The organism is Saprospiraceae bacterium (assembly GCA_016719615.1).
In the GTDB taxonomy this organism is placed as follows: domain Bacteria; phylum Bacteroidota; class Bacteroidia; order Chitinophagales; family Saprospiraceae; genus Vicinibacter.
Window position 1 is genome coordinate 173,015 of record JADJYQ010000006.1, and the last position, 115,343, is coordinate 288,357.

The 115,343-nt window shown below is 37.7% G+C and carries 89 protein-coding genes (2 of these 89 running past the window's edge); 43 read left to right on the plus strand and 46 right to left on the minus strand.

From position 1 onward, the window contains the following. The 3 genes from IPM92_13400 to IPM92_13410 all read right to left on the minus strand — a co-directional run. Positions 1–618: the 5' portion of a hypothetical protein gene (locus tag IPM92_13400; GenBank protein MBK9109325.1), read on the minus strand. Its footprint begins 465 nt before the window's first position; only the first 618 of its 1,083 coding nucleotides appear in the window; its start codon is at positions 616–618; the stop codon falls past the left edge of the window. Between the two features lie 586 nt (positions 619–1,204). Continuing rightward, positions 1,205–1,387 carry a hypothetical protein gene (locus IPM92_13405; protein MBK9109326.1) on the minus strand — a complete coding sequence of 61 codons (183 nt, stop codon included), beginning with the start codon at positions 1,385–1,387 and terminating at the stop codon, positions 1,205–1,207. A 129-nt stretch (positions 1,388–1,516) separates the two neighbouring features. Continuing rightward, positions 1,517–2,557: a T9SS type A sorting domain-containing protein gene (locus tag IPM92_13410; protein MBK9109327.1), complete on the minus strand. Its 1,041-nt coding sequence runs from the start codon at positions 2,555–2,557 to the stop codon at positions 1,517–1,519. Positions 2,558–2,905: 348 nt separating this feature from the next. Between IPM92_13410 and IPM92_13415 the strand changes: the two genes are divergently transcribed. Both IPM92_13415 and IPM92_13420 read left to right on the plus strand, forming a co-directional pair. Continuing rightward, on the plus strand, positions 2,906–3,838 hold the full coding sequence (locus IPM92_13415; protein MBK9109328.1) for a hypothetical protein: 933 nt from the start codon (positions 2,906–2,908) through the stop codon (positions 3,836–3,838). 77 nt (positions 3,839–3,915) lie between these two features. Next, complete coding sequence (locus IPM92_13420; GenBank protein ID MBK9109329.1) at positions 3,916–5,520, plus strand: T9SS type A sorting domain-containing protein; 1,605 nt, start codon at positions 3,916–3,918, stop codon at positions 5,518–5,520. 248 nt (positions 5,521–5,768) lie between these two features. Here the strand turns inward: IPM92_13420 and IPM92_13425 are convergent, their stop codons facing one another. Together IPM92_13425 and IPM92_13430 are read right to left on the minus strand one after the other, a co-directional pair. Continuing rightward, positions 5,769–6,647 (minus strand): hypothetical protein, encoded by an 879-nt coding sequence (locus IPM92_13425; GenBank protein ID MBK9109330.1) that lies wholly within the window; start codon positions 6,645–6,647, stop codon positions 5,769–5,771. Between the two features lie 199 nt (positions 6,648–6,846). Further along, positions 6,847–8,463 carry a T9SS type A sorting domain-containing protein gene (locus tag IPM92_13430; protein MBK9109331.1) on the minus strand — a complete coding sequence of 539 codons (1,617 nt, stop codon included), beginning with the start codon at positions 8,461–8,463 and terminating at the stop codon, positions 6,847–6,849. A gap of 745 nt (positions 8,464–9,208) precedes the next feature. Here IPM92_13430 and mfd point away from each other — a divergent pair. Both mfd and IPM92_13440 read left to right on the plus strand, forming a co-directional pair. After that, positions 9,209–12,535 carry a transcription-repair coupling factor gene (gene mfd, locus IPM92_13435; GenBank protein MBK9109332.1) on the plus strand — a complete coding sequence of 1,109 codons (3,327 nt, stop codon included), beginning with the start codon at positions 9,209–9,211 and terminating at the stop codon, positions 12,533–12,535. Positions 12,536–12,768: 233 nt separating this feature from the next. Further along, entirely contained in the window at positions 12,769–13,122 is a 354-nt protein-coding gene (locus IPM92_13440; protein MBK9109333.1) for a TfoX/Sxy family protein, read from the plus strand. 150 nt (positions 13,123–13,272) lie between these two features. On the opposite strand, the gene IPM92_13445 is transcribed toward IPM92_13440, so the two are convergent. From IPM92_13445 to IPM92_13495, 11 genes are all read right to left on the minus strand, one after another. Beyond that, positions 13,273–15,471, minus strand: a complete 2,199-nt coding sequence (locus IPM92_13445; GenBank protein ID MBK9109334.1) for a PD40 domain-containing protein — start codon at positions 15,469–15,471, stop codon at positions 13,273–13,275. Further along, positions 15,468–16,772 carry a 2-oxo acid dehydrogenase subunit E2 gene (locus IPM92_13450; GenBank protein ID MBK9109335.1) on the minus strand — a complete coding sequence of 435 codons (1,305 nt, stop codon included), beginning with the start codon at positions 16,770–16,772 and terminating at the stop codon, positions 15,468–15,470. Before IPM92_13450 ends, IPM92_13445 begins: the two co-directional genes overlap by 4 nt. Positions 16,773–16,843: 71 nt before the next feature. Beyond that, on the minus strand, positions 16,844–18,100 hold the full coding sequence (locus tag IPM92_13455) for a CinA family nicotinamide mononucleotide deamidase-related protein (GenBank protein MBK9109336.1): 1,257 nt from the start codon (positions 18,098–18,100) through the stop codon (positions 16,844–16,846). Positions 18,101–18,108: 8 nt separating this feature from the next. Continuing rightward, positions 18,109–19,773 carry a hypothetical protein gene (locus tag IPM92_13460; GenBank protein ID MBK9109337.1) on the minus strand — a complete coding sequence of 555 codons (1,665 nt, stop codon included), beginning with the start codon at positions 19,771–19,773 and terminating at the stop codon, positions 18,109–18,111. Between the two features lie 344 nt (positions 19,774–20,117). Then, the gene (locus IPM92_13465; GenBank protein MBK9109338.1) at positions 20,118–22,643 is read right to left on the minus strand and encodes an HYR domain-containing protein; all 2,526 of its coding nucleotides are present in this window, start codon (positions 22,641–22,643) and stop codon (positions 20,118–20,120) included. A gap of 19 nt (positions 22,644–22,662) precedes the next feature. After that, complete coding sequence (locus tag IPM92_13470; protein ID MBK9109339.1) at positions 22,663–23,142, minus strand: hypothetical protein; 480 nt, start codon at positions 23,140–23,142, stop codon at positions 22,663–22,665. Positions 23,143–23,519: 377 nt separating this feature from the next. Beyond that, positions 23,520–26,588, minus strand: coding sequence for an HYR domain-containing protein (locus IPM92_13475; protein ID MBK9109340.1), 3,069 nt, complete (start codon positions 26,586–26,588; stop codon positions 23,520–23,522). Between the two features lie 289 nt (positions 26,589–26,877). Beyond that, positions 26,878–29,496, minus strand: a complete 2,619-nt coding sequence (locus tag IPM92_13480; GenBank protein ID MBK9109341.1) for a T9SS type A sorting domain-containing protein — start codon at positions 29,494–29,496, stop codon at positions 26,878–26,880. A gap of 229 nt (positions 29,497–29,725) precedes the next feature. After that, positions 29,726–33,706, minus strand: coding sequence for a M36 family metallopeptidase (locus IPM92_13485; protein ID MBK9109342.1), 3,981 nt, complete (start codon positions 33,704–33,706; stop codon positions 29,726–29,728). 433 nt (positions 33,707–34,139) lie between these two features. Then, entirely contained in the window at positions 34,140–34,820 is a 681-nt protein-coding gene (locus IPM92_13490; GenBank protein ID MBK9109343.1) for an SOS response-associated peptidase, read from the minus strand. A gap of 13 nt (positions 34,821–34,833) precedes the next feature. Continuing rightward, positions 34,834–35,559 carry an SPOR domain-containing protein gene (locus tag IPM92_13495; GenBank protein MBK9109344.1) on the minus strand — a complete coding sequence of 242 codons (726 nt, stop codon included), beginning with the start codon at positions 35,557–35,559 and terminating at the stop codon, positions 34,834–34,836. Positions 35,560–35,761: 202 nt separating this feature from the next. Here IPM92_13495 and IPM92_13500 point away from each other — a divergent pair, with 202 nt between their 5' ends. Continuing rightward, positions 35,762–36,973, plus strand: a complete 1,212-nt coding sequence (locus tag IPM92_13500) for a trypsin-like peptidase domain-containing protein (GenBank protein MBK9109345.1) — start codon at positions 35,762–35,764, stop codon at positions 36,971–36,973. 90 nt (positions 36,974–37,063) lie between these two features. Continuing rightward, on the plus strand, positions 37,064–37,780 hold the full coding sequence (locus tag IPM92_13505) for a ComF family protein (protein MBK9109346.1): 717 nt from the start codon (positions 37,064–37,066) through the stop codon (positions 37,778–37,780). Positions 37,781–37,891: 111 nt separating this feature from the next. Here IPM92_13505 and IPM92_13510 read toward each other — a convergent pair whose 3' ends face one another. Continuing rightward, on the minus strand, positions 37,892–40,789 hold the full coding sequence (locus IPM92_13510) for a hypothetical protein (protein MBK9109347.1): 2,898 nt from the start codon (positions 40,787–40,789) through the stop codon (positions 37,892–37,894). 70 nt (positions 40,790–40,859) lie between these two features. On the opposite strand from IPM92_13510, the gene IPM92_13515 reads away from it, so the two are divergent. The 3 genes from IPM92_13515 to IPM92_13525 are packed head-to-tail and all read left to right on the plus strand — an operon-like array spanning position 40,860 to position 44,302. Continuing rightward, the gene (locus IPM92_13515) at positions 40,860–41,654 is read left to right on the plus strand and encodes a M23 family metallopeptidase (GenBank protein MBK9109348.1); all 795 of its coding nucleotides are present in this window, start codon (positions 40,860–40,862) and stop codon (positions 41,652–41,654) included. Next, positions 41,627–41,776, plus strand: a complete 150-nt coding sequence (locus IPM92_13520) for a M23 family metallopeptidase (protein ID MBK9109349.1) — start codon at positions 41,627–41,629, stop codon at positions 41,774–41,776. The genes IPM92_13515 and IPM92_13520 overlap by 28 nt, the downstream gene beginning before the upstream one ends. Before the next feature lie 27 nt (positions 41,777–41,803). After that, the gene (locus tag IPM92_13525; GenBank protein ID MBK9109350.1) at positions 41,804–44,302 is read left to right on the plus strand and encodes a cation-translocating P-type ATPase; all 2,499 of its coding nucleotides are present in this window, start codon (positions 41,804–41,806) and stop codon (positions 44,300–44,302) included. A gap of 128 nt (positions 44,303–44,430) precedes the next feature. Here IPM92_13525 and IPM92_13530 read toward each other — a convergent pair whose 3' ends face one another. Next, complete coding sequence (locus IPM92_13530) at positions 44,431–45,168, minus strand: biotin--[acetyl-CoA-carboxylase] ligase (protein ID MBK9109351.1); 738 nt, start codon at positions 45,166–45,168, stop codon at positions 44,431–44,433. 69 nt (positions 45,169–45,237) lie between these two features. Between IPM92_13530 and rsfS the strand changes: the two genes are divergently transcribed. From rsfS to IPM92_13545, 3 genes are all read left to right on the plus strand, one after another. Next, positions 45,238–45,624 carry a ribosome silencing factor gene (gene rsfS, locus IPM92_13535; protein MBK9109352.1) on the plus strand — a complete coding sequence of 129 codons (387 nt, stop codon included), beginning with the start codon at positions 45,238–45,240 and terminating at the stop codon, positions 45,622–45,624. 58 nt (positions 45,625–45,682) lie between these two features. Beyond that, positions 45,683–47,674 (plus strand): ATP-dependent zinc metalloprotease FtsH, encoded by a 1,992-nt coding sequence (gene ftsH, locus IPM92_13540; protein ID MBK9109353.1) that lies wholly within the window; start codon positions 45,683–45,685, stop codon positions 47,672–47,674. 389 nt (positions 47,675–48,063) lie between these two features. Continuing rightward, entirely contained in the window at positions 48,064–48,720 is a 657-nt protein-coding gene (locus tag IPM92_13545; GenBank protein ID MBK9109354.1) for a DUF937 domain-containing protein, read from the plus strand. A gap of 3 nt (positions 48,721–48,723) precedes the next feature. Here the strand turns inward: IPM92_13545 and IPM92_13550 are convergent, their stop codons facing one another. The 4 genes from IPM92_13550 to IPM92_13565 all read right to left on the minus strand — a co-directional run bounded on the left by IPM92_13550 (position 48,724) and on the right by IPM92_13565 (position 54,545). After that, entirely contained in the window at positions 48,724–50,520 is a 1,797-nt protein-coding gene (locus tag IPM92_13550; GenBank protein ID MBK9109355.1) for a tetratricopeptide repeat protein, read from the minus strand. A gap of 166 nt (positions 50,521–50,686) precedes the next feature. Further along, on the minus strand, positions 50,687–52,213 hold the full coding sequence (locus tag IPM92_13555) for an aldehyde dehydrogenase family protein (protein MBK9109356.1): 1,527 nt from the start codon (positions 52,211–52,213) through the stop codon (positions 50,687–50,689). Between the two features lie 2 nt (positions 52,214–52,215). Next, positions 52,216–53,913, minus strand: a complete 1,698-nt coding sequence (locus tag IPM92_13560; protein MBK9109357.1) for an immune inhibitor A — start codon at positions 53,911–53,913, stop codon at positions 52,216–52,218. Then, positions 53,910–54,545, minus strand: coding sequence for a hypothetical protein (locus IPM92_13565; GenBank protein MBK9109358.1), 636 nt, complete (start codon positions 54,543–54,545; stop codon positions 53,910–53,912). Before IPM92_13565 ends, IPM92_13560 begins: the two co-directional genes overlap by 4 nt. Before the next feature lie 121 nt (positions 54,546–54,666). Here IPM92_13565 and IPM92_13570 point away from each other — a divergent pair, with 121 nt between their 5' ends. The 11 genes from IPM92_13570 (at position 54,667) to IPM92_13620 (ending at position 63,511) form a co-directional block, all read left to right on the plus strand. Beyond that, positions 54,667–55,197: a ribonuclease HII gene (locus IPM92_13570; GenBank protein ID MBK9109359.1), complete on the plus strand. Its 531-nt coding sequence runs from the start codon at positions 54,667–54,669 to the stop codon at positions 55,195–55,197. After that, positions 55,197–55,721, plus strand: coding sequence for a hypothetical protein (locus tag IPM92_13575; protein MBK9109360.1), 525 nt, complete (start codon positions 55,197–55,199; stop codon positions 55,719–55,721). The genes IPM92_13570 and IPM92_13575 overlap by 1 nt, the downstream gene beginning before the upstream one ends. Positions 55,722–55,788: 67 nt before the next feature. Continuing rightward, positions 55,789–56,547 carry a hypothetical protein gene (locus IPM92_13580; protein MBK9109361.1) on the plus strand — a complete coding sequence of 253 codons (759 nt, stop codon included), beginning with the start codon at positions 55,789–55,791 and terminating at the stop codon, positions 56,545–56,547. Between the two features lie 263 nt (positions 56,548–56,810). Further along, positions 56,811–57,218 (plus strand): hypothetical protein, encoded by a 408-nt coding sequence (locus IPM92_13585; protein MBK9109362.1) that lies wholly within the window; start codon positions 56,811–56,813, stop codon positions 57,216–57,218. After that, positions 57,191–57,718 (plus strand): hypothetical protein, encoded by a 528-nt coding sequence (locus IPM92_13590; GenBank protein ID MBK9109363.1) that lies wholly within the window; start codon positions 57,191–57,193, stop codon positions 57,716–57,718. Before IPM92_13585 ends, IPM92_13590 begins: the two co-directional genes overlap by 28 nt. Before the next feature lie 93 nt (positions 57,719–57,811). Further along, positions 57,812–58,270, plus strand: coding sequence for a hypothetical protein (locus IPM92_13595; protein MBK9109364.1), 459 nt, complete (start codon positions 57,812–57,814; stop codon positions 58,268–58,270). After that, entirely contained in the window at positions 58,180–58,494 is a 315-nt protein-coding gene (locus IPM92_13600; protein MBK9109365.1) for a hypothetical protein, read from the plus strand. Before IPM92_13595 ends, IPM92_13600 begins: the two co-directional genes overlap by 91 nt. A 126-nt stretch (positions 58,495–58,620) precedes the next feature. Next, positions 58,621–59,004 carry a BlaI/MecI/CopY family transcriptional regulator gene (locus IPM92_13605; GenBank protein ID MBK9109366.1) on the plus strand — a complete coding sequence of 128 codons (384 nt, stop codon included), beginning with the start codon at positions 58,621–58,623 and terminating at the stop codon, positions 59,002–59,004. Positions 59,005–59,006: 2 nt separating this feature from the next. Further along, positions 59,007–60,467, plus strand: a complete 1,461-nt coding sequence (locus IPM92_13610; GenBank protein MBK9109367.1) for a M56 family metallopeptidase — start codon at positions 59,007–59,009, stop codon at positions 60,465–60,467. A 22-nt stretch (positions 60,468–60,489) separates the two neighbouring features. Beyond that, entirely contained in the window at positions 60,490–61,686 is a 1,197-nt protein-coding gene (locus tag IPM92_13615) for a PDZ domain-containing protein (GenBank protein MBK9109368.1), read from the plus strand. A 385-nt stretch (positions 61,687–62,071) separates the two neighbouring features. After that, positions 62,072–63,511: a glycosyltransferase family 39 protein gene (locus IPM92_13620; protein MBK9109369.1), complete on the plus strand. Its 1,440-nt coding sequence runs from the start codon at positions 62,072–62,074 to the stop codon at positions 63,509–63,511. A gap of 10 nt (positions 63,512–63,521) precedes the next feature. Here IPM92_13620 and IPM92_13625 read toward each other — a convergent pair whose 3' ends face one another. Beyond that, entirely contained in the window at positions 63,522–66,824 is a 3,303-nt protein-coding gene (locus tag IPM92_13625) for a glycosyl hydrolase (protein MBK9109370.1), read from the minus strand. A gap of 313 nt (positions 66,825–67,137) precedes the next feature. On the opposite strand from IPM92_13625, the gene IPM92_13630 reads away from it, so the two are divergent. The 4 genes from IPM92_13630 to IPM92_13645 all read left to right on the plus strand — a co-directional run bounded on the left by IPM92_13630 (position 67,138) and on the right by IPM92_13645 (position 72,201). After that, the gene (locus IPM92_13630; protein ID MBK9109371.1) at positions 67,138–68,283 is read left to right on the plus strand and encodes a T9SS type A sorting domain-containing protein; all 1,146 of its coding nucleotides are present in this window, start codon (positions 67,138–67,140) and stop codon (positions 68,281–68,283) included. Positions 68,284–68,918: 635 nt separating this feature from the next. Further along, positions 68,919–70,784, plus strand: a complete 1,866-nt coding sequence (htpG, locus tag IPM92_13635; GenBank protein ID MBK9109372.1) for a molecular chaperone HtpG — start codon at positions 68,919–68,921, stop codon at positions 70,782–70,784. 426 nt (positions 70,785–71,210) lie between these two features. Next, positions 71,211–71,498, plus strand: coding sequence for a hypothetical protein (locus IPM92_13640; GenBank protein ID MBK9109373.1), 288 nt, complete (start codon positions 71,211–71,213; stop codon positions 71,496–71,498). Between the two features lie 109 nt (positions 71,499–71,607). Next, positions 71,608–72,201, plus strand: a complete 594-nt coding sequence (locus tag IPM92_13645) for a hypothetical protein (protein MBK9109374.1) — start codon at positions 71,608–71,610, stop codon at positions 72,199–72,201. Positions 72,202–72,486: 285 nt separating this feature from the next. Here IPM92_13645 and IPM92_13650 read toward each other — a convergent pair whose 3' ends face one another. From IPM92_13650 to dnaN, 9 genes are all read right to left on the minus strand, one after another. Continuing rightward, on the minus strand, positions 72,487–73,020 hold the full coding sequence (locus IPM92_13650; GenBank protein ID MBK9109375.1) for a hypothetical protein: 534 nt from the start codon (positions 73,018–73,020) through the stop codon (positions 72,487–72,489). Between the two features lie 90 nt (positions 73,021–73,110). Beyond that, a complete protein-coding gene (locus tag IPM92_13655; protein ID MBK9109376.1) occupies positions 73,111–73,791 on the minus strand; it encodes a DUF4918 family protein in 681 nt (226 codons plus the stop codon). Positions 73,792–73,805: 14 nt separating this feature from the next. Then, positions 73,806–75,725 carry a threonine--tRNA ligase gene (gene thrS, locus IPM92_13660; GenBank protein MBK9109377.1) on the minus strand — a complete coding sequence of 640 codons (1,920 nt, stop codon included), beginning with the start codon at positions 75,723–75,725 and terminating at the stop codon, positions 73,806–73,808. A 99-nt stretch (positions 75,726–75,824) separates the two neighbouring features. Next, positions 75,825–76,028, minus strand: coding sequence for a dodecin domain-containing protein (locus tag IPM92_13665; protein MBK9109378.1), 204 nt, complete (start codon positions 76,026–76,028; stop codon positions 75,825–75,827). A 150-nt stretch (positions 76,029–76,178) separates the two neighbouring features. Then, a complete protein-coding gene (locus IPM92_13670) occupies positions 76,179–77,177 on the minus strand; it encodes a tetratricopeptide repeat protein (GenBank protein MBK9109379.1) in 999 nt (332 codons plus the stop codon). A 35-nt stretch (positions 77,178–77,212) separates the two neighbouring features. Next, positions 77,213–78,595 (minus strand): Gfo/Idh/MocA family oxidoreductase, encoded by a 1,383-nt coding sequence (locus tag IPM92_13675; GenBank protein ID MBK9109380.1) that lies wholly within the window; start codon positions 78,593–78,595, stop codon positions 77,213–77,215. Positions 78,596–79,030: 435 nt separating this feature from the next. Further along, positions 79,031–79,912 carry a cation transporter gene (locus IPM92_13680; GenBank protein ID MBK9109381.1) on the minus strand — a complete coding sequence of 294 codons (882 nt, stop codon included), beginning with the start codon at positions 79,910–79,912 and terminating at the stop codon, positions 79,031–79,033. 99 nt (positions 79,913–80,011) lie between these two features. After that, the gene (locus IPM92_13685; GenBank protein MBK9109382.1) at positions 80,012–80,593 is read right to left on the minus strand and encodes a nicotinate-nucleotide adenylyltransferase; all 582 of its coding nucleotides are present in this window, start codon (positions 80,591–80,593) and stop codon (positions 80,012–80,014) included. A 5-nt stretch (positions 80,594–80,598) separates the two neighbouring features. Further along, complete coding sequence (gene dnaN / locus IPM92_13690; GenBank protein ID MBK9109383.1) at positions 80,599–81,714, minus strand: DNA polymerase III subunit beta; 1,116 nt, start codon at positions 81,712–81,714, stop codon at positions 80,599–80,601. A 197-nt stretch (positions 81,715–81,911) separates the two neighbouring features. On the opposite strand from dnaN, the gene IPM92_13695 reads away from it, so the two are divergent. The 9 genes from IPM92_13695 (at position 81,912) to lpxK (ending at position 91,104) form a co-directional block, all read left to right on the plus strand. After that, a complete protein-coding gene (locus tag IPM92_13695; GenBank protein MBK9109384.1) occupies positions 81,912–83,108 on the plus strand; it encodes an insulinase family protein in 1,197 nt (398 codons plus the stop codon). A gap of 109 nt (positions 83,109–83,217) precedes the next feature. Continuing rightward, the gene (locus IPM92_13700) at positions 83,218–84,249 is read left to right on the plus strand and encodes a rod shape-determining protein (GenBank protein ID MBK9109385.1); all 1,032 of its coding nucleotides are present in this window, start codon (positions 83,218–83,220) and stop codon (positions 84,247–84,249) included. 56 nt (positions 84,250–84,305) lie between these two features. After that, positions 84,306–85,142: a rod shape-determining protein MreC gene (gene mreC, locus IPM92_13705; protein MBK9109386.1), complete on the plus strand. Its 837-nt coding sequence runs from the start codon at positions 84,306–84,308 to the stop codon at positions 85,140–85,142. Continuing rightward, entirely contained in the window at positions 85,135–85,656 is a 522-nt protein-coding gene (locus IPM92_13710; GenBank protein ID MBK9109387.1) for a hypothetical protein, read from the plus strand. Before mreC ends, IPM92_13710 begins: the two co-directional genes overlap by 8 nt. Before the next feature lie 7 nt (positions 85,657–85,663). After that, positions 85,664–87,514: a penicillin-binding protein 2 gene (locus IPM92_13715; protein ID MBK9109388.1), complete on the plus strand. Its 1,851-nt coding sequence runs from the start codon at positions 85,664–85,666 to the stop codon at positions 87,512–87,514. Next, the gene (locus IPM92_13720) at positions 87,514–88,002 is read left to right on the plus strand and encodes a dihydrofolate reductase (GenBank protein MBK9109389.1); all 489 of its coding nucleotides are present in this window, start codon (positions 87,514–87,516) and stop codon (positions 88,000–88,002) included. Before IPM92_13715 ends, IPM92_13720 begins: the two co-directional genes overlap by 1 nt. 45 nt (positions 88,003–88,047) lie before the next feature. Continuing rightward, positions 88,048–89,352 carry a DUF2851 family protein gene (locus IPM92_13725; protein ID MBK9109390.1) on the plus strand — a complete coding sequence of 435 codons (1,305 nt, stop codon included), beginning with the start codon at positions 88,048–88,050 and terminating at the stop codon, positions 89,350–89,352. A 19-nt stretch (positions 89,353–89,371) separates the two neighbouring features. Continuing rightward, positions 89,372–90,037 (plus strand): PorT family protein, encoded by a 666-nt coding sequence (locus tag IPM92_13730; GenBank protein ID MBK9109391.1) that lies wholly within the window; start codon positions 89,372–89,374, stop codon positions 90,035–90,037. An 11-nt stretch (positions 90,038–90,048) separates the two neighbouring features. Continuing rightward, a complete protein-coding gene (gene lpxK, locus IPM92_13735; protein ID MBK9109392.1) occupies positions 90,049–91,104 on the plus strand; it encodes a tetraacyldisaccharide 4'-kinase in 1,056 nt (351 codons plus the stop codon). 87 nt (positions 91,105–91,191) lie between these two features. On the opposite strand, the gene IPM92_13740 is transcribed toward lpxK, so the two are convergent. The 3 genes from IPM92_13740 to IPM92_13750 form a co-directional block, all read right to left on the minus strand. Further along, positions 91,192–92,508 carry a RagB/SusD family nutrient uptake outer membrane protein gene (locus IPM92_13740; protein MBK9109393.1) on the minus strand — a complete coding sequence of 439 codons (1,317 nt, stop codon included), beginning with the start codon at positions 92,506–92,508 and terminating at the stop codon, positions 91,192–91,194. A 175-nt stretch (positions 92,509–92,683) separates the two neighbouring features. Continuing rightward, positions 92,684–95,161, minus strand: a complete 2,478-nt coding sequence (locus IPM92_13745; protein MBK9109394.1) for a SusC/RagA family TonB-linked outer membrane protein — start codon at positions 95,159–95,161, stop codon at positions 92,684–92,686. Beyond that, on the minus strand, positions 95,131–95,868 hold the full coding sequence (locus IPM92_13750; GenBank protein ID MBK9109395.1) for a TonB-dependent receptor plug domain-containing protein: 738 nt from the start codon (positions 95,866–95,868) through the stop codon (positions 95,131–95,133). Before IPM92_13750 ends, IPM92_13745 begins: the two co-directional genes overlap by 31 nt. Positions 95,869–96,235: 367 nt before the next feature. Between IPM92_13750 and IPM92_13755 the strand changes: the two genes are divergently transcribed. From IPM92_13755 to IPM92_13765, 3 genes are read left to right on the plus strand one after another with little or no spacing between them, the layout of a single operon-like run. Continuing rightward, a complete protein-coding gene (locus tag IPM92_13755; protein ID MBK9109396.1) occupies positions 96,236–96,871 on the plus strand; it encodes a DUF4294 domain-containing protein in 636 nt (211 codons plus the stop codon). Then, the gene (locus tag IPM92_13760; GenBank protein ID MBK9109397.1) at positions 96,861–97,904 is read left to right on the plus strand and encodes a diphosphomevalonate decarboxylase; all 1,044 of its coding nucleotides are present in this window, start codon (positions 96,861–96,863) and stop codon (positions 97,902–97,904) included. Before IPM92_13755 ends, IPM92_13760 begins: the two co-directional genes overlap by 11 nt. Positions 97,905–97,936: 32 nt before the next feature. After that, positions 97,937–98,413 carry a rhodanese-like domain-containing protein gene (locus IPM92_13765; GenBank protein MBK9109398.1) on the plus strand — a complete coding sequence of 159 codons (477 nt, stop codon included), beginning with the start codon at positions 97,937–97,939 and terminating at the stop codon, positions 98,411–98,413. A 68-nt stretch (positions 98,414–98,481) separates the two neighbouring features. On the opposite strand, the gene IPM92_13770 is transcribed toward IPM92_13765, so the two are convergent. The 4 genes from IPM92_13770 to IPM92_13785 form a co-directional block, all read right to left on the minus strand. Further along, complete coding sequence (locus IPM92_13770) at positions 98,482–98,985, minus strand: hypothetical protein (GenBank protein MBK9109399.1); 504 nt, start codon at positions 98,983–98,985, stop codon at positions 98,482–98,484. A gap of 79 nt (positions 98,986–99,064) precedes the next feature. Next, positions 99,065–99,868, minus strand: coding sequence for a glutamate racemase (gene murI / locus IPM92_13775; GenBank protein MBK9109400.1), 804 nt, complete (start codon positions 99,866–99,868; stop codon positions 99,065–99,067). 3 nt (positions 99,869–99,871) lie between these two features. Further along, a complete protein-coding gene (locus tag IPM92_13780; protein MBK9109401.1) occupies positions 99,872–100,378 on the minus strand; it encodes an OmpH family outer membrane protein in 507 nt (168 codons plus the stop codon). 32 nt (positions 100,379–100,410) lie between these two features. Next, on the minus strand, positions 100,411–100,920 hold the full coding sequence (locus IPM92_13785) for an OmpH family outer membrane protein (protein MBK9109402.1): 510 nt from the start codon (positions 100,918–100,920) through the stop codon (positions 100,411–100,413). A 215-nt stretch (positions 100,921–101,135) separates the two neighbouring features. On the opposite strand from IPM92_13785, the gene IPM92_13790 reads away from it, so the two are divergent. Both IPM92_13790 and IPM92_13795 read left to right on the plus strand, forming a co-directional pair. Further along, positions 101,136–102,620: a histidine ammonia-lyase gene (locus IPM92_13790; protein MBK9109403.1), complete on the plus strand. Its 1,485-nt coding sequence runs from the start codon at positions 101,136–101,138 to the stop codon at positions 102,618–102,620. Positions 102,621–102,927: 307 nt separating this feature from the next. Then, on the plus strand, positions 102,928–103,863 hold the full coding sequence (locus IPM92_13795) for a M48 family metalloprotease (GenBank protein ID MBK9109404.1): 936 nt from the start codon (positions 102,928–102,930) through the stop codon (positions 103,861–103,863). A 229-nt stretch (positions 103,864–104,092) separates the two neighbouring features. On the opposite strand, the gene IPM92_13800 is transcribed toward IPM92_13795, so the two are convergent. Next, positions 104,093–104,992 (minus strand): prohibitin family protein, encoded by a 900-nt coding sequence (locus tag IPM92_13800; protein ID MBK9109405.1) that lies wholly within the window; start codon positions 104,990–104,992, stop codon positions 104,093–104,095. A 146-nt stretch (positions 104,993–105,138) separates the two neighbouring features. On the opposite strand from IPM92_13800, the gene IPM92_13805 reads away from it, so the two are divergent. Next, positions 105,139–106,263 (plus strand): glycosyltransferase family 4 protein, encoded by a 1,125-nt coding sequence (locus IPM92_13805; GenBank protein ID MBK9109406.1) that lies wholly within the window; start codon positions 105,139–105,141, stop codon positions 106,261–106,263. Positions 106,264–106,403: 140 nt separating this feature from the next. Continuing rightward, the gene (locus IPM92_13810; protein ID MBK9109407.1) at positions 106,404–108,467 is read left to right on the plus strand and encodes a hypothetical protein; all 2,064 of its coding nucleotides are present in this window, start codon (positions 106,404–106,406) and stop codon (positions 108,465–108,467) included. An 80-nt stretch (positions 108,468–108,547) separates the two neighbouring features. Here IPM92_13810 and IPM92_13815 read toward each other — a convergent pair whose 3' ends face one another. The 6 genes from IPM92_13815 to secA form a co-directional block, all read right to left on the minus strand. Then, the gene (locus IPM92_13815) at positions 108,548–109,084 is read right to left on the minus strand and encodes an RNA polymerase sigma factor (GenBank protein MBK9109408.1); all 537 of its coding nucleotides are present in this window, start codon (positions 109,082–109,084) and stop codon (positions 108,548–108,550) included. Positions 109,085–109,264: 180 nt separating this feature from the next. Then, positions 109,265–110,368 (minus strand): LptF/LptG family permease, encoded by a 1,104-nt coding sequence (locus tag IPM92_13820; protein ID MBK9109409.1) that lies wholly within the window; start codon positions 110,366–110,368, stop codon positions 109,265–109,267. A gap of 1 nt (position 110,369) precedes the next feature. Then, positions 110,370–111,506: a tRNA guanosine(34) transglycosylase Tgt gene (gene tgt, locus IPM92_13825; GenBank protein MBK9109410.1), complete on the minus strand. Its 1,137-nt coding sequence runs from the start codon at positions 111,504–111,506 to the stop codon at positions 110,370–110,372. Further along, positions 111,506–112,894, minus strand: coding sequence for a rod shape-determining protein RodA (gene rodA / locus IPM92_13830; protein ID MBK9109411.1), 1,389 nt, complete (start codon positions 112,892–112,894; stop codon positions 111,506–111,508). The genes tgt and rodA overlap by 1 nt, the downstream gene beginning before the upstream one ends. A gap of 4 nt (positions 112,895–112,898) precedes the next feature. Then, positions 112,899–113,297, minus strand: coding sequence for an SPOR domain-containing protein (locus tag IPM92_13835; protein ID MBK9109412.1), 399 nt, complete (start codon positions 113,295–113,297; stop codon positions 112,899–112,901). After that, positions 113,284–115,343: the 3' portion of a preprotein translocase subunit SecA gene (gene secA / locus IPM92_13840; protein MBK9109413.1), read on the minus strand. Its footprint extends 1,249 nt past the window's final position; 2,060 of the gene's 3,309 nt are visible here — the last part of the coding sequence; its start codon lies off the right edge, out of view; it ends in the stop codon at positions 113,284–113,286. The genes IPM92_13835 and secA overlap by 14 nt, the downstream gene beginning before the upstream one ends.

Here is a 115,343-nt window from a genome sequence, read left to right on the forward strand (position 1 = left end):
TTCGCGGATGGATGTAATACTTATATACATCAAATTTGTTTTTTCGCTGACTCGCGTTGAAATTTTCTCCAACAACATCTGGTGTGTCTGCAACAAGGCCATATTTTCGAGGCGCTGAAAGGCCATCAGACTGTCGCTCTTAAATCGAAATCCTTTGAGTGGATGCCCGGGATTGTAAAATGGTGCTGCCGCCCATTTGCCTTGTTCTTCCAGTTCTTCGATCAGTACATTGGCCAGATAATCAGTACCCCCCTTTTCAACCGGAACCTTTTTGAATAAAATCTTTTCGGCAATCCTCCTGGATTTTGCGAGATCCAGAATTTTATGCAGGTTCACCTGGTCGCCACTTCCCAATAAACCGCCAAACTGACCGATCATGGATGAAACACCTCCAAAAGCCGGCTGCTCTTCATTCAGCATGAAGCTCACTTCTGCTTCATATATCTTGGGTTTGGACTGTTTTAAAAATATGCTCAGTCCAATACCAAGCAGAGTAGTCAGTAAGAGTATTTTCTTTTGCGACCTGATTTCATCCAGATAGCTTCGGGTCAAAGTGACGAGTTCTTTGATAGTGTAAATATCCTTGGTTTTTGATTGCGTCTCTTCGGAATGATCCATGGATTAAGTTTCAAATGTAAAAATAGGACAGTATTTTACGGATTTTAGGATTAACAGGATTTAAAATTGGAGAATTGAAAGAAATTGTTCATTTAGACAGTTTGAGCATAGAGGCTGCACCGCCAAACCAATAGCCGCTAAAACAATAAAATAATTTGTCACTACTTGTAAATGTTAAAAGAGAAAATTTTAAAGACTCTCAAGCATTTTAGGATCTACCCTGTGTTGGCGGCGGACGGAACTTACCTCATGGTGATATTCATTAATTCATTTGGATTTTGTCTTGAGTCCCAAATTGTCAAAATAAATATTAGTTCATTTATTTCCTCATAGATGATCAGATAATGATCAACAATTTTAATTCTTGCATTTTGATCATTAGTTAACTTTCATATACTCGGAAACTTTAAAATCAAATCAACAGCTTCAATAAAAAGACAATTGAGTTTTTTACTGTAAGTTTAGGAATGATTTCGTTTCTTCCAATATTTAAAAATATTCTTTCGATCATTTTGAGCTCTGAAAGACCAAATTACTTTCCTAGCCATTCTTCGATGTCCTTATTTGCCTGATCGTTTTCAATAAATTAGCCGTTTTTATATTGAAGACGTGCTTCTTTAATTGCATCAATTTGGTGTTCATTTAATTCATAGATGCTTTTAGCCTCAAGTTCAATATGAAGCAATCGATTGATTTCATATAGGATGTTTTCATTATCAGTTTCCTGAATCATTTCAATTAAATGCTTCCCTAATTCTATAGTTGACATAATACTTTTCAACAAAATTAAATAACTTATATTTGATTTACAAATAATTGTTGGCTCGCCGCCAACAAATCCTTAAACCGTGCGATCCTAAAATCTGTTTAATCCGTGATCAAGAAACGTCCAACGATGTTATAATTTAATGATCTTCTTTGAACTTAAAATTTTACCACTTTCCGTAACATGTGCAACGTAAACCCCGGCAGGCAAGTTCTTCAAATTCACATAATTGCTCCCCTGAAAGAGAGATTTAAGTTCAATAGGCATACCCCATAAATCGTAAAGCTTTAAGATAATTTTTTGCGGATTATAATCCATTACATTTATGATCACATAATCTTCACATGGATTGGGCCAGATTTGAATTTCCGGAATTTCATTGTTATCTTCCGTATTGACCATGACCCCTATATTTACGGTACGACATAAAGTATCCATACCATTTCGGTTCTTTACCATTAAGCAAACTTCATAAACGCCTTTTTCAGAAAACTTATGCGTTGGATTTTTGTCATTGCTGGTATTAGAAATACTTTTGGGGTCGCCAAAATTCCAGCTCCATTCTTCGACTTCATACGCGCTTAAATCTGTGAATTCAAACTTCAGGTAATCTGAGGTATCCTGGTCATATCTCCAATGAGCCCATGGAATATTGTCTATTCGCAAACTGTCGCAAATACTTCCATCGATTGGACCAAGACGGTAGTGTGGAAAATATGGCATTGTTTTCTTAATTGAAATAAATGGAATTACATGTTGTCTGAAATCACAATCCATTCCAAGCTTATCAGGTCTATTTATTACATGTAGATGCCGTGTTTGAATGAAATTCGGGTTACAATATATTCTTCCATCCGGCCCAATTTGCAGTTGTCCAAAGTAAGTTGGTTCATAAATATTAGCAAATAATTGAGACAGATACCCATCGTATCTTGCAATTTCAATTCTCGCATTTAATTGACCATTTTCTATAGCATATTGGTACAATACTTGTCCGCTACAGATATAAAGAATTTCATTTGAGGGAGAAAATGCGCAACCTACTGAAATACTCCGAGTCGAATCAATCTTGAAGTTCTGATGGTTGGAAAGCTTACCTGTATTTCTGTTAAAGTGGTAAAAATCAAATTCCGAACCGCTCCACTCATCGAAGTCATCTTTAGTCCCTAACATAGTGCATTTTATTATTCATTTCGTACCACCTCCAAAAAACAGTATAAAGTGCAGTCAGATTTGGTATATGTTGCAATAACATTTATATTACGTTTGCATCGGTTTTCTATCTTTCACAATAATCTTGGTTATTCAAAATTTAAATTAGGCTTGATATCCAGTCAGTTTGGAAATTGATTTTCTTATTTTTTTACAACATCAACAAAGGTGAATTTTTATAATCGATTATAGTATCAAATTATTTAATTCACATCAAAAAATTAGCGTCTATGAACAAAGCAAAAATGATCATGAAATAACATGATGAATTACTCTTTATTTATTCACTTACAATTAAAATTTACTTTTATGAAATTATTTAATAACATTGAGTATTTTTACTTTTGCAGATCTATAATAAAAAGGTTAAGCAATAAGTATTTGAGCAAGATTTATATCACTCTATTTATTTGTTCTCTTTTCAGTCAGTCTTGTAATAAAGATGGTAGTATTACAACTGCTACAACAAATCAGAATCAACACCAATTAAGTCAACAGAAATTTGAACAGTCAATCAGATTAACTCTAAGGCAACTCAATGTAACGCAAGGAATAAAAAATTCTTCTTTAATTGAGTATAATTGTTTTACAGACGAACCTTCAGGAGCGCATTGTACCTTACAAAATTCGGCCTTAACACAGACAATTTCATTACCCGTTCCTTATAGTCCTTGCAGAGCTGTAGTTACTTATGATTTGTGGTGGTGCTATCACGATTCAAACAATGAAATATTTAGCATTGTCTTTGATAATTTCTCTGCTTATCCCGAGCCTGGTTCAGATTGTCAAAGCTTATTGGATGATTGGTTGGATTTATGGAATAATTCCGATTATGAGGAATTAGATGCTGAAATAGAAGCTTTTACTAAAGCAGCAATAAATGCATTGGAAGAAATTGTAATGCAACAATTAACATATAATAATCGTGCAATTTTTCCATGTGGTGCGACACCTGCAAAATACTTATCAAGTGATTTCCATACCCAGCTCTGTTATTCCATTTGTGCCAAAGTTGTAAATCATGCAGGACCACCGTCTTATGATGAACTTGTATGGTTGGAAACGGAATGTGGTGAAGCGTGTTGTAAAAGGACTTATCAATGGTGCTGGAACTCAACTCTTAATAGAGCTGCCAAAACGGGACCTGCTTACAGTCAGGTAGGAGATTGTGATAGTTTTCCAGGTTGTCCTTCAGGATATACTCAACTTAAAGACTGCGAAGAACGAGTGTGCGAACCATAGCTTTTGAAGATTAAACCTGTGCAGTCTTAATAAATTGCACAGGTTTATTAATTTTGAGTAACCAATATAAAAGTATTATGAAAAATCTTATCTTCTTATTTGTTGTGGTAAGCGAAGTTGCTATAGCACAGGTATCAAAACTAACAGACATTTTTGAAGACATAGTTCCGATCTGGTCACATCTTGCTTTCGATTCTACATCGATACGCAACAGTTATAATGGGATGAATCATTTATCTGGATTTTCTGGATATGGTCCTAAAATTATTAATGGTTTCGCCTATACAATATATAATGATGCAAGTGATTTTGATCAAGGAGCATTATTAGAAAAATTAAATTTACAAAACGGCTCTAAGGTCTGGATGAACAATATAAACTTAAAGAAAAATTCTAAAAGAGAAAAAGTTCGTAATTATTTCATTAATGAAAAAGATGAACTAGTGTTATTAAATTTTAGAAGTATAGAGGATCAGGTTTTTGTAGTTTGGACAGATTCTAAAGTATGCGTACGAAAATATGACATAGCTAGCGGTAACTTATTGGATTTTCAATTTTCTGAGGCGCAGGATTCAAGTTCACCCGTAATAGTTGGTTCATCTGATGCTAGATTATTTCCCTTCAATGTTGTGGAATACGAATATATTGGGCATTTAAGAGATCAAAGCGATTATATAATTTATCGGAACCTATTCAATGAGAATAGAATGCCAATTCTTGATGAGGAAATAAGAATTCCACATAAATACCCTAATAGTTATCCCGAATTAAGTTATCCATATAACGGCAATAGAGACACCATGCTGTTTTTAAGATTTTCAAACAAAACAGATCCAATATTTCCAGGTGATAGTATGGAACTTAAAATTGATTTCTTTGACAATCATTTTCAATATATTTCAAGCAATGATATAGCAAATAAGATTACAGTCGCATCACAATATTATTTACAAAAAGCAGAGAATGGATATATATATATAACTGGCTTCGGATTCGAAAATGGTAATATTGAGCCTATTACTGAGCGGATTTCAATTTTTGACTTGCATGGAAATTTGAAAGAAGAATTGACATTACCAAAGGAATATAAATCAAGCCCACGTGCTTCCAATTGTCTTAAATTAAGAAATCAAGAAGGCTCATTAGTTGTTAGGAGTGTTTTTACAGATCATAATAAAGCAAACAGTAAAATACAGTTCTTTATTTCTGATGGTCATGGCAACTTAAATCTTGCCAAAGAGATTCCATTAAAACTGCAACAAACATTATATTCAAATGATTTATATCAAACACAAGAAGGGGATATAATATTATTTGGTGATTATAAAGGAATAGCAGGACTAGGATATACTTATTTGACAGGAAGAACAATAATCTCTAAATTTTCAAAAGAAAGCATTGGGATCATAACAAATAATGGTGAATTTTACAAAGAACCTGAAATGTCTATATTCCCAAATCCAATTTATGATAATGTAATAATTAATTATAAAGGTGTGGATGTCAATAATATATATATTCAAGATATGTATGGAAATATATTGTTAAACCAAAAAGTTGATAACACAGATAAATTAACCATTAAAAATTTGAATAGCATTGCCAATGGCGTTTATTTAATTGTAGGACTTGGAAGAAAGTATGATATTTTATTTAGGAAAGAAGTTCTTGTATTTCATTGAATTCAAAAGTTCGTTTAAACTCTCCTTAATGGCAATAGTAATGCTATTGTCAGATGGGTTGGGCATTAAACTTACTGTATTAGGACTCTCCGGATGATTATCGTTAAATAACATTATTGCCTCAACGTCACAAAGTATTTCATCGTCAAAATAAAGTGAGTCGAAGTTAATAATAATTGATCTTGCTAAATAAACGACCGCGCCTCCTTCCTACAAATTTTAATTGAAATTCAGTAACGTGACTTGATTCAATCCAAATCAATCAATGTCAACTGATACTTCGCACACACGTCTTGCATTTTCGCCCGATCCAAACAATGAACCAAAAAATATCCACCACCGCCAGCGCCGCAAAGTTTACAGTAAAACGATTCTTCCAACAAACCCTGTTTCCAAAAGGCCAACACGTTTTGGGGTATCATGTCTGAAAAAGCTTCTATACTCATCCGGCTAATCTCCATCCAGGACTCAGAAATCAATTCTCTATTTCCTTCTAGTAAAGACTTTATAAGTAACTGATTGGTTTCAGCAATTATTTTTAGGGTTTGTTCATACTCCTTTGAATCGAGCTGCGCTTTGAATCCACCAACCAATTCACGAGTATTGCGTCTTATTCCCGAATCCAACAAAACCATATTTAGTTTGGAAGGTAGACTCATTTGAAAATCGTTTAAAATAAGCAAACGATCTGATGTTATTTGCACAGCACTGTTATAATAGGAAACCATCGGATCAATGCCGGAACTTCTTCCGTGAAAAAAAGCTTCCATACTTTTAAAAATCTGGTGGACTTCTTCCGGGGTTTTATCTTCTTCAGATCTATAGCGATCATAAACAGCTGCACATACTGCACCGGAACTTCCCAAACCATAACCTTGCGGAATATTGCTTTGAAGATACCAACCTGCATGAAGCTCCTCTTCAAACATTTGCAGTCGAAAATGATCTTTTAGTGAGTTTTCATTTTTTAAATAATTCAATAAATCTAAAAGTGATTTATCCTTGAGATCTTTTGCCCATTTCCAGGACATCCCTCTCGACCTAAAAGGTATTGCCAATGCACCGGAGCCCATTAAAATAGTGTATTCTCCGGCCAGCAAAATTTTAGATGGATAAGTTTTATACATGTTTCCGGGTGGCAAGTTATTTGTTTTTTAGTAAAGGATGAAAAAAAGCTTAATAGGAATAAGGCTGAAGGGAAAAGGGAAGTTAGATTATGGATTAAGGACTGAAGTATTGATTTTGTAGATCTTTGGAACTTTTATTTCGTAAAAACTGTTAGAAATCTTTTAATACGCTTTCCTTAAATAGAGCCAATAGAATCGGTTATTGCTTAATAAACACTTCAGAACTACCGCCACGTTTACTTTCAGCTTTAACAAAGTAAGATCCAGGCTGAAAATCATCAATCGGAACGATAATCTGTTCACCTTCAATAAATGAATAAAACTCATCCATAATTTTTCCCTCAGCAGAAATAATTTGATAGTGCGTTTTTTCTTTACCTGAATGAAGGATTACGATGTAATTGGTTGCTGGGTTAGGGTAGATAAGTATTTTGTCTTTACTATCAGGTAATTCTTTGTTGCTAACAGTTCCGCAACCTGGAATTAAACAGCCATCGTCGTCGACTCTGAGAAGCCAGGGCATATAATATGGATCACCGTATTTTTCCTTGGCATCATCAAGATAGGAAGCTGCTGCGATGATGTAACCTCCAGACGGACAAGATTTAAGATCGTACAAATATCCATCGTCTTTGCCATTTCGGATTCTATATACTTTTTTCCATAATAAATTTAACGAATAATCAAATTTGATCGGATGTAGTATGTCGTGTCGCCATTCTATTGAATCATAACGTTGATTTGAATTATTAAAGATAATTACTTTTTCTTTATAACTAACATCACCTCCTATAATAACTCCTTTACTGTCATTGCTTTTCACGATTTTATCAAAGATATTATCAATAGCATGACCATAAAGAGTAGCAGCAAAGTTTAAAGGAACAGAATTCTTAAATTTCATTGCAGAATCAAGAACTTGAATCATACCATATCCTCTGTTGGCATATGGGTATTGAGGTTCATTATAATTGTAATCTGCCAGCAAATAAATCTTTTTGTTGTCACCTTCTACAATATCATATATATAGCACAAACCTGTTCTTGACAACATAGAATTTGCACTGCTTACACTTTCACCTTCATTATTTAATTTATACAATAAGCTTTGGTAATCTGCTGGCCAGCCAAGACCTGAATTATCTGAATAACCAACGCCAATTAACACATCTCCATATTTATCTACATAAGAAGAAAAGCAATGGTTTTGATAGCCATTGCCAGGGTCTCTTCCCAAAATTTTCTGCCATATGAGATTGCCAGAAGTATTGATTTTTGTGACTTGAATTTTATAGTTGAAACCAGTTGAATCAATTGCAATCTCACTTGCGGTGAGCAAACAACTATCTTGTGTAACTGACATGTTGCCTCTCAATATATCTCCTCCCTTAATTATACTATTATCTATAATCAGGTCTTCTTGATTTCTAGTTATTCTATTAAACTTTAAAATAGATTGTTCCTTATAGTTATTATTAAAAGTTGTGTAAAAAACTATGCCGTCCCAAGTATGTATTCCTTCTGGGTAAAAGAAATTATGCAGGCTATCATCCTTAATATGATAATAATCAAGAAGAGAACCTTTCCAATCAAACATATAAAAAGCTGTTCCAAATATATCTTTGTATGTTGTATCAGCGGAATAACCAAAAGCAAAAATCAAAGAATCTGTTGGGAAAACTGAGCTTAACCAGTTTGGAAAGTAATTTGTTAGTCCCGTTTTATCTTCGGGAACTTTATAAACATTGCTAAAAAAAACCTGCGAATGCCCCAGGAGGTAATAAAAAAGCAATGTGATTGTAATTAACCGTTTCATTTGTTAAAGAACCGGGATAAATATACAATAATTTGAATTATTTACCCCGGTTTAATGACTATTGAACTTACTTAATAATCTGTATTCTCTTCACAATCCTTTGATTGAGGGAATTGAAGCATTCAATCAAGTATACTCTGAAGTAATCATGGTTTAATTTAGTTTGATGATTAATAAAATTGGTTTACAAATTTATCAACCTGTCAGATGAAATCGTGACTATTTCACTTAAATAAACCCTACAAAAATTATGCTTTTTTATCATTCTAAATGGAGAGATTTAATTGATGACGGTTCGTTTAATAAAATCGGAATGCTAGGTTACGAAAAAGCCTGAGCTTTTTCCATGAAAAACGCTGTTATCTAGTCGAAATTTTTCAATAACTTTTTTTGAGCTTCTGTTCCTTACTGATGACGTTCGAAATACGCTCATGATCTCGTTCGCAAAACGGAGTTTTGCTATCACCAGAGCGGATCCCGCTTTGAAAAACTCAATAAGAGCTAAGATCATTATAGAAAGCGGGATGAAGACTTACCTACCTCTTTGTAAATGGGAAAATGAAGAGGAATTAACATAATAAAAGCATCACTAAAAGCCTACACACACGTTAAACAATCAAATAGTCAATTTTCCTTGCCCACTCTTCCTTTTTCCTTTTCCCTTAAGCCTTAAGCCTAATTGAACTATCTTCGCACCGTGCAGGAAGAATTGTTGCGGATTTCAGATTTTCTGAACCGCGATCCAATGGCCGGACAACTCAACCGGTTACTGGATCAGAAAGAAAAGTTTCCCATATTTATCGGGGGTCTATGCGGATCCAGGGATAGCTTTTTGCTTTTATCAAGCTTTTTACAACATCCAAGGCCCTATCTGGTCATTTGTGCAGATAAAGAAGAGGCTTCTTATATGCTGGATGATCTGAATGCGCTTGCAGAAAAACCTAATGCTCATTTTTTTCCGGATTCCTTTCGCAGACCCGTGCTCTTTGAAGATATCGATTTTTTCCAGGTTCAACAAAGAGTGGATGCTTTGCAAAAACTGGCCTCATCTAAACCGGTTATTCTCGTTACTTATCCCGAAGCACTTTTTGAGAAAACACCTTCTTCAAAAAGTATCGATCAGTCCAGACTGGAGTTTCAATCCGGAAATCCGCTCGATCTGGATCGCATCCTCAGTAAACTCAATGAATTCGGATTTGAACGCACCGATTTTGTGTATGAACCCGGACAGTTTTCCGTGCGTGGCGGAATCCTCGATGTGTTTTCGTTTGCCAATGAAAATCCTTATCGCATCGAATTAAACGATGATCTCATCGAGAGTATCCGAACCTTTGATACACAAACGCAACTCTCGGTTCAAAACATCAGCAGATTTGCAATTATACCCAATGTTCAATCTGATTATACCGGCGATACCAAACGGGCTTTGCTCGAAGTTATTCCTGAAAACACCACCATTTGGGTCAAAGATCTGCATGCCTGCATGGAAGCCTTAAATGCCTGTTATGAATCGGCATTGCGTCAAAGTGAAAAGTTGCTACATTATGAAGAAGCCAAACAGATCCAGCTTTTAAGCCAGAAGGAATACATACAACCGGAAGAATTTCTAAGTGCTTTGTCAAATTTTTCTCTGGTTTTTTATCAAACGCTGCCCGATTCCATCAGCAACATTCAAAAACTTCAGGTACGCAGCGAAGCGCAACCGAGTTTTAATAAAAATTTTCAACTGGTCATTCAAAATCTCGAAACTCTCCAGGCCAAAGAATACAGCTGTTTTTTATTGACCAACAGCAGTGCCCAAATCGAACGGTTTTACAATATCTTCGAAGACCTCAAGGCTAACGTTCGTTATTTTCCCGAAGTGCGATCGCTTCGCGAAGGTTTCATCGATCACGATTTAAAACTGGCTTGTTACACAGACCATCAGATCTTTTCGAGATTTCATGGATTTAAAATCAAACAGGGTTTTACCAAAGACCAATCACTGAGTTTAAAAGTATTGCGCGAACTGCAACCGGGCGATTACGTCACGCATATGGATTATGGTATCGGTCGTTTTGCGGGTCTGGAAAAAATCACGATAAATGGTCAGCAACAGGAATCGGTCAGATTGATTTATAGAAATGACGATATCTTATATGTCAGTATTCATTCGCTCCATAAAATTTCAAAATACGTTGGCCAGGAAGGCACCATTCCTTCTTTACATAAATTGGGTTCAGATCAGTGGAAAGTCCTCAAACAAAAAACCAAACAAAAGGTCAAGGACATTGCGAAGGAGCTGATCAAATTATACGCAAAGCGTAGAGCCTCCAAAGGATTTGCTTTCCATCCCGATAATTATCTGCAGACAGAACTCGAAGCTTCATTCATGTATGAGGATACACCCGACCAATACAAAGCGACGATGGATGTTAAAGCCGATATGGAAAAAGATTGTCCGATGGACCGGCTCATTTGTGGCGATGTGGGTTTTGGAAAAACGGAAGTCGCCGTAAGAGCTGCGTTCAAAGCCGTGCAGGACGGCAAACAAGTTGCGATCCTCGTGCCCACAACTATTCTGGCCTTGCAGCATTTTCGCACGCTCAAAGACCGTTACAAAGAATTTCCTTTAGATGTGGACTACATTTCGAGATTTCGAAGTGCAAAAGAGAAAACGCAAATTGCAAAAAATCTGGCCTCCGGTAAAACAGACATCATCATCGGTACCATCAGCTTGTTGAATTCTAAAGTAAAATTTAAAGATCTCGGATTACTCATCATCGATGAAGAACAAAAATTTGGAGTAGCTTCCAAAGAAAAACTCCGCCAACTTAAACACAATGTCGATACACTCACTTTAACGGCTACTCCCATTCCGCGTACGCTTCAGTTTTCTTTAATGGCTGCAAGAGACCTGAGTGTGATACAAACACCACCACCCAACCGTCAACCCATACATACAGAACGTAGAGTCTTCAATGACGATTTGATCCGCGATGCTATATTACACGAAGTGTACCGCGGCGGACAAGTATTTTTTGTTCACAATAAAGTAAAAAGTTTACCCGATATCGTAAGCATGCTTCATAAACTCTGTCCAACAGTCGACGTAGCTATGGCACATGGACAATTGGAAGCAGACAAATTGGAAAAAGTTTTGGTAGATTTTATCGACCACAAATACGATGTACTGGCTTGTACCAATATCATCGAAACCGGGCTCGATATACCCAATGCCAACACAATCATCATCAACAATGCACATCAGTTTGGCTTAAGCGATCTGCATCAGCTGCGGGGAAGAGTTGGAAGATCCAATAGAAAAGCTTACTGCTATTTGTTCGCTCCTCCATCATCGGTGCTGACCATGGAAGCGCGCAAACGACTCAAGACTATCGAAGAGTTTTCGGATCTGGGCAGCGGTTTTAATGTTGCCATGCGAGATCTGGACATTCGCGGTGCAGGAAATTTGTTAGGCGGCGAACAAAGCGGCTTTATCGCGGATATTGGTTATGAGGCATACCAGCGCATCCTCGAAGAAGCCATTTTTGAATTGAAAGAAAATGAATTCAAAGAATTATTTGAAGACAAAACTGAAGAACAGCATCAGTTTGTAAGAGACACCAGTATCGACAGCGACATCGAGATGTTAATTCCCGACGACTATGTTTCCAACATTCAGGAACGCTTAAGGCTCTATCAGGCATTGGATAAAATTGAAAGCGAGGAATCGGTTCAAATATTTGCAACCCAGCTTAAAGATCGATTCGGCGATGTTCCTATTCAAGTTGAAGAACTTTTCAATGGTCTGCGTTTGCGTTGGTTGGGAAAAGAACTGGGATTCGAAAGGCTTATCCTTAAAAAGAAAAAGCTACAATGTTATTTCATTTCCAATCCGGCATCAGCATATTTCGAAACACCTCTCTTTAAAAAACTGATGAAAAGAATTTCCGGCGGCCAAAGTGGTTTTATACTCAAACAAAGTGCTACGCAATTGATCCTTATCCGGGAGCAGGTTTCCGGGTTTCTGGAGGCGATTAGGATGTTGGAAGAGTTGGGCGAAGGCTTAAGGCTTAAGGGAAAAGGTTAAAAGTAAAAATATACTAATTTCGTTTAAACAAAATTAATTTTTATTTACTAACAAATGTTCGTATTTGATACTTGCGTGAAGGAGTATGTCTGGATAGGTGAGAAGACTAAGGAGAAAAAGCTTAAAGAGAAGTGCTTTAAGTTCCTCTCTTTAGCCTTTTAAACTTTTCCCTTTAGACTTAAATAATAAAAATTTACGTAAATTGCAATTCAAAAGAGTTTAAATTTCAAACGATGTCTTACGATGAATTGCTCGCATCCCGCATCCGCAGGGTATTGAAAAACAAACAAGCAAGTTTTGTCGAAAAGAAAATGATGGGCGGACTTTGTTTTATGGTAAACGACAAAATGTGCTGCGGAATCCATTTCGACAAAAAGAAAAACACAGACCTGCTCATGGCAAGAGTGGGTGAAAAAGCTTACCCCGAAGCCTTAAAAAACAGGCATTGCCAGCCGATGGATTTTACGGGCCGGCCGATGAAGGGATTTGTTTTTATAATACCGGATGGATATGATCTGGATAAAGATCTGGAGTACTGGGTTCAACTTTGCCTGGATTTTAATCCGGAAGCAAAGTCACACAAATAAATATTTCAGTACTGATCTATAACTCCGGTAAATACATTTCCTTTTTCCGTGACATTTGATTGCTCTTCTGGTTTAACAATTGTCAGAAATCATTTTTAAAGGTAAACTAGCATATTTTCAATTCGAAAAATGAATCAAACAGACGGTGTTCTATTTTTTTTCTTCGTTTTCTGTATTTAAAAAATCTAAATACAAAAGCAAATCCGGAAATTCCAATACATGATCAATGAGTTCTTTTCTGTCCAACCAAGTGTCGTTTAATCTTGCTCTGATACTTTTAATGGGGAAGCCAAGCGCCTCAAAGTCCTTCTGGGCTGTTTCTGCATCTTCAAAACGCTGGTAAGTTCCAAAATAGTAACTGTACAGTTCTGCTTGAGCAATTTTTTCTACAAAAACAAATCCTTTCGAGTCATCAATTAACGGGTGATTGGATATACTCGATGCATCTCCTAAATACAATGCATAATGAAGGGTTTTCGAATGGCTAAAACTGTTTGATTTTGCTTCTGGTTGCAGAAGCGGATGTACCGAAATGGATTTATATTGGATAGAAATTTTAGAAGTATCCTCATTTGTAATTTTCAAATCCAATCTTTTATTTAATTTACTCGATGCCGGTGATATTGTTTCATTTAGAGTTGGTTTGGCCATAGGTAGTGAAGCACCCAGACCATAACAATGGATTCTATCAGCTTCAATGCCCTTGTCTTGTAAATAGTCGCGGAGGTTTTCTGCTTTTTTAATAGAGAAATACAAATTCACCGGGTCCAGACTTTCTTCATAGGCGTGTCCGGAAATATGTACTTGCAAATTCGGATGGCTTTTCAGTAAATGGATCAAAGATTCAGTTATTTTTTGATTCCTGGCTTCTTTTAAAAAATAATCATCCTGGTAGAATATAGGTTCCAGAAAATAAGTGCTTCGGATTTCTTGCTTCGATTCGAGCGGAATTCGTACTTCCGGAATTTCACTAATATCTTTTTCCGGATTTATTAAAATCGATAAAGGGCTGCCTTGTGATGCATACATCTGTTCTTCAAGTGCTTCTTTAAAATAGACCAGGTAGATATCGCGCTTTCCAAAATTATTCACTTTTCGGTCAGAACTCAATACTGCAGCCAACGCATCTTCAGTCAATTTAAAATGTGTATCATTCCCGGAAGAATTCACCGGATAGCCGAGGTTATATGCTATGGACCATTTATTGGACTCCGGCAAATATTTAATTTTAAAGATATCGTATCCACCCATGGATTCCAGACGATCCGATGAAAAAAACAGCGTTTGTCCGTCTTTTGCAAGGAAGGGATAATCTTCATTGAACGGTCCATTGATTTCGGGTCCTAAATTTATGGCTTCCAGCCACTTACCATCTCTTTTTACGGAAAGATACAAGTCGTATGCACCGTAACCGCCGCTGCGTGAACTCGAAAAGATCATCATCGAATCCTGAAAAATGCTCAAGGCCCGATCTCCTATTTCAGCAATCATGGGATATTTAAGACTTTCATAATGAATGGATGCGGCTTCCTGATGAAATGTATCTGTATAAATCTGGTAACGATCCTCTGAAAACCCCCTTGAAAATATCATAACGTTTCCGTGGTCGCAAGCACTCAATACTTCTTCATCCAGTTTGCTGTTTAATTCGGAATGCATTTTTTGTGGAAGCATCCAAATGCCATTTTCTTGCCGGGTCCAATAGAGATCTGCTTGTTTTGTCTTCTTGCCATTACTAACATTCGTTAGTTTATTTATTGAAAGGGCTCTGCGTGCACTAAAATAATATTTTCCATCAAAATTAATACTGGGACAAGCAGCGTATTCATCCTCTTCGCTGTTGATATCTTTTCCCAGTGATTCAACAAGTGCAAGGGGTTCTCTACGCATATATTGACTTCCCGAACTGCAGCGCAACAATTCATTGCGAATCCAGGCAGCTCTATCTCCATTTCTATCAGTTTCTTTAAGCGCTTGTTTATATGCTTTGATCGCTTTATAAAATTCATGGTTAGCGTGATACGTTTTCGCCAGCAACCATTGCAAATTTTGATACGAAGAATTTAATTCGCGCAACTGTTCAAAGCACCGGATAGCTTCCGATAATTTGTTGGCTTCAAAATGGCAGTTCCCGGCCTCGAATAACAAATCCTGATCCTTAGCAATGGCATCCCAGGCTGCCTGATAATTTATGGAAGCTTGTTTGTAATTTTCTTTTTTATAATAATTTCTTGCAGCCTTTAATTCCAGCTTAGCTGCTTGTGAAAAGAGTCCGGTATTCAGGACCACACAAACCCACATCCATAGAAACAGATACCCACTCCTGCTTCTTTTGAGTACAAACATCAAATGCTTTGATTTACATCAAACTGCTCTAAATAATCGCCAATGCGTTTTAAAAAAGAACCACCTAATGCGCCGTCTACTACCCGATGATCGTAAGACAAAGATAAATACATCATTTGTCGGATTCCGATCATATCGCCAAACTCAGTTTCGATCACTGCTGGTTTCTTTTTGATAATTCCAGTTGCCAATATTGCAACTTGAGGTTGATTAATGATAGGCGTTCCCATGATATTCCCAAAGGTTCCTACATTCGTGATGGTGAATGTACCTTCCTGGATTTCTTCCGGTTTTAATTTATTGTTTCTTGCACGATTCGCGAGATCATTCACTGCATAACTCAATCCTGCCAAATTGAGACGGTCGGCATTTTTGATAACCGGTACAATCAAATTTCCACTTGGTAGCGCGGCTGCCATTCCGATATTGATATCCAACTTGCGAATGATTTGAGTTCCCTGAACCGAGATATTGATCATCGGAAAATCTTTGATCGCGCGTGCAACTGCCTCTATGAAAATTGGAGTGAAGGTCAGTTTTTGTCCATAGGTTTTAGCAAATACATTTTTTACTTTTTCCCGCCAGCTCACCAATGGTGTAACATCAATTTCAATGTAAGAAGTTACATGCGGCGAAGTTTGCTTGCTCATCACCATATGATCGGCAATAAGTTTGCGCATGCGATCCATTTCGATGATCTCTACATTTGATCCTGTATAATCGACTGCAATTGGTTTCGGCGTTTCAACTTTAGGACTTTCTGTTTTTGCAACAATAGTTGCAGAACTTTGAGATTTGTCGCTTAGAAAGGCTATCACATCTCTTTTTGTGACTCTTCCATCCTGGCCCGTACCTGAAATTGAATCCAATTGGGCCTGACTAATTTGTTCTTCTTTTGCAATAGATCGAACCAAGGGTGAATAAAAACGGCCGCTACCTGTTTTTATACTAATTGGCTCTATAGGGTCAACTGTTTTTGATGCCATAACAGGTTTTGCTACTGAAACTTCGGCTTTCTTTTCCACTATTTGGGCTATCGGACCAGGATCGGTCACCACACTGCCTTCAGTTTCAATGATCGCAATGGTTTTTCCAATAGCGACGACATCATTCTCTTTAAACAGGAGTTGCACAATTTTTCCCTTTACAGGCGTCGGTACTTCGCTGTCTACTTTATCAGTAGCCACTTCCAGTACCGTTTCATCCTGGTTTACGACATCCCCTTCCTTTTTCCACCACTTTAAAATGGTGGCTTCCATGATACTTTCGCCCATTTTAGGCAAGATCAATTCATGTTTAGCCATACTTCAAAATTTAAGCAAAAGTAATCAATTTGGCGTCTATCCAGGACAACTAAAGGACGCTTTGCAATAGCTTAAAGTCCTTGTTTATCCCTGGATTTCAAATAATCCCAGAAAAGCAAAAGTGCATAAACCGAGGTAGCTTCAATGTTGCGCGTCCGATCCCAGGGAAATACATACTTTTTGGCGACAATGTGTTCTTTATTGCCACAGGCCATCCAAACAGTGCCTACCGGTTTCTCCGGTGTTCCTCCATCAGGGCCTGCAATTCCTGAACAGGCAATGGCAAAATCACTTTCAACAATTTGCAAAGCACCTAAGACCATTTCCCTTACACAATTTTCACTTACCGCGCCATCTGTCTCAAGGGTTTGGTGTTTAACGGCCAATATTTTTTCTTTGATGTCATATTGATAGGCAACAATTCCACCTTTGAAATAATTTGAAGCTCCCGGGATAGCACAAATTTTTTTTGCAATCAATCCTCCGGTACAACTTTCTGCAGTTGCTAAACTTGAAGCTTTATTCATTAAAAGTTGTCCTATTTTTTCTTCAAGGCTGATATCACCTTCGCCAATTAAGACATCCTGCATTTCATTTTGGATTATTTCAAAAGCATTTTCCAATTCCTTTTCTTCAGCAAAGGATCGCGCATGATAATGACTTAAGCGAAGCCGCACCTGGCCTATAGAAGGCAAGTATGCTAATTGAATATCTTTAGATACATCATTCAGGAGAGGTTCAATTCGTTTAGCGATTTGTGTTTCACCAAGTCCACCTGTCAACAAACTACGATGTATAATATGATGTTGGTTAGGAAACTTTTTTAATCTCGGCATGACCTCCATTTGCATAATATTTTCCATTTCATATGGCACACCTGGCATTGCAATGTATAATTTAGTATCGGCTTCAATCCATAAACCATTGGCCGTACCCAGTTCATTGTTCAACAACTTTGCTTGTTCTGGTATATAACATTGCAACAATTGCATTTCATCAATGACGCGATTCCTTTTTGACAATATTTTTTCAAGTTGTAAACGTGCCTCATCACTAAATACCAGTTTGGTATTTAAGAACGATGCCAATGCTTTTTTGGTGATGTCGTCTTTCGTGGGTCCCAGGCCTCCGGTCATCAAAATAAGGTCTGCTTTATCTTTAAGCCATTGCAATCCTCCTACGATATCAGCTTCTGTATCTGAAACCGTCAATTTCGCATGTATATGCAATCCTGCTTCATACAAAAATCTGGCTATGCGTGCAGAATTGGTGTCAACCACCTGCCCTAATAAAATTTCGTCTCCTATGATTAATAAAGCAATTCTCATAAATAAAATTAAAAGTCAAAAGTCTGCCTTGAAATTGTCATCCTAAAACCCAAATGAAACCAAACGAACGTTCGTTTGTATGCATTTAGGTTTTCATTGCGCATATAAATGCCTATATCGAACCAGGATTGAGGAAGTATTTGATAAGTGCCTTCTAATTTTAAGTGAAGCACCTTTTGCTTTTCTCCTTGAAAAAGAAAATTATCCGTATCTGAAATTCGGCTATCGTAATCTTTAAGGATATTCCCTCCAAAATTGAGCGTATCAGCGTCTAATCCTTTTTGAAAATAGAGTGACGAAAACTTGAGTTGCATTTTGTCAGATACTTTATAAGTAATATTTAAAATAGCTTCGGAAAAATTTGCACCCAAAGGATGCGCGAGTGCCTGATGGAAGTGACTGTAATTGGCTATGCTATCGCGAAAAGTATAGGTATAAGGTCTTACCAGATTCCATTCCAAAAACATATCCAGATCTTTAACTTTCAACACATCAAAATATTTGATCCCTAATTGCATACCATATTTATTACCCCACCAACCACTTAATTTGACAAATTCTTTAACCAAGAGTTCATCAAATACAATTTGCCCATAGAGCTGCATGGATTTATTTATCAAATATTTAGATTGCAATCCCAAAAACGCATTGTCCGGACTGCCGAGCGATTGCTCCACAAAACGGTATAATATGACCGGATTCAAATACTGAAATTCAAATTGATTTTCTCTGCCAAATACTACTGACTCAAACAATCCAAAGCTCCAACGTTTGGTAATATTTGCACTCAGCACATGTGCAGCCATATATTTTTTACGCAGCAATCTATTCCCACGATCTTGGAGCGTTTCTGAACTCAGTTCAGCGTAAATATTCTGATAATGAAATCGCCACAAATTTGTTTGCAACTTCAGATAAAAATACGGCGTTGAAAAATCAGACAAAAACAAACTTCTGCTCCCATGCCCAATAAAATGTTTTCCATGTCCCAAACTGATATTTACATGTTTGCTGGCATCATAGGAAAGTTCGCCTTCAGAAAGTAAATAATCGAAGCCCTTTTTTAATTTAATAATTTTTCCCTTGTAAGGTTTATAAAGCCCAGCCCCTGGAAAGGCGGCATACAATTGTTCGTATTCATTTACATAATTCAATGCGGATAACTGGGTCTCCAGTATAAAAAAACGAGCACTGAATTTTTGATCGATATTCGCATTAAAAAGTAATCCCCGCTGATTCAGATATAGCGGGTCCTTAGAATCATTCTCTTTTCCTAAACCAAGCTGAAGCACCTGATCCACCGTAAACGAAAAATGATCATCATAGTGACTGTAAAAATGTCTTCCATCTCTGTAAAAATATTTCCACAATGGTTTTGTATCTATTTTTAGCAAACTGTCGATTGCCGGATCGGATAAGAAAACATCCGGATATTGATAAAGTAAGTTTTTGTTATGGTTTTCGATTGGTGCCTCAGGATTGTTCAGCGTATTCCATATTTCGAGAGCCAGGGTCCTTTTTTTAAAAGGCAAAATGCCCGTATGAAACTGAAACAATTTTTCATTCTGAGTTTCCAGTTTATCAATCGCATTTCGTTCGAATTCATCAGGTAAATGAAATCCGGATTGTGCATTTCCATTCCTATAAGTAATACAAACGAAAAGACATACCAAAATTTGTAAAATTACTTTTGGGCAAACGCGATGAAATTTATGATTAGGGCAAATTAAAAACAAAATGAGTGCGTAATTTTTACAAAGGTAATGAATTTTCGGTCACACCTCATCCCCGGCCTTTCTCCACAGTAGTGGCGAAGGGGCTTATATTCGTTGATGATAAAAATCATTTATACCAAACAAAATCTACGCTTTTATCCTCTACCGTGAAGGGCGGGTCCGGGATGAGCAAGGCAAGGCTTCCTGTGCTTTATTGATATTCTCTAAATCCATAAAAAAGGCCCCGAAAAACTTTCATTTCGGGACCTTATTCATTAACTAACGAATGTTAGTTTTTTGTTTTATCGCTGGATAATCAACTTTTCAGTTTTCCTGTTCACCCCATCATCCACGTGAATGATATAGGCACCTTCTTTTAGTTTCAATTTAACCAAATCCAGTTCAGGGTTATTTTCTTCCCTGGAAACCATAACGCGGAAAATGAGTTTGCCTTGAAGGTCCATCATAACAATTTGTTTCGCTCGTGTATCAAAGCCATTTAAGTTGATCGCTACAAATTCGCGGGCCGGATTGGGTACCAATTGTATACCTAATGCGCTATCATCGCCTGCTGTCCTTTCGACGTTGAGCTTGTCGACATCCCCAGCTTTTTCAACCACACCAGAAGATTTTTTAATTGCGCCTCCTGATAAAGTATGGAACCATCCATTCACATTAATAGAATTTGTTATACCACATTTTGTCCTGATCTGGTAATTAAAAAAACTACCGTCATCAAGACTTGTAAATAAATGTTCTAATACCGGATCTCCACTGTAATTACTCCAACTACTCCAACTACCCCAAATACCCGGCATTAACTCTTCCCTAATTCTCAATTGATAATCTGTTCCGCATATGCCAGCTTTCCATTTAATTTTAGCTGAAGATGTTGTGGTGTCTGTATGATAGATTTGTATAGCCTGGCCACAGGTGTATGGATTTATTGTAACTTTCTGAATACAAGTTCCTTTATTACCCTTTTTGTCTGTTGCTGTCCACTTCACATTTGTCACTCCTAAAGGATAAGATCCCGGAGCATTGTTCACAATGGAAGCGATGACAATACAATTGTCAGTGGCTGTAGCGGTTCCAAGTGAAACACTTCCGCTTGGTACAGGACCACAATTGCCACTCGGGGTTGTATAGGTAACATTAGCAGGACATGTTACAACTGGCAATACAGCATCAATGTAATTTGGTAAATTGGGATCCGTACTTACAAAATTGGGATCCAAACCATCAATGAGACCATCGCAATCATCATCAATACCGTTGCAAATTTCCGGAGCACATGGTTTCACATTATTATTCGTGTCATCACAATCGCCATAGTTAGCGGAAAATCCATCACTATCTACATCTTGAGTCAGACAGGTATTAAAAGGTACAAAGCCCACAGCATCGACAAAATTACCCACAGATCCTCCCGTAACTCCTCTAACGCGTATTCTTGTAACCGTTTGACCCACCGGTACAAGATAGTTGCCACTAACAAACGCCCAGCCTGCTGACGAAGTAGTCAAAGTAGCAAGAGTAACATATGGGCCTCCGGGAGGACCTACTTCAAAAACTACTGTTTGTGTTCCAAGCCGGCCGCGATGTGCAATTTGCCAATAATATAGTGTTCCATTACAGGTATTGATATCCTGATGAATGGTACTTGGAAAATTGGAGTTTATCTCGATATAATTGGAAAGGTGAAAAGCAGGCACCCCCTCATTTCCGGTTCCCCAAATTTCAAAATTCGAATCATTGGTCGTCCAACCATCTAGAGCAGAAGCAAAAGCGATAGAGTTTGGCAAGGCACATGCTGTTTCAAAACTTCCATTTTTAGAACCATTTAAAACGCAATCGCAATCGACTACTTCGTAAACGGTGTTGGTATTCCTATCAACAAAATACAAATTATTGCCCGAACCAGTGGATGCTTTGCCGGCATAAATATCTGTGATTCCGGAACCACCACTTATATAAACTGTACTCGCACCACCGCTTCCTCCGGTCACTATTATTTTATCATTTCCCGAACCACCATTATTGATGGTTGTAAAAACTTCATTTGTTGCAGGATCAACCGTTCCTAAAGAGTATTGGCAGCCCGTCATAATCGTGAAGATATTTGTAGTACCCGTCCATGCTAAAGTTGGATAAGGTGTACCATCCACATGTCCTGCTGTGCTGATGGCGTAGTTATTTAGACTACCGCAATCAGAGTAGACTACATAATCTCCATTTTGCAAAATACCAAATCCATCTCCGTGATTACCATTTGGAACGGAAGCTGTTACATGCCCTAGAATAAGAGGTGCGGCTGGTGCAGGTTTAGCCCAGATAAAATCAAACATATTTTCATAGCCTACTATAAGCCTTCCGGCTGCATCAAAATTTAAACTCATTCTAGGCGAGCCTAATGATAATGCATTGCTAAAAACACTAACCGCTCCGTTCGCAGGATTTATTGTGTACACTTTATTATCACCACCACCGCCACCTACACTAAGGGTATAAATTTTCCCATCCGGGCCCCAGGCCATTTTTACAGCCTGATAATAACCGAGAGAATAAGAGCCAATAAATGTAACAACTCCGGCAGGCGTAATTTTGTATAAATTGAACCCAACCCCAAAGGTTGCTAATGTACTAGCGACATACACATCTGCGGTCGTTGGATCTACCACCACACCAAACAAGATCCGACCTGCCAGCATCCCACCTGACGCCACGGTCCTTACCTTTTTTCCAGGAGGAGGTATCGGTTGGCTATATATTTCAAAAAATGAAGTCAATAAAAAGATGAGCAAGAGACCTTTGATTAGCTTTTTCATGATTGCAAAAGTTTAAATATTAAAATGTAAGGGATACATAAATTTTGGTGGGGTCAATATCAGCAGGGAGTTCTATCAGTAGATGGGGGTTCTGTACATTTAGACAATCGCCTTTCGATTCCTGGTTGGCAGCAAGCGACATATTAAGGCTTTTAGAAATGCGGTCACCCGTCCTGTTATCAAAAATATCAATTCTGAATGTAGCTTGCTGAAGTATTGCCGTTTGGTTTATCAAACGCAATCCCAATCTTTTATTTTGCTCACAATCCAGCACATTGAAAAAGATCTGAAGAGAAGGATTGCTACAATGCAATTGCTCCCAATCTTTAAGCACGGTCCCACCATTTCCATTAGGTGATTGAGCAAAAACATCTTGATTAAAACCAATAAGCATGAGTATTAAACATGCTCCGGCAGTTGGTCTTAAAAATAGACCTACATTGTTTAATAGAACCTGTCCTGAAAAAACAGAAATAATTTTAAGAATAAAATTTTTCATAAATCATTGTTTTTATTAAATAAATCAATATGTATCTCGCGATATTTTAAATCACATTGAATAAAATCTAGTATGGGATAAAATGAAAGAGTCAAATCTAATTCCTTAAGAATCAAATTCATTAAAAGACATGTAAATATATAAAATATTTATAAAAATTATATTAATATTTTATTGCGGAACAATTCGCAGAATATCAGGATTTAACATAACAAAATTATTAATATTTTACTTTTAAAATAAAGGATAAAAACATCTTAAAAGTGTTCTCCTGGTTTTCTTAAACATGATACACTTTGATTTATTACAAATAAAGGTCTGCTTACGCGAAGTAACCAGACCTTTATTTGCGCTATTGAGCATATTATTTAATTAAATCATCGCTGAATAATCAGCTGCTCTGTTTTCCGATTCACGCCATCGTCCACATGAATGATAAACGCTCCATTTGCAAGATTCAAACGCACGAGATCCAACTCAGGATCATTTTCGCTTGCAGGAATCAGTGCCTTAAATACTTGCTTACCCAAAAGATCCATCATACTGATGGTCTTTGCGTTTTTATCAAATCCGCGCAGTTGGATACTTACAAAATCTTTTGCCGGATTGGGTATTACCTTTAAACTAACACTTGTTAGTTCGCCTGAAGATCTTAAATTTTGATCCGGTGTTTCAATTTTCTTATATACATTCACTAGACCATCATCGTACTTCCGAAGAGATCCACCTCCAAGGGTATGGAACCAGCCGTTAACTACGATCGAATTGGTACTTCCGCATTTGGAACGGATTTGATATTGATAATAGGTTGATGAGCTGAGACCGGCAAACGCATGTTCATTTCCAGGTCCTGATTTATTTGCCCACGCAGACCAACTGGACCAAACTCCGGTGGAAATTTCGTAACGAATTCTGAGTTGGTAGCCAGTATTACATGGCGTACCGGGATTCCATTTGATCTTAGCTGAATTTGTTGTTGTGTCTTTGTGATAAACCTGAATAGGTTGTCCGCAACTACCTGCTTCAACTGTAATTTTAAAACTGCAGGTGGATGTATTGCCAGATTTATCTGTGGCTTTAAAATTGAGCGTAGTCATCCCAAGTGGAAATACTGCATTTTGAACTAAACCTGAAGTTCGCTCGAGTTTTGCTCCTTCTATTTCCAATATAGCGGATCGGTTTGCATAGTAAAGTAGGTCATTAAAACAATTAGAGGGTGTATACTCTAAATAATTTTCAAAAGTACTTCCGTTTGGTTCTCCAGGACACCAGTTAGCATAGGAGAAAGGTTCGCAATTATTCCACTTCCAGCTACCTTCAGCATCAACATCATTCCCTCCAATCCAGCTGTACCCAGCTCCACTTGCAGCTATGACTGCATTTTCAGCAGCGGACGTAATGGATGCTAAATGACCTCCGGCAGCTGTAGCATTATTTAGGGCTGTTGCAAAATCAGAATACCCATTTTGGGTATAATAATAGCTATTGCCATAACTTGTTTTATAAGTATAACCTGCTGGTGTAGCGGGCGGACAATTGTCTGTGACAGTCGGACTTGGATAACATACTTTCATGTCGCATTGGCCGGGTACAGTTGATACAGTAAAATTGGCCGGACAGTTGATGGTAGGTTTTTGAGTGTCGTTTACACTTATTGAAAAAGAACAGCTTGCAGAATTATTTACATAATCTGTCACTGTCCAATACACTGCAGTATTGCCTGTTGGGTAATTCCCGGCTGCATCACAGGTATTGTTAAAGCTATTTTTTAAATTGTAATTTCTGAATGGTTGCGGAGATGCAACCCAATCTGAAGCCGGATCCATATTTATCAAAGAGCCGTTATGTGCAGCATTAACCTGGCATGACAAAATTGAACTACCAGTGCCATCTTCAAAATTATAATATGCCACCAATCCAGGTTCATTACCTAACAAAATCTGATCCTTATTGCAATTGATGAGATCCGCTGAAAGCGGGTAATTCCAGATCTGCAATTCATCAATGTCACCGTTAAAATGTTCGTTTGCACCTGTCCATTGGGTTGCAATATTTAAATTATGAGGCCACCCTATTCCACAGTTTGGATTTGAAATTGGACTTCCCTTTGTGGCTTTCAAAATACCATCTATATATAAGTAAGCATTTGTGGCAGTACGAACTACTGTATAGTGATGCCAATTTAAATCTGTAGGCCAAAGAACACCGGGGCTGCTCCAACTATCTCCTATTCGCACACCTGGAGGATTGTTCGCATCATGACCAATATAAAAACATCTTCCCTGAGATATGATATTTCTAAAACTTCCCGTCTGGCTTACTTTTTGTTTGGCCCATATCATTACAGTATATTCTCCTGCATCTGGAATGACATCATTCGGTCCCTGCACAACATCATTTGAACCATCAAAATTCAAAGCAATGCGAGTTGTTTGATCGCTACACACTTCAGGATCCAAATCATCAAGAAATACAGAGCATTTATTAGGTTCTGTGACTGTAACTATATTAAAAGGGCAAGTAATTTTAGGCTCTGAACAGTTTATAGTAATCTCAACCATACCGTTACCCATTCTCACACCAGCAGTATTCACTTGCGATGAACCACTATTATAGGAACCTCCGCCACCGCCGGAGCCCCATGTGGACCCATTCCACTCGTGGCCACCACCACCGCCATTATAACCACCACCGCCACCGGATGCACCACTGCATCCACCTGCTCCGCCGCCGCCGCCAAAGCCACCGGCAACATTAATTCCATTACATGGATTAAAACCTACACCGCCAGCTCCACCATTTAACGGAGTAAATCCTCCCGTTGCTCTATATGTACCACCAGTTCCCTGTAATCCATTGCTAAACCAGCCTGCTCCTCCGCCTCCTGTTCCAGGATAACCACAAGTTCCGCATTCGAAGTTGCCTCCTGAACCGCCATTACCACCACCACCACCGGCACCATTTCCGGATCCGTTGATAGAATTGGTAGGTGTTGTTGTGGCAGATCCGTCTCCTCCTAAGGAACCATTGGAATTCCCTGAACGACCGCCACCACCGCCGGAAACGATTACCAAAACATTTCCGGCCGCTTTCCATACAAAGGATCCGCCGCCGCCTCCACCGTCGTCATTGGAAGCTTCTCCACCTTGCCCGCCAACTAAAATATTAATTGTTTCTCCCGGTGTGACTGCAATATCTCCGGAAATGAAAGCCCCTTTGCCGCCTCCATGTCCTCCTTGCGCACCATATGCTTTTACATTTACCAAAGTAACACCAGCAGGAACCACCCAGGTTTGAAGTGATCCGGTATAATTAAAGCTTACAACAGTCTGAGCAGAAGCTTCTGCATTAAATATCAAAATGGCCAGTAAGAGTAAGCCTGATTTAATAATTTTATGGATTCCATTGGTCTTTAAAATTCGCATAATTAATTTTTCAGCTTTCATTGGATTTGAGTTTTAGTTTATGAATAAGTTTAGGCTTCTGTCGGCGGGATTACAAAAGTATCGATAAAATTTATTAAAAACCAACAAATAGTTTTTCGAATTAAGATTTTAAGGTCCTAATAAACAAGATTTTTTAAAATTTACAATCCATTGAAAAAACCCAAAACCCCTTTTGTAAGTATAATGCAGAATAAATTGTTGAAGCCGATTTGAAGTAGTTGCCTGTCAAAAACAAAAAAGCCCTTTAATTTGAAATCAAAGGGCTTTTAAAAAGAAGAAATCTTATTTCTTATCGCTGAATAATCAGCTGCTCTGTTTTCCGATTCACGCCATCGTCCACATGAATGATATATGCTCCGTTAGCAAGATTTAAACGCAAAAGATCCAATTCAAGATCATTTTCGCTTGCAGGAATCAGTGCCTTAAATACTTGCTTACCCAAAAGATCCATCATACTGATGGTCTTTGCGTTTTTATCAAATCCGCGCAGTTGGATACTTACAAAATCTTTTGCCGGATTGGGTATTGCGCTTAAACTAACAGTTGATAGTTCACCTGATGATCTTGCATAAAGATCCGGTGTTTCGATTTTCGCATATGAATTTACCAGACCATCGTCGTACTTCCGAAGAGCTCCTCCTCCCAAAGTATGGAACCAACCACTTACAATAATTGAATTGGTAATCCCACATTTGGATCGAATTTGGTAATGATAATACGTAGATGAGCTGAGACCGGCAAACGCATGTTCATTTCCAGGTCCTGATTTATTTGCCCAAGCAGACCAACTGGACCAAACACCAGCTGAAATTTCGTAGCGAATTCTAAGTTGGTATCCCGTATTACAAGGCGTGCCAGGATTCCATTTGATTTTTGCTGAATTTGTTGTTGTGTCTTTGTGATAAACCTGAATAGGTTGTCCGCAATTATATGCTTCTATGGTAACTTTAAAATTACAAGTCGTTTTTTTGCCATTCGCATCTGTAGCTACAAAAGTATTATTCGTATTTCCTAAAGGATAGGTCGCACCAGAAGCTAAACCCGTTGTTTGAGCGATACTGGCTCCGGAGGACTTATCATATACACACAAAGAATTGTAATTGACAACTGCATTACACACATTGGGTGCTGTGGTCACAATCATATCCTGAGGACATTCTGTAACACCACATCCAACGATAAGTATGGCTAAAGGATTGTCAGCCTTTCTTGGATATACAGGTTGGCCAAATTGATCGCAATAAAACCACCAGCTTGCGGATAAGTTTAAATAATAAACTCCCGGAGTTGCCGGCGCAACAAAATTTATGTTATGAGAACTTGATGAACCTCCAGTGGTATTAAACAAACAAGCTGAAAAGATATTTCCGGCTCCGGCATTCAATCCCACATAATGCTGAGTTATACATCCGCAACAGCCTCCACATCCCGGATTGACCGTTGTATTGCGATTAAAACTAAAATTTACATTTTGCCCAGGATTTACAACTGCTGTATTTGTTCCTGTTCCTGCAAGGTTCACCGCACTAAAAACTGATGTACGTCCTAAAGCATTATAGCTTAATGGACTTATTGGGCATGCGCCAATAGAAGGTGGCCCGTTTGTGCTTACGCTAAAAGTACAGCTCGCTGACGATCCACCCGAAGAAGTAACTGTAACAGTAACATTTTGAGTTCCTTCATCTGTACATGTAAAGCTGCTCTTTGTTAAAGTTGCAGATGTTATTCCTCCACAATCATTTGTTATGGTTAAGACGGCTTTCATGACATCTGATAATGGAGCATATTTCCATGCATAGCCACCTGAAACGCCTGTGTTCGGAGCAACCGGATCAATATATGTTTGCATTCCGATGATGACATGACCATCAGGAACTAACTGGAGTGGCTGTAAACCACCACCGCCACCGCCTACACCTGCTAATGTTGTATTGCTTGCATTGGATCCACCAGCTAATATATCAGCAATAGCTTTCGTTCTTCCGGTGATTCTATCAATAGCACAACCCATTCTGTTTTGAAATCCTACAAGTGCTTGGCCTGAAGGTGCCATTTCAGAAACACCAACTGTAGTTCCACTAGCCGTTCCATTATAACAGGTCCATACCTCATTCGCTCCAAACATTCCATCGGGCATAACCTCTTTACATTTTAAACGGAATTTACTGATGACTCCTGAACCCCAACCATTGCCATAATCAGCTTGATAACCAATAGCAACATAACCTGTAGGGCAATTACACAACAAGTCCAGGGCAGCTGCTACATTAGAACATGGAAAGCCTATCCCTTTTAATTGGGCCGGCAACATTTGTGGGACTGGTGGAAGGGCAGATATTGGTGTGGCAACATTACCCGTCATAATGTTTAGGTCTCTACAACTGATTACCGGGGTACAACAATTGTATTCAAATTCCAAAATTAAATTCTGCGAAGGGGGATAATAACATGTGTTCGTATTCACACCACCCCAATTTGCATTTGGATGACAGGGTCTGATTATATAACCTGGATCAGGACAGTCGCTACCACTGCAAGATCCTGGAGGATCTACCCAAACAACACCATTAAAGGAACTTGCACAATAATGCCAAATGTGACCATCACAGCCCGTAGAAGTGTAATCTAAATTTGTAAACATAGCATTTGCCATTGCCGCAACAATAGCAGGATTTGTACAAGTTAAGCCAACATTGTCATAGCTGCCGCGTATATTCATTTTAGTATAAGCTCTCGGAGACAATTGCCCTTTGAATGTGTTCCATGCTCCACAATGCGGACTTACTTGTTCAAAAACAAAAGCTTCACTAAATGTAATTGTACAAGGCTGGCAGAATGTAATTGTTCCGCTCAGGAAAATAAAGATTACTGCAAATAAATACTTTGCGATACAAATTAGATTTTTCATTTTGGTATTAATTTAGAAATTTATCTCTAAAATAAGTCATTATTCCAAAATTTTATCAATTAATTTTAAATGTATCATTGATTTCTAAGTCTTTATAAAGTAGCGTTGCTAAATATAATTATAAAGAAAATTCATATTCATTTCATCGTGTTCACTTTAAGTTAAAAAAGAATGCCCCGAATCTGTAAAGATCCGAGGCATTCGAAAGTTATTAATTTGTTTCGAAGCTTTATCGCTGAATGATCAGCTGCTCTGTCTTACGATTCACTCCATCATCCACATGAATGATGTAGGCACCATTAGCAAGATTCAACCGAATCAAATCAAGCTCAAGATCATTTTCGTTGGCCGGTACGCGTACCATGAAAATTTTCTTACCTAAAAGATCCATCATACTCACTGTTTTTTCCTGGCGATCAAATCCTTCCAGGTAAAGGCTTACAAATTTACTTGCCGGATTTGGAATGGCTTTCAAACTTAGGGATTGAAATCCATTTTCGAGTCCAATACGGGTGTCGGTTTGTTCCAACTTATTGAAGTTATCAGTAATATCTTTTTCTTGTTTTTTCAAGGAGCCTGTTGGCAAAGTATGGAACCATCCATTCACTACTGTTGAGTTGGTTGCAGATCCGCATTTAGATCTGATTTGATAATGGTAATAAGTACCTGCAGTCAAACCCGTAAACAAATGCTCATTTCCGGGTCCAGATTTATTGACCCATCCGGTCCATCCTGACCAAACTCCCGGAGATAATTCATACCGAAGTCTCAATTGATAACCTGTAATACAAGGTGTACTTCCCGGCTTCCATTTGATTTTTGCTGAGTTAGTAGTGGTATCTGTATGATATACCTGCACTGCTTGTCCGCAGCTACCGGCTTGTACAGTTACTTTAAAGTTGCAATTGGTCTTTTTACCATCTGAATCAGTTGCAACAAATGTATTGTTTGTTACGCCTAAAGGATAACTAACACCTGAAGCTAAGCCCGTAGTTTGAGCAATACTCGCTCCCGGTTTGTCATCATACACACATAAACTTCCATATGTATAGACCATGTTACAAATACCCGGAGGTGTTGTAATGGTAGTATCTGTAGGACATTGCGTTTGTCCGCAACCCACGATTAAAATCGCCAATGGGTTGGAGGCATATCTCGATTGCGTAGGTTGGCCAAACTGATCGCAGAAGAACCACCAAGAAGCTACTAGATTCAAATAATAAACCCCAGGAGTAGACGGCGCTGTAAAGTTGATACTATGTGATGCTGAGGAACCACCAGTAGTACTAAATAAACAGCTTGAAAAAATATTACCTGATCCTGCGTTTAATCCAACATAGTGCTGGGTAATACATCCGCAACAACCTCCGCAGCCCGGATTTACAGTTGTATTTCTGTTGAAAGTAAAGCTAACAGCCTGACCGGGTTTCACATTGGCAATGTTTGTTCCAGTGCCCGCTAAGTTCACAGCTGTGAAAACGGAAGTCCTTCCAAGCGCATTATAAACTGTTGGATTCAATGGACAAGAACCTATTGAAGGCGGACCGGTAACTGTAACCGTAAAATTACAGGTGGTTGTATTGTTTGCATAATCTTTTACGAAAGCAGAAACATTATGAACACCTACACCGTCCGCACAATCGAAATTATTTTTAGAGAATTGAACGTCAAAAATTCCATTACAAACGGGATCAAGATCTGTTACGATAGACTTCATAACATCTGAAAGTTTAGCATACTTCCAGGCATAGCCGCCAGATATACCGGCACTTGCGGGGTCTAGGTAAGTTTGCATTCCTATGATGACATTTCCATCTGGTGCGAGTTGTAAAGCTTGAAGGCCGCCGCCACCGCCGCCAACTCCTGTCATCGTAAAATGTACTCCATTTGAACCATTGGTCAAAATGTCTGCAATAGGCTTAGATCTACCTGCAAGGCGATCTATCGCACAGCCCATTCTATTTTGGAAACCTACAAGTGCATGACCTGCGGGCGCCATTTCTATGACCCCTGTAGTAGAGCCTGCAGCAGAACCGTTATAGCAAGTCCAAACTTCATTAGTGCCAAACATCCCATCCGGTCTTACTTCGCGGCAACGCAATCTGAACTTACTGAGCACTTGAGCTCCCCAACCATTGCCATAATCTGCCTCATATCCGACAACTACATATCCAGTAGGACAATTGCACATTACATCAGGAGCTGCAGCTACATTTGAGCAAGGAAAGCCAACGCCTTTTAGTTGAGCAGGTAAGTTCTGAGGTACTGGAGGCAATCCTTTTAATTCAATTTCAGGACCCCCTACCATGATTTCGACATTTCGACAGCTAACAACAGGTGCTGTATTGTCACAATTACAAGGTACATCAAAAGCCGCAGTGCCATCAGCAGTGCTGTTCACACTTCCCTGTGAAGCACTCAATCCTAAACCTCTTTTAGCAAATGCTTTCCATATAACGCATTGATTATCTTTTCCATATAAAATATCGTCTGCTGCTAAAATAGCATCTCTACCATTTACAAATCCAGGTCCACAAGGTTGAAGTATCATACCAAGATTCACCAAATGCATTGCTTTTTCAAAACCATCAACGGCTCCGTGTCTGGCTACAAGTCCATCAACCAATTCCCATAACATGGTGCACCAAACAAAACCAACTCCATGAGGAATGGCCATTGAAGGTAAATTTGCATAAGTATAAGCATTAACTCCTAAACTGGTAGAATACCGAGCAGGACGAATACCAGGTCCATTTGTAGCCTGTCCTAAAACATAAGTTCCGATACCACGGTCACTCGCACTTCCGGTCCATGTTGTCATCAAAGCATAAAAATCAGACCAACCTTCTCCCATTTGTTCTGCATTGTTTAAACATCCAACGTTTGCAGGACCACCAGTCAAACGATTTGAAATTCCATGAGCATATTCGTGGGCTATAACTCCATTGTCAAGATCAGAATCTCTAAAAGGAGAAGTTAAAGTCCAAACAAACATCTGCATTCTGGGTCTTGATCCATCTGCAGGTGTTCCAAAATTGGCATTATTTGTTCCTGATCCATCCTGCGCTTCTGCTCTTACATCATCATTACCCAAGCCCCCGTTTCCATAATTATTCACTTGGAAATTTCCATTTCCTTCATCAAAACCATATTGGTATGCAAAATCGTGAATGTAATTATTCCAATAAAAGAGATTTGTTACCGCTGCATCCCTGTAGGTGCTAGGTGCCATAGTCAAGTCAAGTGCAAAATCAAAATCCAATCCTGCTCCTCCATCGGGATCTGAACCCGGATCAGGGTTATTATCTGCATTTAAATCTGTATAAGCATGTACATTATTTCCGCGTGTTCTGGTAAATTCAGGTCCAGCTACACCATTTGTATCGTGCCAACCGAAAGGTGAGGCTGTAGCATCTGCCGGTTGAAGTTCCAATGTCCTACCGCCATGATTGGGGCTTTCGATAGGCTCTTTATAAACTCTGTAAGAACTTCCATCTAATGGTGAAAAAGCAACATGTTCTTCTAAATGGACATGATCAGCTCCGGAACATTTGCCATCAGGGGCATCAAAATTACAATGAACAACCAGGTTGTTTTTATTAATCAAATTTCCGTTGGTAGCATCGACTCGCGCCAACCACCAGTTTTGTGCATTGGTTTCATAAATACAAACTTCCCAGGTGAGATAAATCTTTCCATCTTCTCCTGGTACCCAAATCAAACGCACGGGTATATTCTCCAATGACAAATTACTTCTCTCGTAAACGACTTCCTTTTGGGAACCGCCTTTGTTCTCCATCATGCGCATTGAAGCCGGAGCAGGATAGCCCAATAACTCAGCAGCACGCAGTAAAGCTTGCCCTTGAGTAAGTACAGGTTCTGACGAACCTACCTTTGCGGAAATGTCCTGGCAAAAGCGATTGCTAGAGGAAACCACGAGTCCATCTTTGATATGCACACTGAATATGGCATTATGGATGGGAATCCCCAAATACATCTGCTGGATATAGACGTTGGTCAATCCGGCAGGTTTAAAAAAAGTTTCGTTAGTAACTTTAAGGTCTTTTACGTCATTTGCGTTGAGCCCAAACTCTTGTGGGTTTGCTCTCATAAAATTCAGTGCTAGGTCAGCATTCGATTGTGCATTGAGCATCGCTGTAAAAAGAAATGCGCAAATCCACAAAACGAAGGGGTTAAATTGTTTTTTCATTTTGAAAATATTTTGGTTATAAATGTGATTTTTAAAAAATCTAAGGTATTTCGCGTATTTTGGGATCCTTGAATACTAAGGATTGGACATCAAAAGTAAAAAAATGTTTTACATATTAGGCAGTTTGTATATTAAATTTTTTAAAATTTATTAACTTTTTATAAGTGATTGTAAATTAATAGCTTAAATATGAAAACCAGTTATTATTTTAGGGAAGCTTTGAAGCCATATGAAGAGCATACATGTTTAATGAAGTGTAAACTATCTTTAATATATTTTATGAAGCCGGGACTGAAAATTCATATCACTACACATTCCTAAAATCATGATATAATTTTCTGAATACCTATGACGAAAATTCTTAAAATTCAGGAAAATCAATCGTTTAAATACTAACATTTGTTAGTTTAAATTCTTTTCCAAAAATTAAATATTAGGATATTTCTTCGATCAGGGTCGGGTCATTAAACCGCACGTTGTTGACGCGGTCTGAAACGGGATAAGCATCCATCCATTCATCGGGATATTTTTTTAAAAAATCTTTCAACTGTAATGGCTGTAAAGTTTCATCCAACCAAAGCTGTTCTTCCCCTTTCAATAAAATCACCGGCATTCTGTCATGCAATGGTTTCATGAAATCATTAGATTCGATCGTTAGGATCGTAAAACTGGGTATTATTTTTCCGTGTGGATCTTTCCATTGATCAAAGAGGCCCGCCATAAAAAATACATCCCGGTCTTTTCTGCAAATGCGCATTGGCATTTTTTTACCGGATGGTGCTTTCTTCCATTCGTAAAATCCATCCATGGGTACAATGCATCTTTTGCTTTTTAATAAGGTCCTGAAACTTGGTTTTTCTTCCAGACTTTCCACCCTGGCGTTGATCATTTTAGAGCCGATCTTTTCATCTTTAGACCAAAAAGGAATGAGCCCCCATTTAAAATAATGAAAATGATCTATATCCGACATGGGAACTACCGGATGCCAGTGTGTTGGAGCGATGTTAAAACTGGGTAATGGATTATACCTCTCGAGATCCTCCGAATAAAAAGTTGCATTAAAACGCGCTTCGAGTTCGGCTTCGATTCGGGTAAGTGAACCCCTTCCACACATGAATTAAGAATGCCTATTTAGCTTTCAGAAATGCTTTCTCGCCCTTGGCTTCGAGCTTGCTCACAATTTTTTCAGCTTCTGCTCTGGTACTGTAACTACCGGCTATTGCTGAATAATATTCTGAGGATCCAAAAACTTTGCGCATGGCGCCCGAATAACCCATTTTCTTCAATTTTTTCACTTGATCATCTGCGTTTTCGGCTTTGATAAAACTTCCGGATACTACAAAAAAACCTCCACTTGATCCTTTAGGCTTGCTCGCTTCAGATTTTGATAAAGCAGGTTTTGATGCTGCCGGTTTGCTTGTGGTTGGTTTGGCTACCTTATTCACTTTCGGTTTTTCTTCAGCTTTTGATTTGGATTCAAGTGCTATTGTCTTTTCGGCAACTTTTTGTGCCTTTGGATCTGTATTTACGGCTGCCTGAGATTCCGGTTTAGCATTTGATTGCGTGTAATCCACTGTAGCGCCTGATTGTGGCGCTGCTGCATTTGCATTGCTTTCTGCCGGTGCGCCAACTTGAGAAGGTAACTGTCCTGTCAAATCTAAAATCATGCTGTCTTCAGCTGTCAAAGCTGAACCAGCAGCATGTTGTTGGTCCATAAATAAACTGTCTGCCATCTCTGCTGCAGGTAATACATCCTCAGCTGGTGCGTTGCTTCTCTTATAAATCATATAAACAATGGCAGCAACTAATAAAACCAGAAGTACATACAATAATATTTTAACGGTATCTTTCATTTCAAATGAGTTTAATAGAAAATAAGTGCAAAATTACAATATTTTACAAATTATAAAAATATATTATATGTTTATTTGCCTTAAAGGAGCCCCTCGACTGCAAAAACTTTATAATCCGTTAAATCGGTGTTAAATCAAAATCGCCTTAAATCCTAGCTCTCGTTTATGCGTTCTAGTTCCATAAGCTTAAAATTTTGAACTTATGAAAAATCATTTTATCCATTTATTATCCGGCGTTTTCGGCGGACTTCTCGTTTTGAGTGGTTTTATATGGTATCAAAAAAATAATAACCAGGCAGCCGAAAATCTGCCACTCACACATTCGGTGAGTTCGTATGTCAATAATATCACGGGACCAGATTTCTCATTAGCAGCAGAGAAAGCTTTAAACTCCGTAGTCCAGATCAACGCGCAGGAGAGCGATAAGCTCGCCCGGCAAAAAATGGAACAAAACGACCCGTTTTCTAACCATCCATTTTTTCGCGAATTCGACTTGCGTTCATTTGGATTTGGCATGCCTTATCAACAAAAGAAAGGAAGCGGAAGTGGTGTTATTTATTCACAGGACGGCTATATCGTTACCAATAACCATGTCGTAGAATTTGCAGATGACATCGAAGTTATTTTAGAAGATGGACGCAAATTTTCTGCAAAAAAAATAGGCAATGATCCCAGAACGGATTTAGCCATCATAAAAGTAGAAGCGGATAATCTACCTGTGCTGCCAATCGCTAACTCAGACCAAATCAAAATTGGCGAATGGGTGCTTGCCGTAGGGAATCCTTTTGGTTATTTGACTTCCACGGTCACTGCTGGAATTGTGAGTGCAAAAGGACGCGATTTAAATTTGCTGGATCATCAAGATGACCAATATTACAATCCCTTTCAGCAAAAACAAAACAACAATGCAGGAGTGGGCATAGAGGAATACATCCAGACAGATGCAGCAGTGAATCCCGGAAATAGTGGCGGAGCCCTTGTAGACGTCAATGGGCGTTTGGTGGGTATTAATTCAGCCATTGCAAGTAAAACAGGATATTACACTGGTTATTCTTTTGCCATTCCAAGCAATCTGATGGTCAAAATTGTGCGCGAATTAATACAGCACGGCAGCTTTGACAGGGGGCGTTTCGGTGTAGGTGTAGTGCCTCTTGATGAAGAACTTAAAAAAGAACTGAACCTTAATACAGAATATGGCGTTGTCATTACAGAACTTGAGGACAAAGGTTCTGCTAAATATGCAGGATTACTTCCGAATGATTTGATCATAGAAGTAAATAATAAATCGATTAAATCAGTTGAAGAATTGCAAAAAGTTGTAGCTTTGTCCAAGGTTGGCGAGACACTCTATACAAAGGTCATTCGCAACGGCCAAGTAAAAGAGATACCCGTTAAAATTCGTAAAATGTTATAAGCTTATATAGTAGCCTTTTGTAGCTTTCTATAAAGTTGGTTTTTCGTTTTGTTTGAAGGTCCCGGCTGCAAGGCCGGGATTTTTTTTTGTATGAACACCTATCTAATCTCTGAATTTGTAAGGAACTCCTGGAATGGATGCCTGGAGTTATTTTATCCAAATCTTTGCATTTGCTGCGAAGCCCGTTGTTTTTCAGCAGAACAAATATTCTGTCTGGATTGTCAAAGTCAGCTCCCGCCCAGCGAGATGTACCAGTTTGCCGAAAATGAATTTACCCTAAAATTTAAAGGCCGGATCCCACTCCACAAAGGAGCGGCCTTGTTTTACTATCAAAAAGGCAGCCGACTACAGTTAGCCATGGAGCGGCTTAAATATAAAAATGAGCCCGATATTGGAATTTCTTTGGGGTCCTATTTTGCGGATCGCCTCTATCAAAATCCCTTTATAGAAGCCCTGGATCTGATCTTACCAGTTCCCTTACATCCAAGTCGCGAAAGGATTAGGGGATATAATCAATCTGCCATGATTGCCAGAGGTTTTTCAGAAATTAGCAAGATTCCTGTAAAGGAAAATATATTGCTCAGAAGCAAAGAAACGAAATCACAGATTGATAAAAACAGGATGGAAAGAATCGACAATATGCAATCCGTTTTTGAAGTAAGACAAGCAGAAAAAATTGAGAACAAACATCTATTACTTATAGATGATATTTTGACGACTGGTGCAACCCTAGAAGCTTGTGCGCTTCAATTGTTAAAAACTGCTCCATGTAAAATTTCGATGCTGACCATTGGGATGACCTGTTGATTGGGAAAACTGTATTAGTTTGAGAATGCATTAATGTCATTTTTGAGTCCTCTTGGTCTTGTCCCTTACCCTCACAAATCGCATTATCAAAATCGTCTGAGTGAAATAAAATTACTTTTGTTCTTCGTAATTCTTTTTGAAAAACGATTTATATTCTGAAAGGCTTTTAAGTCGCAGAATTTCCCTATAATTATTCTGAGTCACTGCCAGCAATTCCCAATTATCAAATTCGGAAATATATTCCTGAGGTTTATTCATAACCCCTTCAAAATATTTCATGGCTTGCTTTTTCGTATCGAATTTGCGGATCACCAAAATGGGATTATTGGTTTCAGTATCCAAATCTACACTGGTCATTTTGAGTTTTTCAGACTGGTGATAATTTACATGATAATCTGAAATCGATATTTTTATTTTATTCGCGATTTTATCTTCAGGGTTATATAGAACCACCAGCATAAAATGCAATTTGTCGTCTTCTTCCTTGAAGTTAAATTTATCCAGCTCAGATTGTCTGATTTCGACAAATGCATCCTGGTCACCTCTCAGAAATCGCAATATTTCCTTAGCCTTTATTTCTTCTGGTGTTGAAGGATGATTGGCAACTACATCTTTTAATGCATTGATATAAACATCTTTGCCTTCCGTATTGCCCACACAAAATGCAGAGAGCAATGCAGTCTTTGCAAGCAACTTATGCCCGCCACTTATCCTGTTTTTGAGTAATTGCAACAACTCGAAGGCTTCTTTGTACTGTTTATTTGAATAATAGGTATAAGCTTTGTTGTATTCATTGGTAATTTCATCCCGTTTTGCAAGTAAACTCTTGACATATTCCGGATCGCTGAGCACTTTACCATAATGACTGCCGGGAAATTCGTAAATGATTTGATCCTTATATGAATTTGCACAAGCCTGATCTTCCAAATCCAGACAATTTAGATAGAGGTAATACAGCGCATCCGGTTTGCGATTGGTTTTCGGATATGTTTCGAGAAGGCCCTTGAGACTTTGGGTCGATTTAAGATAATTATCTAATTTTTCCCGATATAAAACGCCTAACTGGTATTTGGATTCTGCAATTTTATTGTTGATTTCGAGAATTTGTTCTGGAGTCTCAGGAATTCCTTTTAAAATTTGTGCCAGGTCCGCTTCTAAACTATCTTTCTCTTCTTCGACTTCTTCTGTAGCAAATTCATTGATGGTGAAGGTATTTTTATTTTTTCTTCGCCAATTGTCCTCCAGATTTCGACTCCCCCAAACCTGTTCAAACTCTGAACGGCCCCTATTAATAGACCTTTGGTCATACGCAAAGAAATTACTGGACACTTTTTTTGCTTCCGGGCCAATTTGATTTTCTCTACCAAAAGGATTGGCAGCGAATGCATCCATCTCTGCAAACCGCGACTTGTTATCCTTTGTAGTTTCAGGTGTTTTTGCTTTTTTGGCATTTTTTATTTGGATGGCTAACGCTCGTTTGTCTTTGACGGAAAGTGCTGCAATGCGCAATAGACTATCGTTTAAACTAATACTTTCGAGGTGTTTGGAAATTTCTTCAAGATTGGCAACCACTTTAGCAACAGCAATCCTTCTATGGTCTGTTTTGGTCATCATTGCCATCGTACTATCATAATAATTCTTAGCCTTCAGATAATCTTGTTGTTCGAAAAAATATTCTCCGAGTTGATAAAAGGATTCTGCTTTTTGAACATTGGTAACATTAGGAGAACGGAGTGATAAATTGAAATAAGAAATAGCGGTATCCTTTTTACCCTCTTTTAAAGAAATCATTGCAATGGCATAATACATCTCCCCCTTGTAATCGCTGTTTTTAGGGTCTTCCAGAAGTTTTTCCATTTTCATGGCAATCTCCTGTGTTGAATTTCCGGCAGCAGCATCATTGAGTAATACATTCAAACGAGCATGAAACACAAGTTCATAAGATGCTTTATCTTTTATACTTGCATTAAAATAGTTGTTCGAGTTTTCATAACGACCCGCTTTCTGAAAAAGCTGTCCAAGAATATATGCATAACGTGCTCGGTCTTTTTTCTCTTCTGTAAATTCAATCGCCGATTTTAAAGCAATAATGGCTTTTGCATCCTGCTCGGTTTTGATGTAGAGATCTGCGTAAGCGGCATATAATTCGCCTTTCAGGTCATTACTGGCATAAGGATCATTCTCCACTTTTCTAAATAATTGCTCGGCCTCATATGGTTTTCCTCTTTCAACCAAATTTTTTCCTGCCCAGATAGCACCTTCCCAGTAGGCTGGATAGTGTGGAAATAACCAGGAACCTTCATTGGTCAGATTTGATTTATCTTCTTGCTTTGGAGCCGGCAAACTTTTGTCAGCAACTAGTTTTTCAGGTGTTGCCTTGGTATCGGTTTCTGTTTTTGCCGGTGTTTTAGTTTTGTTCTTTTTGGCTTTGGCCTTTTCCTTTTGAGCTTTTTTGCGATCTTTTGCTTTTTGCTCTGCTGCTTTTTGCCTTTCCTTTTTTAAATCTTCTGCTACTTTCTTTTTTTCCTTTGTGGACTTTTCTTTGATCTTTTTAGATTTCAGGCGATTTTTAAAAGGGTCGTATTCCTCTAAAAAAAATCGATAAGAATTTTCTGCGGTCTCGTAGTCTTTTTTAAGGTATTGTGCTTTAGCCAGTAATAAATAACAATCATCCGTCCAGTGACTCACGCGATGGTTTGTGATCACAACGCCAACTTTCTCGATGGCTTTATCTAATTTAGATTTAACGGGATCAGCAGATTCGACAGCATTATACTGAAAGACGGGTAAAATTTTATTATAATTATCTTTGTGGTTCTGTTGCAGGGTCAACACAACTTCCTGCATAATTTCATTTGCATTAAAATATCCATTGTATTTTGAAGTTGTATTGTGATAAAAACGACCTAAAGCAGAGGTTTCGCCCTTTTTGCGTCGACTTACACAGCCATCTGTCAAGAATGCACAAATGAGGAGGCCAAAAAACAGTGTTTGGATAGAAATTTTCATGGATGCGTTAAAAGATGACTATAATAACAGAATTCGCACAAATTTATTATAATTTAAAGTAATTTTAAGAATGGCTATAAATGTTCACAAAGCGAGAAAATGGCTTCAACAACACCTCGAAAAAAGGTTCCTGTTCATTATTCGAAATGAAGAAACTTTTGAGGAAACTGCTAGCTACAGGCTTACCCTTAAAAATATTTACATTCTGGCCAGCACCCTGGTATTTGTTTTAAGTCTGTTTTTGTTGCTGTTGGTAATTTTTACACCCATCAAAAAGTACATTCCGGGCTATGGAGATGTCCGTTCTCAGCGCGAATATTTAGAATTAGACCGCCAAATTCAAGCGCTTGAGAAAACTATAAACTCCCGGGATACTTATATAGAGAGTATTCAGCGAATTTTGGAAGGGAAGCCTCAAACAAGGTCGGATGTGACCAAAAACGTTCAAATCAAACAAGTTAAGCCCGAATCTGAACCCAAAGTTAAAGAAGACAGCCTCTTAAGGGCAGAATTTGAATCTTTACTAGCAAGAGAAATTCCAGCCAAAGACAAATCAAAAGAGCGGAAATCCAGCCCTATGCCCAGGACTTTCGGACCAGAAGTCGCTGAAGTGAATACCCCATTAAATTTGGTAGCCCCTATCCGCGGACCCGTGGGAGCAAAATACAATCCCGAAACAGGTCATCTGGGTGTTGATATTATGGCAGCTCAAAATACGCCGATCAAAGCAATGTTAGATGGAACGGTTATCCAGGCCGACTGGTCCATTGAAAATGGCCATACAATAGCGCTTCAACACAATAATAATCTTGTAAGCATTTACAAACATAATTCAGCATTGCTAAAAAAACAGGCAGCCGCGTAAAATCAGGGGAAGCTATTGCAGTTATCGGAAATACAGGTACCTTGACAAATGGGCCACATTTACATTTTGAACTTTGGTTTAAAGGCAAGCCAGTGAATCCTTCTGAGTACTTAAGGTTTTGAAATGGTTAAAATTGTAATTGAAGAATTGTGATTACTGGAAAATATACGGGCTTATCAAGTGACCAGGTTGAACAACAACGCAAAAAATTTGGAAGCAACCTTATTAAATCGAAGAATCCCCCAAAGTGGCTCGAAATTATTGTCAATATTCTTTCAGAACCCCTTTTTTTAATACTTGTTGCAACTGCCGGAATTTATTTCCTTTTAGGAGAACAAAACGAAGCCTATATCATGCTTGCAGCTCTCGTATTTGTATCAGGGATTTCTTTGTTTCAGGAAAACCGAAGTTCGAAAGCGGAAAAAGCACTTCAATCGATACTTGAACCTAAAACAAAAGTAATTCGCAATTCTAATTTGATGCTTCTTGAAATTCAGGAATTGGTCGTCGATGATATTTTTATGATCGAAGATGGGGAAATTGTACCTGCCGATGCCATTCTTTTGGAAAGTCATGATTTAAGCATCAATGAAAGTATTTTAACAGGAGAATCAGTAGCACTTTATAAAGGATCGGATTCCAAAGATTTTGAAATTTTTCAGGGAACACAAGTAATGTCGGGTTATGCCGTTGCCAAAGTCAGACATGTAGGCATATCCACCAAATTAGGTGAAATCCAAACAAGTCTTCATCAAATAAAATCAGAAAAAACACCTATACAAATTCAAATCCGCAGTTTCGTAAGTAAAATGGTGCAATTCGGTTTATTCGCATTTCTCATTATTTGGGCGATACAATATTATATCACGCAAAATTTCATTTTTGGTTTGTTAAAAGGTCTGACTTTAAGCATGTCATTACTTCCTGAAGAAATTCCAGTGGCCTTCAGCACTTTTATGGCTTTGGGCACCTTGCATCTTTATAAAAAGCAGGTTTTGGTTAAAAACCCAATGACTGTTGAAACGCTGGGGGGCGTCACCGTGATTTGTCTGGATAAAACGGGTACTATTACTGAAAATAAGATGCAATTAAAGGGCTTGTACGATTTGCGCCAAGATCAAATATCAGACACCGAAAATCTTCAAACCAGCCATTTGACGGTACTTGAATATTCGATGTGGGCTTCGGAAGAATCGCCTTTTGATCCTATGGAACAATCGATACACCAGCTCTATGAGAAACTGAACACTAAAGATTTACGGAAACATTTCCGGATGGTCAAAGAATATCCACTCACAGGGCTTCCGCCTGTTATGGTACATGTTTTTGAAAACCAGGAAGGCCAGCAAATTATTGCTTGTAAAGGAGGACTTGAAAGCGTTCTTAAATTATGTAAACTCCAGGAAGAAGACCTCTCCAGAATCATGAACAAATATGATCATTTTGCAAATATGGGTCACAGAGTCCTTGCCGTTGCAAAAGGAAAAACCTATGTAACTGATCTTCCTGATGATCCCTATGCTTTTGAAATGGAAATGCTAGGACTGGTGACGTTTTACGATCCTCCTAAACAGAATATCGCCGAAACCATTCATTCTTTTTACAAAGCAGGCATAGAAGTAAAAATTTTATCTGGTGATTACGCGAACACAACTTCTGCAATTGCACGACAAATTGGAATCAAAAATACTGACAAGACCATTACCGGAAGTGAAGTGATGGCCATGAACGAACAATCGTTAGTCTCTGTAATAAAATCTAAAACAATTTTTGCCAGGATGTTTCCGGAAGCCAAATGTAAAGTGATACAGGCCCTGAAAAATTCAGGTGAAATCGTATCAATGACTGGAGATGGCGTAAATGATGGACCTGCATTAAAAGCTTCACACATAGGCATTGCGATGGGCCAAAGGGGCAGTGAATTAGCGCGCAAAACGGCTTCTCTGATTTTAGCTCAGGATGATCTTTCGAGACTGGTGGATGCTATTGCTTTAGGACGCCGTATTTATGAAAATTTAAAAAAGGCCATCCAATATATCATATCCATACACATTCCCATTATATTGATTGTGACTCTTCCCGTTTTGTTTTTTTGGGATATTAACGATTTCTTTTCGCCCATACATGTCATCTTTTTAGAATTGATCATGGGCCCCACTTGTTCTATTCTTTTCGAAAATGAGCCCATTGAGCCTCATTCCATGTCGAAACCCCCACGCAAAGCGGCATTAGACTTATTTACATGGGGCGAATTAAATCTTAGCATCTTACAGGGGCTTGCCATCACTTTGGTATGTCTGCTTCTAGCGAGGTATTATATGTATATAAACCAGCCGGAAGATAAAGTTCGCAGTATGTTATATACCTGTCTGGTCTTCGCCAATATCTTCCTAACACTCGTTAATAGATCTTTCATTGAATCAGTTCTAAAAACCTTACGGTACAAGAACAAACTGGTTCCTATCATTATTGGGATTTCACTTATTGCATTGATGTTAAGTTTATCTGTACCATCGATTCGAGAAATTTTTCAATTTGATGTTTTAAATTATAAAGAATTGTTATTGTGTCTTTGTCTTGGATTGTTGAGTGTGATTTGGGTTGAAGTTTATAAATGGTTTCAACGAAAAAGCCTTGTTGTTTTATAGGGTGGGAAATAATTTCCCGCAGACCATACAGATACTTTGTGGATTTTAATTTTTGGGCAAAAAAGATCTCGCAGAAAAATTTACATTTTAAAAGACTGGTGTTTTAAATATATCCTGAATCGTGCAAATCACCAATCGATATTTAACTCTCCATGTTGAATGCTTATCAATTCTCCGTTTTGTTTTTCAACAATTAAATGTCCTTCCTCGGATATTTTCAAAATCTTCGCTTGAATTGGAAATCCCTCGTTTTTGTGCATGGTTTTCCATTGATTTTTTGAATAGAGTAGTTCATTGTACTTTTTAAGCAATGAATGCTCCTGAATATCTTCTTTAAAAAAGTTTACTAAAATTTCTCTGAAGCGAATTGCAAGTGCATCGACAGAAAATTGAATACCCTTCTCTAATGCAAGAGATGTTGCATTTAAACCTGCTGGAAATGAGGTCTGGTTTACATTGATTCCAACTCCTATAACGGTCCAATGCAATTTATTTTCCTTAATGATATTTTGAATTAAAATCCCTGCTACTTTATGTGGACCTGAATAAATATCGTTGGGCCATTTCACGGAAAGATGAGGCAATTGATATTCGCTAAGCAACTGAACAGACGAAAGTGCAGAGATTAAATGTAAGTTAAATAATCGATCCAAATTCCAATTTAGGGGACCAAAAATAAAACTGCAAAGTAAGTTTAAACCTGCCTCCGATTCCCAGTTTCTGCCAAATTGTCCTTTCCCTCCTGTCTGATAGTCCGCAATAAGCATAAATCCTGATTGTGGACTGGTTTTTGACAGGTAATGGAGAGCCTGTATATTTGTAGAATCAGTGGACACAAATGACAGGTGTGGAAAATTAAAACGCATTTGAAATTTCTTAATATATATATTTAGAATTATTTATATATTTACTTCTTTAAAATTCAACACTTCATATTGTCACAAGCATTAACTAAATCCAAATCCAGTCCTAAAAAAGAGCAAGCTTTTCTGGATCTCATCATTGACAGCATTCAAGACATCAAAGGTAAGAACATCTTACTTTTGGACCTGCGAAAGCTTCCCGATGCACCGACATCTTATTTTATCATTTGCGAAGGCGAAAGCAGTACCCAAATAAAAGCGATAGCAGGAAATGTTGAAAGGAGGGTCAAAGCAGAGGCTGGATATCTAGCTCATTCTGAAGGGCAAATAGGAGCAAAATGGGTTTTAGTTGATTTTTTTGACGTAGTCGTACATATTTTCGATAAGGATACACGTCGATACTACGAACTTGAAGATTTATGGAGTGATGCCCGCATCACAGAGTATCAGAATCTTTAGCAACCGCAACTAAATTGATTTCACATCGTTTAACTATTGCAATTAGTATTCAATCATCATGGAGCAAAAACCAGCATCATCTAATAACAATCCCAAAAAACCAGGCGAAGGTTTTAACGCATATTGGATTTACGGGATCATCCTTTTAGTCATCATTGGAGTCAACCTTTTTTACATGGCTTCCCCCGGAAAAGGAAACATCAATTCTGTGCGTTTCGATGATATGGCAAGTAAAGGAGATATTGAAAAAATTGAAGTCATCAATCTCAAACAGGCATATGTATATTTAAAACCTGAAGCGATCAACCTGGACACTTATAAGGACAAACTCAGTGCAACTCAAGGTAGCAGACCTCAATACTATTTTAATATTGGCCCTGCTGAGAAATTTCAGGACAAGATTGACAGAGTCAATGAAAAGCTTCCCAATAAAATCAGTATCAGTTATGAAGAAAAGCAAAACTGGCTGGGACCCATTTTATCATTTGTCGTTCCCTTTCTGATTATCCTTGCCATTTGGATGTTTTTAATGCGCAGAGTCGGCGGTGGTGGTTCAGGACCCGGAGCTCAAATTTTCAATATTGGAAAATCAAAAGCAACCCTGTTTGAAAAAGATGAAACCACAAATGTGACCTTCAAAGACGTAGCCGGACTTGACGAAGCCAAGGAAGAAGTAATGGAAATTGTCGACTTCCTTAAAAATCCTAAAAAATATACTTCTCTCGGCGGGAAGATCCCTAAAGGTGTGTTGTTAGTTGGCCCGCCGGGAACAGGAAAAACACTTTTGGCAAAGGCCGTAGCAGGAGAAGCTGCTGTGCCCTTTTTTACGATTTCAGGATCTGACTTTGTGGAAATGTTTGTTGGTGTGGGCGCATCAAGAGTCCGGGATTTATTCCGGCAAGCCCGCGAAAAAGCACCATGTATTGTCTTCATTGATGAAATCGATGCTGTTGGACGCGCAAGAGGAAGAAATACTTTACAAGGCGGAAATGACGAACGCGAAAATACACTCAATCAATTGTTGGTAGAAATGGATGGATTTGGTACAGAATCGGGAGTGATTCTCATGGCTGCTACCAACAGACCGGATGTTTTGGACAATGCATTATTAAGGCCCGGTAGATTTGATCGCCAAATTGGCATTGACCCACCTGATTTAAAAGGTCGCGAAGAAATATTCAAGGTTCACTTAAAACCACTCAAATTAGCAGATGATGTGACACCAGGCGTTTTGGCTGAGATGACACCTGGTTTTGCAGGTGCCGAAATAGCAAATATTTGTAATGAATCAGCGCTTGTTGCCGCCAGAAGAGATAAAAAAGCCATTGACCTCGATGATTTTAACTACGCATTGGATAGGGTTATTGGTGGACTTGAAAAGAAAAACAAATTGATTTCTCCCGAAGAAAAAGAAATCATTGCCTACCACGAAGCCGGTCATGCCATCATTGGATGGTTTTTAAAATACGCATCCCCATTGGTCAAAGTAACCATCGTTCCAAGAGGAATAGGTACATTGGGATATGCACAATATTTGCCGAAGGAAGAATACATTACCAGAACAGAAGCGTTGTTGGATCGCATGTGTATGACATTGGGCGGACGTGCTTCTGAAAAAATCATGTTCGACAAAATATCTACCGGAGCGCAAAGTGATTTAGACCATGTAACCAAAATGGCATACAGCATGGTCAACGTGTTTGGTATGAATGAAAAAATCGGAAATGTATCCTATTACGGACTTTCGCAGGAAGCATTCCAAAGACCTTACAGCGATGATACAGCCCGCATTATGGACCAGGAAGTTAGAAATCTGATTGATTCGCAATACATAAGAGCTCAAAATTTATTGAAGGAGAAGAGGAAAGAATTAGAAATTCTTGCGCATGAATTGCTTCGCAAAGAAGTCTTACACAAATCAGATGTCGAAAGATTGATTGGACCGTCTCCATATCACAAAGATAAATCAGCAGAACCACTGCCTTTAAGTGGCCAACACGTCAGCGATGAAAAACCGCTGATTGAAAAAGAACCTGCGAAAGAAGGCTAGTTTTGAGATTATAGATCAAGGATAATGGAGTAAAATATCCTGATAATTTTCATTCCATTTATTGGTTTTTACCTGCTCTAAAAACAAGTCGTATAATACCAGCTCCTTCTACTATAAAAATAATTCTAAATAGATAATTGCCCGAGGATTCAACTTTAGCGATTGTAGAGTATCCTTAGCGTTGAAAATTATCAGCATAACTAACGTATGTTAGTTGATAAATACAAATCACCTTTCTTATAAACACATCCACTTTTAAATTGCGAATTATCAAACTCAACAAATATGGACGAGTCTTTTTCATAAATGGAGTAAGTTAATATTGGTCATCGCATTTGGAATTCAAAGAGAATTCCTTTTTCTTTGTCTAAAATTAAAAAAAAACAGATATGGACATCATGCAATTGTTACAAAGTCAGGTAAACAATCAACTTATCGGACAAATTAGCCAGCAAATTGGAGCATCCGAGGAGCAGACAAATACTGCCACAAATGGCATTTTTACGGCCTTGGTGGGGGGATTGGCAAATAATACAGCTTCCGGGGACGGATTAAATTCTCTATTGAGCGCCTTGGATAGAGATCACGACGGAAGTTCGCTAGATGACATTATGGGTTTTGTTGGAGGTATGATTTCCGGTACTGCTACCGGCAACCAAAGTAATGGTATGGGAATCTTAGGTCATATCCTTGGGAACAAACAAGAAGCAGTAGCCGAAAATATAAGCCAGAAGTCAGGTTTGGATATGTCGCAAATTATGAAACTCATGCCAATACTTGCACCTATTGTAATGTCTGTACTTGGAAAATTATTGCGATCCAATAACAATGAGCCCGAACAAGTTAGCCAGAATGCAGGCGGAGCACAAGGTATAGATTTGGCAAGCATTCTCATGGGTACTGCTAAATCGGCTCAGGGTGGTGCCTTTGGTGATTTATTAGGAAATGTAATTGGCGGCGTCTTGAGTGGTGGATCTTCTCATCAACCACAAAATACAGGTGGGGGACTTTTGGGAAAACTTTTGTCTACCGTTTTTAAGAGATAATATTTATTGCAATTTATCGCCCCGCAATTGTCTGTAACGCTTGCGTGCTTCAACAGCTAAAACGCTGTTGCTAAAATCGATGAATAATTTTTCGTAAAGTTCTTTTGCTTTATCGCTGTTTTTGAGTTGATAGTCATATATTTTGGCCATCTCCCATAAAGCATTATCAGCTCTGATTTCGTCCGGATGTTTTTCAAGAATCAGCCTGTATTTTTCTAAAGCCTCATCTGTTCGCAATTGTTGTTGAAAAATTTTTGCCTGCAAATACCAGACATCATCTTCCAAAAAAAGAATTTCTGGATCCGTAAATGGGATTTCTGCAAGTATCAATAGTGCAGAATCATATTGATTTTGAAATAATTTTAATTCTGCAGCTGCGTATTGTAACAAAGAAACTCCGGTAGTATCCTGATTCAGATTGTCCAAAATAAATACAGACAAATCGATGGCATCATTTGAAATCAATCTGCTGGTTGCTGTTTTAAGAATATCAAATTGTTCCTGTGCCCATTGAAAATCTCCGGCGAAGTAAGATAATCTGGCATTTTTATAACGCGCCAATTCACCCAACTCATCTTCTTTAAAATCCTTATCCACCTGTGAATATAATAAAGTTGCTTCCCAGCGTTCACCTCTTATCAAGTAATAATCAGCGAGGTCCAATTTAGCCCGCGAGCGAATATGGTTATCGATATATGGAACCTTAATCAACTCCTCGAGCAATTGAATAGCCTCCGGTATTTTTCCTAAATACCTGGCTTCCAATTCTGCAAATTCTATGATAAGCGGAGCTGAAAGATAATTCCTTCCAAAATCAGCAAGATATTTTTGATAATCAATTTCAAGTTTCACTAAATCTGATGGAACATAGTCCTTCTTCTCAACTATTAAATTTCTCCTGGAAACAAGTAATTGACGGCAAGATTCATGGTAAAAGGATCCCGACGGCCCTTTGTCTCTTACAAAAGAAAATCCCTCAATTGCAGTGTGATAATCATTATCAAAATAGCTGGTCATCGCCAACTGGTAAACGCGACTTCCGTTTTCATTCAGCTGTCGATCCAGCGCTTTTGCTTGTCTTAAAGCGCCTGAATAATCTTTTAATTGAACAAAAGACCACATGAGCAACTCCGGATATTCAAGAATATCTGGTTTTGATTCGATGCGCTCATACAATTGTGCTTGCAACTCGCGGTATTGGTCTTCAGAAAAATAGGCAACAATCAGGCTTTGCACATTTGCCAGCTGGACTGATTTTTCCTCGAGACCATTCAAATAATATAGGACCATTCTTGAAAAATCACCTTTTTTACGATAGAGCTCTGCCAGATTATAGGTAAACCGCGTAGGAGGTTTTATAATTTTTTCACCCTGTTCATAGACTTTGATTGCCAAATCATATCTCGTTAATTGAATAAAAGCGTTGCCGAGCTTATAAACGCCCATAACATCTGCAGGCGTTTTTTCAACTGCTTGCTCAAACTGTTGTTCTGCCTTTTTCGCTTGATCCATTAATGTCAATAAATTGCCGTAGTATATATGGTAAATGGCTTCCTTTGGCTTTTTGCGCATTTCCTTTTTAAGAATTTCTTCTCCAGCATTATATTGCTTCAGTGCGAGAATACATTCAAAATATTTTTCAAAAAATCCCGGATTTGCTGGGTTTTTTAACATCAACTCCTGATAAAGACTCGAAGCTTTTTCAAATTCACCATTGTTAAAGTATTCCTGCGCTAAACGAGGATCCTGGGCCTTTAAGCCGGACAATAAGAATAGCAGCGGTAACATTATATACTTCATAAGATGATCTCCAAAGGAATTTATAACGAAAACAAAAGCAAAGTTAGCTTGTTCAAACTATTAAATTTTAAGAAAGCGCGATCTGTGACCGAAAACGCTTCCAATTCAAAGGTAATGTGGCTGGCGAATGATTGTCGGATGATATTATTACTAACATTCGTTAGTATTATAGTGTAAACCGGATTCCCTGAGCAAGGGGTAATTCTGAAGAGTAATTGATCGTATTTGTCTGTCTGCGCATATATGCTTTCCATGCATCGGAGCCACTTTCTCTTCCGCCTCCGGTTTCTTTTTCACCTCCAAAAGCACCTCCAATTTCTGCACCGCTGGTTCCAATATTCACATTCGCGATCCCACAATCAGATCCAAAATGAGATAAAAATAATTCTGATTCTTTTAGATTTTGTGTCATCATGGAAGACGATAAACCCTGAGGAACTTCGTTTTGGATGGCTATGGCCTCTTCCAGTGTCTGGTATTGGATCAGATATAATATAGGCGCGAAAGTTTCGTGGTGAACAATACTAGACTGATGATTGATTTCTGCAATACAAGGTTTAACATAACATCCGCTGTTGAATTCCTGACCTTGCAGCACCTCTCCGGGCACCGCAAATTTTCCACCTTGTTTTTCGATTTCATCGAGTGTGCTTACATAATTTTTGACGGCAAGTTCATCAATAAGTGGACCGACATGATTTTCCGGATTCAAAGGATTTCCAATTTTTAACTGTTTGTAAGCATGGATTAATTTCTCCTTTACAAGATCATATATACTTTCATGTACAATTAATCTGCGGGTGGTTGTGCATCGCTGTCCGGCCGTACCAACTGCCCCGAATACAACTGCTGTTAATACCAAATTAAGATCAGCACTTGGACAAACAATAATTGCATTATTGCCTCCCAATTCTAAAATACTTTTACCTAATCTTGCTCCTACAGCTGCCCCCACCGCTTTTCCCATACGGACGGATCCGGTAGCTGAAACTAATGAAATTTTTTGGTCATGACTCATCCATTCACCTACCTGATAATCTCCATTGACAATACAGGAAACTCCATCCGGAATACCATTTTTGTTGAAAACATCCTGAATGATATGTTGGCAGGCAATACTGCATAAAGGCGTTTTTTCAGAAGGTTTCCAAATGACTACATTCCCACAGACCCAAGCCAGTGCAGAATTCCAGGACCATACCGCCACCGGAAAGTTGAATGCAGAAATGACTCCTACTATACCTAAGGGATGCCATTGCTCATACATTCTGTGCAAAGGTCTTTCAGAGTGCATACTTAAACCATAAAGTTGCCGGGAAAGTCCAGTAGCAAAATAGCAGATATCTATCATTTCCTGAACCTCGCCTAATCCCTCCTGTAAACTTTTTCCCATTTCATAAGAGACCAGTTGTCCAAGTTCAGTTTTATACAACTGCAATGCATCTCCAAATTGGCGAATGATTTCACCGCGCCGAGGTGCTGGAATGGTCTGCCAAACTAACTGGGACTTGCTTGCTTTATCTACGATGGCATCATATTGTGTTTTGTTTGTAATCCCTACCATTCCAATAATTTGTCCATTGACCGGAGAGATTGAGGTCAAATAATTTTCTGCAGGAAAAGAAAACGAGCCACACCAACTACCTTCATTTCTTGATTGTAGCTGGAGCTTACTTAAAAAACTTAAATCCATGATCAGTGTATTACGAGCTTATGTTGTTTCAGGATTCCGTTTTTAGGAATGACTGACAAGACATAAATTCCGGCTTTAAAATCTGCAACATTAAATACAGCTTTTCCTTTTTCTATGTTAGGAAAAAGTTGTGTAGTCTGGCCGGAAGTATTTGTTAAAATAAAAATTGCATGTTCAAGTTCTGCTTCATCATTTAAGCGCAAATTAAAGTGTCCCTGATTGGGTTGCGGAAAAATGTTGAGCGTCCATTTTCCTTCAAGGTCTGTCCCTTGTGTTGCGATGTTTGTGAAAATTTCAAAATCATCTAAATAAATGCCATCGTTAGATGTTAAATTTTGCCCTGCCGACATATAACATTGCAAATAGATTTGTTTGCCCACATATTCATTCAGGTCAATCCATTCAGAAACCCAATTGTTTTGAACACCACAATAAACGGGTTCATCAAAAGCTTGCGACAAAGTTCCGTTGACCGTGTAATAGCCACAAAGTGCTTTAAAATCCTGGCCATTTTCGGAAATTTTAATTTGAGCAAAATCTGTTTCATAATCCATTTGCCATTTTCCATTAAAACGCAGATATGCATATTGTGCATTTGTCAGATCAATCGCATTCGTATATTGTTGTATTTTCAAAATATTTGGATCCATGGGTCCATTTGGACTATCGGTCAATGAATGAGGTGCAGTTACAAAAGCCTCTGTTGTAAGATTCCAGGCCTTATCACCCTTATGAAACCAGTTATTTTGATTCTCAAAATTTTCAAACCAATTAGCGGATCCAATATATATTTTTCGTTTGTTGATGGTTTCTGTAAAAAAATCTGTGGTCAATTTAATCGAAAAATTCAGAGAATCTCCGCGCTTAGGCAAGGATTCTAAAACATAGGCTACTTTACGGTTAGTGGTTTCGCCGGGGCCTATTAAAAATGTCAAATCATTTTCAAGGAATCGAAGACCAGGCTGAGTGGAACTTAAATGAACAAGAATATTACTTTGTTGAACACCTGTGCGAAAGATTTCCAAATCGAGATACGCAGTATCCTTAGAAACGGAAACAGAACTTGTTTCAGAAATATGTGCTGCGCTACCGGCATTCCAAGCTGCCATAAAATTCATGTACTGAACAGAATGGTTTATTTCATAAATGTCTTTCCGGTTTGGCCAAAAAGCATAACCTACTTCAGGAGTGAATGCAAATATTTTATTTTTTGTGTTGCGTTCTCCATACATCCAATCATCTGAAACGCCATTCACAGAATAATTCAATGTTTCGTTGGAAGTACCTACCTGAAATTTATTATACCGCGTCATATCATAGGCCATCCTATAATAAAGTAAAGAATCTTCCGTAGCCTGATTCAAATAACCCCATGGAATGATAAGTAAGTCACCATGACTATGATAGTTAAGTGCTATTGAAATATGATGATTTTCACAGAAATGCTTAATGGCTTGGGTTTCTATTTCTGAAAAAGCAAGTTCCCCCCTAAAAACATCGGAAGTTCCTGCCGGACTAGAACCGGAATTATTATAAGCCCAGCCATAGCCATAATTTCTATTCAGGTCTGTACCTACATCATCTAAATTTGGATTTCTATTCTTACGCCAAAACCCACCTCCGCCTGGGGCAATATTTTCATTATATAAATATCCGTCTGGATTTATACAGGGTATAAAAAATAATTCGCGTTGGTTCACCAGATTGCGAATCTGGGCATCCGATTATAGTTTTCAAGAATATACCACATAAAATAGAGCATCTGGGTCATTCCGGCCGGCTCTCTGGCATGATGGAGGGCTGTATATAATACTTCTGGTTCGTCTTCATCCAAGTAAGGATTATCTGAAATTTTTACGGAATAAATTCGGTTTCCTTCGAAAGTTCTGAAATCTCCAATGATTTGTTTAACGGTGATAAGATTTGGATAAAGAGCCTCCATCAATTCAAGCGATTCGTAAATCTCACTCAAGGTTGGAAATCCATTCATAGATCCATAAGGATAGTTGGTGGGTAAAACATATTCGGGTTCTGTTATGTCTTCATCGCCACATTGATTGGGAGCAGAACGAGTGTTAAGGGTATGATAATGGGATTTTTCAATTTTAAATCCGGCTTTTTGAATCTTGGCCAATTCTTCCTCTGTGAAATCACCGGAAAAGGATTCCCCCGGATGATAATGACCATGATCAAATGCAATTCCGGTAGAAAGTAAATCGGAAAGTGGTTTACCTTCAAGTAATACCGAAGCTGCCTGCCATTTGGATTGAGCAGAGAGGTCGGACCATAAATTAAAAATCAGAACCAGAACAGGAACTAAACAAAAACGCATATTTTCTTACTTTGCGACGTGCAAAACTATAAAAAAATAAGCAAATTTGGTGGTGAAACTCGAAACATATTATAAAAATATTTTATATGAAGTGGGCTGCGACGAAGCAGGTAGAGGTTGTATGGCAGGTCCGGTTTTTGCTGCTGCCGTCATGTTGGACCCAGAAAAGCCTATTAAAGGTATAAACGACAGCAAAAAATTAAATGCGCCTACACGTTTAGCGCTTGCATCGGAAATCAAAGAAAAGGCTGTCTGTTGGTCTGTCATTCAAGTCAGCGCCGATGTCATTGATGCAACCAATATTCTGAGAGCCTCTTTAAAAGCAATGGCTGAAGCGGTGCATAAATTAGATAAAGAGCCAAGTTGCGTACTTGTTGACGGCCATATAAAACTCCCCGATTTGCCTTACGAACAATATTGTTTTGTAAAAGGCGATGGAAAATATCAGAGTATTGCCGCCGCTTCCATTTTGGCCAAAACATCCCGTGATCTGTACATGGAAGAAATCCATACAGAGTTCCCTGAGTATCTTTGGAATCAAAATAAAGGTTATCCCACGATTGCTCACCGAATCGCTATAGAACAATTCGGTTTATGCAAATATCATCGCAAAACATTCCAATTTAAAATTCATGAAAATCCAAAGCACTGATGATTAAAACCAAAACTTATCAGGTCTTCGCTTTTCCGGTGGAAGATTTAAGCATCGCCCGATATTTAGCAGCAAGGGAAGCAGATTACATTGGAATTCCGATAGACGCTGAGAATCTTCAGAAATCGCAAACTTTAATATTTCAATTAAGAGAATGGCTGGCAGGACCCAAACTCATTGGTATTCTGAATACTGCTTTTAATGTTTCCGGCTTGGAAGCACTTGATGGATATTATCATACTGAACAGCTAGTCTTTTATCTAGGCCAAGCAGAATTGAATCCTTTAAATTCAGGTGAGACTCCGTTTTTAGAAAACAAATATTTTCATATACTGGATAAACAAGGCCATTCAATGGAAGTGCAAAACGCTTTTTTGGAAATGGATTTATCAGATGCACCGACAAGAAACAATAAATATATTGGATTTGTCATTCATCCCGGTTTTGAAAGACAAACCGGAATCTGTGATTTTGATTTACTCGACCAATGGTTTGACAAATTAGATGCTATTCAATTTGCTTAAAGTATCCTTCAAATTTGAAAACTATTAAATTTCATCCTTTATCTTTAGGCTTTCGTATACGGCAATTATGCAAAACAATTCTATAAAATATAATTTTACGGATTTCACGCTCAGTGCGTATGAAAAACTTCTCAAACTGGTAAAGTCTCATTATCCCATTGTGGATTATAAAGAAGCCATAGGATCTGATCATTTTGCAGTTTGGCGGCACGATTTGGATATGTCCATCACATCTGCTTATCAGTTGGCCCAACTCGAACATAAGCATGGAATAAAAGCTCATTATTTTCTATTATTACATTCAGAATTTTATAACTTACTGGAAAAAAGCAATACCGAACTTGTTTTTAAGATACTTGATTTAGGTCACCACATACAATTACATTTTGATAGTTCATATTACCAAATAAATTCGGTAATGCAATTGGAAAAATGTTTGCAAAAAGAATCATTATTTCTGCAAAATATTTTTGGGCAAGAAATTGATACCTTTTCATTTCACAATCCCTCGTCTTTTGATTTACAATGTGAAAATTCGCATTTTTCAGGATTGATAAATACATACTCCGAATATTTTAAAACGCAAGTTGATTATTGTTCCGATTCAAATGGGTATTGGCGGCACAAAAGATTGGAAGAAGTGCTGGAAAGCCATAAACATAAGAGAATTCAGGTACTCACGCATCCAGAATGGTGGCAGGAAAAAGTTTATTCTCCTAAAGAAAAAGTCTGGAATTCAATTGAAGCGCGTGCGGAAGCCACTAAAAATTATTATAATGATTTATTAAAAAGGAATGGTAGAGAAAATATTGATTGGGATAATTAACTGCCAATCCTAAAAAGATGATACTAATTTACTTTTAGTCCTTTTATAGTTGCGAATGGAGCTTACTATTTTAATGATGCAATCATTCCAATTAATAAATTAAAAACAGGCTGCTCATTTAAATAAATATTTCTATAAAAAGCTTTAAGTTCACTCTCAATAAATTAAATTTTTTCAAAAATTTGTGTTCATTCCAGAATTTATTAATTAGCCTGACGAGCTATTGCTTATTGTTTTTTGCATGCAACGGTACAAACAAAGCTTTGGACAAGGATGCAGATGTGAAAATCAATGATTCGCTTTACAGCTGGCAATTGGTTTTAAAGGAAGCAAAGTTTCGGAAATCCTATAATTTTCAAATGTTCGCACATAGGGATACTTTATATGTTATACATCCTGATGGTGCATTTGCATCTACAGATGGTAAAAACTGGACAAATACCGGATTAACAGATATCATAGGAAATCAGGCCTTTTTGGATTACGTCTATTTCAACAATGCCATTTATGCATTAGGTAATTTTAAAGGGAATATAGAACAATATCAAATGCGTCCACAAATTGCAAGGAGTCGGGATTTTAAGAGTTGGGAAATTTTAGCCATTAATAGCAATCTTCCAAAAAGGTTTTTTATCATCCATTTGTGTTTCAAAATAAAATCTGGATTCTAGGTGGTTCAGATGAACATAAAAAATATGAGGATGTATGGAATAGTTCAGATGGTATTGTCTGGAATAAAGTTGCAGACAGTACAAATCTTGGTCGGCATGAAGGATCCTATTTTTTACATTTCAAGGACAAAATACTTAAGTTGGCGGAGGATGTATGGTCATCTTCAGATGGATTGCATTGGACAAAGATTTGCGACACTATTGCAACGAATATTTATGGTTATTCTCCTCTTATTTTTGATCAACAGATTTGGCTCATCGGCTGTAGTAGATCCGGTAAATTTCATAGTGAAGTCTTGCACTCTAAGGATGGAATAAATTGGATTCAACAGAAAACAGAATGGTCGCCTCGGGGTGGGGCAGCTGTTTGTGTGTTCAAGAACAAAGTATTTATGACGGGTGGAAAATATGGCGGTCAAGATCCTAACAATTTGTTAGAAACTCAATTCATTTATAGCAATGACATCTGGTGCATGGAAAAATTGAGTGTTCGCCAATGATTTATGGTATCCTGAATAAAGGAGTGATCAAATTATGGAATGATCCTTTCCTTTGGTTGTACTTTTGAGTTTTAAAAATATGTTCACAAGCCGATGAAAAATCTGCAAATCTTAAAATTTATTCCATTCTATATATTTTCTTGGTTGCCCTTTTGGGTCCTTTATTTAATCTCGAATACATTTTACTTTATCATATTTTACTTGTTGCGTTATCGCAGAAAGGTCGTTTTTGAAAATTTGAAACGCGCTTTTCCGAATAAAACGAATAAAGAAATTCATTTTACAGCAAAAGAATTTTATAAGCACTTTTGCGATTTAATCCTCGAAACACTAAAGTTGGCCACGCTTTCAAAAGAAGAATTTAAACTTCGTTTTTACTATGCAAATCCAGAATTGCTTACCGCCTTTTTAAAACACGACAAAAGTATTACCATATATGCGGCACATCTCGGCAATTGGGAATGGTTGATATCGCTTCCATTTCCAATATCCAAGCCAGTCTATGGCATATTAACCGGAATACTGCTTTCATTATCGGTACAGAAGCCATAGCACGCCGCAATAATAATGCGGTATTTTTTCCAAAAATTCAAAAAACGACTCGTGGATATTACCGAGTAGAATTTGAATTATTATGGGATGGCGAGGAATCTATTCCGGAACATCAGATTACAGAAAGATATGCCCGCGCCCTCGAACAGGCCATTGTTTCATATCCGGGGATATGGCTTTGGACTCACAGACGTTGGAAGCATAGCCATAAAGCCCCAAAATAAGCTGTCGAACCGCTTATAAATGCAGATCTTATCATTTTTGTTAAAATTATATTAAATATTACGAAACACTTCGTAGATTTGGTCAATAATAATCAAATTTGTTCATCAAATTTTAAAGATTTGACCATGTCTAAACTAGAATTTAAGCCAACGGAAGGAGAACTGGATATTCTTCAAATTTTATGGAAAATAGGCCCTTGCTCTGTAAAACAAGTGAATTCCTGCATGAATGAAAAAAAAGAAGTAGGTTATACAACCAGCTTAAAAATGTTACAAATCATGTTTGAGAAAGGACTGGTAGAAAGAGAGTCTGCCGGTAAAATTCATCTTTATACTGCAGTTATTAAAGAAAGTCAGGTTCAAAAGAGTTTTCTTAAAAACATGATAGATCAGGTTTTTGAAGGTTCGCCAATGGAAATGGTCGTTCAGGCGCTAGGCAATTATAAAGCCAGCCCCGACGAAATAAAAGATTTGAAAAAGCTCATTCAAGAAATGGAAAATAAACAATAGCTATGGAATCACTACCCCTTGATACTAGCCTTTTGCAGGAAGCCATTGTACATACACTTATAGATTCCTTATGGCAAGGATCAATTGTAGTCATTGCGCTTTGGTTGGTTAAACAAATTTTTAAACCACTGCCTCAAATTCAATATTTTTTGTCTCTTACGGGCTTACTCAGTATCGTCTTGATGTGCTTTGGAAATTTTATTAATTATTCTGTTGCTCCTCAGCAACTAACATTGCCTTTTGGAGGGAATATGATCTTGAAATTAGACCAATCGCTTGTCTTTTGGCTATTTAGTTCGTGGGTCTTAGGTGCTTTCATTTTTTTTATAAGATTTGTTTTAAGCCATCTTTTCTTGAAAAAAATTATTCGGAACGCGCAATACATCCAACAGCATGAATGGTTGGATAATTTTAGTCGTATTAAAGTCCATTTTAACATTGGAAAGAATGTTTTATTAATGCATAGCGACCGAATAAGTTCAGCATTTCTGACCGGTGTATTAAAACCCATTGTTATAATACCCACTGCATGGGTTAATAGATTAGAACCCAAAGAAATTGAGTGTATTCTTGCTCATGAGTTTTCGCATATCCGTAGCAAAGATCATTGGATTAATTTATTTGTGCAGGTTTCAGAAATGATCTTCTATTTTAATCCTGCTGTTCATATTTTAATTAACCATATCAAATTAGACCGCGAATTGCAAGCAGACCTTTCTGCCAACAAATATGTTCAATCGCCTTTAGTTTATGCAAAACTTATATTAAAAGTTGAAGAGCAAACCGGAATGATTCCTTTGTTCACCATTCCATTTTTTAAACAAAGAAATCAGTTGCGCAGACGCATCGAATCTGTTCTCAATATTAAGACCCAAAATCAATATAAAGAAAATGCATTGAGTTTGTATGTTGCCTTGTCTTGTTTGCTTTTTTGTGGATTACAACAATCTAAAGTATCAAGTAATCCTACTAACCAAGGATTTGTTCAACTATATTCCATTTCCTATCAAATAGACGACCCTCAAAATTCAAAATCAGGTATCAACAATGCAACATCATATGTAAAGAATTCCAGGCCATTGTTAAAAGAAAGCAGGATAGCTTTAAAAAGCGTAAATACCAGCTTATCTAAAAAACAATCATTAAAATTAACAAAGGAGCGTCTGACCAACTTAGAAGAAATATCAATAAATGATGTCAATCAAGAAATAGTTACTATTGCAATAACTAAAGAAGCACCAAAAGAAATTGTTGTTTATACCCAATCAGAAATAAAACTTGATTCTTTATCAACAATAGAAGGTGATGGTGCTTGGATTATTTCAAAACAAGGTAAAAGCTTTCAACCAAAAACACCAAAAGCTGTCATTCTATTGAGGACTGAAACTTCTAGGGTTTCTACATCAGAAGTTAATTCGCCAGATTCCGCATCCTCTAATGAAAGAGGAAACCAAACAAATTAAATCAAATTAAAATTATTGAATGATGAAAAAAATATTATTAAGTATTCTTCTCCCCGCATTATGTGCGGTGTTACTTGTGGCTCAGGAAAATCCTGAAAACAAATCAACAACAAAGGTGATTGTAAAAAAGATCACAATAGAAAATGAAAATGGGGTAGAGACTACTTCAGAAAGCACCGATACTTTCGACTTGTCCCAACTAAAACAAATGGACTTAGAAGGTTTTGAGTGGAATGACAAGGACTTTAAGGAACTTGATATAGAATCTCTAAAGAATGGAAAAAAGAAAATGAGAATCTTTATGCATCATGATGGTGATTCTACAATGCATAAAAAGGAGTTAAATGTGTTTGATTTTGAACCTGATCATATGGCAGTTTGGAATGACTCTCAAAAAGCAGCGTCTCCAAATAAAGCTGTATTGGGTGTACAACTTGAAAATGTCGATGGATCTAACGGAGCTCAGGTCATAGAAATCTTTGAAGGATCTGCCGCTGAGAAAATAGGATTACAAATTGGAGATATCATCATATCTGTTGCCGGTAAAGAAACCAAAAATGTGGAGTCTGTTATTGAGGTATTATCCCAAAAAAGTCCCGGAGAAAAAGTAAAACTCAAATATTTACGATCAACTAAAGAAAAATCTGCGACTGCAGTTTTGCAGGAAAGGAAAGAAGAAGTTATTTCTAAAGTTATGTGCCCTACAACTAAACAATCCAAAGTAGTGTGTTGCAAACCCGGAAATGACAAAAAATGCAAAGAGGATAAATTGACAATTTTCAAAGACGGAGAAGGAATTAAAAAAATCCGCATCATTAAGGATAAAGATGGTGCTTCCAATGAAAATAAGGTCATAATTATCAAAAAAGATGGCGCCGGGAATGAAGTCATAAAAGAAATTGAAGATATCGATAAAGGAGGTAAAGCTGAGTTAGAAATCATTAGAGAATCAGAAGAAGGGCGCTCCTTAAACGTTGAAGTTTTAACTGGTAGTCCGAATCCCAATAACGGTCAAATGAAAATTTCTTTTGAAGGTAAAAAGGAACCAACAACTATTGAAGTATTAGATCTAAATGGCAAAGAAATTTACAAAGAAAAGATTGAATCATTTGATGGTACATATAACAAAGAAATTGAAATTGAAAACGCAAAAGGCACTCTGATTTTAAAAGTAACTCAGGGAGAAAAAGTCCTTACTCAAAAAATAATAGTGAAATAAATAGATCTTTATTAATTTTGTTCCATAGCATAGTTTAATAACCAAAGTTTCGCACAATCCGGGGTACTCTACTCCGGATTTTTTTTTGTAAATTATGACCAATAATAAATTTGAATCCTGGTAAAATCCTCGATTCTTACTTAGTAATATTTACATTACGTCAATATTAATATTTCAAACCGTTTATACTCTTTGGGTTTAGTCATAATCTTTTATTATGTATGCTGGTTTGACAAAACGCAAGAATTTTAACAATCTTCGCATCTTATAAAATCAGTCTACCGGTTTAATCGGCCAGTTCTTAATAAGTTGGTTCAATGTACATCTCCTGAATATATTTTGTGCATTCCGCTTCAGCATCTATCTTTAAACCAAATTGTTATAAATGTTATTATTCCCCAGGAATCATCTGATGGTCTTTTTTCTTTTCCTGGCATTTGCTTTAGTTCTTCGCGTTTTTAGTTTTTACCCTTTAGTTTTGGATCATGATGAATCTACTTACCTTGTTATTGCGGATGCGCTCAACAATGGAAAAATATACCTGGTTGATGTTATAGACACAAAACCAATTGGTATCTTCTGGATTTATGGAGTAATTCTAAAAGTTTTTGGAAAGTCGATAGTAGCGTCCCGAATCATTGCTTGTGTGGTCCTTGCCATTTCTTCTTTACTCATTTACCAATTGCAGTTAAAATGGAACTCAAACAAAACTACTGCCATACTCAGTGGTTGCTTTTATATCTTCATGTTATCTTTATTTAAGCGTTGGGGTATTAGTCCTAATACGGAAATTTATTTCAATTTATTTAACCTGCTGGCCATTTATCTATTATTGATTTATGACAAAAGATTTTTAAATGTCTTTGCAGGTATCAGCATTGGAATCGCTTTTCATATTAAATATGTGGCGGCTGCAGACCTTACAGCTCTTTTGTTATTCCTATCTGTTACAGCCGTCCGCGAAAAACAATTTCTCAAATTTATATTTGGCCGCATCCTGTATATTTCCATTGGTTTTTTAATATGCTCTGGAAGTGTGCTCTATTATTATACTCAAAATGATGCACTTGATGAATTTTTGTATTATACTTTTAGGGTCACCGGAAACTATACTTCCTCATTTAAGCCTATTCAATTGATTTTATTTTTTGGCGACTTTTTTCTACGCTTCTTTCCGATTACTATTCTCATGATTCTTTACATTCGCTCACAAGAATTTCGTTCAGATGCCATGAGTTTGTTTCTAATCTTTTGGATAATTTTAGATTTGTGCATTATTCTAATTCCGGGAAAATATTATGAGCATTATTATATCCAAATCTTTCCCGTTTGTTGTATTGTCGCCGGAAAATATTTTAATACTGTTCCGGGATTCAATATTTTTAAATTTTTTACTTCTTTTAAATTAAAATTTATTCTTGCTTTTATGCTATTAGCGCTGCTATTTGAGCATTATACTGGTTTTATAAAGAAACCCGAAATGCTTCGGGAAACTTTAAAGGTATTGCAAAATCATATAAAGGCCACAGATGAGATTTATACTTCGAATGCACATCACATTCTCTACTTCCTTTTGGACAAGGAAAGTCCCAGTCCTTATATCCACTCAAGTTTACTCTGGAATGAAAAACATCGCAATACCCTGCAATTGAATGGCATCTTGGAAATAGAAAACATACTGGCCAAACATCCTGACTATATTGTATGGAGTATATCTGATCAGGATATTGAGATGCAAAAAAGATTGCTCAAAGACTATTCCTTATTTCATTCAATACAAGAACGAATGTTGATTTACCGACGAAATGATTCCAATTCTAAATAAAAAATTAAGCTTATTTCGAAGGAGGTAATGGTTTTCTGCCAGGAGTATAAGGAACTCTTGCCTGATCAAGTTTAACTTCTAATTTCTGGATGCGTTGATCTAATTCCATAATATCTTTTTGTACGACTTTCATTTGATTAAAAGCGATAACATACGAATCTTCAAACGTCTTGGTTGGAGCTGAACTGGTTGACCACAATCCATAAATGATTTGACTCACACGGCCGTTGATAGAAGGCAAGGTTTCAAATTCTCGTTTTGCTCTGGTTGCGTCACCATCCATACGTTTTTTAATATCAAATAAGCCTTTTTGGATGTTGCGCAATTCAGAAGACCATTCCAATTCAAGTTGCGGAGCATCGATCAGGGCTTGCTTCATAAATTTAAGTTTTTGATTTAATTCATCGTGTAATGCATCCGCGGTACTTACCCATTTTCTGAGCTCGCCGACTTTATTAGAAAAAGCATTTAAGGCTTGTTTATCTGTTGCTGGTAAGCTTGCGGTTTGTAAAGGAATCAATTCAAATTTCTGCTGTTGATTCATGTCGGTATAGATTCCATCTTCATATTTTGCCATACTCACAGTATACATTCCAGGAACAACTTGAAAGCCACTTTCTTTAGAGCTAAAAACAAAGGACTCATCAAAGGTGGAAAAATCAATGGGCCCAAAAGAAGCATAACGCAAATCCCAGCTTATGTTTCCGATTCCCTTGGAAGCCGGGGCTTTGAGTTTTCGAACGGTTTGACCCGAAGCATCTCTTATGGTAAATAACAAATGCGGGGACTCTTGTTCGTCTTCGATTTTCAGAGAATCCAGACTTGGGTAAAGAATATCTTTTCCTTGTTTTGCCAATTCCTTTTCGCGTTCGCGTCTTTTATCTTTTGGCGTTTTAATATTATCTTTTAAATGATATTGAAAAATAGCTTCCGGTTTTGGATTACTCGTAGTATAATAACTTTCCCCCTGAAATCCTTTTCCACGAACACCCAGTGGTATGGATTCAATATACATCCATGCATTTTTGATTGGAAACAAAATCATTTCTTTTTCCAATTCAGGCTTTGTGATATTTCTGAGTTCTGCGTATTTATCCAACACATAAAATCCTCTGCTAAAAGTTCCCAAAACCAGGTCATTTTCTCTTCTTTGAATTTCAATATCTCTTACGGCAATTGTTGGCAATCCTGATTTTAATGGAATCCATTGTTTGCCTCCATCGAGGGTACAAAAAACTCCAAACTCCGTACCTGCAAATAAAAGTTCCTGTTTCACATGATCTTCAGCTATTGAATAAACGGAACCTCTTTCCGGAAGATTTCCATGAATCGGCGTCCATGTTTTGCCGCCATCTATTGTTTTCAAAACATAGGGTTTGAAGTCTCCATATCGATGGTGGTTAAAACAGACATAAGCTGTATTTTTATCAAAACGGGAAGCTATGATTTGATGCACATAAGATCTTTCGGGCACACCGGGCAATTGGTCGAATTTCGTCCATTCGCTACCACCATTTCTGGAAATATAAATCAAACCATCATCTGTGCCTGCCCATAAAATATTCTGATCTAGGGTGCTTTCAGCCAAAGAAGTTAGGTTACCAAAAATATCTGTTGATCCATTTTTTGCGATAGCATCTACGCTCCAAAGTTTGCCCATCAATTTCCATTGGTTGCGATCTTCCTGTCTTGATAAATCCCCGCTGATTGCTTTCCAGGAATTTCCACGATCATCAGAACGAAAAACTTTATTGGCCCCGAAATACAATCGCTTATGGTCAAATGCGGATATCACTAAAGGAGCATCCCAATTCCATCGAAATGCAGCGTCACCTTGCATTTCAGTTGGTTTGATGTCTAAAAATTCTCCACTTCTACGGTCGTAACGGATTAAGCCCCCGTATTGAGATTGAGCATAAATTATATTTGGATCAGTAGGATCGACTTGGGTTTCAAATCCATCACCAATACTTGTAAAATACCAATCAGAATTTACAATTCCATTAACGCTAGTTGTGCGTGAAGGACCACCAATACTAAAATTGTCTTGCGTACCGCCATGAATATGATAAAACGGAAATGCATTATCTGTTGAAACTTTGTAAAACTGAGTAACCGGAATGTTAGGTTTAAAATGCCAATTTTGGCCGTCGTCGTATGATTCATAAAGTCCGCCATCACAACCCACCAGTGTGTGGTCTGTATTTTGCGGATCTATCCAAATAACATGATTGTCAATGTGTTTATTTTTTTCACTAAAAATTGAAAAGGTCTTACCTCCATCCCTACTTACTCCCATGTAAGTATTGATCACGAATATTTTTTGTTCATCTTTCGGGTCGCAATAAATTTTTTGATAATAGTTACCAGACGTAGAGTATGAACCTCTTTTTTCCCAACTGGCGCCCCGATCATTACTTTTGTAAACGCCGCCTTTGCCTTCTGCGGCTTCAACCACAGCATAGAGTACATCGGGATTTGCCGGAAAATAATTGAGTCCGATTCTTCCGATATCTCCTGACGGCATACCTTTCATCATCTTCGACCAGGTGTTTCCGCCATCAGTACTTTTATACAAAGCAGATTCCGGGCCCCCGCCAATGTATGCAAAAACTTTGCGTTGTCTTTGATGCGCTGCTGCATAAACAATATCTGGATATCTGGGATCGATCATCACTTCATTGCACCCGGTGTGTTCGCTGATCTGAAGTACCTGTTTCCAAGTCTTTCCACCATCTGTCGTCTTATAAATTCCTCTTTCGCCGCCTGAGGTCCAAAGCGGCCCGTAAGCTGCAACATAAACGATATCCGGGTTCGTGGGATGTATGTCTATTCGAGCAATGTGTTCCGAGTTTTTTAGACCCATATTTTTCCAGGATTTTCCACCGTCCTCTGACTTATAAACACCATCGCCATATGCCACACTGCGTTGATTGTTATTTTCACCTGTACCTAACCAAACTACCTTTGGATTAAGAGGGTCTAAAGCAATACATCCAATAGAATAAGAACCCTCGTTATCAAATACCGGTTCAAAGGTGACTCCCCTATTGTTGGTTTTCCACACACCCCCTGATGCGACTGCGACATAATATTCTGAAATGTTTTTAGGATTGACCGCGAGATCGGAAATTCTTCCGGAAGCTATCGCCGGGCCAAGGCTTCTGAATTTAAAAGCAGATAAAAGACCCGGATCTATCGTGTCTTTAGCAACTGTAGAAATTGTGGTTTTAGATTTTTGTTTTTGTGTAAATCCTGGGCTTAAAAATGAAAAACACAAGGCAACAATGCAAAGACTTTTTAAAGAGATCATTTTTTCTAATTTAGTGCCGAAAGATAAGAGAAAATTGACTGATAACCCTACAAATTGAGAAGCAATATCAGCATTTAACACTACTAAATTTTTGGGAAAAATTATTCTCCAAAAATTACAGATTCTTTTCGCAATTTGAATTTACGAGCCTCTGAAATAGTTGCAGGTTCGCTCACCATGATATTCATTTTTACAACTCATCTTTGATGTTTCCAGATTGCATTTTTGCATTTAATCTCCAAATAAATAATTTCAAAGCATCCCATCTAAAGCATTGTATCTTTGTTAGGTGAGTCCAATAAAAGAATTACTGTTGAAAACCTTCATTATTTTCTTAACATTTTTGTTTTCTACTTCTTTACTCGCCCAAAACCTGAGTTGGAGTCAACTCTGTAAATTGGACACGCGATTGGAAAGCAGTTCTGGTTTGACCAGTCTCAATGATGGGCAAACATTCTGGACTCATGCCGATAATAATAGTCCGGCTGAAATTTATGAAATTGATGTGAACTGCAATATTCTAAAAATTCTAAAAATAACAGGTGTTCCCAAAAGAGATTGGGAGGAAATTACAGCAGATACGAATGGCAATTTATTTCTTGGAGACTTTGGAAATAACAATAATAACAGGAAAGATTTACAAATCTATATTCTTCGAAATGTGGAGCAACTAACAACTGATAGCATCATTCCTGAAATCATTCAATTTACATATGGTGACCAGTCTGCATTTCCTCCAAATGCAGCCACTAGAAATTTTGACATGGAAGCGATGATTTGGTATCATGACAGTTTACATTTATTCTCCAAAAACAGAACAGACCCCTTTACGGGTTTAACATATCAATATCGCTTGCCGGATCAGGCAGGCAGCTATACGCTCTTTCCGATAGATTCCTTTAAGACGGGTAACGGACCCATGTTGTTCTACTGGGTCACCGCAGCGGCAATACAGCCCTTGGCCAAAGAGTTGGTTTTACTATCACATGATCGCATGTGGTTCTTTGATCAATTTGAGGGCAGTCAGTTTTTTAAAGGCCGCGTTCGTGAAATTATATTGCCAAGTTACACACAGAAAGAAGCCGTATTTGCGGGATCCAATGCCCACTGGTATTTTACGGATGAATACAACAATACCATTCGGCTGGGTGGTAACCTATACAAAGCAAGCCTAGAGACAAGCGCTTTGACGGATTCTGAAGCTCAAGATAAAGAGATGCAAATCTGGCCAAATCCACTTCGCAATTCTCTTGAAATTCTGCTTCCGCATTTTAAAAACACTGAATTTGAACAATTAGATATCCTGGATATTGCAGGAAAATGTCTAATTCAGATTACTATAGATCATGCACAAATGCATATCCCACTTGAGGGCTTATCGAATGGTTATTACATTTTAAGAAAGACGTCCGGCAAATTGAAAAAGCAAATTTTTAGATATTTCTGTAAAACAGAATAAATTTACTAACACTTGTTAGTTGTGATTAAACTTTTTTGAAAATAGTGATGAAACGTTCTTGAGGGTATCTCTTAAATGGACAAAAAGCTGCCAAATTTTATCAAAAAAAAAGAGATCGGTTTATACCCCCCAGCAAACCGATCTCAAAAATTGTCCCGTACCAATTTCTTGGGTACGCACCCGGTTTCCCAGGCACTATTCATAAAGCATAAACCTTGCCAAACTGCTTAGAAATGTAAAAATATTTGAATATTTAGGATGTTTTGAAAATCATATAAATATATATAATTGATTATCAATGATTTAACTTTGTACTTGTTTTTATATTCAATTTTATTTAGCTGTATAATGAAGCAATATGTATGCTTATGAAAATTAAAATAGGTATACACTATATTTATATATCTTGATCTATTTCAAATTCGCTCTTTGCGTTCTATTTAATTTAAATTCGAAATTCAACTTCAGACGGCTTACAGGTTGGTGTTACCTGATCGCTTTTAAATTTCAATAATATGATAATTTAAGAATTTGAACCTTGAAAAAAGCCATTATTTTCAGGATTTTCAGCCATTTTGTCATATAATTTCGGATGGCACATCCTTTTGCATGGGACCAGCAAAACATATAGAAATATGCGTAGCGGTAAAATCTCAGTTCAAACAGAAAATATTTTTCCCATCATTAAGAAGTTCTTGTATTCTGAACAGGAAATATTTCTTCGGGAGCTCATCTCCAATGCTGTGGATGCCACCACTAAACTCAAAACACTTTCATCCCTGGGTGAAATCAAAGGGGAATTAGGGCCGCTAGATATTGAAGTCTTACTTGACGCAGAAGCCAAAACCTTAACCATTCGCGATCGCGGAGTAGGAATGGATGAAGCTGAAATGGAAAAATACCTGAATCAATTAGCTTTTAGTTCTGCCGAAGAATTCATCACGAAATATAAAGGCGAGGCTAATATTATTGGTCATTTTGGACTTGGCTTTTATTCTGCATTTATGGTAGCTAATCAAGTTGACGTGTGTTCAAAATCATGTAGAGAAGGGACAAAGTCTGTGCGCTGGTCATGTAAAGGTGATACCGAATTTACGATTGAGCCCTTTGAAAAGCAGGAAAGAGGAACAGATGTTGTGTTGCATCTCGCAGACGATTGTCTTGAATATCTCGAGACCCATAAAATTGAGACTTTGCTCAACAAATATTGCAAGTTTCTCCCTGTGCCGATAGTATTTGGAACTCAAAAAGAAAAAATTAAAGTAGGAGCGGAAGAAAAAGAAATTGAAGTTCCACGAACAATCAATAACACTCACCCGCTTTGGAAAAAAACTCCTAGCGAAATAAGTGATGAGGCTTACACTTCTTTTTATAATGAATTGTACCCTTACAGTGAAGAGCCCTTGTTTTGGATCCATCTCAATATTGATTATCCATTTAATCTAACTGGTATTTTGTATTTTCCAAAAATCAAAAACAACATTGAGGTTCAAAAGAATAAAATACATCTCTATTGCAATCAGGTTTTTGTTACTGATGACGTCAAAGAAATTGTCCCTGAGTATTTAATGTTGCTACATGGTGTGATTGATTCGCCTGATATCCCACTTAATGTGTCCCGTAGCTATTTACAAGCCGATGCGCATGTCCGCAAAATATCGGGATACATCACCAAAAAAGTTGCTGAAAAACTAGGCGATCTCTTCAAAAAGGATCGCAAAGATTTCGAATCCAAATGGAACGACATCAGTACTTTTATCAAATACGGCTTAATCTCTGATGAAAAATTTGCAGAGAAAGCGCTTCCTTCAAGCTTGTTACAAAATACGGAGAAAGAATATTTCACCATTGACGAGTATAAAGAAAAAATAGCAGCAATTCAAAAAGATAAAAATGGTAAACTGGTTGTGCTTTATACTCATGATCCGAAAGCCCATTTTGGTTTTATCCAAAATGCAAGAGAACACAGTTATGACGTGCTGGTCATGAATAATATACTTGATAACCATTTCATACAAACCCTGGAGATGAAGGCTGACGTTCAATTTAAAAGAATTGATTCGGATACCATTCACCATTTAATCGAAAAAGAAGAACAACCAGAATCCGTATTATCTGAAACCGAACAAAAAAAGATCGAAGATTTATTTAAAGCTCTGCCGGAAAACAAGTCCGGTAAAACTTTGCTAAAACCCTTGTCTCCAGAAGCGCCTCCCGTTTTGATTGTGAAACCTGAATTTATGCGCCGTATGTCTGAAATGCAATATATGATGCAGACCATGAAAAATGATGGCGAGGAAAATCCGTTTCTCAACCACTACGAATGCGTGGTCAACAGCAACCATCCTGCCATCGCACAAAAGCTTTTATCGCTAGAAAGTGAAGCCTCGCAAAATGAACTGGCTGATTATCTGTTTAAATTAGCGTTATTAGACCAACAAATGTTGCAGGGTGAATCTTTGCATGCATTTGTGAAGAAGAGTTTGGCGAGTGTCGTATGATGTCATTTTACTAGACCATGATGTTTGGTTTCGACTTCATCAATTATCGTTTGAACGATCCTATATCCCGGCCTCATTTGCACCAACCACTTAAAAAAATGGATAGGCAAATGCCCCAGATAAAATGATACATCCAAGCTTCTTAAGAAGTAAAGTTATATAGTTGAACGTCTTCCAACTTAAGTAAAATTGATCGTTATTCAGTTTCCTAAAATGGACAAATCATCGATTTGCCGTGCTTGTTATCGCTCCTTGTAACAGATAACGAATTTCTATTTAAGTTGGCGCCGGAATTTTCATTATTTTTACCTGGTAGAGAAACGCGCTCTGCAAAGGTTTTCTAAGGGACCATCACATCACTTTGTATTTGCTCTCACAAAACCAAGATCCAGCTTTGATTTTTTATTCTTCTTTAAACTTTTATTTATGCAAGCCTTTCATGTGAAAATTTTAATGTTGTTTGTTTTTTTCATTTCTGCCGCGCATAGCTGTGAAGACAAAACAAATTGCCATTCGTTCAAAGCAGAAATTTCCTACGATTTTGTCGAACAATTAACCGTGCAGACGACAAATGGAACTGCTCCCTTTACGTACAATTGGTCGCATGGCCTTGGTACCGGATCTATAGCCATCGTATTTGGGAAAGGTTCTTACAGCGTCACCGTTACAGATCTTAGCAAATGCAAGGCCATAGCCATTTATAATGTACCTTAGTCTTGGAATCAAACATGAATGTATTTCTATTATAAATTAATTCCTGTTATATATACTAGATTTTTTCTAGTATTAAATTCTTTAAGTGATAAATAAATTGATGATGAAAATGATTCAAAAGCGTAATCAAGGCAAATTATTTGCTTTGGTTATATCGGTCATGATCATTCTGAATTCAGGTTGTATCGATCCTGTGGATGGATCTGTTATCGAAGATCCACATGAATTTATTACTGTTATTCTTGGCGGTGAATTTGCTGAACAAAACGGGGAATCTGCTGATGTATATATAAATAATGAATTCATTGGAACTGCAGGCGCGCATTCGGAAGTAGTCAAAAAAAATGCCTTGCCAGGAAATTACACCATTCGAGTTGAAACGAAAAATATACCCGCCACAATCTTTGGCAATGTAAGTAAACAAGAGTTTAAGGCCATACGATTTGTTGCGCCCTGCGATGCTTCCAGTGTTAGCTTTAATTCAAGTCTGGAGTATCTCCTGGAAGGCGTCGAAATATTTGTTCATGTTGATGGTCTAGTGCTGGCTTTGCCACCTGGCCTACCTGTTACTTTACCTAAAGTGACTCCAGAGGTGAATAAAGTATTTAATTTTCGGGACCTCACCGGAAAATTGAGACATACGGTGACTAAAACGATTCCTTACTCCAGTAGTTGGTCCTATGATGTGCCTTACCAGAAATAAGAAAGACGGCAGTATTCGCTTTTAATAAGTATTATTAGTCATCAGAATGCTATTCCAAGCCAAAAATTCATCTAATACGGTCCACTTCTCAAAAATGTTTCATGATGAAAGTCTAAATAACTTTCGCGTTAATTTCGACCGAGCAATCTGGGCTTTTTTAATTTTTTAAGACTTACAACTCGAGCCTAGTAAGTTTTCAGGCTTATCGCTATTTGAATACGGGCAAAAAAAAAAGGCTTCCCAAATAGGAAATCCTTTAAAATCTATTTCAGTTATTTGGGCAATTTACTTAGCCATTGCATTTTGCTTGTACATATCGTACGCAGCCATTGCAGCAGCTTTTGCATCATTTAATTTTGATCCCCAACCTTCTACCTTTGAAGTAGCATCGACTGAAGCTGTTTTCAGCTCATCTATTTGAGCCATGATGTCACCTTCCAATTTGCCAGCAGCAAGACCATCTTTTAATCCTGCTAATTTCTTTGACATTTCTTCCCAGCTAGTAGCAAAAGAAGTCACTTCTGAAGCCAAGCCACTGATGCCATCAACTTGTCCGGTGAATGCATTTTTCAATGAGTCTAAAGTAGCTGTCATTTCAGGTTTCATTTTTGCAGCCATTTTAGGATCAACCATAAGGCTATCTTTTAAAGAAGCCAATGAGGTTTGTGCTGCACCTATCATGCCACCAACTTCTGTTACAGCAGTAGTAGCTTTTTCCCAATCTGCAGATAAAGCTTCGATCGGGGCACGGAATTGCTCAACGTTTTTACAAGCTATGATAAAAACAACTGGAGCCAAAATTGCGATTAATTTTTTCATTTTAATTTGATTTATTTTTTTTGCGGTGTAAAATTATGAATCCTCCACCTGACCACTGTTAAGTGGTTTTAAGTATTGACTAATAATACGTTAACAAGGCTTTGAGGACTTTAGTTTAAGAACATAGGTATCCGTATATGAGCCCAATTCTTTGCGTTTATATTGCATGATAAATCTGGGATGCGCTAATGGTATAATCTCATCAAACCATTGATATTCCGAATTCAGTTTTAGTAGAAATTGATAATTTTTTCCTTCTCCAAAACATATGACTTGCTTTCTGTTTAAAGGCAATTCCAACAATCTTTGCATTTGAAAGACTATATATTGATGCAGCTGATTCGTGAACATTACTTCATCATAATAATTAAAATTCTTTCCGTCCTTGATAAAGCCAACAGGAGATATGGAACTGATAAAATAATCTCTATAAAATTGGGATGGCCCGCCATAACGAGAAATCATGTGATATATAAATTCAGAAGAGGTTTCATGACTTGATATATTCGTCGATATACCACAATCAGATTGTAATCTTTTGGAATCCGTGAATGGAATGCCTGTAAGTCCTGCTCCGTGCCGACCAGGATTAATACCTAATATCAATGTACGTAGAGAAGTATCGTTGTAATATTTTTGATAAAATTCATGAACGATTCTTTGAACTTCTGCTTTTTGAAAAGGAAAAAGCACTTCGATTCCGGCAGGCATTAATGGCAGGCCATCTGCGATTCCATCAAGGTAAAGTTTAATCTGCGCGAATAAATTCATGCCCTATCCAAATCCTAAAGCTGGGATTTGATATCGTTAATAAACGCTTCCAAATCCATGGCGCCTTGATCACCTGCGGATTGTTTCCTTACAGAAATATTTCTATTTTCAATTTCTTTTTCGCCAATGATCAACATATAAGGAATCTTTAGTAACTCCGCATCGCGAATTTTCTTACCTATAGATTCCAGGCGCTTGTCCATTCCGCCTCTTAATCCTGCTTCCTCAAGTGCGTCAAATACAGTTTGTGCATACTCTAAATATTTGTCACTGACAGGTAGTATGATAAATTGCTCTGGTGTCAACCACAATGGAAATTTTCCGGCGCAGTGCTCCATTAAAACCCCGATAAAGCGTTCCATCGATCCAAAAGGCGCACGGTGAATCATGACAGGCCGGTGTTTGCTATTGTCTGAACCAATATATTCTAGTTGGAATCGTTCCGGCAAATTGTAATCGACCTGAATCGTTCCTAGCTGCCATGAGCGACCTAGTGCGTCTCGTACCATGAAATCCAGTTTTGGACCATAAAAAGCAGCTTCTCCCAGTACTGTGGTTGTTTCTAGTCCGGCCTCACTGACGGCATCTATGATGGCTTGCTCGGCTTTATTCCAGTTTTCTTCTGAACCAATATATTTTTCGGTGTTTTCGGGATCGCGCAAAGAGATCTGTGCTGTAAAATGTTCGAAGCCCAATTTCCGAATAACCAGCATGGTTAAATCCAAAACATTCAAAAATTCGGCTTTCACCTGATCGGGTGTACAAAAAATGTGGGCATCATCCTGTGTAAAAGACCTAACGCGCGTTAGTCCGTGCAATTCTCCACTTTGTTCGTAGCGATACACCGTTCCAAATTCCGCAATCCGAATAGGTAAGTCCCGATAAGATCTTGGTTTATGTCCAAAAATCTCGCAATGATGCGGACAATTCATCGGTTTCAATAAAAACTCCTCCCCTTCTCTGGGCGTGTGAATCGCCTGAAAGGAGTCCTGCCCATACTTTTCCCAATGACCGCTGGTTATGTATAAATTTTTATGCCCGATATGGGGAGTAATTACTGGTGTATAGCCCCTTTTAATTTGCTCGGCTTTCAGAAAGTCTTCAAGTCTTTGTCTTAAAGCTGTTCCTTTTGGTAACCAAATGGGCAATCCGGCTCCCACCTTTTCGGAAAACATAAAAATTTCAAGTTCCTGACCCAGTTTGCGGTGATCTCTTTTTTTGGCCTCTTCCAGCAATTTTAAGTATTCTTCAAGTTCTTTGGCTTTGGGAAAAGTAATGCCATAAACCCGCGTCAGTTGTTTTCGCTTTTCATCCCCTCGCCAGTAAGCTCCTGCCAGACTTGTCAGTTTAACTGCTTTAATAAATCCCGTATTAGGAAGGTGTGGGCCTTTGCATAAATCCGTAAAAGCACCCTGTTTATAAAAAGTAATTTGTCCATCCTGCAATTCGGAAAGCAGTTCGAGTTTGTACTCATCGTCTTTTTCAGTAAAATATGCGATTGCATCTTTTTTTGAAATGGCCTCCCGAAAAAAGACATTGTTTTGCCTTGCCAATTCCATCATCTTTTGCTCAATGGAAAGTAAGTCTGCGGCAGATAGGTGATAATCGCCAGTGTCTATATCGTAATAAAATCCATTTTCTATTGGCGGACCTATGCCGAATTTAACTCCCGGAAACAAAGATTCCAATGCTTCTGCCATGAGGTGGGCTGAACTATGCCAAAAAGTAGATTTGCCTTCTTTTTCACTCCAGGTCAATAATTGGAGGCTGGCATCCTGATTTATAGGTCTCGAAGCATCTACGACTTCACCATTCACTTTTGCCGACAATACATTTCTTGCCAGGCCTTCACTGATAGACAGTGCCACCTCTATTGCAGTTACTCCTTTGGAGTAATCTTGCTCTCTTCCATCCGGAAAACGGATTTTTATCATTTGCATAAGTGCAAAGGTAAGCCTTTTCGAAAATACCCGAAAAGTGAGATAAACGAAGTAAATAAAATTGGTAAACCCTCTGGTTTAAACCGGAAATTGCTATTTATCCAGTTCGAAGGTCAATTTTAAAGAAACCCTGTATTCTTTTATTTTTCCTTTTTCAATAGAAACGGACTGGTCCTGAACCCAAGCTGATTTTATATTTTTTAGGGTTTTTGCTGCTTTTGCAACTCCGATTTCTGTTGCATCTTCCCAAGATTTTTTGGAAGAAGACATTATTTCAATAACTTTTAATACGCTCATAATTTGGATTTAAAATTTAATAATTCGGTGATCTAATACCTTATTGTTAACTAAAAATTAAACTAAAAGTTGTTCTTTAAAATGCAGTTAACAAAACATTTCGACCACCATTCATAATAGCTGAAAGCAAAAACATAAACTTCAGGAGCTTTACAATTTAGACAATTCTTGCTTTGCCCCTTCAAAATCCGGATTTAATCTCAAGGCATTTTGTAAATCTGTTTTTGCCAGATTCTTATCTCCTTTACGGATATAAGCCAAAGCTCTTTGAAAATAGGAACTTGGTTCAGTGGGTTTTAGTTGAATACAAATCCCAAAATGCTCAATGGCTTTACTTAAAGAATCTGATTCAAGGTAAAGTAAGCCCAGATTATAAATCCCTGGCTCGTAAGAAGGAAAGTTAATGGCCAATTTTTTAAATAAGTTTACCGCTGTTTGCCGTTTGCCTAGACGAAGAAGTGCATAGGCCTTACTATGATAAACCTGAGGATCTAAACTATCCAATTTTATAGCATTGTCGTAATAATCAAGAGCGCGCTCATTTTTAATTTCTGTCAAAACATCTCCTAATTGGATCCAGGCTTTACGAAATTCCGGATTGAGATCAACAGATTTTTGGTAGGCGTTTATTGCTCGCCCGGTATCTCCCATTTCATAAAAAACATGACCAGACAAATACCAGGCTTCCACATGTTGCTGATCCCTTTGAAAAACTTTATCGAGAATTGCAAGTGCCGGCATATATTGTTTTAAAACGAGTTTCATTTCTGCAACTTTCAACAAAGTAGGAATGTGTTCGGGAAATTTTTCAAGTGCTTTATCTAATATATCTGAGGCCATTTTAGATTGGGCCGACATCAGGTAAGCGCGTGATAAACCAAAATAATAAGCTGGCTTTTTTAGCGAATCAATAGACAAGGCCTTCAGAAAATCCGTGATCGCAGAATCATAAGATTCCCTTAGCATAAGCTGATCTGCCCTCCATGCATACAGACTATCAATATCCGGATTTTTCAGAATTTGTTCACTGACATGCTCAAACTCCGTTGAAGCCCCACTTAACTTATTACCTTCGCCAGTTGTTGCTTGACAAGCCAGGAAAACGAATAAACTAACATATGTTAGTAGCTTATATAAATTCCTGCTCAAGAAATTCAGTTCCGCGTATATAGGCCTATTACTAATCATAATTTAATCTGTATCGTTTTCCCAGTTTTTCGACTTCTTTCTGCTGCAAAGCCCATGATATGACTTTCTATGGATGCTTCAATGGTAGAGGTAAGTAGGCTTGCATTTTGTTGCGAGACCGCCTGCACCCAGTTTTGCATCAACCTAACATCGCCGCCGCCATGTCCATGTTTACTGTAATTACCATCATCAAACGATTGAGAATCCCAAGTTGTGACTTTTCCGGTTCTAAAATCGGTATGAATAAATTTTTCCATATCCCCATGTAAGTCCCCCATACTTCCCATGACTCTTGTTCGCCTTCCGTGATATGACGTAAAAGCTTCCATATTAAAACTTGCGGTAATGCCACCATCAAATTCGAGGTTCATGACATAGTGATCGCACTGATCGTTTTCCATCCGGTAAACGCAACGCCCGTAATTTGTAGTTTTTAAATAATTCATGATGGCATCAGGATGTAATTCTTTTTGTTCGGGAAGATCAAAAACATATAAATAGCTTCGATCTCTCAAGTAGATTTTCATCGCTGAATATGGACATTGAGATTCAATAGAACATCCTTCGTTGCAACGCATTGTACTTCCCTCTGGTGCATTTTCGCGCTTAAACCAACTTAAATTTCCAAATGCAGATACGCGTTTGCAAGGTTTGCCAACCAACCAACGCATCATATCCAGATCATGACAGGATTTAGCAATGATAATCGGTGTTGTTGCTTTGCTATTGTGCCAGTTTCCTCTTACAAATGAATGCGCCATATGGACATGCTGAATGGGCTCAAAATGTTGCATACTCATGAGTTTGCCAATTGAACCATTGTGCATTAATTCTCTCAATTTGACAAAGTAGGGCGCATATCGCAAGACATGACATAAACCTACAATCTTTCCTGTCTTTTGTGTTTTTGATAGTATATCCCGGCATTCCTTTTCTGTTTGTGCCATCGGTTTTTCCAACAATACATCATAGCCCATTTCCAAGGCTTTCATGCATGGACCATAATGCAAATGATCGGGTGTTGTTATTATAATTGCATCCGCAAATTTTTTCTTGTCAAAAACATGTTCCCAGGTTACAAATCTATGTTCCGCTGGAATTTGATGTTTTTTTGAATATCTCTCATTGCGCAGTCCTATGGGTTCAGCTACTCCGACGATGCGAATCTCCTCCGGATGCGCAATCGCATAATTTCCGTACACATTTCCCCTTGCTCCCGCACCCAAGGTGATAGCAGTGATTGGTTTATCGGGTATTATATCAATTGAAAGTTGCTCTTGCGCTAAAAGACTTTTAATATCCGGAATTACAAAACCGGTAGCGCCTGCAGCCAGGCTCATCGTTTTAATGAGTTCTCTTCTGCTTAAAAATTTTGCCATACCATTGTTTTTATCTGCCGAAAGATAGAAAATTCTCTGCGAAAGACCAGATCGTGGTTTTTTTAAATTATTTATACATTCAATAGCGATGAATAAGATTTTATATTTTTATTAATTGCAGATACTTACGTAGTTTTATATGATCCATTTTTTGTATATTAAATAATGTCAATAATATTTGTAAGTGTAACATTAAGGAGTCTACCTTTACTAAACTTTCACGAGCTTGGCATGGAATTTACAAAGGAATCGATCGCTTTGTTGCCATTTCAAATCGAGTGGAACTTTATAAATTATTAGCATAGTCCAATAGGACTGCGCTGTTTTCTCAAAATGAAAAGGTATGAAGCTGGCCGGATCCAAAATGATCCGGCTTTTTTTTTATAGGATTTGAAATTGATATTTATATTTAAAAATAAATTTAGCCCTTTCGTTTTAATAATTTTCAAAAGGTTCAATATGAACAAATACCTGTTTGATGTGTGGAATTTCTTGTTTTAAAGCGTCAACTACGCGATGTGCAATATGATGCCCTTCGTGAACGCTAATCTCCGCATTTACCAACACGTGCAGATCTACAAAATACATCATTCCTGCCTTTCTAATAAAACATTTTTCAGTACCGCAAACTCCTTTCACGCTTAATGCTTTTTTACGAATTTCCTCTTCGAGGTTTTCGTAAACATGTTCATCCATTATTTCTCCTAGTGCCGGACGAAAAATGAGGTAACTATTGTATAATATAAACCCCGAGGCAAAGAGTGCGGCCCAATCATCTGCAACTTCGTAGCCTTCGCCAAAATATAATGCAATAGAAATTCCAATAAATGCTGCAACTGAGGTTATCGCATCACTCCGGTGATGCCATGCCTCTGCTTTCAATACCGTACTGTTGGTAGTTCGGCTTTTTTTAATGACCCACTGAAAAGAAATTTCTTTCCAAATTATGATCAGTGCAAGCACAATCAAAGTAAAAGATTCGGGAGGTTTGTGTGGGGTCTGGATATTTTGAATGCTCTCGTAGGCAATGACCGTTGCTGAGGTTACCAAAAATGCAACCGTGATAAACGTTATTAAAGGTTCTACTCTCCCATGTCCATATGGATGATTTTTATCGGCAGGCCTATGAGAATACTTCAAACCAAAAAGAGTAAGCAAGGAAGCAAAAATATCTGTTGTGGATTCAATCGCATCTGCAATTAAAGCAAATGAGTTTCCAAAATATCCTGTAGTCCACTTCATAAGTGCCAATAAGCTATTGCCTAAAATGCTCAGATAACTGATCCGAATTGCGGTTTGTTCGTTAGTGTTTATCATTGAACCACAAACTTGCAATTATTTTTAATTTTAGCATTCAAAAAATATTACTTTTTCCGTCAGGATTAAACTGAAAGTTATAAGATGAAATGAAAAATTTTACACGCTTTTATACATAGTACTTCCGTCAAGGTATTCAAAAACTTTGTCAGTAACCATATATCTGATAGAACTACCTTTCCGAATACATTCCCTAACGTAACTTGCACTGATTTCCAATAATGGTGCTTCGCAAAAACGAAAAGCGGGGTGTTCTGAAAATGAATCCGGTATTAGACTTCCAGATCTTTTATAAATATATATTTTGTAGTTGTTTAAGATTTGTTCGTAATTTTTCCATTTGTGAAGGCTTGTTAATATATCACTACCCATAATCAAAGCGAAATCGTGAAGTGGATACTTTTCTTTGAGATGTGTAAGTGTATCGATGGTATAACTCGGCTGTGGTAAATGAAATTCTATCGAACAGCTTTTAATTTTCGGATTGTCCTCTACAGATATATTCACCAAATGCAAGCGATCGTAATCCTTAGCCAGACTTGTTTTTTGCTTCAATGGATTATGCGGACTCACGACCAGCCATACCTGATCAATTTCTGGCAAATTTGCAATATGCTGTGCAATGATAAGGTGGCCTGTATGAACGGGATTAAAGGATCCAAAGAACAAGCCGATATGCATCTTTCTTAATAATTGCTCATGACCGGCATGATCAACATCAGTAAATGTTCGCCGGTGGCTTGTTCGGCCGGTAAAAAGATACCCGGTTTACTCGGACTTGAGAGTTCAAGATTTAATACTTCGCCGCCCATATTGGATAACATTTCGATGAGATATTTCCCACTGAAACCAATGGTCATCGGTTCGCCCTGATAAGTACAACTCATTTGTTCCGTGGCTTCATTCGAAAGATCAACATCCTGAGAAGAAATGGTTAAGCTTTTATCCTGAATGTTAAATACCACCTGATTGGTAGATTTGTTTGCATACACTATAAGCCTTTTTAAGGACGAAAGTAGTTCATATCGATTCACCTGTAAATGATAAGGATTATTAACAGGAATGACTGAATTGTAATCAGGATATTTCGCTTCTATCAATCGCATGGAAAGCTGTGTATCCTCAAAACTAAAAAATGCTTTCTCCCGGTTAAAATGTAAGTTAATTTTGCCTTCCTTAGGTAAAGTTGATTTTAAAGCCAACATTGATTTTTTAGTCAATACGATAGTAGCTGATGCCTCACTTTTAATGTCCTGAAAGCTGTATTTGACTAATTTGTGAGCATCTGTAGCGGCGAAGGTCAATTGATTAAAATCGATATTCAGGCAAATGCCCTTCATTGCCGGGCGCATTTCATCATTACTTGTCGCAAAAGCAGTTCGATCGATGGCCAATAATAGTTTTTCTGTTAATATTTCAAAATGCGGTTCATCTGTTGGGCCAGATATTTTTGGATAATCGTCAGCTTTTTCTCCTACTAACTTATATATTCCTGATAGAGAGGAAATTGTAACCCCACGAGTCTCATCATTGATTTCAAAATGTATGGGCTGTTCAGGCATGGCTTTTAAAGTTTCCAAAAGCGTTTTGCCGGGTATTGCAATGACTCCTTCTTTTTCGATTTCTGCTTGCAAACTTGTCGAAATGGTGAGTTCCAAGTTTGAAGCCGTAATGAATAATTTATTTTTATCTGATCGGATCAGAAAATCTTCAAGGATTGGAATGACTGGATTTGATGCCAGTGCTGAAGAAGCAATATTAAGTTTTTCCAAAAAACTACCGGAGGATACACTGAATTTCATAAAAGTTAGGCTTGTATTTTGATATGTAATGGAACGAGTGCCATGTATTTTCTATGTTTACACTTGATTGAAGCACAAAAATACATCATTCTGTCGGTTTAGCCCTTTATTGAGCAATGAAGCTTAAATCCCTTAACATAGAACCTGTAATACAGGACTGGAATCAATTGGAATTCCCCGAGTATAAATGCTCTAAAATGAGCAATGGCAGCTTGCTTTATGGATTGGAATCAACGAAACCGGGTTTGTGTTTTTTTGAATTGGTCTTTCGAAATGGCCGTTGGACCGAACATAAAAAGCTTTCTGCCCGACTTGCCGCCAATCTTATCATGGAAGGGTCCGAGCAGTATACTGCCGAACAGGTTGCCGACAAAATTGACTTTTATGGTGCCCACTTTTCGGTACATGCGGATCTTGATTTTACTACAGTTTCCTTGAGTTGCCTTCAAAAGCATTTTATGGAACTCCTGAACTTTATATCTGAACTCATTCTGAATCCTGCATACCGGGAGACTGATCTCCAAAAAGCAAAGGTTTTTTTGAAATCTCAATTACAACATCAGCTCTCTGAGCCTGATTACGTTTCTTATCGCGAATTTACCTCGCTTATTTATGGTGCCGATACCGTATATGGTTATAATACGACTTTAGAAAGGATCGAAGCTATACAATCAGAGGATCTTAAGCGCTATCAAAGTGAAAACTATTGTTCCGATTTTTTAACTGCCTTTTACTGCGGGTCCAATGATGCGGTTTATCAAAACTGCATCAAAGAAATTTTGGAAAAATTTCCAAAAACTTTAAAAGAAATTGAAACAACACATTTTTTACCGCAAGCGCAACAACAAAAGCTCCATATTCCCATCAGCCATAGTTCTCAAACCAGCCTAAAAATAGGCATCCGAACTTTTGCAAGGCAACATCCGGATTTCTTTGGTCTTTACCTACTAAATACTGTTCTTGGAGATTATTTTGGATCAAGATTAATGAAGAACATCAGAGAAGACAAAGGATTCACATACGATATCCATTCAAACCTCGATGCCCAAAAACATGATGGTTGCTTTTATATCAGTGCCGAACTCAATCCGGAGCAGTTGGAAGCCTCAATTGCTCTTATTAAAAGTGAGCTCAACGAACTCCGCCGGCATTTAATTCCCCAATCTGAGTTAGAAATGGTTCGAAACTACTTATGTGGAAATATGCTCAGGCTCATGGATGGGCCATTTCAAACCATTGTTTTTCTTAAAATTCTAATCAGCGAATATGGCACTGCCGATGCTTTTAACTTATTAAAATCTGAAATTCTTACGACAAATTCAGAAAAATTAAGGGAGTTGGCCGAAAAATATCTGGATCCTGATAAAATGATACTGGTAACTGCTGGTGCCTGATAGCTTTATTTTTTATACTTTTGCAGTCCCTACCCTCAATTCATATCCGGATTGTAAAATTGATAATTTAATTTATTCGTATTAATAATAGAATGAACGGAATATATACATGAAACTTTTTAATCTTTTTATTCAGGAATTAGCCATAGATCTGGGAACAGCCAATACTTTAATTATTCAGGATGGTAAAGTGGTCGTAGATGAGCCATCTATAGTCGCAGTTGATAAAAAAACTGGAGAAATCATCGCTGTTGGTAATAAAGCCATGCAAATGCATGAGAAGACCCATAAAAATATTGAAACTATAAGACCCCTGAAAGATGGTGTTATTGCTGATTTTCAGGCAGCAGAAGCCATGATTCAAGGTTTGATCAATATGATCGGCAACAAACGGAGGTTTTTCACACATTTGCGAATGGTAATTTGTATTCCCTCCGGGATCACAGAAGTTGAAAAACGAGCTGTATTTGATTCTGCAGACCATGTAGACTCCAAAGAAACCTATCTCATTCATGAACCGATGGCAGCTGCTCTTGGCATAGGCCTGGATGTAGAGGAGCCTATTGGGAATATGGTCATTGACATTGGAGGTGGAACAACCGAAATTGCCGTTATCGCTTTGTCAGGAATCGTCTGCGATCAATCTATTAGAGTGGCGGGTGATGAATTTACCAATGATATCATCGATTATATGCGCCGCGAGCATAATATGTTGATTGGTGAAAGAACTGCAGAACAAATCAAGATCAACATAGGCTCGGCATTGAAAAAATTGGACAATCCGCCTCAGCCTTATCCTATCAATGGACGTGACCTGATGACAGGCATTCCGAGACAAATTTTGGTTCGATATGAAGAAACCGCAGAGGCTTTGGATAAATCGATTATGAAAATTGAAGAGGCTGTTTTAAAGGCTCTTGAATTGACACCACCGGAGTTATCATCCGATATATACAGGACTGGTTTGTATTTGACCGGGGGCGGGGCTTTATTGAAAGGACTTGATAAAAGGCTTTCCCTAAAAACCAAATTGCCCGTGATCGTTGCCGAAGATCCTTTACGTGCGGTTGTTAGAGGAACAGGATTGGCTTTAAAAAATACCGATCGATATTCTTTTTTAATTGATCGGAAAAGTATCTAATTTTAATTGACCTCATCAAATTAAAATGGGGCAAATTAATTTAATACAATGAACTAATGTGGAAGTTTACCCGAGTCATTGTTCAGCATGGAAGTTTGGTCTTATTTGTACTCTTACAGAGTTTAAGCCTCCTTTGGGTCGTTAAGCACAATCAGGCCCAGCGCAAAATTTATTTACATTCCTATCAGTTGTTAGCTACTTCTATACAATCAAAGATCAATGCATCTTTGAATTATTTTTCATTAAAAAGCCGTTACGACAGTTTAGCTCAAGCACATGCTGTTTTATTAGAAAAAAATTTTAATGCCACATCCAACCCATCTTATGTTTACGATTCATTAAAGATAAAAGAATGGTCGGATGCTTCTTACAAAATCATTCCTGCTCGGGTCATCAATAATTCTTTGGATCGGCGAAACAATATGATTACCTTAGATAAAGGTGGAAAACACGGAATTACGCCAGGAATGGGCGTCATAACATCAAAAGGAATAGTTGGAATAGTAACGGATACGAGTAAACATTACAGTTTAGTGCTCTCAGTTCTACATGAAGGGACCAGCATCAGTGCGCGCTTAAGGCGCTGTGGCTTTTTCGGACCCCTGGTTTGGGAAGGCCGTGATCCTGCCTCCATGAGCTTGCAAGCTATTCAAAAATATGCCGATGTGCGTTTGGGTGATACGGTAGTAACGAGTGGATATTCTGTTGTCTTTCCAAAAAATCTATTGATAGGAACTGTTTCATTATATCGAATTGATCAAGGTTCTTTCACTTATGAAATAGATGTAAAACTCAGCCAATCGATGACAAATATTGATCAGGTTTACATTATAGCGAATGAAAACAAAATTGAAAAATTGGAACTTGAAAAAAAAATGAGTCGGTATGAGTAACACTTGGATAAACCATACCGTAAAAATAATCTTGTATGTGCTTTTGCAGGTATTGGTTCTAAAAGAGGTAAATCTTGGTGAAAACAATCAGAATCTGATTTTTATTATCGTTTATCCGGTTGTATTATTAACGCTCCCTCTTAAAATTCCACAGTTTTTTATCCTATTGATTGCATTTATAGTAGGCATAAGTGTTGATATGTTTTATCTCTCTCCTGGTGTACATTCAGGTGCTTGCTTGTGGATGATGGTATTTCGTCCTTTGGTTTTAAGATTGTTTGAGCCTAAAAATGGCTATCCATTGGATTCTGAACCAACGATCAATGAAATGGGTGTGCTTTGGTTTGCACAATATGCTGGCGTTTTATTGTTCGCCTTTTTTCTTTCGTTTTTTATCCTACAAGTTTTTACTTTTGTTTATGTCGGTGAAATTCTTTTGAAAACCCTCTTGAGTTATTTTGTTTCCGGTATTGTTATATTTTTATTACAGTTGTTTTTTAGTTTTAGATCTTAACATCCGTATGCTCCAAGAAAAAAAATATGTCCGGTATCAACTTATAAAGGGTATTCTGTTGTTATTCATTGCAATCCTCATCATTACTCTTGCAAAAATCCAGCTGTTTAATCCACATTATTCTTCCAAAGCCAGTTCGATTACGTTGAATCAAAATTTAATTTATCCTTCCCGGGGTTTGTTATATGACAGAAAAGGAAAAATTTTGGTTATCAACTATCCAACATATGATCTCTATGCAAACTATAAAAGTATTGCACCGGATATGGATACCGCTTTATTTTGCAGTTTGTTGAAAATTGATAAAGATCGTTTTATTTCAGGATTAAATAAAGATTGGAAATCCGGCAAATACAGTAAATCCGTACCTTTTATTTTTATTAAAAGTATTCCCCCGGAAATCTTTTTACCATTTAAAGAGAATTTATTCAGATTTCCCGGATTTACGAGTGAATTGCGATCCATACGCGGATATCCGGAACCACATGGTGCGAATTTTTTGGGTTATATCAGCGAAGTGACTCAGGATGATATTGAAGAATCGGATGGATTATATCGGCCTGGAGATTATATCGGTTGTGCCGGCCTGGAAAAATATTATGAAAACGACATCCGAGGAATTAATGGCGTTGAATTTATTTTAAAAGATAATCTTGGAAGAGAAGTTGGTAGTTATGAAAATGGTAAATTAAACAGAAAAGCAATTTCAGGGAAAGACATCCAGTTAAGTATTGATCTCGAGCTGCAACGATATGGTGATAGTTTGATGCAACACAAAGTCGGCGGAATTGTCGCTATTGAACCTTCAACAGGTGAAATATTATGCCAGATCACCGCCCCAACTTTCGATCCTAACCTGATGTCTGTTCACAATAACCGTGGATTGGCTTATTCGTATTTACTGCGGGATTCTTTAAAACCCTTATTTGATAGATCAGCAAATGCAAAATATCCACCGGGCTCCATTTTTAAACCAATACTCTCTTTGATTGCCATGCAGGAAGGTGTTTTAAATGAAAATACTTCGCATCCTTGTTCTGGTGCATATTATTATAGAAATGTAAGTTATGGTTGCCATATCCATCCGTCACCATATAATTTACAAATTGCCTTACAGCACTCTTGCAACGCTTACTTTATTCAGGCATTCAGGGATTTGATAGAAATCAAGGGATTCACTAAACCACAATATGGTCTTGATTTATTGGGCAAGTATCTAAGCGCTTTTGGACTAGGTCGCCCGCTTTACAGTGATGTTGCTACTGAAAGCAACGGTAGCATACCTACTTCAGAATATTATACACGCCTTTATAAAACGGATCAATGGAGATCTACCTATTTTGTATCCGTTGGTATTGGGCAGGGTGAGCTTGAGTTAACAACTTTACAAATGGCCAATCTCGCTGTCATTATTGCAAATAAGGGATTTTATTATACACCTCATTTGATCAAAAGTTTTGACAGTGGAAATTATTTAATACCTGAAAAATTCCGGCAGCAAAATAAAGTGCCTGTTGATGAAAAACATTTTAAGCCCATCATCAACGGAATGGAAATGGCTGTTCGATCTGGAACTGCTTTTAAAGCATATTTTCCGGATATCAATATATGTGGAAAAACGGGAACTTCCCAGAATCCTCATGGCGAAGACCATTCTGTCTTCTTTGCTTTTGCACCTAAAGAAAATCCAAAAATTGCGATCGCCGTATATGTGGAAAATGCCGGTTGGGGCGGGGAAGTGGCAGCTCCAATGGCCAGTCTGATGATCGAAAAATATTTGAATGGAGCCATTAAAAGAAGAGACTTACATGATCTAATGGTACGTAAAGATTTGATCACTAAAAAGAAAAAAACATGATCATTTCTGCTATCGTTGCCATGAGCTCCAAAAGAATTATTGGCATTAACAACCAAATTCCCTGGTACTTGCCGGCAGATCTCAAGTTTTTTAAAAAAATGACTAGCGGTCATCACCTTTTAATGGGTAGAAAATGTTTTGAAAGTATTGGAATGCCTCTGCCTAATAGAACTAATATTATTATCACAAGAGATCCCTATTACATTGTTTCTAATTGTATCATTGTCCATTCCATTGAAGAAGGAATTTTACTGGCCAAACAAAATGGAGAAAAAGAATTGTTCATTATTGGCGGAGGAGAGATCTACAATCAATCAAAGCACTATTGGAATAAATTGTATATCACTTTTGTCGATTACAATGGGGAAGGTGATACCTACTTTCCCGAAATTGAGCTCGAAAATTGGGAACTCCTTTCTCGTGAAGAGGGCACTATTGATTCAAAAAATTTAGTTAAACACCATTTCGACATTTATAGAAAAAAATAGTGCTTTCAGATCGTAAGGGTCATTTCCCTTCAAATCTGTAAGCCTATGAAAGAAGACCTTATCCAGTATTTTTGGAATTCCAAAACGCTTGCTCAGCAAGCACTTTTTACAACGACAGGTGAAAAACTTGTTATTCGTTCTCCGGGCCTGCTCAATGCCGATCAGGGACCTGATTTTCTCTTTGCACGTATTGAAATTGGTGGCGTTCTGTGGGTCGGGCATGTTGAAATTCATGTCCGCTCATCGGATTGGAATTTACATGGCCATGTAGAAGATCCACATTACAACAACACCATATTGCACGTGGTTTGGGAATCTAATACAGAAATCCAACTCCATGGAAGTCCACTGGCTTGTCTCGAAATCAAAGACTATTTACCTAGGGAGCTCTTCATGAAATACGAACAATTAATGTTATCTGAACTTCCAATCCCCTGCCACCATCAACTAACAAATGTTAGTGACTCTTTAAAAGCCATTTTTATAGAACGGTTAATGATAGAACGCTTTGAAGTGAAAACCAAAAAAATTTTACAGGATTGGCAAAACCTGGGCTCTGATTGGGAAGCCTTACTTTTTCATAAAATAGCGACTTACTTAGTAGCCCCTGTGAATATGAACGCTATGGAAGCTTTATTATGTAGAGTCCCTTTTACATTACTCAATAAGTATAAACACGACCTATTCATGTTGGAAGCTCTGTTATTGGGAACCGCTGGATTATTACAAGCTCCCGGAGAAGATCAATATGCCAAAGCTTTAAAAAAAGATTTTCAATTTCTTCAAAAAAAGCACTTGATTCATAGTTTGGATCCGGTCGAATGGAAATTTCTTCGGATGCGGCCTGCGCATTTTCCCTCGCTGCGTTTGGCACAGTTGGCTTCTATGCTTCATTCAAAAGAACTTTGGCTATCCTTTGTACTTGAAACTGATCAAATTAAGGATTTAATTCCGTTTTTTAAAATTGAGCCTTCATCATATTGGAAAATGCATTACCATTTTGGGAAAACCAGCGCGAAAACTTCTTCCAGAATTATCGGGGATTTCGCGCTAAATGTGGTTTTTATAAATGCGGTCTGTCCTGTGCTTTTTGCATACGGCTCCATACAATCAGAAGAGAAACATTGTCAAAAAGCATTGCGATTTTTAGAGACCTTAAAAGTTGAATCAAATCGCATAACACATATGTGGAAAAATTATAACTTTGTACTCAGACATGCTGGCCACAGTCAGGCGGGTATACAACTTTATCAGTCTTATTGTGTTCATAAAAAATGTACCAGCTGCATGATCGGCAATGTCATTTTGAAATGTGGTGTACATTCAGATTCAAATCAGGCAAATTTTTAAAACTTTAAATTTTTATTCTATGAGATGCTCAATGTATCTGATTTTATTCTGTTTCGGTATTACTAAGTTGAATGCGCAATCTTCAAATTGGTTTGCTGGAATCCATGTTTCGAATCAAATAAGCTGGATTTTTAACAGCTTTGATTCAGATGAAGGCGGTGAACTTGATTATGTTCTCACTTTACATCCCTCTTTTGGATTGGATTTGGGCTATCGATTAGATCCTCATTTTGCAATACAAACGGGTTTTATTTATTCAGCTCAGGGTCAAAAATACGAGACCGCCGGAAACGAAGATGCAGATTATAAAACAGATTTGACCTACCTTAAAATACCCTTATTATTGGACTATCGCTCAAAACCCTTAGGCAAAATGGGTCTGGTTCTTCAAGGAGGATTTCAGTTAGCTTTGTTGTCAACTGCAGAAAGTTCAAGAGAAAATGTATTTGGTTATTACAGCTCCTTGTATAAAGACGTAAAAGATTTTTATGAATCTACAGCTGTTGATTTTGTCCTCGGATTGGGTGCAGAATATAAATCCGGTTCTCATGTTTTCCGTTTGGTATTACGCGCTGATTATTCTTTAACGGATATTGAGCGCACTGAGAAAAAACCGGGTTTGCGTGGAGTTTCCAGTAATGCGACGGTGGCACTTCCTATGCTTTCTTATTTACATTCGTTTTAATTCATTTCAATTTGTCTAAACTTCTTGCATTTTTATTTCTTCCTTTTTCATTTTTATATGGACTTGGTGTAAGTATTTACCAGGTCTTATATTTTTCCGGCATTCTTAAAGCAGTGCGCTTTAGTTTTCCTGTAATCTGTATTGGAAATCTTACCGTAGGCGGAACCGGAAAATCTCCACATGTAGAGTATTTCATCAGATTATTAAAAGATTTTCTTGAACTTGGAGTTCTTAGTCGTGGATACAAAAGAAAAACCAGTGGATTTCTGTGGGTGGACAAATCTCATGATGCATTACAGGTGGGCGACGAGCCTCAGCAAATCAAAAATAAATTTAGGGATGTGCCTGTAGCTGTCTCTGAAAGCCGTGCGCTTGGCATTCCTCGAATGATCCGGGAGATGCCCGATCTTCAATTGATTTTATTAGATGATGCATTTCAACATCTGGAAGTAAAATCATCTCTCAATATTTTACTTACCGAATATGCAAGGCCCTATTCGAGAGATTTCCTGCTTCCAAGTGGCCGTCTTAGAGAATGGCGATATGGATCCAGCAGAGCACATGTTGTAATTGTCACCAAATGCCCTGAAAATCTAACAGAAGACGATTTTATTAGTTTTAGGAAAGAATTGAGATTGCACCCGCAACAAGCCTTGTTTTTTTCAAAAATTGAATATGGGGTGCCCTATGATATTTTTAATCCGGAAAAAATATTCAAATTGAATCCCGGTTTAGATATTACCTTGATTAGTGCCATAGCCCAATCCTCTTATCTTGAAGATTATCTAAACGATCGGGTGGCAAACGTAAACAGCATCAATTTTGAGGACCACCATTATTTTACAGAAATGGAATTGCGTGGTCTGGTTGAAAAATATCAGAAGGTGTCCCATTCCAACAAAATGATCTTAACTACTGAAAAAGATGCTACCCGCTTAAAATTGTTTCAAACTTTTTTTCAAAAAAATCAATTTGATGTATACGCCATACCCATTGAAGTAAAGTTTTACAATCAGGAAAGTTTTGACCTTTATATCCGCAATTTTTTATTAGAATATAAAGTTTAAGTCTTTGGCTTTTCTCTTGTGTTGAAAATAAAAACGCAGACATGATTCGAATTTCCTAAACATTCCAACGAAATTATTATCCTAAACTTAATTCGGTACACATAATTTATTCGTGCTCAATTCACCGCTAGGGATTGGCCAAATATAATTCCTGGCATTGACAAGAACTTCAGGAGCTTTGCCAATACTGCCAGTTTTTGCCGGAAGCGGTAATAGGTTTCGTTGCAAATCCTGTAAACGCAATCCTTCTCCTACAAATTCGATTCGACGTTCCGTTAAAATGGTCTGTACAATTTTTTCATTGGTATCTGTTTCGCTATCGGGAAATTGATAATTTGCATGTGCGCGATTGCGAACCGCCAACAATAAATTTTTTGCAGTGCTTAAATCTCCAAGATGTGCTGCAGCTTCCGCGTAATTCAACAATACTTCTGCATACCGCAATACAGGTACATAATCTCTGAAGGGGGCAGTTGTAATTTTGAACTTGGTTAAAATTTTATGCTTAGCAATATTGATGGCCGTCAATCCGGAACGAGCGTCTTCATTTGTGCTAAATGCCGTATGATACCCGATGCCTTCCTTTGCAAGGAAAATAATGGGCTGCGTGACATAATTGAAAGCCAACGCAAATTGTGCCGGAGGAGTTTCTGTAGTGGTATTCGCAAAAATGATTGAAAAAATGGACTCTGAACCTGTATAAGCTCCACTATACAAATTTGAAAGTGAACTTTCTAAGTGATGACTTAAATTCCCGGCCTGATAAACAAATGGTGGAGTAACTGGAACTATTTTTTGGGCTTCAGAAATAACTTTATTGTATTCCGCCATATTTAAATAAACCCTTGTTTTTAAAGCTATCGCTGTACTCTTGTGCGCTCTTGAGATGTTTAACAAACTGTTCGGATATGCAGTAGGTAAATCCGTCTCTGCTTCATCCAAATCCTTGATAATTTGCTTATAAACTTCCTCTACCGGGCTTCGAACTAAATCATTGTGTCCCGATGATGTTATGGGGCTCAGTCTTAATGGTACTCCTGGTGCTGATTTGTCTAGATTAAAAGGCTTTGCATAAGTTTGGACCAAACTCACATAACACAAAGCCCTTACAAATTTCGCTTCAGCGATATATAATTTTGCCAGGCTATCAGAAACCACCGTTGAATTGCTGAGTTGGTTCATTAAAATATTAGCGGCATTGATGGCTGTGTATGCTGCTGCCCAAACATTGTTGATGTATTCGCTGGTAGAAGCTACATTCTGATTCCATATAGCAGATCCTGTTGCTGCATTTCCATCGTTTTGCCCAAACTCATCAGCGCGTTGTTCATTAAAAACAATGTAGCGCCCACCGTAAAAATTCGGATTTTGCATCTGGCCGTATAAATTATTTACCTGCGCCAAAATTTTGCAGGCGTGCTATACGCTTCCGCTTCTGGAATATTCGTTTTAGGCTCTGTTGATAAAAAATCTTTTTCGCAAGATGTCAAAACCAACAAACTTATAAATGACACCGTTTTATAAAAATAATTCATACTTTTTAATTTAATGTTCACCATATTAACAATCGTTAGTTTTATTAAAATCCAACATTTATACCAACAGAAAAAACCTGTGCATTCGGAGAAACGTTTTGATCCTTTCCGGAATGGATAGAATTGCCATTAATAGATATCTCCGGATCAGAACCTCTATACCCTGTAATCGTATATAAATTCACTGCTTGTACAAAAGCCCTTGCAGAACTGATTTTTCCGCTAAGTCCAATTTTCTTCAATGGAATTTGATACCCTAAGGTGATATTTTTAAGTTTCAGGTAATCTCCTTTTTCTACTTTTGAAGTTGCAGAAAAAGAAAATCCAGCAGATACATTGTCCCCATAATAGAGTTTTTGTATTTCGGTCTTTTGTCCGGGAGTCGTCCATCGTTCCTTTATAAACTCACCGTTGTTAAAATACCGCTGATCTGAATTTGTAGCCCTGGTCCCATTGTACAACAGATGTCCTAGCGCATATGTTAAATTGACCGTAAGTTCAAAATTCTTGTATTGAAAACTATTATTGATACCACCAAAATATTTCGGTAGCGAAGGGCCCTGTATAATGCCATCAAGATAATTGTCTATGGCTGGAGCTGAGCTGCCATCCAAATAGGTCCACTTGGGAGAGCCAATATGATTATACTGAACCGTTTTACCCTCGCGATTTTGAAACATCATCAATCCATTATCTGGATTCACTCCGAGCCAGGGAACTGCAAAAATAGATCCAACAGAATACCCAACGCGTGTCATGTTCTGTACTCCAAAAATACTTGGAACATAGATATCACTAATCAACGATGTCACTTTGTTTTCAAGGCTTGAAAAATTGAGTTGTATACTCCAATTGAATTCTTTTTTTGATATGAGATTTCCCTGCACGGCCAATTCGAATCCTGTGTTATACATACTGCCAACGTTGTCGTTGATAAAATTACCCGGAATGCCGGCAGACAATGCCTGCGGTGCTTTTAAGATAAGATCTTTGATATCATTTTTGTAGTATCCAAACTCTAATATGAATCTATTCTCAAAAAAGGACGCATTAAAACCTAAATCCAATTTCGTACTGGTTTCCCATTTGAGATCTGGATTTGCAGTTTGACTATAAATTAAGGTGGGCTGCCCGCCATAGGTATTGGAGCCATACAAGCCGATAGCCGGATAATTTCCGATTTCACTATTACCAACAATCCCATAACTTGCTCTGAGTTTCAATTGATCAACTATATTTCGAATAGAAGAATTCTCAAAAAAACCTTCTTTAAAAACATTCCATCCAATGGAGCCTCCCATAAAATTTCCGTATTTATTGCCTTCTGCTAATGCAGACAATCCATCTCGTCTGAAATTAAACGCGAGGAAATATTTTTTATCAAAATCGTAAGTCAGGTTAGAAAAATAAGAAAGCAATTTATTTTCTGAATACACATTTCCAATGGGTGAGATGTTTACAAAGCCCCCCTGATAATTTTCATAAAAAGGATCCGTTATGTTACTTCGTTGCGCACCCCATGAATTTATATTTGTTTTAAGCTGTTCGTAACCTCCCAAAAGATTGAACTGATGCAAATCATTGATTAAAAATCCGTAACTCAATGTATTGACCCAATCTGTTCTGTAATATCTTGCAAATACATTGGTAGCCACTCCGTTGGAAGTTGCTCCACCACCATGAACAGGATTCAGGAATGCTTTATTCTCCGTCTGAAGATTGTTGATTCCATAACTGGTTTTAAATTTCAAATGATCTGTAATTTTCCATTCGCAGTAAAAATTTCCGATCAGCGTATTGTTTTCGGAAGTATTCACATCAAGTTTTTGGACCATCGCTAGATTATACGCGTTGATCGTTCCAATAGTGCTTGGATTATTTGCTCCATATCCCACACTGATGCTGTTCTGAATGCTGTATGATCCATCTGCATTGTAAACCGGAACATTGGGTGGCAGTACATAAGTCATTCTGCCCAGCGGTTCGTTGGTTATATATTCTGAATTGTATGAGGAAGTGCCCAGCGAATTACTGGCAATAGCGCCCGTATTTGGTCCCTGATTGAATCCATTTGCATAGGTTGCAAAAGCACCAACACTTAAATGTTGATTTAATTTATTTTCTATGTTTATACGTGCAGAATAGCGCTCGTACAAATTATATCTGATAAAACTGTTTTGATTCGTGTAACCAAATGAAAAATAATAACTAGTTGCATTGTTGGCGCCAGAAACACTTAGGTTATGACTATGTGAATATCCGGGTCTGTAAGCAACATCATACCAATTTGTATTAACTGTACTTCCATCCGGATTTTTAGCAAGCGCATAACCGGGTTGTAAACCTGAATTGCGCATGGCTTCATTTTTGATCATTACATAATCCTCTGCATTTAAGAGTTTCGGTAAATTATATGGAGTGCTTCTACTGACCCAGTTATCATAATTTACTTTAACGCGGCCTTTTTTTCCTCTTTTCGTTGTAATGACCATCACTCCATTGGCTGCACGCGAACCATATATTGCAGCAGCAGATGCATCTTTAAAACATCAATCGACTGAATATCGCTTGGATTTAGATCTGACAACGGATTATTGCCAATGAGCCCACCGATAGAGCCAACAAACATAGCTACTCCGTCTACAACGACCAGGGGATATAAACCTGAAGTAATGGTATTGATACCCCTGATGCGCATGACAGGAGTATTGTTGAGTACTCCGGTTTGTTGAACCACATCAATGCCCGGAGCCTGGCCCCCCAATAACTGATCAAAACTCACTGCCGGACGATTTTGTAATTGCTTGAATTCAATATTTGCGACCGCACCGGAGAACTCACTTTTTTTCTGGACCGTATAACCACTTACAACAAGTACTTCTTCTAACTCTGTTTTTTTGCCCTCAAGTGAAATGACGATGAATTCGCTGGATTTAATTTCCACTTCTTTCAATTCATATCCAGTGTACCTGATTTGAAGCACGACTGGAAATGATTCTTTTAACAATAAGGAAAATTCACCAAGTGTATTTGTACTTGCGGCTTCGTTGCTGTTTTTAACATTGATCAGTACCCCTTCGAGTCCTGTATTGTTATTGGCATCAATGACTCTTCCTGTTAATGAAACCTCCTGGGTTTGCGCAGAAAAGCTTATTGAGCAAAAGAGCATAAGGTAAATCAGTTTCAAGGACAGCCATGAAACCACCCAATTGGTTTTAGAGAACTTCATATGAATCAAATATTTGTTAAAAATTCTGTTGCTAAAGCAAATGTATGTGCAACTTGCTCTTGTATTTGTCATTATATGCCAGCTGTTTTTAATATGATGACAAAACAGGGCATATTTTATGTGAAAGCCCCTAAATAATTGATGAAATAATTGTTGCTTATTTTTTACATTAATCTAGAACTTAATATGTTAATTCCATTTAAAGACTTGATATTGCAATTTCAGAGTTCGCCTTTAATACTGAATCCTTTTTGTTGTGGCATTCATGAAAGAATTTGATCCTAAGTCTAATTTTTCCAAATGTCTTATCCTTCACCAACTGCTTTATTACCTTTACTTCTTCATGAACCATAAAACTCCTAGGCAATTGTTTCGTTTAGTAAATATGTGCTTCCGGTTTACATTTGTTGGTTTCATGGCCATTTATACCTGTTTTGGGCAGAGTGACAGTCTAAAGCACTATAAAACCATCATAAATGGTATGGAAACAGAAGTTGTGATTGCGGGCGACGACACCACACTCACCACTCAATTAGATTTGACCGGCATTTTACCTCTAATGCAATTTGATTCATTAGCTGATCAGGAACGTTACCTAAAATATCGAAGATATGCATTTGTGGTGTATCCTTTTGCAGCACACTCCGTCAGGCTTTATCAACAAGTGCAAGAGGCTACAAAAGACATGACTGAAAAAGAAAGACGTAAATTTGTCGACCAAATAGATCAAGCCCTTGAAGCACAATTTGAAAACACACTTAAAAATTTAACGCGAACACAAGGCCTTATCCTTACCAAAATGATTGAACGCGAACTTGACAAGCCGTTTCATTCTGTGATTAAAGAATTGCGTGGTGGATTTGCTGCATTCTACTGGAATCAATTGGGAAAGTTCAATGGATATAAACTTAAAGAAAAATACACTCCGGGTCAAGATCCAGTAATGGATGCAGTACTCGAAGAATTTGATATGAATAAAGATCTTACAATCAATGTCGAATAGTACTCACTGGATCAGTCCTTCCAATATTGCCATCATTAAATATTGGGGAAAATTGCCCGATCAAATACCAATGAATACTTCGTTCAGTTTCACGCTATCTGAAAGTAAAACCAATACATCCGTATTTTGGAGCGAAAAATCAAAAGAATCTGATCAAAGATTCAGTTTATTATTTGAAGGCAGATCTCAGCCGGATTTCGAACCTAAAATTAAAATGTTTCTTCAAACCCTGGATAAACATCTGCCATGGTTAAAAAAATGGTTTCTTGAAATACATTCTTCAAACACATTCCCGCACTCTTCCGGAATTGCTTCTTCTGCATCAGCGATGAGTGCTTTAGCACTTTGTATTGGGACTTTTGAGAAAAATCTCATTTCTGAAATAGAAGTATCACAACAGCTTTTTTTACAACGATGTAGTTGGTTTGCAAGAATGGGTTCAGGTTCTGCTTGTCGTTCCGTATTTCCTTTTGCAAGTTTATGGGGTCAACATATCGGACTGGCCGAAAGCTCAAATGAGTTTGGAGTACCTATGGAACAATTACTTCACGGTGATTTTAAAACTCTTTGTGATTATATTTTTATTGTCAATGCCGGAGAAAAATCCGTTTCTTCAACAGCCGGTCATGCTTTAATGGACCACCATTTTTTCAGAGATGGGCGCATCGCTCAAGCTGAACATCATTTAAAACAATTAATGCCTGCTTTACAATCTGGCGATTGGCCGACATTTATTGCTATTTGTGAATCTGAAGCGTTGAGCCTGCACGGCTTAATGATGAGTTCACAACCCGCCTATGTTTTGTTACAAGCCGACTCCCTGCGCATCCTTCATGAAATTCAAAGTTTGAGAAAAAGCACAATGTTACCTGTTTGCTTTACAATTGATGCGGGTCCCAATATTCACATGCTTTTTCCTGAATCTTGCAAACCACAGGTCGAAAGTTGGTTGGCTGAAAAATTTTCTGATTACCTTACACAAGGAAGACTCTTAAGAGATAAAGCTGGCGCGGGACCAATTTGTTTGATATGAGATCTGTTTACTTATTATTTCTCTCTATATGGATGAATTTTGGTTGGACACAATCATCTCCTCGGATCCTGAATCAGGATTTTGAAAAAAAACTTCAAACGCTATTGTCGCACGACGTTCCCGAAATAAGTTGTGAAGAATTACACCATACCTATGATGAATTTATTTTATTAGATACGCGCGAATGGAAAGAATACTCCGTTTCACATTTAAAAAATGCCAAATGGGTAGGATATCAATCATTCGATATGGGTATTTTAAAAAGTTTACCAAAATCTGCAAAAATTGTTTGTTATTGTTCTGTTGGGTATCGCAGCGAACGCATTGCAAAAAGATTAATCGCATCAGGCTATACGAATGTTTATAATTTATATGGAAGCATTTTCGAGTGGATCAATCGCGGATATCTTGTGTATGATACATCAGCTCATGAAGTCCGGCAAGTACATGGGTATAATAAAAAATGGAGCCGATGGGTTTCTAATAAGCAGTTTTACGCTGTATACTGAGTTTAAAGTTATAATACTTTTAATTATTGAAAGATTAGTTAAATGCAAATTCAATTTTCTAATCTCAATTAATCCTTATCCTCATTCTCCGGTGGCATTGGTGTATTCATCGGTATTTCGATATTGTTCTTATCCGTTCTCAGATCCGGGCGTCTGATTTGTCCGCCGCTATTCCCGGCTTTCACTGCTAAAAAACTTAGCACACAAGCTATGAGGCATAATGGAACGTAAAGTTTTGTAGCGAATCCCTTATTTTTTCGCTCTAACCATGCCGTTAGTAGCGCCAAAGCACCTAGTATCAATGTCCCTATAAAAAAGGGTTTCGTTGCTTCTTCGTGCGCTTCAATTATTTGGTGACTGATCCCGGGAATTTTTTCAACTGCATCCTCTGCTATTTCTCCGGTGCGATTCGCAGGAACTACAAGTAGGGCCGCCAATATAAAAAACGCAAGTCCAACATATTTTATCGTAGGATTCTTTAAAATAATTCCAGATAGCAATACTAACAGGCCAAAAATAACCGCCAATATCGGCAAATGATTTAATAATAAATGCAAATGAACTGGATTCATAAGTTTTAATTTAAGACTCTGAAAAGAGAACATCTATTTTATCGAATAAATTCCTAGATGTCTATTTAATTTATAAAAACTAACTCCAGATATTTCTAAGTTCCAATGTAATGTTTTCGGGATAAAATAATTTAGTAGCATTGGCAAAATTTTCTGAATAATCCGAAACGTAAAAATGATCTAATTTTTCTTTTTTAAGATTTAGTAAATTTCGTTCTTCAAGTTTTTTCTTTAATTGCTCTGCCGTGACCACCGTTGAATCCATCACAGGAATTTGCTGATTATAAAATGTTTCTATCTCTTTTTTGATCAGAGGATAATGGGTACATGCTAAAAGCAATGCTTCAATATCGACAAGTTGAGGATCGGACAAATAATTTTCTATTACGGAATGACTAATGGTGTTGTTTACAAAACCTTCTTCGATCATAGGAGCCAAAAGCGGCGTTGCCAGAGCACTTACTGCAATGTCAGGATTGGATTGATGAAAAACTTTTTGATATACGCCAGACTGTACGGTTGCATGTGTTGCAATGAGGCCAATGCGCTTTATATTCAATTTATTTGCCGCGGCAATGAGGGGATCCACCACATTTACAAAGATTGCTTTTTTTTCAAAAAACTCAAGTAAGATTTCATACGCAGCAGTTGAAGCAGAATTGCAAGCCACAACAATTGCCTTGCATTTGTTTTCCAGTAAAAAATTGCAAATGCGCAATGAATAATACCTGATGGCATCGTGTGACTTTTCACCATAAGGTAAATGTGCCGTATCGCCAAAATAAATAATACTTTCTTCCGGCAACAAGCGATGTATGGCTGATGCAATGGTCAGGCCTCCGATTCCGGAATCAAAGATGCCTATCGGTTGCCTGGCATCCACCGATTAAATTCCTAGTTTGGTTCTGACCTGGGTCGTTACATCCAGACTTTCCTGTGCATAAAGTAAGATCCCGGCACTGGAATCAAAAATATAGGTAAATTGACCTTCTGTGGCTACCTGCTTAATTGCGTTATTCAATTTATCAATAACCGGTTGTAATAGTTCTTGTCTTCTGGAAAGCATTTGCTTTTGAACATCTTGTTCGTATTTGGCCAATTCTCCTTCCTGTTCTTTTAGTTTTTTGGCTTCTTCGTCGAGGGCTTTTGGACTAATTTCTCCGGATTGCTCTCTGCGTTGCAAATCCTTATATTTAGTTTCCAAATCCTGAACCATCAATTGGCCTTTCTTTTCAAGTTGGGTTTGCAATGCTTGTAAAGTTGCATCTGCTTGTTTGACTTCCGGCAACTCCGCCATCAATACCTGTGAATTCAAATATCCAAATTTTTGGGCCTCTGCACCGGATATCAATCCAACTAAAAAAATTAAAATGAGGAATAAGGTTTTATTCATTGTAGTAAATTTATAAATATTTATATTCAATATTATTTTGTTTTGAGCTTTTTAAGGATTGCTTCTGTTTTATCCAAATCTTTATTGTAATACATGATGCCTGCAGTTCCACTTGTATCAAAAATCGCATCAAAGCTATTGGCTAAAGCAAAATCTTGAATGGCAGTATATACTTTGTCCTGAATAGGACGGACCAGATCCTGCCTTCTTTTAAATAATTCACCCTCTTCGCCAAATTTTTCTTTTTGCATTCTTCTTGCTTCTTTTTCTCTATTTGTTATTTCTTCTTCTTTGAGTTTGCGTTGTTCTTCTGTCAGCAATACCTGTTCTGCCTGATATTTGTTGTAAAGCGCTTTTATTTTGTCGTATTCTACGGCAATTTCCTGTTTCCACCCTGCTGCAACTCGATCGAGCTCTTCTTGTGCACTTCTGTACTCATCGAGATTGTCCAATACTTTATTTACATCTACAAGAGCAAATTTCTGGGCATAAAAGTTGGAAATCCCGGTAAAAAATAAAGCAATGATCAAAATGTATTTCATATGGTATAGTTTGAATTTCGTAAAACGTTCCATTTTCTCAAAAAGTGCACAAAAGTAAAGAATTTGAAAAATATGCATCTTTCTTTTGCAATTAAACTTTAAATCTGCTTTTCTGGTTTCTTAACCGGCGTATTTAACCCCATCTTAACCATAAACAGTCCTACATCGTTTTAGAAAATTAAGCCCCGCTTTAGCACCCCTTTTTATCTTTGGGCATGGATCAATTTGTAGAAATAAGTGAACATCCGGTCTCTCTAGCCCAAATCAGGGAGATCATTGACCAGGATCTGAAGCTCGTTATCGCCCCAAGTCAAATATTACATATTCAGACCCAGCGAAAACGCCTGGAAGACCTCATTCATGACGGCAACAAGGCTTATTACGGCGTTAATACCGGTTTTGGCGCTTTATGTAATGTCGTCATAGCGCCTGACCAGTTGGATGATTTACAAGCAAACTTGATCCGCTCTCATGCTTGCGGATTTGGTGAAAATGTTCCGGATGCTGTTGTCAAAATTTGCCTGCTGCTCAAAATTATTTGCCTTTCTAAGGGCTATTCTGCTGTAAGGCCCGAGTTGATTGCTTTTTTGATTGAATTGTACAATCGAAAACTATATCCTCAAATTCCATCTATGGGCTCACTGGGTGCTTCCGGTGATTTGGCACCTCTGGCCCATTTATTTTTGCCTTGTATCGGTGAGGGTCGTTTTATGATCGCCGGACAATCAAAAGAAGTTCAGGATTTGCTTCTTGAGCAAGGCTTGATCGCTCCTCAACTCAAAGCTAAGGAAGGTCTGGCTTTGTTAAATGGTACACAATACTCCCTGGCCTTACTGATTCACAATTTAATGACGGGTGAAAAGCTCTTTGAAATAGCAAATCTTACTGCTGCTCTTTCTTGCGAGGCTTTTAATTGTTCTACGCGTTTTTTACTTCCCGAAATCCATATTTTAAGAAACCAAAATGGGCAAATAGTTGCCGCGCAAAAAATCTCTTCCTGGATTGACAAAAGTGATTTGGAAAAAAGATCCGGGAAATCGGTTCAGGACCCCTACAGCTTCCGGTGTGCGCCTCAAGTTCATGGTGCTTGTTTAGATGTTTTAAATTTTGTCAAACAAACTGCCGAAAAGGAAATAAATGCAATTACTGATAATCCTATCTTGCTGAGTTCCGGTGAAATTGTTTCCGGTGGCAATTTTCATGCTGAGGTCCTTGCTTTTGCTTCCGACAACTTATCTCTGGCCTTGTGCGAGTTGGCAAATATTTCAGAAAGACGATTGTATCAATTGGTTTGTGGTTCAAGGGGTTTACCTGACTTTTTAACCAATAACCCAGGATTGAATTCAGGATATATGATCGTTCAATATGCGGCAGCGGCGGCGGTCAGTATGAATAAACAATTGGCTACGCCCAGCTCTGTTGATTCTATTATTTCATCAAAAGGGCAGGAAGATCACGTAAGTATGGCGGCTAATTCCGGATTGCGTTCACAGCAAATTTTGAAAAATGCATCTATGGTTTTGACGATGGAGTGGATGACTGCCAGTAGGGCTATGCATTTCAGAAAAGACTACTTTTTAGATCCTAAGATGGATAAAATCTTGAATCAATATCTTCAGTTATTTCCTATACAAGAATCTGATCATGTGCCCGCAATTCAATATGAATCCAGCTGGTCCTTTTTGAGTAATTTATTTTAATGCTTTATTTGGCCCTCAGGTGAATGCTTAAGGCTTATGTTTTTTTAAAATCCGTAGGTAAAACTTATTTCGATTTTCAAAAGCTATCGATTGAATATTATTGGTAAATTCTTCGAACACAAATCGAGACCGGCCGAAAACACTTAAACCCGCAATAACACCAAACTAAATTCCTCAAATATTAAAATTTCATTGGAATTTTACAAGTTCTCATTTCTTTTAAAAATCCAAACTGTTTTCAATCATAAAATTTCATTCGCCTTTATACCAAGCTATAAAAGCCCAATTATCATTAACTTTACATCATATGAAAAAATTAGTTCCATTTGGCGTTGCCTTGCTCGTTTTAAGTAGCTCATGTAAAACATTAAAATCTGGTTGGGACAACCTCAATCTCTTCCCTGTATCTCAGGATGTTGAACTGGGTAAACAGGTTCACCTTGAAATTGCAGGAAATCAAACCGAATTTCCTGAATTACCCGAAAAAGGAAATGAGGTGGTATACAGTTATGTGAGGAATATTGTACAAAAAATACTCAAAGGGGGAAATGTTGAATATGCAAACGATTTTGTTTGGGATGTTACCCTTATTAATGATTTAAAAACTTTAAATGCTTTTGCAACGCCCGGTGGATACATTTATATTTATACGGGTTTGATTAACTTTCTCGATTCCGAAGATCAATTGGCCGGTGTCATTGGCCACGAATTGGCCCATTCCGCCAAAAGACATAGCACTAAACAATTAAGCAAAAGCCTGGGCATTCAAATTCTTGCCGACGCCGCACTTGGTAAACAGGAAATGATCAAACAGGTGGCCACCGCCTTGTTAACTCTGAGTTTCAGCCGAGCTCATGAAACCCAAGCTGACAGCATGTCCGTTGTCTATTTGTGCCCGACGAACTACCATGCTGCCGGGGCATCTGGTTTCTTCAAAAAGATGGAAAATCAACCGGCTCCTCCGGCCTGGTTAAGTACTCACCCGAACTCTAAAGACAGAGTTCAAAATATTGAATCCAAAAACAAACAAATGGCTTGCGCCGGCACGCAAACCTATTCAAATGAATATGCCAAAATTAAAGAATTGGTTGCGAAAATTCCACCTGCTAAAAAATCAGATGTTAAAACGCTTCCTAAAGATCAGGGAACTCCAAATCCTCAGGATAAAACAAACACTCCAAAACCTGCCAACGATTCGGACAAACGTCAGAAAAAGTTAGAAAAACCTGGTGGCGGACTTTAGAAATTATAGTTATTGATAGTCTGCGTTTTCTTTGGCCTGTTAAAGATTTTTCCTGAAAATTATACTGCAATCAATCTTCGTACGAACACTGTCCAAATTCATGCCTTGTGACATACAAACACACCGGAAAAACTAAAAAAGTATTACAAAATAAACATCTAATTCATACTGTCAACCACAGAAAACAGAGAAAGAATAATCTCGAAACGATTTACTCCAAAAAAATCCACTATTTGCCGTCTATAATAACCGGAGTGTTTTTATCCATGACAATGACTTTTGAATTGCCCGAACTCACCAAATTCTGGTAGGTTTTAATCCATTCGTATTGAAGCTGTTTATCTGTCAGTGTTGCGTTAATAATTCTTTGGTAATCAGCAATCCCCTGTGCCTCCACGCGTTTGCGTTCTGCTTCTTGTTTTTCCTTTTGCAAAACATAGGTCATTTTCTGAGCGTCCTGCTCTGCTCTTATTTTTTCTTCAATTGACGCGCTTACAGATTGGGGCAATACAATATTTCTGACTAACAACTGTTCGAGTACAAGTCCGCGGGAATTAAAGTCTGCTTCTATACTTTTAAATATTTTCAACTGAAATTCATCTCTTTTCGTAGAGAACAACTCAATTGCTTGATAATAAACTGCGTTGTCCCGAATTTTGGTCCGTGCAATCGGTCTTACGATTTTATCAACATAATTGGTTCCAATTTCCTGGACAATTCTAGGCGCCTCAGATTTATTCATTCTAAAAAGGACGGTAAGATCTATGATCACTTCGAGTCCGTCATTAGTAAGCACGCGTATTGCATCATCTCCTACTTGTTTGTTTTCATCGTGAATACCGCTCATCGTATAATTTTGCGTTTTTACATCCATGCGGATTATTTCAACCAAAGGATTCACCACGTGCAAGCCACTTTCTAAAATATTCGGGTTCACTTTACCAAATAATTTTTGAACACCAATCCTACCTGCATCTATTTCAACAACGCTGGAAAGTAAAAAGCCAATAATAATAAAAGCAAGACCTGTCAATCGAATGATGCGCAAAGCACGGGTCATTCCTAAATCGGGATTTTTGATTAAAAAACCGATGAGCAACATTAATATACCAATAGAAATTAAAATCATAATTAAGGGTTTAGATTAATAAAACATTCAGCTATAGCCTAATGGTTCCGGCATTTCTTGAATTGCGACAAATTACGATAAATAGCCGATAAATTTAAAAATTCACCTGTTGAAACTACTACCTTTGGGCTTCATAAAATTTATGGATGCGTATAGGTGTTAATGCCCGATTTTTATTACCTGAAAAACTTGAAGGAATCGGATGGTATAGTTATCAGATATTAAAAAGGATGGTTGATCAACATCCAGAACATGAATATTTTTTCTTTTATGATCGCAAACAAAATAATTTACTCCTTCAACACCCATCCATCCATCACATCGTTGTTTCGCCTCCGGCAAGACATCCCTTATTATGGTACTTCTGGTTTGAATGGTCTTTGCCTGCTGCCTTCAAAAAAAATAAAATAAATTGCGTTTTCCATCCGGATGGATATTGTTCATTATCGGCAAATATTCCTCAGGTTATGGTTGTCCATGATTTGGCATATTTGCATTTTCCTGAACAGGTTCCCTTGCTCGTTAGAAAATATTATCAATATTTTGTACCCAGGCAAATAAAAAAAGCAAATCATTTGATTGCCGTGTCTAAGGCTACTGCTTCAGACATTGCTGAGCATTTCCCGGAGATGGCCTCAAAAATAAGTATTGGCTATAATGGCGTTCGTGAATGCTTTAAGCCTTTAGATGATGTACAACAAAAAGAAATTCGGCAACAATTTTCTCAGGGTGTTCCTTATTCTTTATTTGTAGGGGCTATTCATCCCAGAAAAAACGTGACGGGTCTGATTCATGCATTTGAAATTTTCAAAACAAATACAGGATCGGAAATGAAATTAATGATCGTTGGTCGCAAAGCCTGGTTCGTTCAAGATTTTGAAAAAACGATTAACACATCTGCTTTTAAAACCGATATTATACTTTTGGACTATATGCAAAGTTTGGAACTGGCAAAAATTACCGCCTCCGCATTTGCGGTTGTTCAGCCATCCTTTTTGGAAGGCTTTGGGGTTCCGGTTTTAGAGGCTTTAAACTGCGATATTCCGGTTTTAGTCGCAGATTGCTTTTCTTTGCCCGAAGTTGCAGGACCTGGAGCCTATTTATTTGATCCTTACAAACCTCCTGAAATTGCAGAACAGATGGAGATTGCTTTAAAAGATTCCCACCGCGCCGAAAAAATACAATTAGGCCGCACCCACAGGACCCAATTTGATTGGGACAAAAGCGCCGAAATAATATACTTTCAAATAATTTCTAATGCTAAAGCTTAGGAAAAATATGGCATGAAGCCTTGTTAACCAAATGAATGCCTTTTTGTTGCGTATGGTGAAATAGATTATATGTTAAATAGATTCATTGCTAAGGCATTAATATTATTATTTTCTTAAGTTTGTCTCCAAATCGTACCAACATGAAACAAATTTACTTAGTTCTTCTTTTGTGTCTGGGTATTTCGCTGGGAAATGCACAGTACTACTACCTGCCTTTTATTGGTGCAGGCCAGAATCCCGGCGGATTAAACAAAGATGCTGAATATCCACCCGGAGGTGGTCTTCCTGCTGGCTGGACTACCATATTAACCGGTCCGCGTAAAAGTGGAGATTGGTCTGCCATCCGCAATATTGGATTTCCATTTAAACTGAACGGAATTGATGTGACCCAATACAAGGTCAACACCAGCGGCGTTCTTACGTTTGCCACAGGTGATAACACCGTGATTGACTCTGCAAATACAGATCTTCCAAACGACAAAATTCCAAACAGATCAATTCTCGTTTGGGGTTTGAGATGTGTAGCCGGAGATTATGTAGTTACCAAAACTTTTGGTACAGCACCTAACAGACAGCACTGGATTACTTATAATTCATTCGGTGAAGAAAATTTGAAAACAGGCTGGATTTATATATCCATCGTTCTCGAAGAGACTACCAACAAAGTTTACATTGTAGATCAAAGGACCCAATGCGTAAATAACGGCGCAGTGTGTCAGGATAAAACAAGTTTAACTTTAGGAATACAGTTTGATAAAACTTCCGCAATTCAGGTGCAGGGTTCGCCCAACTATCAAAGTGTAAATACCAATAATTATTTACCTGACGATAATAGTTATTTTGAATTTGTTCAAGGCTCACAACCTGATGATGATGTGCTTGGTGTTCAACACAATTTAAGAAAATATTATCTTACCAAAGATTTTCCAATTTCTTTTACCGGCACTTTTGTTAATAGCGGTACTAGTACTATCACTAAATTGAATTATTCATACAATATCAATGATGGCGCTGTTGGCTCTGTATCTGCAGATATAGACAACTTAAATTTTGCACCCTTAAGTAAATTTACAGTGACTCATCCTACTCCAATTGCAATTGCAAATCCGGGCACGTATACTATTAAATCCTGGGTTAGTAAAATAAATAATAATGATCCGATTGCTGTTGCAGACGACACGATCCGTTCGGTGATTATTGTAAATGATTCAGCAGTTTTACGCAAATTGATGCACGAGAATTTCAGCTCTTCAACTTGTCCTCCATGTAAACCAGGAAATGAAATCTTACATGCTGTGGTTTCGCAATACGAAGGCAAATACACTGAGCTGACTTATCACTTTTACTTTCCCGGTACTGGAGATCCTTATTATACCAGCGAATGTGCTGCTAGAAGCACTTATTATGCAGGTATAAACGCAATCCCCGCTACATTACTTGATGGTAAAATAAATATCAATCCTAACGGGTATAATACAAGTATTTTTGAAGAATGGCAAGGAATTCCTGCATTCCATACAGTAAGCCCTTCCGGTACTGTAACTGGTCAAAAAATTGACATTAAAGTAGATGTAGGAGCCTTGATTCCTACCAGTGCTACTACCAGGTTGTATGTAGCCGTTGCTGAAAAAGTAACCTACCAAAACATTAAGAATAATGGGGAAACAGAATTCCCACACGTCATGAAAAAGATGATTCCTGATGCCAATGGAACTGTTGTTGGAGTCATTGATGCAAACGGTTCTAAGACTTTTAACTTTACATGGACTGCTCCCGGTGCTTATCGTTTACCATTAGATGCACAAGCGGCTAATATTATCAATCTTGCAACGGAACACAGCATTGAAGAATTTAATGATTTGGAAGTCTTCGCCTGGTTACAAGAAACAGATAAGTCTATTTTGCAATCCAATGTAGCTGATCTTGAGTTTGTTGTCGCTAACGATAATCCAATATCCCTAAAAGAAGTAAAAGCTTATCCTAGTTTGGCAAGTGATTATTTCTTTGTCGACATGAGTGCATTTGAAGATTCTGAAGAATTAAAAATCATGGTTGCTAATGAAACCGGAAATATTATTCATGCAGAAAAAACGGGATTAAAATCCTTGTTTATCAATGCAAGCAGCTGGACTGCTGGTCTATACTATGTAAAAGTTGTAGGTAAAAATGCTGAAGGCTTACAAAAAGTAATGATCGTTAAATAAAATAAATTGAATTCAAATAAAAAGGCCTCGTTTTCACGAGGCCTTTTTTATTGGTACTTTATTTTATATACTAACAAATGTTAGTTGTCTTGTGCTGCGATATCACTATAAATCCCGTAATGATTGCCAATCATGTTCTTCAACGCCTTGCGTGCAAAAAAGATTCTGCTCTTGACGGTCCCCAATGGAAGTTTTAATTCATCCGCAATTTCCTGATATTTAAATCCGTGATAATATCTCACAAATGGAATCCGCAAACTATCATCCAAACTTTCTACCATTCCGTTGAGTTCTTTCATCATGATATCGGAATCCGCGCGGTTCTGAACCGCATTGCTCATCGAGTTGATATAATACTGGTTTTCACTATTATCACTGACAATTCCACCCTTAACTTTCCTGCGATAGTTATTGATGAATATGTTTTTCATAATGGTAATCAACCAGGCCTTAAAATTGGTGCCCGTTTGAAATTTCTCTTTATTGGATAATGCCCGGAAGGCCGTTTCCTGACAAAGATCTTTCGCGTCCTCTTCATCGCGTGTTAAACTAAAAGCAAAATTTTGTAAAGTTTGCGTTTGCTTGTCTAAAAGATTATAAAATTCTACCGTTGACATGGCGTTTATTTTCCTCAAATGTATTATTCTGTTTAATGTATTCCAAGAAATACTTAGACAAAATCTGTTAAATAAATACTAAAGTCGACAAAAACATCCTATTCGTTTCACTATCAATTAATTATCTCAAGGATATAATTTCGCGAGTGTTCAGTCTCCATTGAATCTTCAGCCTCTTTTTCACTTTTGGGCTCTTTTTAGCAACATAAAGCCCACAGTAAGGAATATTAAATTGGGAATCCACAAGGCCAATCCCGTCGGTAAAACCTCATTGCTTGCAAAAGTGAGAGACATCTTAGATAAAAAGATGAATACAACCCCGAGAATAATTCCTGCTGCTAAATGTAAACCCAATCCGCCCCTCACTTTCCTGCTGGCGATGCAAACCCCGATAAAACTAAGAATAAGAGTAGTAAAAGGATCCGCCGTTCGCCGGTAGAATTCAATTTCATATGCTTTGGTTATTCCTGATCCCTTTTTCGTTTCTCTTTCGATAAACTCCATTAATTCCGGAGTCGTAAGCATGTCTTTTTCATTTGAAATGAAAACAAAGTCTGCTGGAGATAAATGGATGGCACTATCCATTTTTTGACCCATTTGTATTTCTAATATTTCAGAACTATCCCCAATGGTTCTGATTTCATAATCCTGCAAGGTCCAAATATTGGGTTCGGCTTTCCACTTTATGGATTTCGCCTTAAAGATCATTTCTATTTTTTCGCCATTGAACTTCTCCATTTGAAAATCCAATCCGGAGCTATCCATATTTTGATAATGTCTGATAAAGGCCGTCACGTCCGGTGCCACAAACAAATGTACGTTTCGATCTCTGTTCTTAATGTTTCCGGGTTTAATATAAGTATTATCAAATGTTCTGAGTGCTTTATTAGATTGTGGGATCACAAAATGATTGCTTGTTAAATGAAGGCCGGTAAATATCGCCCCTGAAAATAAAAAAGGCCATAGCAAACGGTTAAAGCTTATCCCTGCACTCAACATTGGGATAATTTCAGTTTGGCCTGCCATCCTGGAAGTGAAAAAAGTAACGGTGATGAGTCCATAAAGTGGAAACAATAATGAATGAATCCAGGGGATGAAGTTGAAATAATAATTTTTAATAATATACCAGGCACTTAGATCTTTTGAAAGAAATTTTTCTATTTTTTCGCTAAGATCAAAGACAACAGACACTAAAGAAAACAATAACATGATAAATAAAAAAGTAAAGACATACTTTTTTATAATATACCTATCGAGGATCCTAAAATAATTTGTCAACTTCAAATTAGATTCTTTTATGAATGCGCAGAAGTATTTCTTTTTTCCAGTTCACAAAGTTATTTTCCCTCATGTTTATTCTGGCTTCTTCCATCAACCAAGTATAAAATCTCAAATTTTGTAAACTTGCTATTTGTGCCGCCAGCATTTCTCCGGCATAAAACAAATGCCTCAGGTAGGCCTTGGAATGGAGTTGACTGGTATTTAAATCCAATAGCGGATCTATTGGGCTCAGGTCATCCTTCCATTTTGCGTTTCGAATATTGATAATGCCTTGTGTGGTATATAGAATTCCGTGTCTTGCATTGCGCGTGGGCAAAACACAATCGAACATATCAATTCCTAGTTCAATTGCATCGAGTAAGTTCTTTGGTGTGCCAACACCCATTAAATATCGTGCACTCGTTTGCGGTAAGACCTCTCCTGCTAGTTTCACAAGTCTAAGTAGATCTGACTCCGGTTCTCCCACTGAAAGTCCTCCAATTGCATAAATCGGACTCCTGATGTTCTGTATATACATCAGCGATTTTTCACGAAGATCGTCGTATACAGAGCCCTGCGCTATTGGGACAAAACATTGCTCAAATCCATATAAGGGTTTTGTATTTTCGGAATGCTGATAGCCGATTTCCAGCCATTGATGTGTTAAGTCCATAGACTTCTGAGCATATTTCCGTTCACAAGGATATGGTGGGCATTCATCTAGTGCCATCATAATATCTGAGCCGAAAATTCTTTGGGTATCCACAACACTCGCCGGCGTGAACAAATGTTTGGAACCATCTATATGAGAATAAAACCAAACGCCCTCATGGCTTATTTTTCTACTTGAGCTAAGGGAAAAAACCTGGTATCCTCCACTATCTGTCAGCAAAACATGATTCCAATGAATAAAGGAATGCAAGCCTCCGGCTTTTGCTAATATTTCCAATCCGGGCCGTAGATATAAATGATAGGTATTGCCCAAAATAATTTTAGTTCGAACAGCTGTTATTAACTCCTCCTGATGTACTGCCTTGACTGTGCCCGCAGTTCCAACAGGCATAAACACCGGTGTATCAATGGTTCCATGTTCCGTTTCAAGGATTCCACATCTCGCAGCAGAATCTGTGCATTGGTGACTCAAAGAAAATTTTACCGCCATTAAGCTTTACTTTGCATTTTGAACAATACACCCAACATTAAAGAAAAGCCTATCAATGCTGAACCACCCTTACTTATAAAAGGCAAAGGAATACCTACAATTGGAAACAAACCAACGGTCATGCCTATATTGATAATGACATGAAATAATAGGAGTCCTGCAACGCATGTGGCAAAACTTGATACAAATTTTTTCTCCGCCCGCTCTCCAATGGTAAATAATCTAAAAATCAACACGGCAAATAAAATTACTACCGTGATACTTCCAATAAAACCGTGTTCTTCACCTATCGAACTAAAAATAAAATCTGTTGATTGCTCTGGTACAAATTTTAATTTGGTCATATTGCCCTCCAGAAATCCTTTTCCCGCGAAACCACCAGCACCAATAGCAACTTTTGATTGTAAGACATTATATAGAGAACCTCTTGGATCGCATTCTTCCGGTTTCAACCACACTTTGATTCTTTCTTGTTGATGCGGTTCTAGTTTTTCGATAAATGAAACAGAGAAATAAGATACCAACCACAAAAAGCCTATACTCACCGGGATGACCAAGGCAAGAGCCTCTTCTTTTGATTTCCACAAATAAATAACAGCACCGAGTAAAGGGATGCCTGATAAAATGAGCAGCTTATCAATCCCCAAGATAATACCACAGCCGGCCAATAAAATTGTGATGAACAAAAGTAAAACCCATTTATATTTAAATGATTTCGCAAACCCCCATGCAACGATCAAGCCTAAAAATATCAAGCCTGCTAATATCCATGAAATGGGAAATAGAAAAGATAATATAAATACAGCTATTAGCAATAGAACACTTAAAAAATATAAAGCATTCAAGCCCTCTAGGTAAAGTAATATAAAAAATGAAAAAAAAGTCAATGCAGATCCGGCATCCGGTTGCAATAAAATTAAGAGTACCGGTGCTAAAATAATTCCGAAAGAAATCCCTTGAAAATATAGTTGCTTTAAATTTGTTTTATAAAAAGTCATAAATGAGCTCAACGCTAACGCAGTGCCGAATTTTGCAAATTCTGCCGGTTGAAAGGAAAAGCCACCAAAATTAAACCAGGCTTTGGCTCCTTTAACTTCTGTGCCAACTATCAAAACGAGAACTAACAATAGGAGCGAAACGGCATAGATCAGATAAGAAAATGTATGCCAAAATTTTTCGCTGATCGCTTGTGAAATACCAAACACCAATAAAGCAACGAGCAAATAAAAAGATTGTTTGGTAATAGGATTTTCCAGATTCAATAAATCCATTCCGGAAATTTGAGTATAACTCACCGAATAAATAGCGAGCCATCCAATGACCAGTAAACTCAAATAAAGCCCAATGGTTATCCAATCATAATATCCCGTGATTCGATTTCGAAGCATAAAGCTACAATTCTTCGTATGCCACTTTATCCATAGATAAAAAAGCTTCCGGAAATTTTTTCTTTACTGCATCTAACGCTTGATTTGCTTCCGTTCTTGTGAGGAATGCACCAGCTCTTAAATAATAATATGGTTCTTTATATTCCCATTTTACCTTATAGTCAAATTGATTTTGAAATTTGACTTTTGTTTGTTCCATTAACCTTCTGTCTGTGGTTGTGGTAACTGCAATTCTCCATCCACTTAAGTGGGTTACTGAACTATTGTTCCGGATATATTTTTCCATTTCTCTTGAAACAGTAGGATCTTCTTTTATGATGATGTTGGTTTGCCCTTTTAAAATAGGTCCGCAGAGTATTAAAGAAATCCAAATTAGTTTGATACTGTTATTATATATTGCCATGACAATTTTTAAATTTTTTACCACTTCCGCAAGGACACATATCATTCCTTCCTACTTTGGGTATCGTGTTTCTTATGGTTTGTTGTGCTTGTGCTGCTGCATTACCGGCAGATTCTGCAGCGCGTTTCATATTTTCCTCCGCCCTGCTGGTTCGCGTTTTACTATAATCTGTTTTTTGTGCTTTTGCTTCGGTGACTTGTTGATCTACGGAAAACAATAGTCTGGACTTCGCAAGGAAAGAAGTAATTTCCTGATTCATTTTATAAACCAACTGTTCAAAAAGTTTAAATGCCTCCAGCTTATAAATGACCAGGGGATCTTTTTGCTCAAAGCTTGCAGCTTGTACAGATTCTTTCAATTCATCCATATTTCGCAGGTGTTCTTTCCAATTGTGATCTAGCTTTATCAATGCAATTGTTTTTTCAATATCGCGCATGATGCTTTGACCTGCGGAATCCATTGCTTCGGCCATTTCAACACCAATAGGGATTGGCTCTGTGTGCCCATCCGTTATAGGAATGGCTACCCTTTGATATTTGTTGCCTTCATTTTGTTTTACATTTTTGATCAAGGGCATTAAAACCTCTATAAATTGTTCTTCTTTCTTTTGATACCACTCAAAAAATTGCTTGTTAATTTCGTTTATAATTTCGTGATCGCGGGATTCATTAAAAAAAGATTTATCCATTTGTGGTTCAAATCCTAAAACGCCAATGACATCATATTCAAAGCTTTCATAATCATGATTTGCTTTGTGCCGTGCTAACAGTTGTTCGATCGTAGAATGAAACATATAACTCAGATCTACGGTCAGGCGATCGCCATAAAGAGCGTGATTTCGTTTTTTATAAATAGCCTCGCGTTGAATATTCATGACGTCATCATATTCAAGCAATCTCTTCCGAATTCCAAAGTTGTTTTCTTCGACTTTCTTCTGAGCTCTTTCGATAGATTTCGTAACCATAGGATGCTGTAGCACTTCTCCTTCTTTGTGGCCTAATTTATCCATGATAGAGGTAATCCTGTCAGAATTAAATAACCGCATTAAATTATCTTCAAAAGAAACAAAAAACTGACTCGATCCCGGATCTCCTTGTCTTCCGGCACGTCCCCTAAGCTGCCTGTCGACCCTTCTTGATTCATGTCTTTCGGTTCCTATAATAGCGAGTCCGCCGGCCTTTTTGACTTGATCAGATATTTTGATATCCGTACCCCGGCCCGCCATATTCGTAGCGATGGTTACCTTGCCAGGGTGTCCGGCTTCTGCAACGATTTCTGCTTCGCGTTGATGTTGTTTTGCATTTAAAACATTGTGAGGAATGCCTCTGAGTTGAAGCATTCTGCTTAATTTTTCAGAAATATCAACAGATGTTGTACCTACAAGGACAGGCCGCCCTTTGGATGTACAATCTGAAATTTCGTCTATGACTGCATTGTATTTTTCTCTGGATGTTTTATAAACCAAATCTTCTCTGTCATCTCTTACAATTTGTTTGTTTGTAGGAATCACGACCACATCAAGTTTATAAATTTGCCACAACTCGCCGGCCTCTGTTTCGGCGGTACCAGTCATCCCTGCCAACTTATGGTACATCCGGAAATAATTCTGTAGCGTTATCGTGGCATAAGTTTGTGTTAGTTCTCCAACTTTTACATTTTCTTTAGCTTCGATGGCCTGATGTAATCCATCTGAATATCGTCTCCCTTCCAATAATCTACCGGTCCCCTCATCTACGATTTTTACATGGCCTTCAATAACGACATAATCTTCATCTATTTCAAAAAGGGTGTATGCTTTGAGTAATTGACTTACACAATGTAATCTTTTAGATTTTATAGAAAAATCATCCAGGACTTTTTCCTTTGCTTTTGTTTGTTCCTCGCGGTTCAATTGATCATTACTTTCAATCATATTGATTTCATCTGATAAATCAGGAATCAGGAAAAAGTTATTATCAGATTCCCCATTACACAAAAAATCAATACCCAACGCGGTCAATTCAACCTGTCTGTTTTTTTCATCTATGGTAAATAATAAAGGTTCAT

Excerpts from the sequence above, each read along its gene's own strand:
- IPM92_13405 (MBK9109326.1), bottom strand. The coding sequence starts at position 1,387 with ATGTCAACTATAGAATTAGGGAAGCATTTAATTGAAATGATTCAGGAA.
- IPM92_13495 (MBK9109344.1), bottom strand. The coding sequence starts at position 35,559 with ATGAAAGATACCGTTAAAATATTATTGTATGTACTTCTGGTTTTATTA.
- htpG (MBK9109372.1), top strand. The coding sequence starts at position 68,919 with ATGCGTAGCGGTAAAATCTCAGTTCAAACAGAAAATATTTTTCCCATC.
- tgt (MBK9109410.1), bottom strand. The coding sequence starts at position 111,506 with ATGGCGGTAAAATTTTCTTTGAGTCACCAATGCACAGATTCTGCTGCG.
- IPM92_13645 (MBK9109374.1), top strand. The coding sequence starts at position 71,608 with ATGATTCAAAAGCGTAATCAAGGCAAATTATTTGCTTTGGTTATATCG.
- IPM92_13765 (MBK9109398.1), top strand. The coding sequence starts at position 97,937 with ATGAATTTTGGTTGGACACAATCATCTCCTCGGATCCTGAATCAGGAT.
- IPM92_13795 (MBK9109404.1), top strand. The coding sequence starts at position 102,928 with ATGAAAAAATTAGTTCCATTTGGCGTTGCCTTGCTCGTTTTAAGTAGC.
- IPM92_13665 (MBK9109378.1), bottom strand. The coding sequence starts at position 76,028 with ATGAGCGTATTAAAAGTTATTGAAATAATGTCTTCTTCCAAAAAATCT.
- IPM92_13675 (MBK9109380.1), bottom strand. The coding sequence starts at position 78,595 with ATGGCAAAATTTTTAAGCAGAAGAGAACTCATTAAAACGATGAGCCTG.
- IPM92_13485 (MBK9109342.1), bottom strand. The coding sequence starts at position 33,706 with ATGAAAAAACAATTTAACCCCTTCGTTTTGTGGATTTGCGCATTTCTT.
- IPM92_13810 (MBK9109407.1), top strand. The coding sequence starts at position 106,404 with ATGAAACAAATTTACTTAGTTCTTCTTTTGTGTCTGGGTATTTCGCTG.
- IPM92_13730 (MBK9109391.1), top strand. The coding sequence starts at position 89,372 with ATGAGATGCTCAATGTATCTGATTTTATTCTGTTTCGGTATTACTAAG.
- IPM92_13505 (MBK9109346.1), top strand. The coding sequence starts at position 37,064 with ATGAACACCTATCTAATCTCTGAATTTGTAAGGAACTCCTGGAATGGA.
- IPM92_13800 (MBK9109405.1), bottom strand. The coding sequence starts at position 104,992 with ATGATTTTAATTTCTATTGGTATATTAATGTTGCTCATCGGTTTTTTA.
- IPM92_13425 (MBK9109330.1), bottom strand. The coding sequence starts at position 6,647 with ATGTATAAAACTTATCCATCTAAAATTTTGCTGGCCGGAGAATACACT.
- IPM92_13760 (MBK9109397.1), top strand. The coding sequence starts at position 96,861 with ATGTCGAATAGTACTCACTGGATCAGTCCTTCCAATATTGCCATCATT.
- IPM92_13815 (MBK9109408.1), bottom strand. The coding sequence starts at position 109,084 with ATGTCAACGGTAGAATTTTATAATCTTTTAGACAAGCAAACGCAAACT.
- IPM92_13700 (MBK9109385.1), top strand. The coding sequence starts at position 83,218 with ATGAAACTTTTTAATCTTTTTATTCAGGAATTAGCCATAGATCTGGGA.
- IPM92_13620 (MBK9109369.1), top strand. The coding sequence starts at position 62,072 with ATGTTATTATTCCCCAGGAATCATCTGATGGTCTTTTTTCTTTTCCTG.
- IPM92_13640 (MBK9109373.1), top strand. The coding sequence starts at position 71,211 with ATGCAAGCCTTTCATGTGAAAATTTTAATGTTGTTTGTTTTTTTCATT.
- IPM92_13600 (MBK9109365.1), top strand. The coding sequence starts at position 58,180 with ATGGTTGATATCGCTTCCATTTCCAATATCCAAGCCAGTCTATGGCAT.
- IPM92_13805 (MBK9109406.1), top strand. The coding sequence starts at position 105,139 with ATGCGTATAGGTGTTAATGCCCGATTTTTATTACCTGAAAAACTTGAA.
- IPM92_13545 (MBK9109354.1), top strand. The coding sequence starts at position 48,064 with ATGGACATCATGCAATTGTTACAAAGTCAGGTAAACAATCAACTTATC.
- IPM92_13515 (MBK9109348.1), top strand. The coding sequence starts at position 40,860 with ATGGCTATAAATGTTCACAAAGCGAGAAAATGGCTTCAACAACACCTC.
- IPM92_13530 (MBK9109351.1), bottom strand. The coding sequence starts at position 45,168 with ATGCGTTTTAATTTTCCACACCTGTCATTTGTGTCCACTGATTCTACA.
- IPM92_13415 (MBK9109328.1), top strand. The coding sequence starts at position 2,906 with ATGAAATTATTTAATAACATTGAGTATTTTTACTTTTGCAGATCTATA.
- thrS (MBK9109377.1), bottom strand. The coding sequence starts at position 75,725 with ATGATAAAAATCCGTTTTCCGGATGGAAGAGAGCAAGATTACTCCAAA.
- IPM92_13410 (MBK9109327.1), bottom strand. The coding sequence starts at position 2,557 with ATGTTAGGGACTAAAGATGACTTCGATGAGTGGAGCGGTTCGGAATTT.
- IPM92_13475 (MBK9109340.1), bottom strand. The coding sequence starts at position 26,588 with ATGAAAGCTGAAAAATTAATTATGCGAATTTTAAAGACCAATGGAATC.
- IPM92_13650 (MBK9109375.1), bottom strand. The coding sequence starts at position 73,020 with ATGAAAAAATTAATCGCAATTTTGGCTCCAGTTGTTTTTATCATAGCT.
- ftsH (MBK9109353.1), top strand. The coding sequence starts at position 45,683 with ATGGAGCAAAAACCAGCATCATCTAATAACAATCCCAAAAAACCAGGC.
- IPM92_13420 (MBK9109329.1), top strand. The coding sequence starts at position 3,916 with ATGAAAAATCTTATCTTCTTATTTGTTGTGGTAAGCGAAGTTGCTATA.
- IPM92_13710 (MBK9109387.1), top strand. The coding sequence starts at position 85,135 with ATGAGTAACACTTGGATAAACCATACCGTAAAAATAATCTTGTATGTG.
- IPM92_13550 (MBK9109355.1), bottom strand. The coding sequence starts at position 50,520 with ATGAAGTATATAATGTTACCGCTGCTATTCTTATTGTCCGGCTTAAAG.
- IPM92_13455 (MBK9109336.1), bottom strand. The coding sequence starts at position 18,100 with ATGAGAATTGCTTTATTAATCATAGGAGACGAAATTTTATTAGGGCAG.
- IPM92_13450 (MBK9109335.1), bottom strand. The coding sequence starts at position 16,772 with ATGGCTAAACATGAATTGATCTTGCCTAAAATGGGCGAAAGTATCATG.
- IPM92_13440 (MBK9109333.1), top strand. The coding sequence starts at position 12,769 with ATGTCTTACGATGAATTGCTCGCATCCCGCATCCGCAGGGTATTGAAA.
- IPM92_13605 (MBK9109366.1), top strand. The coding sequence starts at position 58,621 with ATGTCTAAACTAGAATTTAAGCCAACGGAAGGAGAACTGGATATTCTT.
- IPM92_13655 (MBK9109376.1), bottom strand. The coding sequence starts at position 73,791 with ATGAATTTATTCGCGCAGATTAAACTTTACCTTGATGGAATCGCAGAT.
- mreC (MBK9109386.1), top strand. The coding sequence starts at position 84,306 with ATGTGGAAGTTTACCCGAGTCATTGTTCAGCATGGAAGTTTGGTCTTA.
- IPM92_13610 (MBK9109367.1), top strand. The coding sequence starts at position 59,007 with ATGGAATCACTACCCCTTGATACTAGCCTTTTGCAGGAAGCCATTGTA.
- IPM92_13615 (MBK9109368.1), top strand. The coding sequence starts at position 60,490 with ATGAAAAAAATATTATTAAGTATTCTTCTCCCCGCATTATGTGCGGTG.
- IPM92_13770 (MBK9109399.1), bottom strand. The coding sequence starts at position 98,985 with ATGAATCCAGTTCATTTGCATTTATTATTAAATCATTTGCCGATATTG.
- IPM92_13555 (MBK9109356.1), bottom strand. The coding sequence starts at position 52,213 with ATGGATTTAAGTTTTTTAAGTAAGCTCCAGCTACAATCAAGAAATGAA.
- IPM92_13565 (MBK9109358.1), bottom strand. The coding sequence starts at position 54,545 with ATGCGTTTTTGTTTAGTTCCTGTTCTGGTTCTGATTTTTAATTTATGG.
- IPM92_13790 (MBK9109403.1), top strand. The coding sequence starts at position 101,136 with ATGGATCAATTTGTAGAAATAAGTGAACATCCGGTCTCTCTAGCCCAA.
- IPM92_13785 (MBK9109402.1), bottom strand. The coding sequence starts at position 100,920 with ATGAAATACATTTTGATCATTGCTTTATTTTTTACCGGGATTTCCAAC.
- IPM92_13490 (MBK9109343.1), bottom strand. The coding sequence starts at position 34,820 with ATGTGTGGAAGGGGTTCACTTACCCGAATCGAAGCCGAACTCGAAGCG.
- IPM92_13430 (MBK9109331.1), bottom strand. The coding sequence starts at position 8,463 with ATGAAACGGTTAATTACAATCACATTGCTTTTTTATTACCTCCTGGGG.
- mfd (MBK9109332.1), top strand. The coding sequence starts at position 9,209 with ATGGCCGGACAACTCAACCGGTTACTGGATCAGAAAGAAAAGTTTCCC.
- IPM92_13500 (MBK9109345.1), top strand. The coding sequence starts at position 35,762 with ATGAAAAATCATTTTATCCATTTATTATCCGGCGTTTTCGGCGGACTT.
- IPM92_13780 (MBK9109401.1), bottom strand. The coding sequence starts at position 100,378 with ATGAATAAAACCTTATTCCTCATTTTAATTTTTTTAGTTGGATTGATA.
- IPM92_13595 (MBK9109364.1), top strand. The coding sequence starts at position 57,812 with ATGAAAAATCTGCAAATCTTAAAATTTATTCCATTCTATATATTTTCT.
- IPM92_13750 (MBK9109395.1), bottom strand. The coding sequence starts at position 95,868 with ATGAAGTTCTCTAAAACCAATTGGGTGGTTTCATGGCTGTCCTTGAAA.
- IPM92_13695 (MBK9109384.1), top strand. The coding sequence starts at position 81,912 with ATGAGCAATGGCAGCTTGCTTTATGGATTGGAATCAACGAAACCGGGT.
- dnaN (MBK9109383.1), bottom strand. The coding sequence starts at position 81,714 with ATGAAATTCAGTGTATCCTCCGGTAGTTTTTTGGAAAAACTTAATATT.
- IPM92_13570 (MBK9109359.1), top strand. The coding sequence starts at position 54,667 with ATGGCAGGTCCGGTTTTTGCTGCTGCCGTCATGTTGGACCCAGAAAAG.
- IPM92_13725 (MBK9109390.1), top strand. The coding sequence starts at position 88,048 with ATGAAAGAAGACCTTATCCAGTATTTTTGGAATTCCAAAACGCTTGCT.
- IPM92_13625 (MBK9109370.1), bottom strand. The coding sequence starts at position 66,824 with ATGATCTCTTTAAAAAGTCTTTGCATTGTTGCCTTGTGTTTTTCATTT.
- IPM92_13465 (MBK9109338.1), bottom strand. The coding sequence starts at position 22,643 with ATGAAAAAGCTAATCAAAGGTCTCTTGCTCATCTTTTTATTGACTTCA.
- IPM92_13715 (MBK9109388.1), top strand. The coding sequence starts at position 85,664 with ATGCTCCAAGAAAAAAAATATGTCCGGTATCAACTTATAAAGGGTATT.
- rodA (MBK9109411.1), bottom strand. The coding sequence starts at position 112,894 with ATGCTTCGAAATCGAATCACGGGATATTATGATTGGATAACCATTGGG.
- IPM92_13685 (MBK9109382.1), bottom strand. The coding sequence starts at position 80,593 with ATGCATATCGGCTTGTTCTTTGGATCCTTTAATCCCGTTCATACAGGC.
- IPM92_13835 (MBK9109412.1), bottom strand. The coding sequence starts at position 113,297 with ATGGCAATATATAATAACAGTATCAAACTAATTTGGATTTCTTTAATA.
- IPM92_13575 (MBK9109360.1), top strand. The coding sequence starts at position 55,197 with ATGATTAAAACCAAAACTTATCAGGTCTTCGCTTTTCCGGTGGAAGAT.
- IPM92_13680 (MBK9109381.1), bottom strand. The coding sequence starts at position 79,912 with ATGATAAACACTAACGAACAAACCGCAATTCGGATCAGTTATCTGAGC.
- IPM92_13480 (MBK9109341.1), bottom strand. The coding sequence starts at position 29,496 with ATGAAAAATCTAATTTGTATCGCAAAGTATTTATTTGCAGTAATCTTT.
- IPM92_13510 (MBK9109347.1), bottom strand. The coding sequence starts at position 40,789 with ATGAAAATTTCTATCCAAACACTGTTTTTTGGCCTCCTCATTTGTGCA.
- IPM92_13580 (MBK9109361.1), top strand. The coding sequence starts at position 55,789 with ATGCAAAACAATTCTATAAAATATAATTTTACGGATTTCACGCTCAGT.
- IPM92_13470 (MBK9109339.1), bottom strand. The coding sequence starts at position 23,142 with ATGAAAAATTTTATTCTTAAAATTATTTCTGTTTTTTCAGGACAGGTT.